The sequence below is a fragment of the Xanthomarina sp. F2636L genome, from assembly GCF_026410195.1.
Classification (GTDB): Bacteria; Bacteroidota; Bacteroidia; order Flavobacteriales; family Flavobacteriaceae; genus Xanthomarina.
In genome coordinates this window covers 116004-231346 of record NZ_JAPMLM010000072.1, presented here as the reverse complement: position 1 = coordinate 231346, position 115343 = coordinate 116004, and the positions used below count along the sequence as shown (strand labels likewise).

The window sequence follows — 115343 nt, the reverse complement described above, 5'->3', positions numbered from 1 at the left end:
AGTCACAGCATATCTATTGTCTTCTTTTTGAATATTATGAGCCACAATCCCCACATCTAAAGCTAGTGGCACTGGCGGAATAAGATTGAAGAAATAAAATATGTTAATGCTAGCATACATGATTAAAATAATTCCAAGCATTTTTGTAATGTGAATTTCTAATCGTGTGCTAGGACTTTTGATGTAAATGATTGTTATTAATAGGAGGGTAATAATTAAACTAACTAAACCAGAAAAAATAAAAATAGTTGTATTCATTTCTTTAATGAATACAGGAATCATAAAGGTGAAAAAGGTAAAACTGACAAAAAAATAAACTCCAAATTGTAAATATTTATTAGAGATTCGTTTTTTTAGCATTTCGTTAGCAAAAAGTAATGCCAGAAGAATAATGAAAAAGGTTATGGTTTTGGAAAGGGAAACGCTTCTGGAAAAATAAATAACATAAGCACTGGAAAGACCGCCAAAGAAAAACTGAATGGCTAAGGGCAAATATTCTTTATAACGCTCTAGTATGGTGTTTTTCCATTTACCATCATCCATTAAATTAAAGAGATATAATGCTATGGTTAAAGAACTCATATGTAAACACAAGATGGTTAAATCATAGACCCGATCAATACGACCTAGAGTTAAGGAATCGAAAATAAAACCACCTATAAAAAAAATAATAGGTGCATATTTTTCATGCTTCCGTATAAAATTTCGAAATCCACTATTTCTAAATTTAACCAATGTTCTTTTCATGCGCTTTTAAAAGAATTTATAAAATAGTATGTAATTTACTTAACATAACTTTCAGTCCATTCACCACCTTCCTCAAAGAGGTTATAACCACTTTCGGAGTCTGAGCATAAATATTTTCCCGTCCAGTCTCCATCAAGCGTAAATAAATTGTAATTGGTTTTTGCGCGAACAAAATACCCTATCCATTCGCCATCCATATCATAAAATAGATAGATATTCGAGTTGGCATAAATAAGAATTCCAAATGGTTCTGCCATCTCATTAAATAAGTATTTTCCTTCCCATGTAGCATATCTTGGATCTAAATTAGCCCTATATTTTGGATTGATTTTAGAGTTGTATTTTGGATTTAGATGTGATGTGTAGTTAGGATTAATATTTGACGAATAATTGGGATTTAAACTTGAATTATATTTAGGGTTTAAGCTAGAAGTGTACTTAGGATTTATTTTAGAGTTGTATTTTGGATTTATATTAGAATTAAACTTAGGATTAATCCTTGAAGTATATTTGGGATTCTGACTAGAAGGTAACATCTGAGCAAATAATGGCATAATTGCTAGTAATAAAACAAATGTTATATACTTGGTTTTCATATTAATCATGTGTGTCGATTAAAAATACAATAATTATAAATCTAATTCAACACAGAATGTTTCATATTAAAGGCTAATCCAATATAAGCGTTGTTATTAAACTCAAATTCGTCTATTATTTCCCAACCCAATTTTTTAGTATGAGCTTTCTCAGAAATAACATTTACCTTATTTATAAAAGTAATAGAGATGGGATATTTTTTTAGAAACTCCATTCTCATTTCTTCAAAAATTAAATTTAATAATCCCTTTCCTCTATATTTTTTATCGATGCACACGGGACCATATTGAAAACTGTTCTCTGTGGTAATTATATTTCCATGAAAAGATAATTTAGGAAATCGAGATACCATAAAGTTGAAAATTTCCCATTGTTCAAAGTAGCTCCAGCTTCCGGCAAAAGCATATGCAACAAGTTCATTTTCCTTATTTATAGCAACAAAAACTCCATTCACTTTAATTATTTCTTCAATTTGATTGATGGTAAAAGGAGTTGTTACAAAACCTTCTTTTCGTTCTAAGTTATTTAGGTTTTTATATAGGTATTTTTCTTGTAGAGAAAGAATGCCATTTATGTCATTCTTGGTTCCAATTCTGGTTTTAATCATATATGTTTTTTGTGAAAATAGATGTTCTCAATTACTTTCAGTTGATTGAAGTTACTAATTTAATAAATTAAAAGGCTATATAAAACACTTGCTTTAGGGTTTATAAATATATGTTCGAAGGAGCCTCTAATTGAGTTTTTCTGACTTATTGATTTTACTTAGCTCGTATAATTAATATAATCTATAAAGATAAAACCAGTAGAGTGCCATACAGATATAAGAGTAAGAGATATTTATAAGTTAAAAAGTGTGCTAAAATTATTAAAGTTTAAATCACCAGAAGTAGTTTTATATACTGGTATTAAAATGCCTCATTTATTCCAAAGTAAATACCGCTACTGCCATCCACACCAATTCCGGCATCTAAACGAACCCAGGTATCTTGTGTTTTTAAAAGTTTAAACCTAAGTCCACCTCCAGCACTTGGTTTTAAATCGTTTAAACTAAAAAGTTGCTTTTGGTCGTGTGCTACTTTTCCAAATAATCCAAAGCCAGCTAAGGCCCATCTAGGATTAAAACGGTATCTGTATTCTGCTTGAAAAAGATATAAGCTTTTATCTATAAAACGACCTTGATAATATCCACGAGCTCGATTTCCTCCTCCATACCAGGCTAAACCTTGAAAAGGCGGATTGCCAAAATTGCCTTCGTAGTATAATTGTAGAGCAATAATACTCTTTTCTCCTAGTTTTTGATAAGTACGTAAATCGGTAATAAACTTATTATAGTTTTCAGTTGCACCAAAAAGTTCACTAGAAAATTGTGCGTTCATTTTAAGTAAATGCCCTGAAAGTGGCGAGCCTACATTATCTCGAGAGTCTAAATTAAAGATAACCCCAAAGCCACTAATTACAGCGCCATCACTACCAGTAATATCTCCAGTTGTAAAAAGACCTCCTTCTTCAACCTTTGTAACATCATGATTTTCATAAATATATTCAAAGCCAAAATTTAGGGCTGGAGGTAATCTTTTTAAAAAACTAACCTTTAATATCTGTGAAGTCATGTCGTAAGACTCCTCATTACTGTTTGGAGTGGTATTCCCAATTCCCCAGAAATTATTAGGAAATATTTTCCACTTAAAATTCATATCTAGAAAATAATCGCCTTTACCAAAATATATTTGTGGAATTACATCAATTATAAACTGTTTATTCGATGTCATTATAAAATCTACAAAAATATTGGATACCCGATCATTATAAATATTTTTCTGTTTCAATAAAAAAACTTGAGCTCCAGCACCAAAACCAAAACTGGTTTCAGGCGTATAAAACACAATGGGAATAGCTACAAATTGTAATTTCTTGTTTTTATTGATTGTATCGGACTTAATAACAACGTCCTTATTCTGACCGAAACCAGAAGGGCTAAATAAAAAACAAATCAATATGAAGAAAAGTAGTTTTTTCATTAAAGAGGTTTCGAGTCTAACAGTATTTTAAATCCGAATGAAAAGGATAAATTACTCAGTTCGTAAGTCACGTTTTTTGTGCTATCGTTAATATTTGTTTCCTGTTTTAAATCTAACCAATATACATTGTAGTTTAAACCAAGTTCAAAAGTTACGCGATCTTGAATGACATAAGCAAAACCAAAGGTTGAAAGAAACCCAAAACCACCACCACCGTTAATGTTTTCAATATATACACCATCTACTAAGTCTCCCACAGTATCTCTGTAGAGAGCATATCCAGGCGATAAACTAAAAAAAACAGACCCCACATGACTTGGGGATAAAAAATAAGTTCCTTTTGGTCCAACAAAAAAGGTTTCAGAAGTATTTTCAGAATTTTCATTTTCTATATTACTTCGTTCCATATTTGCAGATAAACCTATATTTAAACGGTCTATTAAAAATTTTCCTGTACCAATTTCTATTCTGTACCAATTACTAATAGATTTGTTATCGGTTTTTGTGTTTTCAAAAGATCCTGAGCCTATAGATCCTGTAAGTCCTGTAAGCCATCTGCCTTTTCTAAAGGGAGTCATATCGCTAAAATCTGTTGAGTCAATTTTAACATCTTGAGCTAAACTATACGTAGGCATGATAAAAATACATGCTATTAATAAAACTATAAAAAATGATTTGTTTATCACTTAAAAAAGATGCTTTAAAACAGATTTAAATTATAGCACTAAAGTATTAAAAAAATAACTACAAAATGTTTAATAAGTTGAAAAGTTACCAATCTTAAAATCACTTATGCTTGTAATAATAATGCTTAAAAAAACATTTTATCATATCTTATTTAGAGAATGTTAGGTTTAAAATTATTAAAACTATCTTTGCCGTATTAAAATATTATGATGCATAAAGCAGGTTTTGTAAATATTATAGGAAATCCAAACGTTGGAAAATCGACATTAATGAATGCGTTTGTGGGTGAGAAGTTATCTATTATTACTTCGAAAGCACAAACAACACGCCATAGAATTCTAGGTATTGTTAATGGGGAAGATTTTCAAATGATTTTGTCTGATACACCAGGAATTATAAAGCCAGCCTACGAGCTACAAGAATCCATGATGGGTTTTGTAAAATCGGCTTTTGAAGATGCTGATGTGCTAATCTATATGGTTGAAATTGGTGAAAAAGAATTAAAAGATGAAACCTTTTTTAATAAGATTACCAGTTCAAAAATCCCTGTTTTATTGCTGCTAAATAAAATCGATAAATCCGATCAAGAACAGCTTGAAGAACAAGTGCAAAGTTGGGCTGTAAAAGTGCCAAATGCAGAAATATTTGCTATTTCGGCTTTGGAAGGATTTCAGGTAAAAGAGGTTTTTAATCGTATCATAGAATTGCTTCCCGAATCGCCACCTTTCTATCCAAAAGATCAATTAACAGATAAGCCAGAACGTTTTTTTGTAAACGAAACTATAAGAGAAAAAATTTTAATGCATTATAAAAAGGAGATTCCTTATGCTGTTGAAATAGATACAGAAGAATTTTTTGAAGAAGATGAAATTATTAGAATGCGTTCTGTAATTATGGTGGAAAGAGAAACCCAAAAAGGCATCATTATTGGTCATAAAGGGTCCGCTTTAAAACGTGTTGGAGTAGAAGCTAGAAAGGATTTAGAGAAATTTTTTGGTAAGCAAGTCCATTTGGAACTTTATGTAAAAGTGAATAAAAACTGGAGAAACGACCAAAGACAGTTAAAGCGTTTTGGGTATAATCAGTAACATACTTGGTAAATAGGTATTAGGAATTAAAATTTAGTAAACTAAAAACTATTTATCCCTAATTGATGCTTTTTCCTAGTTTATCAATACCTTTCCCATACCTTTCCCATACCTTTCCCATACCTTATCTATGGCTTCTTTATGCCATCCTATGGTTTTTCTATGAGAATAGAAAGTTTTTTATAAGAATCCCTCAGACAACCTCTCTAAATATTGAATACTACTGATTACGAAGTGTATCTCTCATAAATCTATGAAGCAGATGCATGTCGTTCATGCCAACTTTTTTACCCATCTGTCCAACAAAGTATAAAACAATCCATACAATAACCATAAAAATCATCATACTTATTTGGATGCCATAAGATGTTTCTAAAGACCAATTAGAATATCCCCACGCTCCAAAGCCTAAGAACAAACAACCAACCAAAAAATGAAAAAACATAAACATAGTCCAAACCGTTGGGTTGGGTCCAAATAAGCCACGAATCGTACTGGAGTTTTCATTTATTTCATCTATTTCCAAATGTAATTGTGGCGACCAAAAATGCTGCTTTTGTTTTGGCAATTTAAGAAATACATGATTGTCTATTCGAGACACAATAAAATTAGATTGCTCTTTTTTTGCTTTGTCAAATAGACTTAGTAAATCTTCATTATTTCGGTCTTTTTCAAATTTGAAACGTGGTCTTAAAACCACTTCATTGATTGTTGAGGAGTTGGACATATATGTTTTTAAGTTATTTCACTTTATAATCTAATTTCATGGTAATAGAAGCTGTTTTTTCCTTAGATTCTGTATTAAACGTCCCTCCCCAAGAATAATCTTCGTCAGAATTCTGACCGGTAATTTGAAAAATTCCCATTTTAGCCGAAATTAATTCTCCTAGTTTTCCTCCAGAATTTTCAGCAATCATATCTGCTCGATGTTTTGCGTCGGAGGTGGCTTTCGATATCATTTCAATTTTTAAATCGGCTAATTTTGTATAATAATATCTAGGCGATTGGGAGTAAAATTGAATTCCTTTATTTAGAAGTTCGGTAATTTCTCTTGAAATCAATTCAACTTTTTCAACATCATTAGAATCTATTTGTAAGGATTGTGTTAAGATATACCCTAAAAATTCTTCCCCAATATATTGGCCTTCTTTATTGTATTTTCCACGAGTATTTTTTCTGCTATTTACAGCATTAAAAACCAATTCCTTCTCTGTAATTCCTTTAGAAAGTAAATATTCGGAAATAATTTTTTTATCATCTTCAAGATCGTTATAAGCTTGTCTAAGATCAAAGCTTTCTTTAGAAAAAGAACCTTCCCAAACAATTAAATCTGATGTAAAATCAGCTTTTCCTAAGCCAGTAACCGAAATAGTACCATCAGCTTGATTCCTATTCATAAAAGCATTTCCTAGTAAGAATGCAGAAATTACAATAGCTAAAGAAAAGATAATGGCTGTAATGTTATTTTTCATTTGTAAATATATTTTTTTTGAGAGATACAAAATACAACGAAATCATAAGCATATCATTATATTTGCATCAAAATTTATTTAAAATGAGTAACATAGTTGCTATAGTAGGAAGACCTAATGTTGGAAAATCGACCTTTTTTAATCGTTTAATACAACGAAGAGAAGCGATAGTGGATGCAGTTAGTGGTGTAACAAGAGACAGACATTACGGAAAGAGTGACTGGAATGGAAAAGAATTTTCGCTAATTGATACAGGAGGTTATGTTAAAGGAAGCGACGATATTTTTGAAGCAGAAATAGACAAACAAGTTGAATTAGCTATCGATGAGGCTGATGCTATTATTTTTATGGTAGATGTAGAATCTGGCGTGACAGGAATGGACGAAGATGTAGCAACCTTGCTTAGAAAAGTTAAAAAACCCGTTTTTTTAGTAGTTAATAAAGTAGATAATGCCAAAAGAGCTGAAGATGCTGTGGAATTTTATTCTTTAGGTTTAGGCGAATATTTCACCATTGCCAGTATTAATGGAAGTGGAACCGGAGATTTATTAGATGCTCTTGTTGAAGCCTTACCCGAAAAAGAAAATGTTGAAGAAGCTGAGCTACCTCGTTTTGCTGTAGTAGGAAGACCAAATGCCGGGAAGTCGTCTTTTATAAATGCACTAATTGGCGAAGAAAGATATATTGTTACAGATATTGCAGGAACAACCAGAGATTCTATAGATACTAAATACAATCGTTTTGGTTTTGAATTCAATTTGGTGGATACGGCTGGAATTAGACGAAAAGCTAAAGTTAAAGACGATTTAGAATTCTATTCTGTTATGCGAAGTGTTCGTGCCATAGAACATGCCGATGTATGCTTGTTAGTTATGGATGCCACTCGTGGTTTTGACGGTCAGGTACAAAACATTTTCTGGCTGGCAGAACGCAACAGAAAAGGGATTGTAATATTGGTTAATAAATGGGATTTGGTTGAGAAAGACCATAAATCAACTAATGAATTTGAAAAAATTATTAGAAGAGAAATTGAACCTTTTACCGATGTGCCGATTGTTTTTATTTCAGTATTAAACAAGCAACGTATTTTTAAAGCTATTGAAACGGCTGTTGAAGTTTATAACAACCGAACTAAGAAGATTAAAACAAGCAAGTTAAATGAAGTTTTACTTCCAATTATAGAACACAATCCACCTCCAGCATATAAAGGAAAATTTGTAAAAATAAAATATATCATGCAATTGCCAACTCCACAACCGCAATTTGCATTTTTCTGTAATTTACCTCAGTATGTAAGAGATCCTTACAAACGCTTTTTAGAAAACAAACTTCGTGAACATTTCAATTTTAATGGTGTTCCAGTAAGTGTTTATATGCGTAAAAAATAAAAATTATACTTTTATTAAGAAAATTCACACGAAAAACTAAGTACTTTCGTTTTAATTGTTACTAAGCTATCAATCAAAACCATGAAGTACTTTTTTTTTACCCTAGTTTTTTTATGGGTTTCAATTGTGTTTTCTCAATCCAATAAATTTCAGATCTCAGGGACTGTAATTTCTGCTGAAGATCAATCTCCTTTAGAGTCGGCTACGGTTCATTTAGAACGTGTAAAAGATAGTACGGTTATTACCTATACCATTACAGATAAAGATGGACGTTTTTCTTTGGAAGATAAGATTAACGACACGCAGGTAAATCTGTATATTTCTTATGTAGGATATAAAACCTATTTTAAAAAAATCGAGTTAAGTAAGGAAATCATCCAACTTAACACGCTTTCGTTAGAAGTAAATTCCAATGCGTTAAATGAAGTGCTTATTACTTCCCAGGCGCCAATTACATTAAAAAAAGATACTTTAGAATTTAATGTAAAATCCTTTAAAACTAAAAAGGATGCCACGGTAGAAGATTTGCTAAAAGAACTTCCAGGAGTTGAAGTAGGAGAGGACGGGAAAATAAAAGTTAACGGAAAAGAGGTGAGTAAAATACTTGTTAATGGCAAACCGTTTTTTGGAGATGATCCAACCATTACTACCAAGAATTTAACCAAAGATATTATTGACAAAGTACAGATTGTGGATACCAAAACCAAATCGGAAGCCTTTACAGGAGAAGAGACGGATGGCGAAGATAAAACCATAAACCTAACCATTAGTGAAGATAAAAATAAAGGCGTTTTTGGACGTGTAGCTGCTGGAGGAGGAACTGATGAACGATATGAGTTTGCAGGCATGCTAAATTATTTTAATAACGACCAGCGTGTGAGTGTTTTAGCTGGCGGGAATAATATCAATTCCCCAGGATTTAGTTTTGGCGAAATACAAAAAATGTTTGGACATGCAAACAGTATGTCCATATCTAGTACTGGAGCCTTTACCATAGACGGTCGTTCTTTTGGAGGTGGTGCTGGAATTACAAAATCTCAAAATGTTGGTGCAAATTATGCCGATGTTATTGGGAAGAAAACAGATGTTTCTGCCGATTATTTTCACTCTGGAAGCATCTCAGAAAACGAAACAGCTACTCAGCGTGAGAATATTTTACCAGACTCCCGTTACTATACTAATTCCAGAAATAGTAGTTATAATAATAGCAATAGTCATAGCGCTAATTTGGGTTTTGACATTGAGGTAGATTCCACGTTATTAATAAATATAGTTCCTTCTTTTCGCTATTCTAAAAGTGAAAATACATATAATGGATATGAAGAATCTTTAAATAATTCAAAAGTTTTGACCAACGAATCTACTTCAAATTCCAAAGTAGATAATCTAGCCAATAATTTTAGTAATAACTTAAGTGTTACCAAAAAGTTTGGATCTAAAGGCGGTTTTATTAAAGCGAAAGTGAATTTTGAATTAATTTCCAGAGAATCGGACGATTATTTAAATTCCTTAACAAATATTTATGGCGAAGATTTGCTTGATCCTACTAATCCGGATTATGTGTTAATAGACCAAACCAGTCGCGATCAATTTACCGATGGCAACGGCAACACCAACACTCTTAGTACTACTTTGAGTTATAGATTGCCTCTTATAGATAAAAAGCTTTTTATAGACTTTGATTATAACTATTCCAATACAAAAACAGACGATACTAAAAGCACCTTTGATAAAGATGCAGAAGGTAATTACAACATCTTTAATCAGGCATTAAGTACAGATTTTGAATACACAGATGAAACCAGCGTGCCAGGTATGTCTTTAAGTTATAGGGTTGATAAATTTTCAGCTAGTTTTGGAGCTTCTTATCTTTTTAGAACTTTAGGAAATAATGATCTTTTAAGGCCTGAATTCAATATAGAACGTAAGTTTGAAAACATACAATTAAATTCCAATATTAGATATAAATTAAGCAATAAAACTTCGGTAAGTGTTAGTTATAGATTACGAAGTTCACCACCGGAATTATATCAGTTGCAAGCCTTTGCAAATGTGTCAGATCCTTTAAATACCATTGTTGGGAATCCAAATTTAGAACCAGAAACAAAGCATAATTTTTACGGAAGTTTCAATGCTTTCGATTTTCAAAAACGAACCGGTTTTTATGGGTATTTTGGATTGGCGTTTACAGATAATAAAGTAGTTTCAAGGTCTATAATTACTGAAGATTTAGAAAGAGTTACTACCTACGCCAATGTGAATGGCGATTATAGTGGTTTTGGAGGAGTGGATTATAGTAAAAAGATCAACCTGGACAGCTTAAGAACAGTAAAAGTAGGGCTGGGGCTTAATGGAAATATTTATAGAAATGTCAATTTTAATAATGGTGTACAATATGCAAGTCATGTAAATTCCTTGACGCCAGAAATAGATTTTACCTTTGAGTGGAAAGGTATTTTTGAAATAAGACCTCGATATAGCATTCGCTTTACAAATAACAAATACAATTTAGAGACCTTTGAAGATACCAGTTTTCTATTTCATCAATTAAGAATAACCTCTGCCTTGTTTTTGCCAAAGAATTTTGAGTGGCGAAATGATGTTAAATATAATTACGACCCTAGCATATCAAGTAGTTTTCAGCAGAGTGCTTGGTTTTGGAATAGCTCATTAGCATACTCTTTTATGCAAGATAAAGCCCTAATGACCTTAAAAGTATACGATTTATTAAATCAAAATACCAATGCCAGAAGAAGTGCCACACAAAACTATATACAAGACTCTCAAAGCAGCGTATTGCAACGTTATTTTATGTTGAGTTTTAGTTGGAAATTTAATAGTTTGGGTAAAAAAGGAGAGTCTGGTAATGATGACATGTACTTCTTTGACTAGATGAAATAAAATAGAAAAGACTTCTTTTTTGAATCTATTATATTAGGTTAGGTCAATGTGTTATTCGATATAGGTTAATATATGAAAGCGTTTTAATTTCAGTTTCAATTTTGAACGTTGAAATTTAAATCTTAAGAATTGCTAACTACAAACTAAGTTTTACCAGCTTCCACCAGCACCACCTCCAGAGAAACCTCCACCTCCGAAGCCTCCTCCAAAACCTCCCCCAGAGAATCCACCACCGGAAGAACTTCCAAAACCACCTGATGAGCCACCATAACTTCCCCTTCCCATATTACTTAAAATAATCGCGTCGAGAATGCTAAAGCCACCTCCTGAATTACTGCCAGGACCTCCTTTGCCTCCTCGTCTGTTTTTGGATATAGAGATTAGAATGAAAATGAAAATTATAAATAGAAAAAATATTAAACCAAAAGGAAACCCGGAATCTTTTGAAGACCTTCGAGTGCCTTGATATTCTCCCATTAAAACCTCAAAAATAGCATCGGTTCCTTTGTCTAAGCCACTGTAATAATCATCTTTTTTAAATTCTGGGATTATCACATTTCTAGTAAGTTCGCCTACAATTCCAGCTGTTAATTTATGTTCTACACCATAGCCTGGTGAAATCCATATTTTTCTGTCGTCTCTAGCTAATAAAATAAACACGCCATTGTCTTCTTTAGCTTGTCCAATACCCCATTCATGAGCCCATTTGGCAGATAAAAGTCCAATGTTTTCACCTTTAGAAGTAGGAATAATTACTACAACAATTTGTGTTGAGGTGGTGTCGGAATATTTAATTAGTTTTTGTTCTAGACTGCTTTTTTCAGAAGGAGAAAGCAGCGACATATAATCGTAAACACTGGTTTGTTCTTTTGGAATTTCAGGAATATCGAATTGAGCCACTATCTTTTGCGAAAAACACAAACTGACAAAGAGAATAATTACAAATTTTATTTGTTGCATTGTCATCATTAGCCTTTAGATATGTCGTTGGGTAACTCGTTGATATCGTTGTGTTGCCAAGGAAAGTGTTTTTCTAATACAACTCCAGCTTTTAAAATCCCATCCACAAGACCTTGCTTGAAGTTTCCAGATTTAAACTGCGCCTGAATCACGTCTTTAGTGGAAGTCCAAAAGTCTTTTCCCACAATATCGTTAATACCTTTGTCTCCAAAAATAACAAAGGTTTTATCTTCTACTGCTACATAAATTAAAACCCCATTTTGCTCTTTGGTATTGTCCATTTTTAAATAATGAAATACTTCCATAGCACGATCAAAAACGTCTATTTTAGAAGATTTTTCAAGATGTACTCGAATTTCTCCAGATGTGTTTTTTTCGGCCTTACGTATGGCGTTTACAATCTCTTGTTCTTCTTGTGCCGTTAAAAAATCTTCTATTTTAGACATGTTTTCTAGTTAAAATCGAATTCAACATCCACTGGTTTTTCTGCTCCAGCTTCAGCATCGAAATATGGTTTAGCTTCAAAGTTAAAAATACCAGCTAATATAGAGTTAGGAAATGTTTTTACATGTGTATTAAATGGTTTAATAGCTTCGTTATAACGTGTTCTAGCGGTTTGAATGGTGTTTTCCGTGCTTGTTAATTCATCTTGTAGTTTAAGAAAATTCTGATTGGCTTTCAAATCTGGATAACGCTCTACAGTTACAAGTAATCTTGATAATGCACTACTTAAACCACCTTGTGCTTGGTTGAATTGTGCTAATTGCTCTGGTGTAATATTAGAAGGGTCGATAGTTGTTTTGGTAGCCTCACTTCTAGCTTTTATTACAGCTTCTAGTGTGCTTCTTTCAAAATCGGCAGCACCTTTAACTGTGTTGACAAGATTTCCAATTAAATCGTTTCTTCGTTGGTAAGAAGTTTGGACATTTCCCCATGCTTCGCCTACATTTTCATTAAGTGTAACAGCTGTATTATTAAATCCTACAGCCCAATTGTAAATACCAAAACCAAGGACAGCTAAGATAATTACTGGAATTAACCATTTTTTCATGATATATTGTTTTAAGTGTTCGTGTTTGTTCTATTAGTTGTAAAAGTAATAAGATTGTTACAGTTGTTCTTTAATTTTAAGAAGCTGTGCTTTAACATTTTTCAATTTGCTAATAATCTCGAAGGTTTCTAAAGGCTTTTTCTTTTCTTCCTTAAGATGAATTTTTGCACCTTCAAGAGTGAAGCCTCTTTCTTTTACCAAATGAAAAATAAATTTTAAATTCTTAATATCTTCTGGTGTGAATTTCCTGTTTCCTTTTGCGTTTTTCTTAGGTTTTAAGATATCGAATTCTTTTTCCCAAAAACGAATTAAAGATGTATTTACATCAAAGGCGTTAGCTACTTCGCCAATACTATAATATCGTTTTTCAGGTAATTCTATTTGCATTAGTCTAAAGATTGGTTTTCTAAGGAAGCATGTTCAAGTAATTTATTAAATTCTTCAGCAGATAAACTTCCGTAATAGAAATTTAAAGGGTTGATACGTTGCTCGTCTTTAAAAATCTCGTAATGTAAATGTGGGGCTTCAGATCGTCCTGTACTTCCAACAAAACCAATAATATCTCCACGTTTTACTCTCTGATTTTTCTTTACGTTATATTTATACATATGTGCATAAAGACTGATATATCCATAACCATGGTCTATTCTTACATGATTTCCATATCCTGCTGAGCCATTATCTGCCCTAATAACGACACCATCTCCTGTAGCATAAATTGGCGTGCCACGAGGCGCCGTAAAATCCATACCCCAATGCATCTTTCTTGCTTTTGTAAAAGGATCTGTTCTAATACCATAACCAGAAGCCATTCTTGTTAAATCTTCGTTATTTACGGGCTGGATAGCTGGAATAGCTGTTAATAATTTTTCTTTCTCTTCGGCAAGCTTGGTTATTTCGTCTAAAGATTTAGATTGCACCACTAGTTGCTTTTGTAGTTGATCTAAACGTTTATGACTTTGTATGATTAACTTAGAATTATCAAATCCTTCCAGATTCTTATATCTATTAATACCTCCAAAACCTGCTTTTCTTTGTTCATCAGGAATTGGGTTAGCTTCAAAGTATAATCTGTAAATATTGTTATCTCTATCGGCAATATTTGCCAAAACCGTTTCGGTTTCGTCCATCTTCTTATTCAATAACTCTAATTGGAATTGGGCATTTTGTAATTCGTGTTTTAAACCTTTTTCACGTGGAGACTCTATATACTGACTGGCAATAAAAACAAATAAAAAAGCAAATATAGCAGAAGCCAGTATAAACAACGACATGTATTTTACCGTTCTTGTTTTTTTACGCTCTATTTTTCTGTAAGAAAGCGTATCTGAATCATAATAATATTTTACCTTACTCATTATCTAATTTATGCTATTTTTGCATGGAATTAATATTTAACGATTTATCAATTAGTATCCAAAACGAACAAACCTACAAAATATTTTCATTGTAAATTTAGTAAAAACTAAACGATAAAATAAGAAAGTAGCATCTCTCAATCCGAAATTTAAAATAGATTTGCAGAGAAATAGTAAAAAACGTCTCGTTTTATAGAAAATTTAACAAAATCAAGCTTTCAAAATAAATAAATGAAGTCTCAAGAAGTACGTTCGAAATTTTTAAGTTTTTTTAAAGAGAAAAAACACAGTATTGTACCATCTGCTCCCATGGTGTTGAAGGACGATCCAACCCTCATGTTTGTAAACTCAGGAATGGCGCCTTTTAAAGAATACTTTTTAGGAAATACCAAACCAAAAAATAATCGTATTGCAGATAGTCAGAAATGTTTACGTGTCTCTGGAAAACACAACGATTTAGAGGAAGTAGGTTATGATACTTATCACCACACGCTTTTCGAAATGCTTGGGAATTGGAGTTTTGGAGACTACTTTAAAAAAGAAGCCATTGCTTGGGCTTGGGAACTTCTTGTCGATGTATATGGTGTAGATAAAGATATTTTGTATGTAACCGTTTTTGAAGGCGATAAAGGAGACGATATTCCTATGGATCAAGAGGCTTTCGATTTATGGAAGCAATTTGTTCCAGAAGATCGTATCTTGATGGGAAATAAAAAAGATAATTTTTGGGAAATGGGAGACCAGGGACCTTGTGGACCTTGTAGCGAAATTCATGTAGATATTCGTTCAGCTGAAGAAAAAGCAAAGGTAGATGGAAAATCCTTAGTTAATATGGATCACCCTCAAGTAGTAGAAATTTGGAACTTAGTTTTTATGCAATACAACCGGAAAGCGAATGGGTTGCTTGAAGTTTTACCTAACAAACATATCGATACAGGAATGGGATTCGAGCGCTTGTGTATGGTGTTACAAGGTGTACAGTCTAATTACGATACGGATGTTTTTACACCAATAATTAGAGAAATCGAAACCATTACAGATAAAGATTATGGTAAAGAAGAGAAAGTAGATGTTGCCATACGCGTTATTTCAGATCACGTTCGTGCAGTCGCTTTTTCTATAGCAGATGGACAGTTGCCAAGCAATACTGGAGCTGGATATGTTATTCGTCGTATTTTACGTCGCGCCATTCGTTATAGCTTTACTTTTTTAGATCAAAAAGAACCGTTTATATATAGATTGGTTGATGTTTTAAGTAAAAAAATGGGAGATGCTTTCCCTGAATTGATAGCTCAAAAGCAACTTATTGAAAACGTTATTAAAGAAGAAGAAGCCTCTTTTTTAAGAACTTTGGATCAAGGTTTGGTGCTATTGGATGGTATTGTTAAAAGTACTTCAGGAGATACAGTTTCAGGAGAAAAAGCTTTTGAATTGTATGATACTTATGGTTTTCCAATAGACCTAACAGCATTGATACTTTCTGAACAAAATTTAAAACTGGATGAAAAAGGTTTTAAAGACCAATTAGAAAAACAAAAGAAGCGTTCTCGTGCAGCAAGCGAAATGTCCACAGACGATTGGACTGTTTTAATAGATGATGCTGTACAAGAATTTATAGGCTATGATGCTTTAGAAGCAAAAGTAAAAATTACACGTTATAGAAAAGTAACATCCAAGAAAGATGGAGATATGTATCAACTGGTTTTTAATCTCACGCCATTTTATGCTGAAGGTGGAGGACAAGTTGGAGACAAGGGCTATTTGGAAGATGGAAATGGAAATATCACTTATATTCTAGATACTAAAAAAGAGAGTAATGTAGTGATGCATTTTGCTAAAGATTTACCAGAAAATTTAAACGAAAATTTCACGGCAACTGTAGATTCTAAACAGCGTTATAGAACAGAGTGTAACCATACGGCAACACATTTATTGCACCAAGCATTACGTGAAGTTTTAGGGAGTCATGTGGAACAAAAAGGATCTGCTGTGCACTCAAAATACTTGCGTTTTGATTTTTCACACTTTTCAAAACTAACATCTGAAGAATTACGCGATGTTGAAATTTTTGTTAATGCACGAATTGCTGGAAAATTACCACTTCAGGAAAAAAGAAACATTCCAATGGATCAAGCTTTGGAAGAAGGAGCCATGGCTTTGTTTGGTGAAAAATATGGAGATACCGTTAGAATGGTTCGTTTTGGTCAATCCATCGAATTGTGTGGTGGTACACATGTGAAGAATACAGGTGATATTTGGTTCTTTAAAATTGTATCTGAAGGAGCTGTCGCTGCAGGAATTCGTCGTATTGAAGCCATTACAAACGATGCTTTAAAAGATTATTTTGTAGATATTAATAAGACGTTTAATGATATAAAAGTGTTATTAAATAATAACGAACCTGTTAAAGCGCTGCAAAATTTACAAGAAGAAAATAGTAGTCTTAAAAAACAAGTGGAGGCTCTATTAAAAGACAAAGCAAAAAATCTAAAAGGCGATCTTAAAAACGAATTAACAGAAATAAATGGCATTCAGTTTTTAGCAAAGAAAATAGATTTAGATGCTGGAGGCATTAAAGATTTATGTTTTGAATTAGGCAGTCAGTTTGATAATTTATTCTTGTTATTTGGAGCAGAAAACGAAGGGAAGGCTTTATTGTCTTGTTACGTATCTAAAGGACTGGTAGAAAGTAAAGGCTTGAATGCAGGGCAAATAGTTAGAGAATTAGGAAAACACATCCAAGGTGGTGGTGGCGGACAACCTTTCTTTGCAACTGCAGGAGGTAAAAATCCAGGAGGAATTGAAGCTGCTTTGGAAGCTGCTAAAAGTTATTTGTAATAAACTAATAGCTCAGTTTTTACACAGAGACTCACAGAGATTTTTTTAAATTCAAATCTCTCTGTGAATCTTTGGTAAACTTTGCGAATCTCTGCTAAATAGTCTTGCATATTTAAAATTTGTGATAATTAGTGAAATTCGTGACTAAATGAACCTTCAAACAAACATACCATTAATTAAACAACAGCATAATCAAATAGATTATCATACCAAGTTGTTGTTAATTGGATCGTGTTTTGTGGAAAACATAGGAGGAAAATTAGATTATTTTAAGTTTCAAACGCTTCAAAACCCGTTTGGAATTTTATTTCATCCACAAGCTATTGAGAGTTTTATCACACATGCTATTAATCAAAAAGTTTATACAGAAGAGGATGTGCTTTTTCAAAATGAACAATGGCATTGTTTTGAAGCCCATTCCAAATTAAGTAACCCCGATAAACTAACGCTTTTAAACACACTTAATAGCCAAATTCCAATAACGGCCAATCAGCTTGAGAGTTCGTCTCACATTATTATTACCCTAGGAACTGCCTGGGTGTATAGATTTATTGAAAGAGATGAGGTAGTTGCAAACTGTCATAAAATACCACAAAAAAAGTTTTTAAAAGAACTGCTTTCAATTAACGAGATTGTCGAAACGTTGGAATCAATTATTGCACTTATAAGAAGTGTAAATAATGAGGTGACTATTATTTTTACAGTATCTCCTGTAAGACATTTAAAAGATGGCTTTGTTGAAAACACGCAAAGTAAGGCGCATTTAATTTCTGCTATTCATTCTGTTCTGTCACCTCGAGCGCAGTCGAGAGGTCTTTATTATTTCCCATCCTACGAAATCATGATGGATGAGTTGCGCGATTATCGTTTTTATGCCGAAGACATGATTCATCCAAACCAAACAGCCATCAATTATATTTGGGAGAAATTTATATTGGTCTGGATTTCAGAAAAAGCTTCACATATTATGGAAGAAGTAGATGCTATTCAAAAAGGACTTCAGCATAAACCTTTCAATCCAGATTCTAAAGCACATAAACTTTTTCTTCAAAAGCTTTCAGATAGAATAGAAAAGCTTCAAACAAATTTCTCACATATTATATTTTAATCTGTCTCTTTTCTCTTTTTTTAAAATATACGTATTTCTTCGTATTGATTACTACGTCTTTAAGTTGCAAATTTGGAGTATTATAAACCCCCTAAAAATATTTCAACAATGAAAACTTTAAAACATCTTACCTTATTTTTAATGTGCTTTTCTTTAATAACACTTTCTTCTTGCTCAGACGATGATGATGGTGGAGATGCTGGAGGTGGAGGAGCAGCTTCAGGAACTATTACAGCAAAAATTAATGGAAGTTCATTTACATCTTTAGAAATGACTTCTTTTGCTAATGCTACAACTGGTGGTGGACAAACCACTTTGGTGATGCAAGGAAACACACAATCTCAAGCGATTAGTATGATTATTAATGGATATGATGGTGTTGGAACCTACCAACTAAGCGACGATAATGTGTTTAGAACTGCTTCTTATGCAGAACCAAATATTAGCGATCCAATGAATACGCAAACATGGAATGCGCCTTATCAAGATTCTGGTGTAATTGGTGAAATTAAAATTTCTGAAGAGACAGATACTCATGTAAAAGGGACCTTTAATTTTACTTGTAAAAATGCTAATGATGGCTCAACTAAAAGCGTTACAGAAGGAGCTTTTAATCTTAAAAAACAATAAGAAATCTTGTTTAGATAGATTTAGAACATCTTGACAATAAGAGCCTTGTTGTTAGGATTATACCTGATTAAGCGTAATAAGGTAGGTTATTGCGCTTAATCTTTTTTAACTATCGTTTTGTCGAATAATTATGTAATATCTACCATTAAATTGTATTTTCATCATGCTATTAATCAATTTTATAAATAAACATCAGGCAATATCTATCTTTTGAGGGATTGAGTTTGATGTTTTTTTTATGTCTAAAATGAAAATTTAAGCATGCTTTTTTTTAAACTTAATAAAGTATTTAATTATGGATTTAAATCTTCTTTTTTCGTTTATTTTATTCACACTTATTGGTGTTTTAATAGTATTTAGTTTTAGAGTAGTTGTTGTTACTCAATGGAACACTAAAGTTTTTAAAGAAAGTTATTTAAGATTGCAAAATCAGTTAAGTTTTGAACAACTGAAACAAGAACAGGTTATTCAAAAAAATGCTTATTTGGAAAACTACAATAAGTCCTTACTCAATCAATTATTTGAAATAACAAAAGAGCTACTTATCACTAAAAAGATTATATTCGAGGAGCATTACAATTAATTATATGAAGAAGTTACTATTCCTGATTTTTGTTTTACAACTTAATTTAAATGCGTTTTCACAAAGCCCGCAAAAAATTATAGATAGTTTAAAAATTCAGCTTTTAAATAATCCAGATGAAGTTAAAAAAGCTAAAATCTATGGAGATTTAACTTGGTATTATTGTACAGTCTCAACTGATTCTGCCTTGGTTTATGGAAAGAAAGCTATGTCTATGGCTAAAAAAATGAACGACTCTGTATTCTTGGCTCAAACTCTTAATGATTATGCCACAGTTTATTATTTAAAAGGAGACCTTAATCAGTCTGAAAACCTATTGCGGAAATCTTTAAAAATTAGAAATAAGCTGCAGGACTCTTCTGGAATAGCAGCAGTAAATTCTAAATTGGGTAATATTTTTTATAGGAAGACATTATTAGATAGTTCTATGATTTATTTTCTTAAATCGCTGAAATTTTATGAAAGTAGTGGAAATGAAGTTGTAGCAAATTCTCTTAAAAGTAATATTGCAAATATTTATATGGCATTAAAAAACTATACTAAATCGCAACAGTATTTAAATGATAATATTGCTTTTTTTAAGAAAAATAATCAGTTTGAATATTTAAGTAATTCATATGTAAGTATGGCTAGTCTTTATTTGTTTAAAACGGATACTGCAAATGCTATTACTTATTTACATAAAGGAATAAAAGAAGCAGAAAAAGCAGATGCATTTCCAACTTTAGGTTCTGCTTATAATAATTTAGGAACTATTTATAACGATAAAAAAGAATATAAATTAGCTAGAGAATATATACAGAAATCTATAGAAATTAGAGAGAAAACAAATTTAGGAACAGAATTGGCTAGTTCTAAATTAAGTCTAGCAGGAGTCTATAATAATTTAGGAGAATTTAGTAAGGCAAAATCCATCCTTTTAGAAAGTTTAAAGATTTTTAAGGATGAAGCTATGGTTGAAAAGAGTTTGCAGGTGTATTTACAGCTTATTCCGGTTTATGCAAGTGAGTCTAAACCGGATAGTGTAGCATATTACACAAATTTATATGTAAAGAATCAAGATTTAGTGTTGCAGGAAAAAGCTTTAAAATTAAGTAGCGAATTAGAAACTAAATATCAAACGGAAAAAAAGGAAAAAGAAATTTTATTACAACAAACTGAAATTTCGCAAAAAGAATCTGATTTAAATAGAAAAAACTATCAAATTATAAGTTTGATTATTTTAGCTATTGTTTTATCTCTATTTGGGTATTTATTATACAATCAGCAAAAACTCAAACATAAGCAGCTTAAAAAAGAGAATGAATTAAAAGAGGCTTTGGCCAAAATTGAAACCCAAAATAAACTCCAAGAGCAACGCTTACATATTAGTAGAGATCTGCACGATAATATTGGCGCCCAATTAACTTTTATTATTTCGTCTGTAGATAATTTAAAATATGGCTTTAAACTTTCAGACAATTTAAACGAAAAACTAAAATCTATTAGCGACTTTGCTTCTTCGACTATTTACGAGTTACGAGACACTATTTGGGCCATGAATAAAAATGAAATAACTTTTGAAGATTTACAATCGAGAATTTCAAATTTCATTGAGAAAGCCAATAAATCCGCGCATGCTATAGTTTTTAGTTTTAATGTAGACGAAGACATGGGGAAACACAAGATGTTTACCTCTGTGCAAGGAATGAATATCTATAGAATTATTCAAGAAGCTATTAATAATTCTATAAAATATGCCAAGGCTACTAAAATAGATGTTGATTTTACTTTTGAAAATGCTATTTATATAATGACGATTTCAGATAACGGAACTGGATTCAATTATAAGGAAGTAGAGTTAGGAAACGGTTTAAATAATATGAAAAAACGTGCTCATGAATTGGATGCTGAATTCGAAATAAAATCTGAAATAAATAAAGGAACAACCGTAAGAGTGTTTAAATCAATTTAAACCTCATTCTTTCTGTTATTATGAATAAATAAAAGGTTGAATTACTAAGAAATAATATATGAATATTAAAATAGCTATAGTTGACGACAATGCTTTTCTAATAAATACTGTAAAAGAAAAACTCTCTTTTTTTGAAGATTTGAATTTTAAATTTTCAGCTACCGATGGTTCAGATTTATTAGCGAAATTAGAAGATAATAGGAATATAGATTTAATTTTAATGGATATAGAAATGCCAATCTTAAATGGCATTGAAGCAACAGAAATTGTCAAACAAAAATATCCGCATATTAAAATAATTATGCTTACCGTTTTCGATAACGATGAAAACATTTTTAAGTCTATTAAAGCGGGAGCTGATGGATATTTATTAAAAGAAATAAACGCTCAAGATCTTCACGACGGAATTATAGAAACCCTAAATGGTGGTGCTGCTATGAATCCTTCCATCGCTTTAAAAACCTTAAAACTTCTTAGAAACCCACTGAGTATTGAAAATAGAGAGGAACAAGAAGATATTAAATTAACAGCTAGAGAGGTTGAAGTTTTAGAACACTTAAGTAAGGGATTAAGTTATAATGCTATTGCAGAAAATTTAATACTTTCTACAGGAACTGTTAGAAAACATATTGAGAATATTTATAAAAAACTTCAAGTACACAATAAAATTGAAGCCTTGCAAAAAGCTAAGAAAAACAACCTTATTCCTTAATAGTTGGGGTACTATTATCTCATTAATTTTTTATGTACTTTTGAGTTATGAGAAAAATACTATTGGGAATCATCATTGCTTTAGTTGTGCTTTTAACTTTTAAGTTTTGCGAAGACCAAAAAGATAATAAAACAACCCTTCACGAAGACTCCGCTTTAATACAAGAATCCATTAAAAATGTGGGGAAGCTTGTAGTTACAGAAGGACATTTTAGTCAGGTATTTACCTATAAAAATTCTAAAGCCTTATTTTCTAATTTAATAAATGTAGAAAAAAAGGCTTTGGTAGTTGCAAATGCAGATGTTACGGTTGCTTACGACTTAAGTAAGTTGGAATATGTTTTAGATGAAAAGAATAAAGAATTAATAATTACATCTATTCCAGAAGAAGAAATAAGCATTCATCCAGATTTTGAATATTATGATGTTCAAGCAGATTATCTAAACCCGTTTGAAGCCAAAGATTATAATACCATAAAAGAATCCGTAAAACAAAGTTTACTAAAAAAAGTAGAAGCCTCTAATTTAAAATCGAATGCTCAAAATAGACTACTAAGCGAATTGGCTAAATTCTATATTCTTACAAACTCTTTAGGTTGGACTCTTAAATATAATGGAGATGCTATCAACTCTTCAAACGATTTTCAAAACCTTGAAGTTTTTAAAGATTAAAACTCCCCCATAAAGAGACGCTAAGCTGTAAAAGCTATTTATAACTTATTGCGTAAGCTACTCCAGCCTCCGCCATTAATGGCTTCAATACCATTGCTGTTTAAAATAGAAGCGGCACTTCCAGAACGCATACCACTAGCACAACAAGCAATAACAGGTCTGTTTAATTTTTTAATATCATTAATTTTCCCTTTTAAAGTTTGAAGAGGAATATTTTTAGAACCCGTAATAGCACCTTGACTAAATTCTTCTTTTGTTCTTACATCAATAATAATAGCTTTTCTAGATTGAAAGTCTTTTATTTTATCACTTTTATTCCCAGTTAGAAAATCTAATAATCCCATAATTTAATTTTTTACAAAGTACTTTATTTTATTTCAAAAACTTTGTAACAAGTGTTACATGACACTTTATTTATAAATTGTTTAACAATAGCTTCTTAAAAAAAAATTATAACGAACTCTCAAAGTCTTTATTTACGCAGGTTTTCATGGTGTTTTAACCTTTAGGGTTGTTTTTATAAAGCTCATTTTTGGCCTATCGAAAGTTTATCGTAAAATTTGAAGTGTAGGCCTCGTAAAATTTTAGGCTGTTTGAGTCAGTCGGATTAGTCCTCAAAGGACTATATTTAATGGCGAGTTCCTAAAATTTAGAGGACTAGCAAAAAATTTAGATAAAGTTTCGTAAGCCTAGATTTTTTTGGTTCGTTTTTTCATCAATGGAAAAAATGAATAAACTAAATATTTATGATAGGATTGGTTATTTAACAATAATGTTACTATTCTAAAATGAAAAAAACTCTTAAAATAAAGCCAAACCATCTTCAATAAGATGGGCAATTTTAGGTTTCTGCAGTTGGATGTTTTTTAAATGCTCTAATAGTTCAGCATGTAATTCTTTACTATTTTGTTCTTGTAAAATTTCCAGTATCTCCAGTATAATCAGCCATTCTAATGGGTGATTTACTTTCAAATCATCAAACATGGCTCGGAGTTTTAAAATATCTATTTTATTAGAATCCCTCATGTCTCTTACAAAAGCATACAAACTTTCTAATTCTATAGTTTTCGAGTTTTTTTCTTGTTTGATGGTTTCTGTGCTGGATACATGGTATAAATTATTAAATGATCTAAAGTCGGCAGCACCAGCATAGGCAGAAACAATAGACGAGCCTACGGCCAATCTAAAAATTCCATCATTTGGAGAAAACAAAATCTCATCTTTATAGCTCACGGTGCAATCCTCAAACTCAATTAAAATAAGCTTTCCAAATAAGTTTCTAATTCCAGTAGTATTTAAACCTTCTACTATGATACCACTTTCATATTCAAAAGAAATTCGTTTTCCATCGTAAAAATTATAAGCTTTTAAATCTCTTGGACCCATGTCTTCAATAGCTAAATTAATCCCTTTTAATTTACCAATTGGAGAGCTAAACCCATCAGGGTTTGCCTCGGTTCCTAAACCTATTAACTCTTTTTCACGATTGGCTAAAGCTGTTGGACCTTCGGTTTTAAAATAGACTACACGATTGTCTTCGTCGGTTATCATGTCGGTAAAAACACCCGAAATCTGTAAACCCGTATTCAACTCAATACTACCAATTTTCTGAGAATCGATTAGTTTTTGTAACCCTCTAAACCCACCTTTTCGCAAAGCCATGGTATTAGAAAATTCATCTAAAACCTCCATTAAATAAGCAAAATCTGGAGTTACATAAAGTTGAGGTTGCGGTTTAGTAATATCAAATTCTTGTTCAGCAGCATCTAAAGAATATGGTATTTTTTCAACTTCATCTCTCATACACCATTTACTTTCGCCTATAGAAGATAGTAATCCCGCTCCATAAATTTTAGGATTTTCTATGGTTCCAATTAAACCGTATTCAACCGTCCACCAATGTAAATTTCTGATTTTTGCCATTTCAGAAAGTGGTACTTTTTTATTCTGTAGCTCATGGACTAAATCTTCAGCTTCTTGAATTTCTCTTTCACTGGAGTTTGTGGCTTCTTTTAAAATAGACAGTCTTCTAACAGCTTCATACATATCGTTATCATGAGAAGATAAAATGGCCTTCGCGCCAACTTCCCCAAAACGTCTAAGGTATTCCGCATAATCAGGATTTGCAATTATTGGAGCATGCCCGGCAGATTCGTGAATAATATCTGGTGCTGGAGTGTATTCTATGTTTTCTAGCTGACGGATATCGGAAGCTATCACCAATATTTTATACGCTTGAAATTCCATGAAAGCATTTGGAGGTATAAACCCATCTACGGCAACAGCTGCCCATCCAATGTTTTTAAGAATTCTATTCATGCCATACATGCTGGGTACATTATCTATAGAAATTCCAGTTTTTTCAAGACCATTTAAATAAGATTCGTGGGCAATTGTACTTAAATAAGAGACGTTTTTTCGCATCACATAGCGCCAAACAGCCTGATTAATTGGTGAATAATCTTTATAATTCTGTGGCTTAATAAACTGTTTTAAATGTGGAGGTAATCGGTCTATTAATGGGTTTGTTTCTATTTTAGTATCCATAAGCAGTATAGCTTTCTAAATTGAAAAATATGTGTGCAAAGTTACAGATTAAAGCTTGGTAATAGTTAAGTCTAATCCAGAGATTTTATAGAATAATTTATCAGTATCTTAGTAGCCAATGAAACAAGAAACACGTAAAAACGAAATTATAAATGTAGCAGCCAAACTCTTTAAGGAAAAAGGTTATAGTGCTGTAACCATGAGAGATATTGCTACTTCTATGGGAATAAAAGCAGCAAGTTTATACAATCATATAAGTTCCAAACAGGAAATTCTTAAAGAAATAATTATTGCTCTGGCTGAGGAATTTACAGAAGGTATAGAGCAGATTAAGGCTTCAGAAAAATCTTCTATAGATAAATTAAAAGAGATTGTTACCCTTCATATATCTATAACAAGTAAAAACACTTTTGGGATGGCATCGTTAAATAACGATTGGATGCACCTGGAAGAGCAATTGGATTACTATTTAGGTCTACGAGCTGGGTATGAGGAAAGTTTCCGAAGTATTTTAGTAAATGGAATAAAAAATAATGAAATTGCTAATAAAAACCCAGAAATTATGATGTTTTCTATGCTTTCAACCTTACGCTCCTTATACATTTGGATTCCAAAGAAAGAAGCTGTAAGTATTAAGAAACTCAGTGCTCAATTAAGTGATGTTCTCATTCATGGAATTAACAAATAGTTTAGATTTAATTTTGTAATTTTGTAAACCAAACTAACAAGTGTTAGTTTCATATGAATAAGAAAACTATGGCTGAATTTTACAACTTAAAAGTTGCAGATATATATAAAGAAACCCAAGACACTTCGGTTATTACTTTTGAGGTGCCAGAAACATCTCAAGACATCTTTAAATTTAGACAAGGACAACACCTGACTTTAAAAGCAATAATTGATGGAGAAGACGTTCGTAGGTCGTATTCATTATGTTCAAGTCCGTTAGATAAGCAATGGAAAGTAGCTGTCAAATTAATTCCTGGCGGAAAATTTTCAGCATTCGTAAATAACGAGTTACAAACTGGAGATATGCTAGAAGTTATGACGCCTAGTGGAACTTTTGGGGTAGACTGCAATAAAGAAAAAGCAAAGAATTATTTGTTTTTTGCTGCCGGTAGTGGTATTACGCCTGTTTTATCTATGATTAAAACGCATCTTGCTACTGAGCCCAAAGCAACATGTAAATTGTTTTATGTAAATAAAACAGCAAAATCTATTATCTTTAAAGAGGAATTAGAGCAGTTGCGTAACACGTATTTTGGGAGGTTGGAAATTTATTATTTTTTAACCAAAGAACGAAGAGATATCGAACTGTTTAACGGAAGATTTAACGATGAAAAAATGCAGGTGCTTACAAGAACCTTCATCGATATTCCAGATACAAGTGAAGTCTTTTTATGTGGTCCAGAAAAAATGGTAAATTATGTGAGTAATTATTTAATAGACGCCGGATTACCCAAAGATTTGGTGCATTTTGAGTTGTTTGTTACAGGACTTTCAGACGAAGATATTGAAAGAGCAGAACGTTTATCCAAACAAAATGTAGAAGGGACTAAAGTAACTATTATTGATGGTGGAAAAGAATTCGATTTCACTATGACAAAAGAATACGACAATATTCTGGATGCAGCTCTTGGTGCTGGTGCCGACTTGCCTTTTGCTTGTAAAGGTGGGGTTTGTAGCACCTGTAAATGTCAGATAAAAGAAGGCTCTGTTGAAATGAAAATCAACTATGCGCTAGAAGATAAAGAAGTCAAGCAAAACTATGTGCTTAGTTGTCAGGCAGTACCAACATCAGATAAAGTAGTAGTAGATTTTGATGTGTAAAATTCCTTTAAAAAAAAGGATGTCGCTACAAATACGAAGTATTCACGATTTCGTATTTTTAAAAAAAATAGAATGGAGGAGTAATCCTTAACACGCAAGTCAACACCAACCTGTTAAGTTTTTAAAACCAGACAGGTTTCTAAATCAAGAACAATGAGTGAAGAACAAATAAAATATTTAGAAAAGCAATTCGAAGAACGTATCGCAAGAGACGAAAAAATCGAACCGAAAGATTGGATGCCAGAAAAGTACCGTAAAACGCATATCAGGCAAATATCTCAACATGCGCACTCCGAAGTTGTCGGCATGCTTCCAGAAGGGAATTGGATTACCAGAGCGCCTTCTTTAAGACGTAAAGTGGCTCTTTTGGCTAAAGTTCAAGACGAAGCAGGCCATGGTTTATATTTGTATAGCGCTTGCGAAACCTTAGGGATTTCTCGAGATGAATTATACGAGCAATTACATTCAGGAAAAGCCAAATATTCATCCATTTTTAATTACCCAACAATAACATGGGCAGATATGGGTGCTATTGGCTGGTTGGTAGATGGAGCAGCCATTATAAATCAAGTGCCATTGTGCAATACCTCTTTCGGCCCTTACGCTAGAGCGATGGTTCGTGTATGTAAGGAAGAGAGTTTTCATCAGAGACAAGGCTACGAAATCATGCTTAAACTTTCTAACGGAACACCAGAACAAAAGGACATGGCGCAAGATGCCTTAAATCGTTGGTGGTGGCCATCTTTAATGATGTTAGGTCCTACTGATGCCGAATCTGTGCATACAGAACAATCCATGAAATGGAAACTAAAAAGAAAGTCTAACGACGATCTGCGTCAGCAATTTATAGATCAGACAGTACCACAAGCCGATATTTTAGGATTGAGCATTCCAGACCCGGATTTAAAATGGAATGAAGAAAAAGGAAGTTATGATTTTGGAGAAATCGACTGGGATGAGTTTTGGCAAGTCGTTAAAGGTCATGGACCAATGAATAAAGAACGCATGAAAGCACGTGTTGGAGCTTGGGAAAGAGGCGAATGGGTTAGAGATGCAGCTATGGCTTATGCTGAAAAACAACAAGAAAGAAAAGAAAAACAAGTAGTTTAATAATTTATGATTAAAGATTAACGATTTGTGATTTTAGAATCAACAAATAACAATCAACAGTCAACAATCAACAATAACATGTCAAAAACAAAAAACTGGCCACTTTGGGAAATCTTCGTAAGAAGTAAAAACGGATTAGAACACAGACACTTTGGTAGTCTTCATGCGGCAGATGCAGATATGGCATTAGAAAATGCAAGAGACGTGTATACCAGAAGAAACGAAGGTGTTAGCATTTGGGTTGTGGAAAGCAAAAATATCACAGCATCCAATCCAGAGCATAATGGCGAAATGTTTGAGCCAGCTCAAGATAAGGTGTATCGTCACCCTACATTTTATGAACTACCTGATGAGGTTAAGCACATGTAAAATTCCTGCGCAGGCAGGAATCTCATAAAAAAATAAATGTTTAATTAAAAAAGATTTCCACTTTCGTGGGAAGTAAACATGAAACAAAACCTATACAATTACATTCTAGGAATAGCAGATAACAGCCTGATTCTTGGTCAAAGAATGGGAGCCTTAACGGGACATGGGCCAAGTTTAGAAACAGATATTGCCTGTACTAATATCTCTTTAGATTTATTTGGTCAAGTGCGCAGTTATTATCAATATGCTGCAAAAGTTGCAGGTGATAAACGAACGGAAGATGATATTGCTATGCTGCGTCACGAACGTGAATATTTAAATGTGCTTTTAGTAGAGCAACCTGATACCGATTTCGCTTATACTATGGGACGTCAGTTTTTATTCGATGTGTACCATTTTTTATTCTTGACAGAATTACAAAAAAGTAAAGATTTAACTTTATCTGCAATTGCAACAAAATCGCTTAAAGAGGTAAGTTATCACCAGCGTTTTTCTACAGATTGGATCAAGCGTTTAGGAGATGGCACCGAAGAAAGTAATAAGCGTATGCAGACAGCTATAGACGATTTATGGACCTATACAGACGAGTTATTCCATCAAACCGATGCAGATAAAGAAATGGTAGCAGAAGGAATAGGTGTAGATGTTACAACATTAAAAGAAGCTTATTATCAAAAAGTGGCAGACGTCTTACAAGAGTCAACTCTGACCATTCCAGAATCTAAATATTTTCAAAAAGGAGGAAAACAAGGCATCCACACAGAACATATGGGATATTTACTAGCCGAACTGCAATATATGCAACGCGCTTATCCAAATATGGAATGGTAAAACCGAAATGTCACTCTGAGCGCAGCCGAAGAGTCTCAATCATATTTAAATTAAAAAATATAAGATTCCGTTTTCACGGGAAGTGAACATGACAACAACAGAACAAAACATAGACAACATTTTAATTCCAATCTTAGAACAGGTTTCCGATCCGGAAATTCCAGTTCTATCTATTATGGATATGGGTGTGGTTCGTTCTGCTGTTATTGAAAACAATATGGTTAAGGTGCAAATTACACCAACCTACAGTGGCTGTCCTGCCATGGATGTTATTGGAGACGATATTAAAGCAGCTTTAAAAGAAGCAGGTTATCAATCTGAAATCGAACTGATTCTTGCCCCAGCATGGACAACCGATTGGATAACCCCAAGAGGTAGAAAAGCACTTGAAGATTATGGAATAGCAGCGCCATTAGGTGCAGAAGCCGATAAAGATGTGTTGCTACATGGAAAACGTTTGGTTAAATGTCCACAATGCGGATCCACAAATACAAAAATGGTCAGTCAGTTTGGTTCTACAGCATGTAAAGCCCAATTTCAATGCGATGATTGCCAAGAACCATTCGATTATTTTAAATGTTTAAAATAGGCTTTCGTCAGTTCGAATGAAATTGCTTTTTTGCAATTTTGTATCGAGAACCAACAAAATATAAAGAATATATGAACTCAATCCAACTAAAAATAGAAAACAAAATAGCAACCATTACATTAAACAGACCTGAAGTCTTCAATAGTTTCAATCGAGACATGGCTTTAAGTTTACAAAGCATTTTGGATGATTGCGAAAACAATTCCGAAGTGAGAGCTATTATTCTAACAGGAAACGGAAAAGCATTTTGTGCCGGTCAAGATTTAAAAGAAGTTACAGATCCAGAATTAAATCCTGGCTTCAAAAAAATATTAGAAGAACACTACAATCCCATCATTACACGAATCCGAAGCATTAAAAAACCAATCATCGGAGCAATAAACGGTGTGGCAGCAGGAGCAGGAGCAAATATTGCATTAGCTTGCGATATCGTTGTTGCGCATGAAAAAGTAAGCTTTATTCAAGCCTTTAGTTTAATTGGTTTAGTGCCAGATAGCGCAGGAACTTACTTTCTTCCAAGACTAATTGGTTTTCAAAAAGCACAAGCTTTGGCTATGTTGGGCGATAAGATTTCAGCAGAAGAGGCAGAAAGAATGGGAATGATTTATAAAATGATTCCTTTAGACAGTTTTGAAGAAGAAACAAATAAGCTTGCTTTAAAACTGGCAAACATGCCAACAAAAGCACTTGGTTTGATTAAAGAGTTATTTAACAAATCGATGACAAACACATTAGAACAACAATTAGCGTTAGAATCTAAAATACAAATAGAAGCAGCACAAAGTGAAGATTATAAAGAAGGGGTTGCAGCATTTATTGAAAAACGTAAGCCAAACTTTAAAGGAAGGTGATTAATGATTTAAGATTAACGATTGTTGATTTCTGAATATAGGACAAATAATGAAAGCAATTCAACTTGAAGACAGATTAATACAATTTGCAATAGATGTGATATTGATAACTAAGAAAATTGATAAATCTTTCGCTTCAGAACATTTAGCAAAACAATTAATTAGATCTTCTACATCTGTAGCTTTAAATTATGGTGAAGCTAGAAGTGGCGAATCTACCAGAGATTTTTTACATAAAATGAAAGTTTGTTTAAAAGAACTAAGAGAATCGTATATAAATTTAAAAATTCAGAAGGGAGCAAGTCTTATCTTAGATTTGGATAAATTAGAGAAGTTACTGAAAGAAAACGATGAACTAATTTCCATATTCGTTGTCAGTATTAAAACAGCATCAACAAAACTAAAACCGTAAATTGTATGATGTTCAAAAAAATCAAAAACCGTTAATCTGCAATCTGCAATTATTTAGTATGAGTGAAAATCAAAAATCAAATATCGTTAATCTGCAATCTACAATTAAATTTGTAGGAATAATAGGTTCAGGAACCATGGGAAGTGGTATCGCACAAGTTGCTGCTACAGCTGGTTGTAAGGTGAAATTATACGATACATATCAATCGGCTTTAGATAAAGCAAAAGCTGCTTTAGAAAAAATATTAGCACGGTTAGTAGAAAAAGGACGTATTGATGCTACTGAAAAATCACGAATCCAATCTAACATCTCTTACGTTGATAAATTAAAAGACTTGTCAGATTCAAACCTGACAATCGAAGCCATTGTTGAAAGCTTAGAGGTTAAGAAAAAAGTATTTTCTGAATTAGAAAGCTATGTTTCTACCGATTGTATTATCGCATCAAACACATCTAGCTTGTCCATTGCTTCCATTGCTTCATCACTTCAAAAACCTGAACGTTGTATAGGCATCCATTTTTTCAATCCAGCACCTTTAATGAAATTGGTTGAGGTAATTCCTGCCATCCAAACATCAAAAGAAGTATTAGAAAAGTCTATTCAAACCATTTCCGATTGGAAAAAAACGGTAGCTGTTGCAAAAGACACACCTGGATTTATAGTCAACCGTGTAGCTAGACCATTTTACGGCGAAGCTCTTAGAATATATGAAGAAGGTATAGCGGACTTTGCCATGATTGATGCAGCTATGAAAGAAGCAGGTGGTTTTAGAATGGGGCCGTTCGAGCTTATGGACTTTATTGGAAACGATGTCAATTATACCGTAACCGAAACCGTATTTACAGCTTTCTACTTCGATCCAAGATATAAACCAGCTTTCACACAAAAACGCTTTGCAGAAGCCGGTTATTTAGGTAGAAAATCTGGTAAAGGCTATTACGATTATGATGAAAACGGAAAACGTGTTATTCAGAGCGACAGCGAAGAATCTCAAGATGAAAAATTATCACAACAAATTTTCAACAGAATCCTAATAATGCTAATCAACGAAGCAGCAGACGCACTATTTTTAAACATAGCATCAGCCAAAGATATAGACAACGCTATGACCAAAGGAGTCAATTATCCAAAAGGTTTATTAGCTTGGGCAGATGAAAAAGGAATCGATTGGTGCGTAGATAAAATGGATGAATTATATAATGAATACCACGAAGATAGATACCGTTGTAGTCCGTTATTACGACGAATGAACAAAGGAAATAAGACGTTTTTTAATTAACATGGCGTTAGGCATTAGGCATTAGGAAAAAGGAATTAATATGAAGAGTAACTATCATTTTAAATTTGAAGATCTACAAGTTTATCAAAAAGCTATGGATTTTGGAGAAGTGGTAGATGCTTTAGTAAAGGATTTTCCAAATCACGAACTTTATGCGCTTTCATCGCAGTTTAGGAGAGCGGCAGATTCCATAGCCTTAAATATTGCCGAAGGATATCCTGGTTTAGACGCTCAATTCGTTAAGCATATAAATTATGCTATTTATAATGCAAATGAATGTGTGAGTTGTAGTACAAAAGCTAAAAGAAGATTTTATATTAGCTTTGAAAAAGATGAAGAGAATAGAAAATTAATTTCTGAATTAACAAAAATGATGTCTTCATTAAGAAGAAAAACCTTAGAACGAACTAATCCCTAATCCCTAAGAACTAATGCCTTTACTACCAGAACAAATCCCACATAAAATGCTATCCCAAGACGCCTACAGCACATGGCTAGGCATCGAGATTCTCGAATGTGAAATCGGTCGATGCAAAGTTGGAATGACCATTAGAAAAGACATGCTTAACAGCATGAATAAAGCGCATGGTGGCATTAGCTATTCATTGGCAGATACAGCTTTTGGATTTGCAGCCAACACACATGGTAAATATGCGGTTTCTATAGAAACGAGTATCAATCATATTGAAGCTCTTGATGAAGGAGATTATATAGTTGCCGAATCGGTTATAGAAAATGTAAAGAATAAGCTGGGCTTCAACATCATTGAAGTTAAAAGAGGAGAAGAATTAGTAGCGCTTTTTAAAGGTGTTGTATATCGCACAAGTAAAAGTTGGGAAGAAAATGACTAACTTTCTGTGAAGTTTTTATTCCGAGTTTTCGGGATTAGATATAATAACTTAAGAAATTAAACAATATTAGTATGAAATGGAAAGGTAGAAGAAAAAGTGGAAATCTTGAAGACCGTCGTGGTATGGGCAACAAAGGTAAGTTAGTTGCTGGTGGTGGAGTAATTGCAGTAGTTGTCATTCTTTTACAACTATTTGGAGGAGAAACAGGTCAGCAAATAGCACCCATTTTAGAGCAAATAAATAGCGGCCAATCTACACAACAAGTGGAGCAACGCGAATTGACCAGCGAAGAAAAGGAAATGGGAGATTTTATGGCGACTATTTTAGCAGATACCGAAGACGTTTGGAGCAAAATTTTTAGAGAAAATAATCTCGGAAATTATAAAGAACCAAAAATGGTATTATTTACAAATGCTGTTTCAACAGCTTGCGGAAATGCCAGTTCAGCATCTGGACCATTCTATTGTCCTGCCGATCAAAAAGTATATATGGATTTAGTTTTTTTTAATGAACTAAAAACCCGATTCGGAGCCAAAGGGGGGGATTTTGCCATTGCTTACGTGACTGCGCACGAAATAGGCCATCACATACAAACCATAACAGGAACATCGCAAAAAGTAAGACAATTACAACAACAATCTGGAGAAGTTCAGGCTAATAAATTGTCGGTTGCACAAGAGTTGCAAGCCGATTTTTATGCAGGCGTATGGGCACATCACAATAGAAAATATTTACAAGAAGGAGATATCGAGGAAGCCTTAAGTGCCGCCAACGCAGTTGGAGATGATGCCATTCAAAAACGAACAAGAGGTAGTGTAAATTCAGACAGTTTTACACACGGAACCTCTGAGCAGCGCATGGAGTGGTTTATGAAAGGTTTTAGAACGGGAGATATTAGAAATGGAGATACCTTTTCTGCATTGTTGAATTAATCATTTCCTGTTAAAGCAGGAATCTTTGAGTAAATAAAACCAACACAAACTTAAGTCACAAACTTTAGCAAACAAGTTTCTTAAGTATAAATAAAAATTTCAAACCATACAATTCCTATTTTCGTGGGAATGTAATTAAAAAGATACCCACTTTCGTGGGCAATACTATGGAAGCATATATTATAGACGGAATTAGAACACCAATAGGAAATTATCAAGGCACTTTATCGGCTGTTAGAACGGACGATTTAGGCGCTTTAGTTATTAAAGAAATTGTAAAACGAAACCCAAACATTCCAAGCGATGCTTATGATGATGTGATAATGGGTTGTGCCAATCAGGCCGGAGAGGACAATCGGAATGTGGCTAGAATGGCGTCACTTTTAGCAGGATTGCCATTTACAGTTCCCGGAGAAACGGTTAATAGATTGTGTAGTTCTGGATTATCGGCTATCATTCATGCCAACAGAGCGATTAAAGCTGGAGATGGCGATTTATTTATTTCTGGAGGTGTCGAAAATATGACTCGTGGACCTTACGTAATAGCAAAGCCTTCTAAAGGTTTTGGAACAGACGCCAAGATGTACGATTCTAGTTTCGGATGGCGTTTTATTAATCCGAAAATGGAAAAAATGTTCGGAACCGATGGCATGGGGCAAACAGCTGAAAATCTTGTGGAGAAATACAATATTTCTCGTGAAGACCAAGATAAATTTGCTTATTGGAGTCAGATGAAAGCTGCCAAAGCACAAGAAAATGGACGCTTAGCAAAAGAAATTGTAACTGTAGAAATTCCGCAACGTAAAAAAGCCCCAATCTTATTTTCAAAAGACGAATTTGTAAAACCAACAACCTCTTTAGAAGTTTTAGGAAAATTAAGAGCGGCCTTTAAAAAAGAAGGCGGAAGCGTAACTGCAGGAAATTCATCAGGATTAAATGATGGTGCAGCAGCAACAATCATCGCTTCAGAAGATGCTGTAAAAAAATACAATTTAAAACCCTTAGCAAGAATTGTAAGTTCTGCAGTAGTTGGGGTAGAACCTAGAATTATGGGAATAGGTCCTGTGGAAGCTTCTAATAAAGCCTTAAAAAAAGCAGGATTAACTATGGACGATATGGACGTAATCGAGCTCAACGAAGCTTTTGCAGCTCAGGCCTTAGCTTGTACACGTGCTTGGGGATTAAAAGACGATGATCCGAGATTAAATCCAAATGGAGGCGCCATTGCTATTGGTCATCCATTAGGTGCTACCGGAGCAAGAACCACGTATTCTGCAGCTTTAGAGCTAAAGGAAACTGGTAAAAAGTACGCATTGGTAACCATGTGTATTGGTGTTGGACAAGGTTATGCAGCGATAATTGAAAATGTCTAAATACCTGCGCAGACAGGAATCTCATTGCAAATAGGTTCCTACTTTGAGAAAGGTAAATAACATAGCAAGTAAGTGCGTTAGGGATTGAAGTGGCATCCTTTTTTATGTCAGTTCGAGTAAAATTGCTTTTTTGCAATTTTGTATCGAGAACAAATAAAAAAGATATAACGGAAAGCCCGACCTTTAGGTAACGCCCAAATAAAAATAATGTTACTTCGAAAGATTTCTATTTTATTGGAATTAGATCGAAAGAACATAAATAGATTTCCGTTTTCACGGAAACGATAAATAAATTTATTGATGAAAAAAATACAAAATTACGTTACAGGACAATGGAGAGAAGGTAAAGGCGAGGGAGTTCCAATGTTTGATGCCATAACCGGAGAGATTGTAGCACTTTCAGATACAGAAGGTTTAGACTTTGGTGAAATTCTTCAATACGGAAGAACAAAAGGTGGCGAGAAACTAAGGAAAATGACCTTTCAAGAACGCGGCAACATGTTGAAAAGTTTAGCGCTTTATCTAATGAAAAAGAAAGCTACTTTTTACGAAATAAGCTATAGAACTGGAGCTACAAAAGTTGATAGCTGGATAGATATTGAAGGAGGTTTTGGAAACTTATTCGCTAATGCGTCTTTGCGTAAACTTTTTCCAAATCAGTCTTATCACGTAGAAGGCGATCCAATCGATTTATCTCGTGGTGGCCGTTTTATGGCACATCATATTATGGTTCCAAAACGTGGAGTTGCCGTTCATATTAATGCCTTTAACTTCCCAGTTTGGGGCATGTTAGAAAAATGTGCAAGTAACTGGATGGCAGGCGTTCCTGCTGTGGTAAAACCGGCAACTAACACCTCTTTCTTAACTGAAGCGGTTGTACGTGAAATAATTGCTTCCGGTATTTTGCCAGAAGGAGCATTGCAATTAATTACTGGTTCTGCAAGAACCATTCTAGATACCGTAGAGTCTCAAGATGTCGTAACCTTTACAGGTTCTGCAACAACCGGTAGATTGTTAAAATCACATAAACGCATCATTCAAGAATCTGTACCATTTAATATGGAAGCAGACTCTTTAAACGCTTCCGTTTTGGGTGAAGATGCCGTACCGGGAACACCAGAATTTGATCTTTTTATTAAAGAGGTAAGAAATGAAATGACTGTAAAATGCGGTCAGAAGTGTACCGCAATTCGCAGAATTATTGTGCCACAGAATCTGGTTGAAGATGTTCAGATTGCCTTAGGAAAAGCTTTAGGGAAAATAACTATTGGAGATCCACGACTAAAAGAAGTTAGAATGGGTGCTTTAGTAAGTAAAGATCAAGTTACTGAAGTTCGAGATCGTGTACAAGAATTGGCCAAAACAGCTCGTATTGTATATGGCGATTTAGATAAAATTGAAACCATTGGAGCAGATGCGGAAAAAGGAGCTTTTTTAAGTCCGATTTTACTTCGTGAAGACAACCCATTTACCAATTTAGCTGTTCATGAAACAGAAGCCTTTGGTCCGGTAAGTACCATTATGCCTTACAAAAACTTAGATGAAGCTGTTACATTGGCTCAAATGGGTAAAGGCTCTTTAGTATCGTCTATTGCAACTTACAACGACAAGCTAGCAACAGATTATGTTGTAAATGCAGCCTCTCATCATGGACGTATTTTAGTCATTAATCGCGATATGGCAAAAGAAAGTACAGGTCATGGTTCGCCATTACCATATTTAGTTCACGGTGGTCCAGGACGTGCTGGTGGAGGCGAAGAAATGGGAGGTATGCGAGGTATTAAACATTATTTACAACGTACAGCCATACAAGGTTCGCCAACAACTTTGACAGAAATCACAGGAATTTATCAGCAAAACGCAAAGTATAAAGAGGCAGAAAATCATCCATTTAAATACCATTGGGAAGACATTCAACCAGGCATGTCGCTAAAAACACATAAGCGAACATTTACAGATACCGATATTATTAATTTTGCAAACCTGACTTGGGATCATTTCTATGCACATACAGATATTACATCCTTGGATGGCAGTATTTTTGAGAAAAGAACAGCGCATGGCTATTTTATAATTTCGGCAGCAGCAGGATTATTTGTGTATCCAAATAAAGGACCAGTTGCAGCAAATTATGGTTTAGATAGTATTCGTTTTTTACGACCATTATATCATAACGATACCATTTATGTGCGTTTAACCTGTAAAGAAAAAGTAGATAGAGATGTGGCTTCGGCAGAACATCCTAGTGGTATTGTAAAATGGCATGTAGAGGTGTTTGATGCTAATTTTGAAAACAGGCCAGAAAAAGATAAGACGGATAAAGATAATCCGTTAGTAGCAGTAGCAACTATTCTGACGATGGTTCAAAAAAAACAAGAGGTTTTTGTTGAAATGACAGAAGAAAAAATATCTGAATGTCTTTCAAAATTAAAAGAAAACATGAAGCCAAAATGGGGAATTATGACGCCGCAACACATGATTGAGCATTTGGAATATACTTATAAAATTGCTTCAGGTGAGATTCAGGATTTTGAAATTGCTACACCAGAAAAATATTTAGAGAAAGTGCATGCAAGCTTATACAACTATGAGAAGTTCCCAAAAAACTCTCAGTTTCCTCAGTTAGAAAAAGATACCTTAGACGATTTAGAACATCCAGATTTAGAAACTGCAATTGAGAAATTTAAAGCACAACGTAAAAAATATATTGAGTATTTTAAAGAACATCCAGAAGCAAAATTGAAAAACTTAGTTTTTGGTGAATTAAATAAATATGAATCGTATTTATTAGAAAGAAAGCATTTGAATCATCATTTTGAACAATTTGAACTTATATAATTAATAGAGTTTACTGGTAAAAACGGCAATAAAAAGCCGTAGAGGTTTATTTTAAATAAAAGAACAGCTTATTGAATCTTATTTCAATAAGCTGTTTTGTTTCATAAAGTTATCAAAAATAACAGGTTGAATAGACCTGGATTCTGTGTATTATTTATCTACCATTATAAATAAATGGAGCCCACAATTTAGGTGACTTTCCACGTTCGCCAAATTCCCCTTTAATAAAGGCTCTTTTAATTTCATTTAAAACCATATTTGCTTCCAAATTATTTTGGATGATGTTTGTAAACAGCAACTGCATAGTTAAAGCTGTTCCAGAATCGTCTACAGGCCAAAGTGAAAGAAGAGTGCTGTTAGATCCAGCTACTAAAAATGAGGTGTTTAACCCATTTATACCTTCACCTTCATAGAGTTTTCCAACTCCCGTGTCGCAAGCACTCATAATAACTAAATCTGCATTTAAGTTAAGCTTAGCAATTTCTGGCGCTAATAAAAAAGTATCTTCATTGCCATCTCCATTGTCTGGTTGAGAAAACATTAATCCACTAAATTCAGGAATAACATCACCAGTAAATCCGTGTGTAGAAATAATTAGATTTTTGTATTCTGCTAATTCGCCACTTGAATTCCGGTTTTTAAAATCACTTTCTGTCATATCCATTCCAGTAACTATTTTTGCATCATTAGCCAGTGTCCCAATATATTGTACCTCTTCTAGTGTTCCGCCTAAATAATTAGCACCACCAAAGCCAATGGCTTCTAATTCTGGTTTAAAGTTATAAATACCTTGATCTATTTTTTTAGATACCGCATCAGATATTTTGTAAAAATCTTCCATATTTCTTACGGTTGCCGTTACATTACCAGAAGGTTGGTATTGGGCACCACCAAAAGCAATTACCGATTTTCGGTCTGCCGCGTAATTTCGATTAGAAATATATTTCCATACACTTACATTTGGTATATAACGCACATTATTTGTGGTTATAAAATAGTTGTTTTTCGGATTAATAAACGCTTCAAAAGGTAAATAGTTGAGTTCTGAGGCAGCGCTTATTATCACATTTTTGTATTGACTAGTAAGGTCTTGAACTGGTAGCAATGTTAGGTTGTACCAAAAATGCATAAAATCGTTTAAAACGTTTTGATAATCTGGTTTGTCTGAATTGTCTAACACATCTCTAGACCACTCTACCAAAGTTATAAAATCGTCCTTGCTAAAATTCTTTTCTTTATTACCAAGACGTACCAACTTACCATTAACATAGTCTACATTGTAGTCTTGCATGTATTTGTTAAGAGAAGGTGGTACTTTTTTTATACGATCTGTATAGGTCTTTTTTAGTTTAATTAAATCGTCTAACGGATAATTATAGCGTATTTCTGCATTGTTTTTAGTAATTGCAGAAATGATTATTTCGCCTGGTTTACCAATGGAATAGGTTAATAAAAGCTCATCGTCTTTCAACATGTTTTGAGCATCATTAAGGCTTGCAGTTGGAATGCTTTTATCTAATAAGTCTCGTAAGTAATTACCTCTGTTCTCTTCTTGAATTTTAAATAGCTTTCCAATTTCATTGGTTTGTTTAAGTCCCATAATTAGAAATTCATAAGTATCAGAAACACGGTTCATATATTCTAGTTTCTGTTTAGCATTTAATGACTCTTTAACGTTTTCAATTAGAGCAATGCTTTTTTCGAATTGTTTATTGCTATTAATATAATCTTCTTTCTTATAAAAAATTGCACCCAAATTATTATAGGCATGTTGTGCTTTTTGATATTCTTTCTTAGATAAATAATCTTGTGCTACTTCTTCTATAAGTTCACTAGCTTCCGTATAAAAGCCTTGTTCGGCTTTAATAATTGCATAGTTGTTTTTGGTAGATTGGATGAGTGCTTGATCGTTTAATTGATTTGCAATAGTATAAGCTTTCATAACATAACTATGTGCTTTGGCTTTTTCTTCAGGGTCTAAACTAAAAAAATTGCGAGTCCCAATAGTTCCGTATGCTTTTGCTTTAAAATAATCGTTGTTAATTTGATTTGCAATACCTTCAAGTTGATAGGCTGTTTGAATTATTTCTTCATCTTGTGCCTCTAAGGCATTGAGTACATTAATTTTATGAAAGGTCATAGAGGCTTGATGAATAGAAGGATAATCTAGGTTTTTGTATGCGTTTAAAGCTTCGTTGATATCTAAAAGTGCACCACGACTATTAAAGGAATTATTTTTTATAACAGATAAAAAATGAAGTGCGTGGCTTCTTCGCCAATATAATTTAGTATTGTTTTCACTCAACTTCTTAAATTTTTCAAACTGCTCTACACTCGCCTTAGAATTACCTTTATAATATAAACTAACCGCTTTTAAACTTGGTAGTATAGTTTGAAAAACTGGATTGGAATTAGGTAAATTTATATAGTGTGCAAAAAGTTGGTCTAGGTTATCGCAGGTTTTGCCTTGAGTAAAAACTCCATTAACACATTGTCCTAATGCTAATGCTTTTTGATTATCAATTTTTTTGTTTTCATAAAAGCTGGTCCATTTAGTTTTTAATGTTGTTAAATCTTTTCCACTAATTTGTTCTATCAAACTCATGTCATTTACAATATCATCTGAAGTTGGAAAAGTGCTCAACTGTGCTGCCCACTCTAAGTTCTGAAAGGCCGAATCGGTATTCCCCTTTAAAAAGTCTATATATGCTTGAGTATAATAAGCATACTCTAACAAAGGCTGAATATTGATAGCTTGTTGGTTAGCAGATTGGGCAGCATTTAAATCATTGTTTAAAATTTGATAGTAAGCATGTAAATAAAAGCCTGCAAACTCATCTGAGAAGTGTGTCATTAAATCTTCACTTCCTTTTTTCATCTTTGCTAGATCTTTAGTGTCATAACCTTCTATATAATGATTATAATAATCATTAAATGTATTTTGAGCAATCGCTACGTTTGTTGCAGCAAATACCAAACATAAGAGCGTTAAGATTTTATTTTTCATAATCAATATTTTACTTATTTGATTTTTTTTGAACAGGTTTTATATTGCGATGTCTAAACTGCCTTTTTTATAATATCCTTTTTCGGTCACTTTTCCATCTTTATCCATCATAAACCCTAAACCTTCTTTATAATTATTATGCCAAGCACCAATATACTTGCTACCATCATCATAAAAATACACACCAAATTCTTTGCGCAAACCTTGTATGCACTGACCATAAAATGAACTACCTTCATCCCAAATATGAATAATTGGATATGCTCTTCTGCCGTAAGCAAAATAGCCTAAGGCGTAAGAACCGTTGTATTTTTCAATTGTAAAACCGTCAAAACTTTCAGAGTTTTTATCAGCATAGTAATCAAAACTATGATTTACTTTATAATCTTTTCCAGTAGCTTTATCATTTTTAAATTGCTTTTCCCATGCAATTTCTCCTCCCGCAATTTTAAATGCAGGACCATTTTTCTCGTTTTTTCGGTAGGTATATAATTCAATACTACCTGAGTTTCGGTCCATAATTATTTTTGTGCCATCTAATTCATGATTCTTATTAAAAGTTTGATAGATACTTTTGCCATCGGTTGTAACTAACATTTGCCCACCAACAGCCAAGCCATCCATTAAAAATCCATAAGTTACATTTCCATTAGCGTCCGTGTTTTCATGAAAAGAAACTAACTCTTTTTTTACTTCTTTTTTACCTATTTGATTGGCATAACTTATTTGTGCGACTACAGAGCCGCAAAATAATAGCATGACTAATTTTAATACGTTTTTCATAATTATTATATTTTATAGTTTATATTTTTGTTTGATAAGATTAATCTTAATATAAGTTACAGTTGCTTATTAGTTTTGTTTCTGATCTTCTACCATCATCAACAACAAGTGTGTATTTGGTGTCATCCATACTATCTCTATTAATATATACATGGGCTATTTGTGTTGTATTACCATTAACAACCTGTGTAGTTCCTAATATTTTTCTCCTTACATGAACGCCACGCACACTGTAGGTTACTGTAATTAACTCTACTGTATATTGATTGTTTGAAATGCCCAATGCTAAAACAGCACCACCATCATAAGTACAAAATTTACCAATGGCATGTGTAATACCACCAATTCCGTTTTTATTCATTAATGGGTCGCTTGAAATATTGACATAATCATAGTTGTTATAATTAAGTGTGTAACTATTCCCAAATGTTTTAAACTGACTTAAAAACTGCTTTACCTCTTGTTTTCCTTTGGCTCGCGTTGCTTGTAAAGCTTCTTCATTTTTCTTCATTTCTGTAGAAGTTTTATAAAGTAAAAATGGTGTGATTTCATTCGTTTTTGTATTCACAATATAAGCCGAAGTGTTTTTTACCGCATCATTGTATGAAAAATAAAACTGTGGTGATATGTCTACATAGCCACTAACAAATACCTCATTCCGTTCTGGAAAATACGTGAATGTATACCTCTTACCTGTTCCTGTTAGTAGTTGAAGATTAGAAACCACCTTTTTACCTGTAATAAGGTCTGTAATATTTAGCTCACGACCATTAGTCTCTATAAAATATTGGCCTTGGTAAGTTCCTTCCTCCCTTAAAAACTCTTTTTTGCCTGTTTTTATATTAATTTTATAGGTCGCAAATAGATCTTCTTGAAGAATAATATACTCATCAAAACAACTTAGTATTTTACCTCTTCTATTGAAATTGTTTGGAAATTTAATTTCCTTTCCTGTTAACATATCATAAACATGCCAGCCCATGGATAAATAACGTTTATTGTTTGAAAGGAAATTTTTTTGCCCATAAGTACCTTTAAAAAGTTTTTTATAGGTTTTTGTGTCTAAATTATACGTATAAACACGATAATTTTTATTATTGCAAACCAAAATCTCTTTATCGTTAAGCCAATCTATATATTTATAACCTTCTAGTATTTGCATTGGTTTATTGGGCATTAAAATTTCAGCATTTCTACTAAGATTATTTCTAATCACAGTTTTTTTAAGACGCAGTTGTAAATCTTCATTAGAGAGTAAATTAAATGTTTTAAGGTCGTAATAATTAAGATTGCTAACTACAATGGCGTCATATTCTGGAAGATAGGTGCTAATTTCATCCGATGATTTAGGGAGTTTTGCAGGTGGCTTTAACGCTTCTACCTTAGGGTAATCGTTTGCAATTTTATGATGGATTTTAGATGTTTTGTATTGCGCAAGCTGCGTTGTTAGTTTACTTTTAAAATCCTGTTTATTTATATCATTTAAATAGTAGGCATGGATATACTCACAAGAAATTCCTGATTCTCCAGTCCTTAAGCGCAGTTCCTTTCCTTTTGCTTTGATTTCGGAAATATGAGCTACAACCTGATCGTTTATAGAAAAATATAGTTCATCATCAATTTTATAAATTTGTAGTCTATTATATGCAGAATGATTTACTATAGAAGTCGGTTGCCATTCATTATTATTTTCAATAAATGTGGAATTGTTAATACTACTTACCGCATAATAATCTGCATATATATTTAGATTAGAAGAATATTGAATTGCTAAGCCATAATAACTATCTGAATCCTCATCAAAGCCAAATAATAATTGTGCTAGCTCTTTATTTGGTGTTTTTGTAATTGTAGGCCTAACGTTAGTTTCAATAAAGAAATCACGATTCCAATCGGGTTCAAATGCTAATCTAAACTTTATATCTCTAGCTTCTTTAAAGTTTTCATTGAGAATGTAATCTTGAGAATAGCCAAGAAAACACGAAATGGATAATAAAAATAAATATAAATTTTTCATTCGAATGTATTAATTTAATGCTGTCACATAATTCAGTATGCTTAACAGTTTCAAACTTATACATATCTTGAATAGAATAAAATACGATGAATGTCGTATATTTTGAATCAATAGGTTAAATATCTATGCTTTTAAAGGCGCTTATAAAAATCTTATTAACAAAAAGTAATAATGTGAAGTTTAAGTTTTATTGTAACTTTGAATATTCACAATTTATAATAATTTAAGATGTCTAAACCATACGTAAACGTAGAAATAGAAAACGAAGTAGGCTACATAGAATTCTTCCATCCCGCACACAATTCCTTACCTGGAGATTTGTTAGCTAAACTAGCTAAAACTATAACGGAAGCAGGAGAGAATAATGATATTAAAGTCATAGTATTAAAAAGTGGAGGAGACCGAACCTTTTGCGCTGGAGCAAGCTTCAATGAATTAATCAATATCAATGATGCGGCAACCGGAAAAGTATTCTTTTCTGGCTTTGCAAATGTGATTAATGCCATGCGAAAATGTCCGAAATTTATTGTGGGACGCATTCAAGGAAAAACAGTTGGTGGAGGCGTAGGTCTAGCAGCATCAACCGATTATTGTATGGCAACAAAATTTGCTGCTATTAAGTTAAGTGAATTAAATATAGGTATCGGACCATTCGTGGTTGGCCCAGCAATTGAACGTAAAATGGGATTAAGTGCTATGAGTCAAATTGCTATAGATGCCAATTCGTTTTATGCCCCAGAATGGGCTAAAGAAAAAGGATTATACACACATGTTTTCGATACGACAGAAGCCTTAGACGAAGCAGTTAAAAATACAGCTGAGCATTTATGTACATATAATCCGGAAGCCATGTTAGAAATGAAAAAGGTGTTTTGGAATGGAACAGATCATTGGGATGAATTATTAGCAGAACGAGCTGAAACCAGTGGAAGACTAGTGTTGTCTGATTTTACAAAAGAAAAATTGAAAAAGTTTGAGTAGTTGGAGGGTAGAATGTACCGGGTAGAAAGAAGTTAGATTTCAGATGAAAAGTATATATCATTTTAATTTCGAAGATTTAAAAGTATATCAAAAAGCCATAGAGTTTGTGGAGTTGGTGCATCAACAGTTAAATGATTTTCCTAAAATTGAAAACTATAGATTGTCGGCTCAGTTTGCACGAGCAGCAGATTCCATAGCATTTAATACTGCTGAAGGCTCTGGTAGTTCAGACGCAAGTTTTTTAAATTACTTGAGAATTGCAAGAGATAGTTCTAGAGAATGTGTAGCCGCTACAACAAAAGCTTATTTGAGGAACTATATAAGTTTTGAACAGAGCGAAAATAACCGCTCCTTACTTGTGGAAATAAATAAAATGCTATCGTCTTTAATGAAACATTTGAAAAATAAACCGACGTAATACTAACAACTAAAAACTACCAACTAAAAACTAAATATTAATCAAGCTCACAGCTCAAAACTAACAACTCACACATGATTTACGCATTCAAAGATTACACACCAGTAGTACACGAATCCAGTTTCGTGCATCCTCTTGCAGCCGTTACTGGAAACGTTATTATTGGCAAAAACTGTTATATTGGTCCGGGAGCTGCCATTCGAGGAGATTGGGGACAAATTATTTTAGAAGATGGGGTGAATGTTCAGGAAAACTGTACCGTTCATATGTTCCCTGGAAAATCAATTACGCTTAAGGAAAGTGCTCATGTGGGGCATGGAGCCATAATTCATGGAGCTAATTTAGGTCGGAATTGCTTAATTGGAATGAACTCGGTAATTATGGACGATGCCGAAATTGGAGACGAAAGTATTGTTGGAGCCATGGCATTTGTAAAAGCAGAAACCATTATTCCAAAGCGTAGTTTGGTTGTTGGGAATCCAGCAAAAGTGATTAGGCAAGTAAGCGATGAGATGATGGCATGGAAAACAAAAGGTACCCAGTTATACCAGCAATTACCAGATGATTGTCACGAGAGTTTAAAAGAAGTAGAGCCATTGAGAGAGATTCCGGAAAACATGAAAATGCAGGAAGGAGTTTACGATACGTTGAGGGATTTTATGAAAAAATAAAAATGTCATTCAGAACGAAGTGAAGAATCTTTTTTTTTAAGATTATCAAGCCCTTGGTTCTCACAATGACAAAATATAATAACAATGTCAAAACTTAAGTTAAAGACACATAAAATGGAATCGTGCTTGGAAAATAGAATTGATTGAAAGTATGAATCCAAGTTGGATGGATTTAAGTTTGAATTGGAATATAGATTTTAATAGATTAAGATATGGAAGATAAAGAGAAATTCCCACGTTCGTGGGAATTGAAGATGCCCAGAATGGGCGAAAGCATCACAGAAGGAACCAACTTCCTGCGCAGGCAGGAATCTCAATATTAGTAAGCATGTGTAAATGGTATATCTATATAATGGCAAATAAGTTTAAGGGCACAGTTTATATAGGTATTACTGATAATATTGAAGAACGAGTAAAAGAGCACAAACTAAAAGTCTATCCAAATTCTTTTACTGCAAAATATAATTGCGACAAACTAGTATATTTTGAAGAGTTTGAAAAAGATAATGAAGCTATAATTAGAGAGAAAAGGTTAAAAAAATGGAATCGTTCTTGGAAAATAGAATTGATTGAAAGTATGAATCCAAGTTGGATGGATTTAAGTATGAATTGGAATATAGATTTTAATAGATTAAGACATGGAAGATAAAAAGAGATTCCCACGTTCGTGGGAATTGAAGATGCCCAAAATGGGTGAGTCAATTACGGAAGGAACCATCATTAGCTGGCTACTATCGGAAGGCGATAGCTTTGAAGAAGGCGATGTTATTTTAGAGGTTGGAACAGATAAAGTGGATAACGAAGTGCCTGCTCCAGTTTCAGGAACTTTGATAAAAATTTTATTTCAAGCTCAAGATGTAGTTCCCGTTGGCGAAGTAATGGCTATTCTTGAGGTCTCAGATGAGAAGAAATCGAAGTCGAAATCAAATTTGAAATCGAATACTCAGGAGAAGAAAAAAAATATAACAAATAAGGCAACTGTCATTCCAAGGAAAATCGAGGAATCCCAAACCAATTCTTTCTCCGTTTCAAATTCAAACCAATTCTTTTCACCTTTGGTTATAAAAATAGCCAAAGAACAGCATATCAGTTTCGAAGAACTTGCCAGAATTCCAGCTACAGGTCATGAAGGCCGACTTCGTAAAAGCGATGTGTTTAATTATATAGAAGGCGGACGACCATATAAGTTTGCACAAGCTGTTACTCAAGATCCAACAGCCTATAGAATACCACAATTAACTTTCGATAAAGGCAAAGGAAAAATTATAGAAATGGACCGTATGCGACAAATGATTGCAGATCATATGGTGTATTCTAAACACACTTCGCCACATGTTACCGCTTATGTGGAAGCCGATTTAACCAATATGGTTAACTGGAGAGATGCCAACAAAAAAGCCTTTCAAGAAAAATACGGCGAACGCCTGACTTTTACACCTTTATTTGTGGAAGCAGTAGCGAAAGCAGTTAAAGATTTCCCAAATATCAATGCTTCTGTAGATGGGAGTCATATTATTGTAAAAGAAGCTATTAATATTGGAATGGCAACCGCCTTACCAAGTGGAAATTTAATTGTTCCGGTTGTGAAAAATGCCGATACAAAAGATTTAAAAGCCTTAGCTGAAAATGTCAATGAGTTAGCAAATAAGGCGCGAGAAAATAAATTAACAGCAGACGATATTAAGGGAAGCACGTTTACTATTTCCAATGTTGGAACTTTTGGATCTGTTATGGGAACACCCATCATCAATCAACCAGAAGTCGCTATCTTAGCTCTGGGAATCATTAAAAAACGAGCTGAGGTCATCGAAACTGAAAAAGGTGATGAAATCGCAATCAGAAGTATGATGTATTTATCTTTATCTTTCGATCATAGAGTGGTTGACGGATTTTTAGGTGGAAGTTTTGTGCGCCGTGTAGCAGATTATTTTGAACAATTTGATATCAATAGAAAAATATAAATGTCATTCTGAGCGATAGCGAAGAATCTCTCATTAAAAGGTTGCTACGTTTCTCGATAGTTATCGGGATTCTATACAATGACAAACTAATATAATTATGAAACACAATATTTCAATAAACAAAGTAGAAAGATCTAGGGTTGATGCTTTAGACTTCAACAACATTCCTTTGGGAACCACTTTTACAGATCACATGTTTATCTGCGATTATGAAAACGGTCAATGGGTAAATCCTAGAATAGAACCTTTAAAATCTATTGCAACCCATCCAGCAGCCATGGCCTTACATTACGGACAAGCTATTTTTGAAGGTATGAAAGCTACCGTTGATGCCCATGGGAACCCTATGTTATTTAGACCCAATAAAAATGCAGAACGCTTGAATTTTAGTGCAGACAGAATGGGAATGCCAGACTTTCCTGAAGATCTTTTTGTAGAAGGTTTAAAGCAATTAGTAGCTTTAGAAAAAAACTGGATTCCACCTCAAGACGGAAGTGCTTTGTATTTAAGACCTTTTATGTACGCAGACGAGCCCTTTATTGGAATGCGTGCAGCCACGCATTATAAATTTATCATTATTGCTTCACCAGCTGGGCCTTTCTTTAGTAAAAGAATCAAGTTATGGGCTGAGAAAAAATATATTAGAGCTGTAGCTGGAGGTACAGGAGAAGCCAAAGCAGCCGGAAATTATGCTGCAGCCATTCGTCCAACAGAATTAGCCAAAGCCAATGGTTACGACCAGGTATTGTGGTTAGACGCTGTAGAACATAAGTACATTCAGGAAGTTGGTACCATGAATATTTTCTTCAAAATTGATGGGAAAATTATTACTCCTGGTAGAGATGGTGCCATTTTAGACGGGATTACCCGTATTAGTGTTATGGAGTTATTAAAAGCCAAAGGTTTCGAGGTTATCGAACGCGCCATAAGTATAGACGAAGTTAAAGAAGCTTCTAAAAATGGTACTTTAGAAGAAGCTTTTGGTACTGGTACAGCCGTTGGAATTGCTTATATTCAAGACATTGGATTAAATGGAGATGTTATTCATGTCTCTAACGAAAGTCCGGTTGGCCTGGATGTCAATAACACGCTTAACGGTATTAAAACAGGAAAGGTTAAAGACAAGTTTAATTGGATGGTTAAGGTAGAGAACGCTATGGTTTAAAAGAATTTGGGCGTTACCATTTGTTGCTTTATGGCAACAAATGGTCGGGCTTTCACTACTCGCTTTTTTTGTGTTTTCTGTTTAAACAGAAATACAAAAAAGAGCTCAAACAGACCGTTCAATCCCTAACGCAAAAAATAAATATTAATAGTTAATTAGAGAATTCGTGGAAAATAAGATAAGTAAAGACATACTAGAAAAAGGATTTTCAACTCTTTGTACGGCCAAAGCTATGGCAGAATTATACGAAGCTAATTTTAAGCAAGTGTCTAAATATGTACATGCCACTTCTAGAGGGCATGAAGCCATACAAATAGCCTTAGGAATGCAATTATTACCTCAAGATTATGCTTTTCCGTATTATAGAGACGACGCTATGTTATTGTCATTTGGTGTAACCCCTTACGATCTCATGCTGCAATTATTAGCTAAAAAAGACGATCCCTTTTCTGGAGGAAAAACTTATTATTCCCATCCTAGTTTAAAAGATGCTGATAAACCTAAAATTCCACATCAATCTTCAGCCACAGGTATGCAAGCCATTCCCGCTACCGGAGTTGCTATGGGTTTAAAATACTTAGAAGAACAGGGTTTAAATAATCCTTATGTCATTCAGAGCAATAGCGAAGAATCTCAACTAAATCCAATTTCTGTTTGCTCATTAGGCGATGCCTCTGTAACCGAGGGGGAAGTTTCTGAAGCTTTCCAAATGGCAGTTTTAAAACAAATGCCTATTTTATATTTGGTACAGGATAATGGTTGGGATATTTCAGCCAACGCTGCAGAAACAAGAGCTCAAAATGCCTTCGAATATGCAAAAGGATTTAAAGGTTTGGAAGCTATAACTATAGATGGTGCTAATTTTACAGAGAGTTATCAAGCTATTCAGAAAGTAATTGCAACCATCAGAAAAGAAAATCGTCCGTTTTTAGTTCATGCTAAAGTGCCTTTATTAAATCATCATACTTCTGGGGTAAGAATGGAATGGTATCGAGACGATTTAGAAGAAGCACGCTCTCGGGATCCATATCCAGTAATCAAACAACAGTTATTGGACAACGGTTTTACGTCTAAAGAGATTGAAGCTATAGAGAATTCAGCAAAAACAACCGTTCAAACGGATTACGAGAAAGCTTTAAAAGCTGAAGATCCAAAGCCCGAAGACTTATTTACCAACGATTTTGCTCCAACCCCAATTACAGAAGAAAAGGGAGAGCGATCTCCAAAAGGAGCAGAAAAAGTGGTGATGGTAGATTGTGCCTTATTTGCTGTGGAAGAGCTTATGAGAAAACACAAAGAATGTTTGCTGTACGGACAAGATGTTGGAGGCAGATTAGGAGGTGTTTTTAGAGAGGCTGCCACTTTAGCTCAAAAATTTGGAGACGACAGAGTTTTTAATACCCCAATTCAAGAAGCGTTTATTGTAGGCTCAACCGTTGGAATGAGTGCTGTTGGTTTAAAGCCTATTGTTGAGGTTCAATTTGCAGATTATATTTGGCCTGGGTTAAACCAGTTATTTACAGAAGTTAGTAGAAGCTGTTATTTAAGTAACGGAAAATGGCCTGTAAGTATGATTCTTCGTGTGCCCATTGGCGCTTATGGCAGTGGAGGACCTTATCATTCCTCTTCTGTAGAAAGCGTTATTACTAATATTCGTGGCATTAAAATAGCCTATCCAAGTAATGGAGCCGATTTAAAAGGTTTGATGAAAGCTGCCTATTACGATCCAAATCCCGTTGTGATTTTAGAACACAAAGGGTTGTATTGGTCTAAGGTGCCGGGAACTCAAGGCGCAACCTCTATTGAGCCTGCAGAAGATTATGTATTACCATTTGGAAAAGCTTGGGTTCTACAAGAGATATGGAAACAAGAAAATGTAGAAACCATCACTATTGTTTCTTATGGCATGGGAGTGCACTGGGCCATGAATGCTTCGGAAGAGCTTGGAATGAAGAATCAAATTGAAGTTATCGATTTGAGAACTTTATATCCATTAGATGAAGAAACCGTAATGAAATCGGTTAAAAAAACCGGGAAATGTCTGGTGGTTACCGAAGAACCTAGTAATAATAGTTTTGCACGAGCCTTAGCAGGAAAAATTCAAGAAGACTGTTTTAAGTTTTTAGATGCACCTGTAATGACTATTGGAAGTGAAAATATGCCAGCGATTCCATTAAATACAACTTTGGAGCAGACCATGATTCCATCTACAGAGAAAGTTATGACTAAGATAAATGAGTTATTAAATTATTGATTTGAGTTAAATTATAGTCTAAATGTTGAGTAATTTTATTCAAAATTATAAACACTAAAATTTAATATTATGAAAAAAGTAATTTTTATGTCGTTCATGGCTTTATTTATGTCCATGTCGTTGACATCATGTAGGGAAGAAAATAAAACTCAAAAAGAAGAGTTGATAGAAGAGATGCAGGCTAAAGATGCAGATATCGAAGTAAAAGATCGAGCTTCAGACACTAAAATTAAAATGGAAACCGAAGATAAAAAGGTGAAAATTAAGGAAGGCGACGACGGCGATACAAAAATAAAAGTCAAAGAAGACAATGACGATTCTTAAAAAATTAATGTTTTAAATCGATTATTGGAATAATCTTAAAAAGAAAAAGAGCCTATCGTAATGATAGGCTCTTTTTTAAAGCTTTAAAAGTATATAATTAGATAACTTTTACGTTAATCGCGTTTAATCCTTTTTTTCCTTCAGTTAAATCAAATTCAACTTGGTCACCTTCTCTTACTTCGTCAATTAAGCCAGAAATGTGTACAAAATGCTCTTTGTTGTTTCCTTCTTCTGTTATGAATCCAAAACCTTTAGAGTCATTAAAAAATTTTACTGTACCAGTACTCATAATAATAATAATTTATTTAATTAAGCGACAAAGGTAATCTAATAATCTGATTATTAAAGTTTTTTTTAGATTTAGTTTTTATTTTTTTAAGAATTCATATGAGAACCTTTATTACAAATGTTTTGAACTTAAAGAAATAATTTATTTTCAATAATAGAATTTCATAGAAGCACTCCTATATTGATAATTTTTGTATATTTATTTTTTTAAAATCAATATTAATAAAAACTATCATGAAAAAATACCTTTCTTTATTTAGCTTTATCGCTATATTCTTTATTGGGATACAATCTTCTTCTGCTCAAGATGCAGCAAGACAACAGAGTCCTGAAGAAATTGCCAAACAAAAAACATATGAGTTGCATGAACTTGTACAGTTAACAGGAGAGCAACAATCTGCTATATTTCATATGCTAGTTGAAGCTGAACAAAATATGGGTGCTTTAAACAAAAAGGATATTACAGATTCTTTAAGAAAAGATGGAACAAAAACTGTAAATGAAACGGTTCAGGCATATTATAGAAAGATACTTACTCCAGAGCAATATGAAACTTATCAGAAATCTTTAGTAAAAGATAAAAAATAAGTTAATTATATAAATATAAAAAAAGACTCAATTTAATTGAGTCTTTTTTGTTAATTATTTTCAGCTCCAGGAGGATATTTCTCCATAATCGAGGCTACAAATTCCTTAATACGTTCCTCTTTCTTTTTGGAACTACTACTTAAGTAGCCCGTTCCAACACCTTGCCAAACAAGTTCTTTTTTATTAGCATCTATCAAGTCTACATATAGAATACCTTCGGTAGAAGTGGTTACTGTATTATAGTTTCCATAGTAATAAGGACTCCAGCCCCAACCATAACCGTACGGATACATTCCAGATGGTTGAATGTTTACTTTTTCTCTAGATTTAGTAAAAATACTCACTAATAAATCAGGAGTTTCAGATTTGGTGAAGCCTTTAGTTATTAATTCAGATTCTATAGCTCGAAGCATGCGTCTTTTATCTAAATCGTTTATTTCAGCTTTGTCAATGCCTGGTTTGTAAAAAGCAAAGGTTTTGTATTCAGAAAAATTAGCCTCCTTGTCAAAATCGGCTGCTACTCTAACAGAGGTACAAGACATAACCGTAACCAATAGAAATGCGCTTAATAAAATAAAAGATAATTTTTTGTTCGAAAAACTAAGAAAATTTAAGTGTTTTCGATGTGATGATACTTTTTTCATAACAAGTGAGTTTTAGGTTAAAACGAGTTTAGCAATTTTTCATCAACTAAGTTTGGAAGTGTTACTTTTAGATTAGGCTCGGCTTCCATGGCTCTTTTAATGGCAAAAACAGCGCCTTCATTTCTTGCCCAACTTCTTCTAGAAATACCGTTATTGACATCCCAGAAAAGCATAGACTTTAAGCGTCTTTCTGCATCTATACTACCATCAAGAACCATACCAAAGCCTCCGTTTATAACTTCACCCCAACCAACACCACCACCATTATGGATGCTTACCCATGTTGCTCCTCTAAAGCTATCTCCAATCACATTATGGATAGCCATATCTGCTGTAAAGCGTGATCCATCGTAGATGTTACTTGTTTCTCTGTAAGGCGAATCAGTTCCTGAGACATCATGATGGTCTCTTCCTAAAACCACTAAACCGATCTCTCCTTTTGCTATGGCATCGTTAAAAGCTTGCGCTATTTTCATTCGGCCTTCGGCATCAGCATATAGAATTCTAGCTTGAGACCCTACTACCAATTTATTTTCCTGAGCTCCTTTTATCCATTGGATATTATCTGCCATTTGTTGCTGAATCTCTTTGGGAGAATTAAGTTTCATTTCTTCTAAAACCTGACAAGCTATGGCATCTGTTTTGGCTAAATCTTCTGCTTTTCCTGAGGTACAAACCCAACGGAAAGGTCCAAATCCATAATCGAAACACATGGGTCCCATAATATCTTGAACATAACTAGGGTATTTAAATTCTTTACCTATAGTAGGATTTTTAGACATCACGTCTGCTCCAGCACGAGAGGCTTCTAGGAGGAATGCGTTTCCATAATCAAAGAAATAGGTGCCCTTTTCTGTATGCTTGTTTATGGCTTTGGCATGACGACGTAAGGTTTCCTGGACTTTTTCTTTAAATAATTCTGGGTTGGTTGCCATCATTTTGTTGGCATCATCAAAAGAAATGTCTACTGGGTAATAACCTCCAGCCCACGGATTGTGGAGCGAGGTTTGATCGCTTCCCAGATCGATAGTGATGTTTGCCTCATCAAATTTTTCCCAAACATTAACCACATTTCCTAAATAGGCTATAGAAATGGTTTCTTTGTTAGCTTTTGCTTTCTTGACTCTTTCTACTAAGGCATCTAAATCTGTGATTTTTTCATCAATCCAACCTTGATCCAAACGTACTTGAGTTATTTTTGGGTTCACTTCTGCGCAAACGGTAATACAACCAGCAATATTTCCTGCTTTTGGTTGCGCGCCACTCATGCCGCCTAAACCAGAAGTAACAAATAGGTTTCCTTTGGGGTCTTTGTTTATTTTTCTAAATCCGTTTAAAACGGTAATGGTTGTTCCATGAACTATGCCCTGTGGACCAATATACATATAACTTCCGGCCGTCATTTGTCCGTATTGGGTAATACCAAGGGCATTAAATTTTTCCCAATCGTCTGGTTTGGAATAATTAGGAATCATCATCCCGTTGGTAACCACTACTCGTGGTGCTTCTTTATGACTAGGGAATAAGCCCATTGGATGTCCGGAGTACATCACTAAGGTTTGTTCGTCGGTCATTTCAGCTAAATACTTCATGGTTAACCGGTATTGTGCCCAATTAGAAAAAACGCCACCGTTACCACCATAAGTAATGAGTTCATGAGGATGTTGAGCCACAGCATGATCTAAATTGTTCTGAATCATCAACATGATGGCTGCAGCCTGCTTGGATTTAGCCGGATAGTCTTCAATAGGTCTTGCGTAGATGTCGTATTCAGGATGAAAACGATACATGTAAATTCTTCCGTAAGTTTCTAGTTCACTTTTAAATTCAGGAAGTAATGTTTCATGATGTTTTTTATCAAAATAACGAAGAGCATTTTTAAGTGCTAATTTTTTTTCTTCAATCGTTAAAATTTCTTTTCGTTTGGGTGCGTGATTTACACTCTTATTAAAAGGTTTTACTTGTGGTAAGTTTTCTGGTATGCCTTCTAGTATTTGTTCTTGGAATGTCATGTGTTCAGTTATCTATTATCTGTTGTCTGTTGTCTGCTGTGTTATTATTTCTGATTCGCGTTGACCGTTTTCTACTTTATTTATTATTATCTATTTTCTCGCAACTCAAACCTTATGCCAATTTCCTAATGCTTTCTTTTATTAAATCCGTATGGACAATGTCTGCATCCACTTTCGCAACAGTATCCTCTTTTTAGTAGGTATTGCTCGGTAAAACAGCGATAGCCTTCTGGAGTTAGGTAATAATCGCCTTCTTCTAAGGGTATAATCTTCTTCATATTACAAATATAATGGAAATGATTAATGAATAACGCTTGTTGATTGAGGATTGTTGTTATTAGAGGTTATTCCATAACTGTCTTAGATTTGTAAGAAAAAATTACAGCTCTCATACACTATCCATAGGGAAGCCATAGGAAAGGTATGGGAAAGGTATGGGAAAGGTAAGGGGAGACTTTTATCAGATGTTCATTATAAAGGTGTTGTATTTAATTAAAATTTACGCAATGGCAAATGTTGATTTTATATTTATCAAAAATTTTAAAATAATTAATAATTAATAATTAATAATTAGTATTTAGGTCTTAGACTCAGTTTTAGATGTGTTTTCTTATTTAGTATAAATTATAGTTTGTAAGAAAATAACGGGGTTTTTATAGGTTCTCTGTGCTGAAATTCTGGTGAAAAATCGGTGCGAACCATGTACGGACTATCTACGAGCCATCTACGGATCATCTACGGACTATCTAGAGAGTGTGATTCTAGCTAAAATAATCAGACAGTGATGTTCTTTGGACTGAATTTTGATTATTTTTGGATATGATTGTTATTTCAAAATTCCTAGTGCCCAAACATTACTTAGGACTTAGCGTTTGGCCTTTTATTTTCCTGAAGCATAAAGCTTTAAAACAAGATGAGATTTTAATTAATCATGAACGGATTCATATTCGACAGCAAATTGAATTATTAATTCTTCCTTTTTATATACTGTATATTTTGGAATTTCTATGGCGTTTTTATCAATACAGATCCTGGCATTTGGCGTATAGAAATATTTCTTTTGAACAAGAATCTTATACAAACGAAAAAGACCTTAACTATTTAAGGTCAAGATCCTTTTGGAATTTTGTTAATTATTTTTAATTAATTTTTGTTTTAAACTATATAAATTACCTTCAAAATAATATCAGGAATCTTAATATTTGCTTTAAAAAAAAGCCCTTGAAAAAATGATTATCAAGGACTTTTTGGTTGGCTATTAATTGGAGATTAAAGAGTTCTTTTTCAATGTTTAATAATTACTTTCTGAGTTTTTTGAAGTCCGTTTTCTAAAGTTGCTTTAACAAACAGAACACCATCTGAATTAGTTATATTTTTAATAATAAGTTCTGTGTTATGGATATTATTACTGTTATAAAGCAAGCGCCCCAAAACATCGTAAACTGCTACAGATTTGATAGGTTCTAAACTTGAAGTCACTTTTATATAGCTGTTATTTGGAGCTATAATCGAAATTCCTGCATTTGTTTCAAAATCTTCAACGGATAGTGCGTTATCTGTATAACGTAGTATAAACCTATCGTTAAAAGTCCCAACTTCTGAATTAAAACTATAAGGTACACTTCTTAAATCGTGAATCATTCCGGTATATGTATCTTCTAAAAAGATATCTTGAGTTGTATTCCCAAAGAGACCATCTACAGAATTTATAGCTATGGTATAGTTTCCATTTTGAGGAATAATAATTCCTAAGGGAACCAAATCTGTATCTATGAAAGGTAAGGTTTTTCCTTGGATAGAAAACTCATCATCCTCTAATAAAGAGTAGAATCTTGTACTGGTTTTACTTAGGTCGAAGCCATCATAAAGTCTATCGATACCATTGGTAGCGTTTTCAACATACCCCACTAGAATGGAATTTGCATGATTATCCGGAGCAATTAAATCGAGCCAGATTCTATGTTTTTCTATTTCAGTAGAGCTTTCAGAAGATTCATCTGTTCTATAAAATTGACTGTTATTTAAGGTTTCGCTTCGCATGGTATTATTAAAAATTATATTTGAAGGCGTGGTTGCCGTATGTTCCATGAGTACAAAAAAGGCTTGTCCAGCTGCTATATCTCCATTAAAACCAGTTGGATTAGACCCTGTGCTATTATAGGCTATATAATCATTTGGGTTGTAATTATAAACAAAGCCATCATAAAAAGGATCATTAATTATATCACTTGGGGTTTCTAAATGTCTCCATAAATATACCGTTCCGGCAATTGATGCATTGGTGTCATCGGCAATTATTGCTGCATTTTCTGCTATAAACAGATCTGCAGAGATTGCAGAAGGATATGGATTACCTACCAAATTCCAGTTGTCATCATGTCTGGTAGCCATTGTGGTTCCTCCTCCGGTATAAGTCCCTCCATTGTAGATTCCTCTTGTTATAGCTTTTGTAATGACACCATTGTTAGGTCTTCCTACAAATTCTGGTGTACCAGGTGTAGGAGTACCAGCTACATTTCTAATAATATACCCTTTTCCGTTTAGCATGGTTTCTGTTGTTGCTTGCCAATTTCCATGATTTCCAGCTCCATTACCTGCAATGGTTGGAATCCATTGATATATTAATGAAGATCCGGGAGAAACATTAGTTATACCAAATCCTTCAACAGGAGATGACCAATAAATATAATCATAAGAGCTTGCAATTGTTGGAGTTCTTCTCATGTTTATATTACCATTTCCCGTGTTGTTATTCACGTTGGTAGCACCATCTGTAATTTGTATTAAACTTCCAGAGTCTCTAATATCAATAGTTCCATCTAAGTGGACCCAATCTGTAACAAGCAATTTAGTGTTAGAAGCTACTTCCAGACTCGCTGTAGGAGCAACGGTTAAATTTAAAGCATAAGCTGGAACTGGGGGTGTGGGTGGTGTAAAATAACTCTCATCAGCTATTGGTGGTTCTATGTTTGAGATAGTTGCGTCTGGAATAAGTACACAGTCCATTGGAGTTGGAACTCCAATAGGCTCCCAATTACCATCTACATACCAGTTGTTATCTATATGGCCCATCCAAGTTTTGCTTGTTCGGTCTACAATTATTTCATCTGTTAAAGTTACTGGACCAGAACAGGTATTAAACTCAGCTACTGCAAAGTATGAATTCGCTGCATTTACCGTAACACTGTTATCTCCATTAGAAGGGATTTCATTTCCAACAGCTACAGAGCCTTCGTACCAGGTAATGTTTGAAGGTACGATGGCAGCTCCATTTGGAGTAAAACGCCAAGCTTCGTTTGTTGTTTCCCAATTGGTGTCAAGACCATTTCTACATGGGGCCACAGCATATTGGTTATTAGGACCCAAAGGTGTGATATCTCCTTGAATTCCTACAATAGCATTCCCGCCATTCCATGGAGAAACATTTCCGTTATCTATACGTTTTTCTTCTATAAACACTTCTATGATGTTTGTAGATTCATGAAGCACAATCATACCTGTATAAAGAATTGAATTGTCACTAAACATAGGGATATCATGCCAAGATACTTGAAATTGCCTGCAAGGGGCAGAACCAGTTATTCGGCTTTTAATGGCGTCTGCAGGTAATCCGTAAGGGTCGATATCGTGATAGACACCATAAATAGTTTGCTCAAATAAAGCTCCTACAGTACTAGGTAGGTTATTGTTAAAACTATAGCCAGAACCACTACCTGGTGTAATACTGCTATCGAAAGTAATTACTCCATTTGCACCAACTAACGTTTGAGTGTATGAGTTTTCATAAAAACAAAAATTAAATCCAAGATTAGTTCTAGAGGCAGCCCAAGTGTCATCTGAAGATATAGGTTGTGAGTTTACAGTTCCTGCTAATACGGCAAAACCATAATCTGGAGCAGGGCTTGTAGGGTATGTTATTTGCTCTACGATATAACTAGTGGTTTCCTTTAAATTAGGATTTGCCACTAAGGTTATATTGTCCGTTGCACAATCTAGTGAAGCACTTGGGTTTAAATCAAATGGGTCTGCAATAAACGGGTTATTGCCTTGTTCGTCAATAATTATTGTTGGGCAAAGGGTAGGGGATGCTACTACTGTTCCTGATGATGTACAAGGTTCCGTAACACAGATATTAAATGTTGAGGTAGCACCTGTTGTAGATGACCAAGTAAATACTTGTACGAAATAAGTAGCTCCAACAGTTAAACCAATTAAGTCAGTTGAGTCAGAATCATTACATGAAATATTATCTGCCACTGCTACACTACAATCTGGTGGAGTAAATGGACCATATACCGCATGGTACATATCTGTAGTGCTTCCAGAAACATTAAATAGGCTTACTGTTTGACTTGTGTTTGTAGCCACGAAGCTATACCAAACGTCATCATTTGGAGTTCCAGAACAAGCATCTATACCAGAATTGGTTGCACTTCCAACAGAGCCTGTAGTGCCAATACAAGTTGAATTTACCGTTAAGCTGATTGCCCCACAAGGTTCATCGTTAGTTGGAGGTGGAGGAGGTGTTCCAATACATATATCAAAAGTAGATGTTTGACCAGATGTTGATGTCCAAGAATAGACTTGTACAAAATAGGTTTGGCCGGTTACCAAGCCAGTTAATGTACTAGAGTTTGGGTCTGAACAACTAATATTTGAGCCAGAAACAGTAGCATTTGTACAGTTTGGTGGATTAGCATTAGCAAATGGACCGTATACAGCATGATATAAGTCGGTTGTACTGCCTGCAACATTTATTAAATCAACAGTATGACTAGGTCCAGTAGCCACAAAATGATACCAGACATCATCATCGGAAGTTCCAAAACAAGGATTAATACCAGAGTTTGTTGCACTAGCAATTGTTCCAGATGTTGTGTTTGAACAGGAATAATCTGGATTTACTGTTAAACTTACAGCACCACAAGGGTCATCGTTTGTAGGAGGAGGAGGAGGAGTGCCAATACAAATATTAAAATTAGTATTTTGTCCAGTTGTAGCCGTATATGTGTAAACTTGAACATAATATGTGTTTCCTATAGTTAACCCTGTAATAGTACTAGAGTTAGGATCTGAGCATATAATTGGGGTACCAAGAGTACCACAAGCGCCATTATAAACCGCATGTACTAAATCTGTAACGCTTCCAGAAATATTATTTAAATCTACAGTGTGATAAGTTGAAGTCGCCACAAAACTGAACCAAACGTCATCATCTTCTGTACCTGTACAATTATTTGCTCCAGAATTGGATGCAAACTCTACTGTCCCAGACGCAAAATTTGAACAGTTAAAGTCATTGTTTGTTAATACAGGTGTTGCAGCACAAGGCTCATCATTTGGCGGAGGGGTTACAGTTGTACACGTTCTAGAAATTGTGAAATTTCCTGTGGTAGTACCAGTAGTCCAATAGGCTATGTATATATAATAGTTAACACCATTTGTAGTTATAAATGTGTAGGTTTCGCTTCCACCAAAAGCATCATCACAATCTATATTAGTTAAAGCACCACAGCTTCCGCTTGTTGTAGCCATTTCGAGATCAAAACCACTTCCTGTAGCTGTTATGGTGGTTTGATTGCCATCTCCAGTAAATGTGTACCATACCCCATAATTAGACATTGTACACCCTGTGTTATGTGCAAAATTTGTAGTGTTATTTGTTGTGCCTGTAAGAGTGGTGGTGCCACAAGGTAAAGGTGTTGCATTTACACATAGGTCATTTGCAGGAGGTGGTGGTGGTATGTTTGAAACTAAAGAAATATTATCAACTGCAATTGGGGGATTGCCTCCAACACTACTATCATTTCGCCATTCAAAAATAATTCTAAATGTGCTTCCAGCATATCCGGAAGGAAGAGTAAATGTAGATGAACCCCATGTTGTTTGTTCGCTAAAGTTACCTCCAACTTGCACTCTTCCTGTAGGAGCAGTACCTGTTGCCGCAATTTGGTTACCGTAAGTAGGGGTGAAAGTTGTTGGTGTTAACCATATGCGCATTCTGTCATATGTACCTTCTCCATCACAAATCCAATCAAAATTAAGTGTAATATTAGATTCTCCTGGTGATACAGTAATGTTTCTATAGATGTGTGAAACTCTAGTAGCACTGTTAGTATAGGTGTGTGGTGGAGGTGTTCCTGCTGTATTGTTAGAAACGTATGCTGCTCTTATACCTGTAAACCCTGTTGTAGCACCTGTATTGCATACCCATTGATTATTAGTAGTTGTTGTGCTCGTTGTTGCTGTCCAACCATTTAGTGCAAATGTTGCTCCTATTTCAAAACCCCCATTCCCTGTAGGAGAAATATGAGTTGTCTGCCCAAATCCATTAAAGAATATTAATAATAAGATACTTAATATGTAAAACCTGATTAAGTAAGTAGAAGTGTATTCTTGTTTCATGCGCTATTAATTTGTTATATAAACATGTTTTAAACCTATTTATAAATATTCTTAGTTTAAGAAAATTAATTGCAAGCTTTTTAGGCTTTGCTATAAATAACAAAGGGTTAAGAGAATGTAGATTTTGGGGAAATCTTAAGGAAAATGAATTATTTTAATGTTTTTTAAATAAAAACAACTAATATTTTATAAAATTAACTGTTATTTTAAATTTAACGATACTGTTAAGTTGTTTTTATTAAGTATTTGTTAACATAAAAATAGATTATTTTTTTAATAGCTTATTATGCTTTTTGGTTTTTCGATAAAACGCTATAAATTAAAGATGAGATGCTATTATTTTGAATATATATTTTCTTTTTATAAGTATTTGCTTACCGTTAGCTATTCTTATCTTTGTTAGATAGATATAATTAAAGATGTAGTGATTCAGATAAAAGTCCAGCCCAATATTAGAATAAACAATCAGCTTTTTATTAAGCCAGATTATTTAAATCATCCATTTATTTCTGGAAATAAATACCGGAAATTAAAATATAATATTCTTGAAGCTAAGAATCTCAATAATCAAACACTGTTAACTTTTGGAGGAGCCTATTCCAATCATATTGCAGCCGTTGCTGCAGCAGGAGGTGAGTTCGGATTTCAAACTATTGGCGTTATCAGAGGAGAGGAATTAGAAAATAAGATTGAAGAGAATCCAACCCTAAGGTTTGCAAGAAAGCAAGGCATGCGCTTTTATTTTGTCTCCAGAGCTGCTTATAGAGAGAAAAATACTCAAGCTTTTCTAGAGGACTTACAAAGTAAGTTTGGAGATTTTTACTTAATCCCAGAAGGAGGAACTAATAATTTAGCGGTTAAAGGATGTGAAGAGATATTAACTGAGGCTGATAAAGACTTCGATTTTGTGTGTTGCCCCGTTGGAACAGGTGGTACGATTAGTGGGTTGATTAATTCGAGTTCTCCTCATCAGAAGATTCTAGGTTTTCCTGCACTAAAAGGTGACTTTTTGCAAGAAGAAATTAGTAAATTTGCAACTAATTCAAATTGGGAATTAATTACAGATTATCATTTTGGAGGTTATGCTAAAATAAATGCTGAATTAATTAGTTTTATTAATGAATTTAAATCTCAGTATGGCATGCCTTTAGATCCAGTGTATACTGGAAAAATGATGTTTGGAGTTTTTGATTTAATTCGTCGCGGCTATTTTTCTAAAAACTCTAAAATTTTAGCCATTCATACAGGAGGATTGCAAGGAATTGAAGGAATGAATGCTGAATTGATAAGAAAGAAATTACCAATAATTAATTAATAGATAAATGAGAAAACTTGTATTGCTTTTTGTTTTAGGTGTTTTTGTTTTTAGTTGTGGTTCGAGTAAAAAAACGAGCTCCAGAAAATCTAAAAGTAAAACAAAAACGGAACGTGTTGTAATAGATCCCAGAACAAAACCAAGTGTTACAAAAGAGGAGGCCGTAGAAGTAATTGTAGAAGAAAAAACACCTGAAAGAATTCCAAATTCAATCGATGATTATATAGCCATCTTTGCCCCTATAGCTCAGGAAGAAATGCGACTATATGCCATTCCAGCTAGCATTACTTTAGCTCAAGGTATTTTAGAATCTGCTTCTGGAAAAGGACGTTTGGCAGTTGAAGCAAATAATCACTTTGGAATTAAATGTCACGAATGGACAGGTGCTAAAATTTATCACGATGATGATGCTGCACAAGAATGCTTTAGAAAATATAACGATGCAAAATACTCTTATCGTGATCACTCCTTGTTCTTAACACATAGATCGCGTTATAAAGGTTTATTTGCCTTAGATATAGACGATTATAAAGGTTGGGCTAAAGGCTTAAGAGCTGCAGGTTATGCTACCGATAGAAAGTATCCAGATAAGTTAATAAGTTTAATTGAGCGTTACGACCTTGATAAATATGACGATGAGGTTACTGGAGGTAAAGTTACCCAAACAGTTTCAGTAGAAGCAAAAGACACGCATCTAATTATTAAAGGAGATACCTTGTACTCGTTATCTAGAAAATACAATACAACGGTTGACGACCTTAAGAGAATAAATAATTTAACAAATAACGATTTAACTATAGGTGAAATCTTGATAGTAAAATCTAATTAATAAGAACGTATTTCATGTTATATAAAAGAAGTAGTGCTTTGTTTGCCGAAGCTGAAACTGTCATTCCCGGAGGAGTAAACTCGCCAGTAAGAGCTTTTAATGCTGTTGGAGGAACTCCTGTTTTTATTAAAAAAGCTAAAGGAGCTAATTTAATTGATGAAGATAATAATGAGTATATAGATTATATAAATTCATGGGGACCTATGATTCTTGGTCATGCCTACAAGCCTGTTGTAGATGCTGTTATTGAAAAAACGAAGTTGGGAACTTCTTTTGGAACTCCTACAGAAATAGAAACAAAAATTGCTCAACTGGCCGTTTCTATGGTTCCTAATATTGATAAAATAAGATTTGTAAACTCTGGAACAGAGGCTTGTATGAGCGCCGTAAGATTGGCCAGAGGTTATACAGGGAAAGATAAGATTATAAAATTTGCTGGCTGTTATCACGGTCATAGCGACTCGTTTTTAATTCAAGCAGGATCCGGAGCTGTTACTTTTGGAAGTCCTAATAGCCCAGGGGTTACTAAAGGAACTGCTCAAGATACTTTATTAGCAGTATACAACGATATTGAAAATGTTGAACAGCTTATAGAAGCAAATAAAGGAGAAATTGCTTGTATTATTTTAGAGCCAGTAGCTGGAAATATGGGTTGTATTCCTCCAAATGATAATTTTCTACAAAAATTAAGAGCTTTATGTACAGCTAATAGTATTTTACTAATTTTTGATGAAGTAATGACGGGTTTTAGGCTTGCTAAAGGTGGCGCACAAGAATTGTATGGAATAGAAGCAGATTTGGTTTGTTTTGGAAAAGTAATTGGTGGCGGATTGCCAGTGGGGGCTTTTGCCGGGCGTTCTGAAATTATGAATCACTTAGCTCCTCTTGGACCTGTTTATCAGGCAGGAACTTTAAGTGGAAATCCGTTAGCTATGGCAGCAGGCTTGGCTATGTTAACCGAATTAAATGCCGATAAAGATATTTATAAGCGTTTGGCAGATAAAACAGCTTATCTGCATAAAGGCTGTGCTGAGGTTTTAAATAAACACAAAATTCCACATACAATTAATAGAATTGGCTCAATGATTTCTATACATTTTTCCGATACAGATGTGGTGGATTTTGAAACAGCAGCCGAAGGTAATAACAATCGCTTTAAAGCCTTTTTTCATGGCATGCTAAAAGAGGGCATTTATATAGCTCCAAGTGCTTTTGAAACCTGGTTTATTACAGATGCTTTAACTTATAGCGACTTAGATAAAACCATAGCAGCTTGCGATAAAGTTTGTAGTACTTTATAATAAAAAAAGCTATCTAATTTGTTTAGATAGCTTTTTTGACTTTTTATTAAATACAAATTACTTTTTTTGTTCACCCATGCTTGCTTTTCTTTTTTTATGCATGCTTTTTTGACGATTCTCTCTTTTCTTCTCTGTCATCTTTTCCCATTTAGTAAACTGTTCGTCATCAAGAATTTCCTTCATTTTTTTCTTCATTTCAATTTGATAATCTAATCTATCATTTTTCATTTGAAGTTTTTCTTCTTTAGACAATTCTTTTTTAGATGCTAAACTTTTATTGGTTTGCATCTGTTTGGATTTGTCCCTTCTAGCCTTTGCATTTTCGAGTTGTAATTGTGCAACTTGTTTTTGTTGGGCTTCAGTTAAATTTAAATCCAGAGTAAGCTGTTTTGTTTGCAATTCAGCTACTTCTTCAGGCGTATAATCCTGCATTTTTTGCTTGCCATGGTTTTTTTCCTGCGCCTGGGTAAAGCTTGCTATAAATACGAAGGTAATACATACTAACTTTTTCATCTTTATCTGTTTTTATGTTATAATACTAAGACAGTTAAATAATGAAATAGTTTAATATAGGCTTAAAATTGACTATAAGGTATTTAAATATTCTCTTACTAAATCGTATCCTTCAGAATGTATCATGGTGGTTCCTGTTAAAGGCATGCTTATTCCAGCATAATACATAGACATTCTAAAATCAATGTTTGGTTTGTCCTCTAAAATATAGGTTTCAGCAAATGGTGTTTCATAAGATAATCGTAAATATGATTGGTCTCCACAAAAGCCTCCTTCGCTGTGGCAATGAGCACAATTCATATCGAAATAAGCTCGTGCACGTTCTTCTAAAGTGTAATTAGCAGTATCTTCCCAGTCAGGCAGCTGAGACACTTGAGTTACATCTGATAATCCAGATATATAATTTTTAGAAACCCAGTCTTCTAGCTGATTATTTCCGTTTAAAGCTCTTAATCTAGGACCAATAGGCATGACAATATTGTTAGAATTATGACATTCTATACATTGAGTAGCAGACGGAATAACATAATCTACATTTACAGTGCTTCCGGTCATGTCTGTATAACTAACAGGTACAGTACCAGTTGTGTTATCTAAAACAGCATCGGTTTGTTCAGCGTTCCATTTGTAATTTCCAAGTTCCCAAATTCCACTTTTCTTAATTAAGATACGAGTTTCAATTAAATGTCTTCCTTCCGTTTCATCCCTTTCGTTATTAAAATAATAAAAGGTTTTTGCCATAACTGTATTGTCTGGAAAATTTGGAAACCCATCGTCTATATATTCCATGGAAGTTCCAGCTGGTAAAGCTAAAACACGTTGTTTGTGAGAGTAATCTGTAAAGAGCGTGGTATTTAAATCATAAATAAAAGCGCGATCGCTAGGTGTTAAATCGTTTAGATTTTCAGTAAATAAATTGAGCTCAGATAAATTGGGCAAGAATTCCGGAACAACTTCTGGGGTTGGTTCTGGGGGAATTGGCGAATAAATAGTGTCGTCTGCATCTTCAGAACAAGAAAAAGTTAGCAAGCCTATAGCTGCTAAATAGATAAGTTTTTTCATTTTTAAAATAGATATTTGGAAAGTGAAAATAGTAAAAATGTTTTATTGATAAATAAAAATAGCGATAAAATTCTGATATTTACTGAATAAGCAATAAATAAACTTAGATTATAGGTCTAAATTTAATCCTTCATTTATCAGTGAAATGAGGTTATTTTTATTTGAATAAAACACTATTTTTGTTGTATGAAGAAGACCTTACAGCCGTTTGTTAATGAATGTGTTTTAGATCAAGTTTTAGAGCTTTTAAATCACGAGCATTTAACAGTTAAAGTAAAAAGTGAACGTAAAACCAGGCATGGAGACTATAGGCGATTAACGAATGGAGCGCATGAAATTACGGTAAATTCTAATTTAAATTCCTATCGGTTTTTAATAACTTTAATACATGAAGTGGCTCATTTTGAGGCTTATAATTCTTTTGGAAGAAGTATTAAACCACATGGCAAAGAATGGAAATATACCTTTCAGAGATTGATGCTCCCTTTTCTAAACCCAGAGGTGTTTCCTAATGAATTATTACCGCTTTTAGCAAAACATTTTAAAAATCCAAAAGCTAGTAGCGATACAGATACTGCTTTATCTTTAGCTTTGAAGCAGTACGATGCCCCTAACGATAAAACTTTTGTTTTTGAAGTGCCAAAAGGAGCAACTTTTAAACTTTATAATGGAAAAATTTTTAAGAAAGGAACCACAAGAACAAAACGTATTGAATGTGTTGAAATAAGTAGTGGAAAGTTGTATCTTTTCAATCCAAATGCGGAAGTAGAGTTGTTGAAATTATAGTATTATTCTTATGACAACAGAAGATTGGAAATTTAATATTTTAATTATGAGTTAGTAAACATTTTCAAATTATATAGTTTTTATAATATAGATTGTTAAGACCTTAACGTCTTGAAATTGATAAATTAAATTTATGAACAAAAATTATTACGCCATATTAATGGCAGGAGGAGTAGGCTCGAGATTTTGGCCAGTAAGCACGCAGGATTTCCCTAAACAATTTCATGATATGTTAGGTACTGGAGATACATTAATCCAAAAAACGTTTCAAAGACTGTCTAAGCTTATTCCTAAAGAAAATATCTTTATTTTGACAAATGAAAGATATAACGATTTAGTTTTCGAGCAATTACCAGATGTAACCAAACGCCAGGTTGTATTAGAACCAGCCATGCGTAACACAGCTCCATGCATACTTTATGCTGCATTAAAAATTCAAAAGGAAAACCCAGATGCTGTCATGATTGTCGCACCAAGCGACCATTGGATAGAAGACGAACAAGCTTTTACAGACAATGTGCAGCAAGCTTTTGATTATTGCACGAATAACGATGCGTTAATGACACTAGGTATTAAGCCCACATTCCCAAATACGGGGTATGGTTATATTGAATACAATACTAGTTTTGAAACAGATATCAAGCAGGTTATTCAATTTAGAGAGAAACCAAATTACGAAACAGCTAAAAAGTTTATAGAACAAGGTAATTTTTTATGGAATGCAGGAATTTTTATGTGGCATGTGAAACATGTGATTGCTGCTTTTAAAAACAATCAGAAACAATTATTTGAGCTTTTTGAAAAAGGAATTCCTGTTTATAATACAGAGAAAGAAAGTGATTTTATAAATGAAAATTACGGAAAAGCAGAGAATATTTCTGTAGATTATGCCATTATGGAAGCCTCAAATAATGTATATGTTATTCCTGCTACTTTCGATTGGAACGATCTTGGGACCTGGGGAAGTTTGTATGACAAGCTTGATAAAGACTCCAACCAAAACGCCATTGTTAATGCGCGTGCTTTAATAGAAGATGCTTCAGGAAACATGATTCGGACTAAAAAAGATAAAGTGGTTGTGGTAGATGGTTTAAACGATTATATTATTGTAGATAAAGATGAGGTTTTGCTTATCTACCCTAAGGCTAAAGAACAAGATATTAAAATAGTTTTGAATAAAGTAAAAGATGCTTTTGGGAATTCTTTAGGCTAGATTTAAAAACTCCTATAAGAAGTAATTCAAAAGAGAATACCAACGATTTTTATTTATATATTGGTCTGAGTTTTAATTAACATACAATGGAAGAAAACAAATTTAACTTTTCTGAAGAAGAAGCTAACAAGAAGGACGCAGTAGAAAACGCTAAAAAAGAGCAAGCTGTTAAAGATTCTAAAGAAGCAGTAAAAAAGGATGCTAAAGGCTTATTTCAGAATATAAAAAAGTTTTTAAACGAACTTTTAGACTTTAGAGACGATACGGATAGAGACGAAACCATAGAAGCCATAAAAAGAGATATTTCTTTTAAAGGTGCTACAGCATGGATTTTAGTCTGTTCTATTTTTGTGGCTTCCATTGGATTAAATGCCAATTCTACAGCAGTTGTCATTGGAGCCATGTTAATTTCCCCGCTTATGGGACCTATTTTAGGAATAGGTATGTCGGTGGCAGTTAATGATATAGACACCATGAAAAAGTCGTTAATAAATCTAGCAATTATGATTGTTTTAAGTTTATTAACAGCCTTTTTATTCTTTTATCTTTTTCCGTTGAGTGAAGATACCTCAGAGTTATTAGGAAGAGTAAAACCTGATATTCGAGATGTTTTAATTGCCTTTTTTGGTGGTTCGGCATTGATTATTGCAAAAACTAAGCGAGGTACTATTGCATCTGCCATTTTTGGAGTAGCTATTGCAACGGCATTAATGCCTCCACTTTGTACAGCTGGGTATGGCTTAGCAAAAGCCAACTGGCCTTACTTTTTTGGAGCCATGTATTTGTTTATAATAAATACCATTTTTATAGCTTTAGCAACCTTTATTATATTAAAAGCGTTACGTTTTCCAATGCTTAAATATGCTAATTCTCAAAAGAGAAAACGTATTGCTAGAATAGCTTCTGTATTAGCAATTATTGTAATGGTACCTGCTGTATGGACTTTTGTTGAGGTATTAAAAGAGAGTAATTTTTATGCAGACGCTAGAAGTTATGTAGAAAAAGAGGTTAGTGGTTTACCAGATTACGAATACATTAAAAAAAACATTGTATATAAGTATGATAAAAAAGAACCTTATATTGTGTTTAACACCTATGGATTAAGCGAAATGCCACAGTCTACTATAGATTTATTAAAATATAGAAAAGATGCCTACCCAGCTTTAGCAAACACAAAAATAGTCTTTAATCAAAGTAGGGCAGAGCAGTATGATAATATGAAATATATGGAGCAAATACGATATCGTGACTCTGTAGATTTAATGTCACAAAATCAAAAGATAGCATTTTTAGAAGATCGTGTAAAATCTTTATCGGCTTTAGAAAAAAACACGATTCCTTTTAACGATGTCGTTCAAGAAGTAAAAATTAATTACGAGAACTTATCTGCTTTTAGTTATGCAAACTTTATCAAAACAAACTTCAAAACTGTTGATACTATTCCAGAGTTTTTAGTGACTTGGGACATAGAAAAAATAAAAGAAAAAGACATTGATAAAGAACAAGACAAATTAGAACGTTGGTTAAAAGTTAAATTAAAACTGGATACGTTGGTTGTAAGACGAACATATTAGTGTTGATGAAAGAAATTGAAGAACCTTTATAGGGAGCTATAAAAGATTAAACTGTTTACTTTACTGTCTTTCCTCTAAATACATCTGACGCACTTTTTTGAATAATTCAGAGGAATAAACAAAATCGGTTACCACTTCATTATCTGTTTTAAAGATGTTTTCTTTGGAGCCTTCCCAAGCTTTTAACCCATCTTTTAAAAACACGATTTTTTCACCAATTTCCATAACTGAATTCATATCATGAGAATTTATAATGGTTGTAATATTATATTCTTCAGTAATCTCTTGAATTAAATTATCAATTACAATAGCTGTTTTTGGATCTAAGCCAGAATTAGGTTCATCACAAAATAAATATTTAGGCTTATTTACTATAGCTCTAGCAATAGCAACTCTTTTTTGCATTCCACCAGAAGCTTCACTTGGCATCTTGTTGTGAGCATCTTCAAGCTTGACACGTTTTAAAACAAAATTAGCACGATCTTCCATTTCGCTTTTACTTTGTTTGGTAAACATGCGCAAGGGAAACATGACGTTTTCCATAATGGTCATCGAGTCGAATAAAGCACTGCCTTGAAAAACCATTCCCATTTCAGAACGAAGTTCTCTTTTTTGGTTGGCATCCAATTCTGAATAAATTTTTCCATCGTAAGAAATACTACCTTCTTCAGGTTGAAATAACCCTAATAAACATTTTAGAAAAACTGTTTTTCCAGATCCACTTTGTCCAATTACCAAACTGGTTTTACCTTTTTCAAAAGAGGTAGAAATGCCTTTTAAAATATGTGCATCTCCAAAAGATTTATGTACATTTTTTACTTCTATCATTAGCTAAGCAGGAGTTGGGTTAAGACATAGTTTAAAAGAATAATAACAACACTTGTCCAAACAAAGGCTGTTGTACTTGCTTTCCCAACTTCTAACGCGCCACCTTTCATGAAATAGCCATGAAAAGAAGGAATAGTTGCTAAAACAAAAGCAAATACTATCGTTTTTATAAACGCATAAGTAATATGAAACGGAATAAAATCTAACTGTACTCCAGTAATATAATCATCGAGAGTGCTAAAGCCACCATAAACACATGCGGCCATACCTCCAATAATTCCTAAAAACATTGCAATAGAAATTACAAAAGGGTAAAGCATTAAAGCTATAAATTTTGGAAAAACCAAGTAGTTAATGGCATTGATACCCATAACTTCTAAAGCATCTATTTGTTCTGTAACACGCATGGTACCTATACTAGAGGTTATAAAGGAACCAACTTTTCCGGCCATAATAATAGAAATAAATGTAGGGGCAAACTCTAAAATAATGGATTGTCTGGTAGCAAAACCAACTAAATATTTAGGAATTATTGGGCTCGTAATATTTAAAGCGGTTTGAATGGTTACAACGCCACCAACAAAAAACGATATAAAAGCTACAATGCCTAAGGAGCCAATAATTAAATCGTCTATATCTTTAAAGATAAGTGTTTTCATTACAGACCATTTGGTAGGTTTGCGAAACATATCTTTAATCATTATAAAATAAGCACCAATATTATGTAGGTATTTCATATTTTAATTTGTAATTGCTAAAGTATGAAAAACTAAGACTTATTTAACCTTAATTTTAAATTATGATATTTTAAAATGCGTATTTTTGAACTTTAATAAGATTATTTATCATGAAAAAAAACCTTCTAGTTCTAAGCCTTTTAATGTTAACCGTTTCTTGTAAATCTCAAAACGAAACAGCTGTTTTAAATACAAAAGTTTCAGTTTCTCAAGAGAACCCAAAGTTAGTCATTGGAATTGTAGTTGACCAAATGCGTTACGATTATTTAACACGTTTTTATAACAAATTTGGTGAAGGTGGATTCAAACTCTTAATGAATGAAGGGTTTAATTGTAAAAACAATCATTACAATTATATCCCAACATATACTGGCCCAGGTCATGCCTCTGTTTATACGGGTACGACACCAAAATATCATGGTATTATTGCCAATTACTGGTATGATAAAGAAATTAAAGAGTCAGTTTATTGTGCAGGAGATGACACTGTAAGGTCTGTTGGTACAGAAGCTAACTCAGGTCAAATGTCGCCAAGCAGAATGAAAACAACATCATTTGCAGATGAAAATAGATTATTCACTCAAATGCGAGGAAAAACTATTGGAATTTCTATAAAAGATCGAGGTGCTATATTACCAGCAGGACATACAGCAAATGCAGCATACTGGTTTCAAGGAAAAGACGAAGGCAATTGGATAACAAGTTCTTTTTATAGAGACAATTTACCTAATTGGGTAACAAGCTTTAATACTTCAGAGGTTGCAGAGTCTTATTTAAAAATTTGGAATACCCTATATGATATAGATACGTACACAGAAAGTGGATCCGATTTAAATACATTTGAAGGAGGATTTAAAGGAAAAGAAACAGCTACTTTTCCGTATGATTTAAAAGCATTAAGTAAAGACAACAAAGGGTTTGATATATTAAAAGCGACTGCTTATGGAAATGCGTTAACCACAGATTTTGCCATTGCAGCAATTGATGGAGAACAATTAGGACAAGATGCTATTACAGATGTGCTTGCCGTTAGTTATTCTAGTACAGATTATGTAGGTCATAATTTTGGTGTAAACTCTAAAGAAGTTCAAGATACCTACATCCGTTTAGATAAAGATATTGAGCGATTAATTAATGCCCTTGATGCTAAAGTGGGAAAAGGTGAGTATACTTTGTTTTTAACTTCAGATCATGGAGCAATAGAGGTGCCTTCATATTTACAAAGTGTAGGTATACCTGCAGGTTATGTTGATAATAAAGCGAATAAAGAAAAATTTAAGGCCTTTATGGAAAAGACGTTTGGGGCTTCAGACTTGATAGAAAATGTCAGCAACAATCAACTATTTTTAAACAGAGAGAAGTTAGCATTATTAAATTTAGATTTAGAAGTTGTACAGAAAAAAATAGTTAATGAAATTATTAACTATCCTAATATTGATAAAGTGTACACTGCATCAGCCATGAGTTCTACTTCATTTTCTAATGGTATTGAGGAATTAATACAAAATGGTTTCAATCAAAAGCGTTCTGGAGATGTTATCGTAGTTAACGACCCTTCTTATATCTCTTACAGTAAAACAGGATCTACACATGGTTCTGGTTTAAATTATGATACACATGTGCCTCTTTTATTTTATGGAAAAGGAATCGTTAAGGGCAGTACATTTCAAAAAACAAAAATTGTAGATATTGCTCCAACAATCTCTGCTTTATTAGGAATTAGCTTTCCAAATGGCGCAACTGGACTACCATTAGAGTTTGTGTTGGAATAGTTTGTTGTAGGTGTTGGTTGTTAAGAAGTAAAATGCTTCATGAGGAATATTAAAACTTTGAATTTGAGTAAGTTTTATTTTCTATAAAGAAAATAATTATTTACAAGTGCTATATAAGTTTGTTTGGCTTCGTCTTGAGAAATATTTTGAATCTGAAACAAGGCATTCGTTTTAAAAGCAGTAATTAATGGTTTGCTACTACTGGGTCTGCTGTAATCGTTGGTTGCCTTTTTATAATACGCATATAGGCGCAACAAAAAGTCTGCAGGAAACGGTTCTGTATAATCGTTAATACGATCAACTGCCTCCATAAATTCGATATCTATTTCTTCTGAAGTCATTATTTTTCAGCAATGATGGTTTCTCCACCACGAACTTTTTGATTTAATTGTACTTTAATATTGGTATCTAAAGGTAAAAATAAATCTACTCTCGAACCAAATTTAATAAACCCAGAATCTTCCCCTTGTAATGCCGTATCATCTACTTTGGCATAATTTACAATACGCTTTGCTAAAGCACCAGCAATTTGTCTGTACAATACTTTGCCATAGGTTGGATTCTCTACAACTACGGTAGTACGTTCATTTTCTTCACTAGCTTTTGGATGCCATGCCACCAAGTATTTCCCTTTGTGATACTTACTAAATAGAATTTTTCCTCCAATAGGATAACGCGTAACATGCACATTTATTGGAGACATAAAAACACTAACTTGAAGTCGTTTTTCATTGAAATATTCTTTTTCAAATACCTCTTCGATTACAACAACCTTACCATCTACAGGAGATACAACAGTGTCGCTGTTTCTATGAGTTAAGCGTTTTGGATTTCTAAAAAATTGTAAAACAATAATTAGAAATGCTAAAAATACAATCATTAATAACGTACTTAACCAAGCAATAGTTACAAAACTATCAATAAGTAGAAATAAAGCAACAACTATAACAAGTGTTACTAAAATGATTTTATGACCTTCTTTATGAAACATAATTTATAATGCGTAAAAATAAATATATAAAAGGAGCAGCAAAAATAATGCTATCAAACCTATCTAATAATCCACCATGTCCTGGCATAATAATACCACTATCCTTAACATTGGCTTGGCGTTTAAATTTGGACTCTATCAAATCGCCAAGAGTACCAAAAACACTAATAATAATACTTAATATTAGCCAATGGTTAAAACTTAAGGTTTCTGTAAAGGTAGCAATAAAATAACTTGCAATACTAGCAAAAAATAATCCTCCTAAAAACCCTTCAACAGTTTTTTTAGGCGAAATGCTTGGAAACAGTTTTTGTTTTCCAAAATTCTTTCCAACTAAGTAAGCAAAGGTGTCATTAGTCCAGACTAATATAAAGGATCCTAAGATGATTAATGGGCTAAATGTTTCGTGATAATTTGCAATTAATACTAAGAAAACAAAACCACTAGAGAGATAAAAAGTAGTGATGGTTATTTTTTTAGTAATGAATAGAGGAATGTTTTTTTCGGTAAATAAATCTTTTATTAAAAATAACTGAACAAATATGGTTATTACTTGAAGAATTTGAGTGGCTTCAGATAAGCCTTTACTCGATTTCATTACAAATTGCCAGTAACCAAAAACACCAAATAATAGAGTAAATACAATAAAAGGAAAAAAAGATTTATATGCGATTAACTTTTTTAATTCTGCTAAACAAATTATCCCAAATAGGAAAAACAACAGTATAAACACATGTTTGTTGTAAAGCGAAAAAACCAATAAAGAAACATATAAAAGACCAGAAAAGGATCTTACGAGAATTTCTTTCATGCAATCGTATTTGTTTTCTATCTAAAAATGAATCATGCATTAATTAGCATGTATTTAGATTAGAGATGGTTTGTTGGTTAAACTATAAATCTTCTAATAGTAGCAAATATAAATTTTTTGAACTACTTCCATAAGACAAAAAGTCTTTTTCTTCTGAAGATTTAAAGTGTTTAATGGTTGTAATGTTTGTGGGGATTTGTTTTTTGTTTTTTGACTTAATGCCTTTAAGGCCTTCTCCAATATTTTCTACTATTTGACTGGTTGTTGCAAAAACAATAAAGTTTTCAGGCAATTCTTTCAATCTTTTTTCAGCTATTTGGCTAGACGAAATTAATAAAGAACCATCGTCTGCAATTAAATTTTCACAAGTAGTTAAAAAATATGCAGCTTCTTGATTATATGAGGAGATAGATAAATTAAAATCTTTAAAACGATCTTTTAGGTTATTGTCAAAAACGAGTACTTTCTTATCTTCCCAATTGTTTTCTTCAATAATATTATTTAAAGAATTATATATTTCATCTAAATTTTCGCAATATAAGAACTTGCCACCATTAGCTTTAAAGTTTATTGTAAACCTTTCATCTACGGGAAGTTTTATTTCCGGCATATATTTGCCTCTCACATTTGACTTTAATTCTTCTTCTGATTTTTCAGATTTGGAACCAAAAATTTTTCTAAAAAGACTCATTTAAGTTTTAGCTATTAATCTAAGCATAGTAGGCTATTATTCAAATATAAAAAATCTTAAATTAACCATAGGGTCAATTTAAGATTTTTACTTAACCTTAACAAAATTATAAGAGAAATTTTATTCTTCTTCAGTTTTGTCAAGTTCCTTTTTTTCTTCTACTTCTTCCTTTTTCTCAGCAACAACTTTATCTGCAACAAGTTCTTCCTTTTCAAAAGGACGTTTACCAAATATTTTCTCTAAATTATCTTTAAAAATAACTTCTTTTTCAAGTAGTACTTCAGCAAGTTCTGTTAATTTATCTCTGTTTTCTTCAAGAAGTTTAACAGCTCTTTGATATTGCTCTTCAATAATATCTGAGATTTCTTTGTCAATTAATTCGGCAGTTTTCTCACTATAAGGTTTTGTAAAACCATATTCGTTTTGTCCTGAAGAATCGTAATAGGTTAAGTTTCCAACTTTTTCACTTAAGCCATAGATGGTTACCATAGCTCTAGCTTGTTTGGTTACTTTCTCTAAGTCACTTAAAGCTCCTGTAGAAATTCTATTAAAAACAACTTTTTCAGCAGCACGACCACCTAAAGCCGCACACATTTCGTCTAGCATTTGTTCTGGATGAACAATCAAGCGCTCCTCTGGTAAATACCAAGCAGCTCCTAAAGAACGTCCACGAGGAACAATTGTAACTTTTACTAATGGGGCAGCGTGTTCCAGCATCCAACTTACTGTAGCATGACCCGCTTCGTGGTAAGCAATAGCTTTCTTTTCAGCAACAGTCATGATTTTATTTTTCTTTTCTAAACCACCTATAATTCTATCTACAGCATCCAAGAAATCTTGCTTGTCTACAGATTTTTTTCCTTGTCTGGCAGCAATTAAAGCGGCTTCGTTACAAACGTTTGCAATATCTGCTCCAGAAAACCCAGGGGTTTGTCTCGCTAAGAAATCAATATCTAAATCTTCAGCTTTTTTAAGAGGTCTTAAGTGAACTTCAAAAATTTCCTTACGTTCTCTAATGTCTGGAAGATCGACAAAAATCTGTCTGTCAAAACGTCCAGCACGCATTAAAGCTTTATCTAAAACATCTGCTCTGTTGGTTGCAGCCAAAACAATCACGTTGGTGTTGGTTCCAAAACCATCCATCTCTGTTAAAAGTTGGTTTAGCGTATTCTCTCTTTCATCATTAGAGCCAGACATATTGTTTTTTCCTCTAGCACGACCAATAGCATCTATCTCATCAATAAAGATAATGGCTGGCGATTTTTCTTTAGCTTGTTTAAAAAGGTCTCTTACTCGAGACGCACCAACTCCAACAAACATTTCAACAAAATCTGAACCAGACAAAGAGAAGAAAGGTACTTTAGCTTCTCCTGCAACAGCTTTTGCTAATAAGGTTTTACCAGTTCCTGGAGCACCAACCAATAAGGCTCCTTTTGGAATTTTACCTCCTAAAGAGGTGTATTTTTCAGGATTTTTAAGAAAGTCTACAATTTCTTGTACTTCTTCTTTAGCGCCTTCCAGTCCTGCTACATCTTTAAAAGATGTTTTTACTTCGGTGTTTTCATCAAATAATTTTGCACGAGATTTACCAATATTGAATATTTGACCACCGCCACCTCCAGCTCCACCTGATGACATGCGACGCATAATAAATATCCAAACACCTATTAATAGTATGAAAGGAAGTAAGCCAATGATGAAATCTCCCCAAAGGTTTTGTTCGGTTTTATACTCGATTTTAGGTTTAGGATCTAATTGCTCTTCGGCTATAGCTTTAGAGATGTCATCTTCAAAATTTTGAAGATCTCCAAACTCAAATTTATAATTTGGTAATTGTGTAGCAGAAGGTAATAGGGAAGTAGGTTTCGATTTTTTATGAACCTCTTTTTGTTCAGCTTCGGTAGTTAAATATACTTTTGCTTCGCGCCTATTTACAATCTCTACTTTTTCTATATCACCATCTTTTAAATATGTCATAAATTGTGAAGGTGTAGTCAAGCTTGCATCTTGAAAACTACTTCCACTAAATAATTGCATAGCTAAAAATATGACGATGATGATACCATAAATCCAGTAAGGACTGAATTTTGGTTTTTTAGGATTTATTTTTTTATTTGCCATTAATCTTTTTTAATATTTTGTTTCAATAACAGTTGTTTTTGCATCTCCCCAAAGGCTTTCAATGTCGTAATACTCTCTGATGTGTTTTTGGAAGACATGAACAACAACGTTAACATAATCCATTAAAACCCATTCAGCATTATCTTGTCCTTCAATATGCCAAGGTTTGTCTTTTAATTCTTTACTTACTTTTTTCTGTATGGAATTTACTATGGCATTAACTTGTGTGTTAGATTTACCTTCGCAAATAATAAAGTAGTCGCAAACTGTGTTATCAATTTCTCTTAAATCGAGAATATTGACTTCTTCTCCTTTTACATCTTCAATTCCAGTTAAGATATTTGCTATTAGCAAGTCTGCGTTAGATTCTTTTTTCGCCATTAATGATTTTTAATTTGTGCAAAGTTATTATTTTTTAGTTCTTTATACTTTAAAATTTTCATAAGATTTTTCAGTACGAATATAACCATTTATTATGCGTATAATCAAACTTAATGCCATCGATTCAACAAATAGCTATTTAAAGCAATTAAGTGTTGATGAGACTTTAGCTGACAATACCATTGTGGTTGCAAATTATCAAACTAAGGGACGAGGGCAAATGGGAACTACTTGGGTTTCTGATGATTCTAAAAACCTTATGTTTAGCGTGTTGAAAGATGTTTCTTGGCTTCAAGCCGATAAGAGTTTTTATATAAGTATATCTGTATCTTTGGCTTTAATTAAAGCTTTAGAGCAGTTTTATATTCCAAAACTAAGTATTAAGTGGCCTAACGACATTTTGTCAGAAAATACGAAGATATGTGGCGTTTTAATTGAAAATGTCATAAAACAAAATCAATTGAACAGTACGATTATTGGTATTGGCTTAAATGTAAATCAAACAAATTTTTCCAATTTACCAAAAGCCTCGTCTTTGCGTTTAATTTCTGGTCAAGTTTTTAGTTTGGATGAAGTTATGTTGGCCATTATTCAAAATATTGAATATTATTTTACCTTGCTAAAAGATGAAAAATACCAGGAATTAAAAGATGTTTACCAAAACCTACTGTTTAGAAAAGACAAACCTTCAACATTTACAAATGCTGAAGGTTTGATGTTTTCTGGTTTTATTAAATCGGTTTCAAATTCTGGAAGCCTTCAAGTGTTGTTGGAAGACGACATTATAAAAGAATTCGATTTAAAAGAAATTAGTCTGTTATATTAGATAGATGCAGGAATATTGCTAGCCAGAGTCTCAATAAATTTTGAGATTGGACCTTTAATCATCATGGCCATCATGGCATTGAATTCGCCATCAAAAAGTAATTGTACATCACTTTTTTCTGCATCGATTTCAGTAATAATTCCTGTTAAGGAAAAATCTATTTTTCCACCTGCAGCACCTAAAACAATTTTGTTTGGAGATATTAATTCTTTTTTCTTAAGAACTATTTCAGGCATACCTTTTAATGCAAATAAAAATTTATCATCGCTTAAAACTTCAAACTTACTAATGTTTTCGGGCATTAATTTTTCGAAATTTTTTATTTCAGATAAAAAATTAAAAACGTCTTCTGTCGGTTTATTAACTGTAACTTTTGGTGATTCTAAATTCATGTTGTGTTGTGTTTTTAAACAATATCAATTATTGTTCCATTCGCTAGGATTGGCATTCCAGTCTGATAAAGTTTGTAATTCTTTTTGTGTAATATAATTAGTTTCTAAAGCCTCTTCCAATAAACTTTCGTAATTGCTTAAGGTATGAAGCAAGATATTTTCAGATTCAAAATTTTTAACTGACACATCAAAACCATATGAAAAAATAGCAATCATGCCTTTTACATTTAAATTGGCTTCTTTTAATGCTTTAACAGCATTCAAACTACTGTTTCCTGTGCTAATTAAATCCTCAATTACCACCACATTTTGTCCGCTTTCAGCATGACCTTCAATTTGGTTTTTTCTTCCATGAGATTTTGCTTCAGGACGTACATATATAAAAGGAACTCCTAAATATTCAGCAACCAACATACCAATGCCAATGGCACCAGTTGCAACTCCAGCTATAACATCAGGTTTGCCAAATTGTTTTTCAATATGCTTGGCCATGGTTTCACGAATATAATTACGAATGGTTGGATAAGACAATATAATTCTATTATCGCAATATATTGGCGATTTCCATCCTGAAGCCCAAGTAAATGGTTCGCTTGGACTTAATTTAATAGCGTTTATCTGCAATAAAACTTCTGCTGTTTTCCTTGCGGTATGTTTGTTAAAAATCATAGCTGCAAAATTACACTATTTTAATTAATTTTTAAATTTGAATATGTATTTATAATTACTTATGAAATCTATTGTTTTCAACTAAAAGTTTTTATTTTTACATTTCATAATTGCTTTAAACACATTATGCATAAAGTCTTTGTAAACGACAAGCCTATCATTTTAACAACTAAAGTTGAAAAAGAAGAAGGGTTTAAAAATTATTCCTTAAAAACGGTTAACCTAAATAAGGTTGTTAAGGAGTTGAATAAAACACCCTTAAAAGAGGTTAGATTAATTCATAAAAACGAAGAGAAACTCTTAAAAAAATTTTTAAAAAAACTACCTAATGTCATTGCAGGTGGAGGAAAAGTCTATAATGATAAAAATGAAATTCTTTTTATTTTTAGAAATGATAAGTGGGATTTACCAAAGGGTAAAACCGAAAAAAAAGAGTCTATTGAGAAAACAGCTATTAGAGAAGTAGAAGAGGAAACAGGGGTAAAAAACCTCGAAATAGTTAAACCACTAGATACAACCTATCATATTTTTAAACGAAATGGTAGGAATAAAATTAAGGTTACCCATTGGTTTGAAATGAAAACAATGTATCATGGTAAGTTGGAGCCTCAGGAAAATGAAGGGATTACAAAGGTAGTCTGGTTGGATAAGGAGCAAGCTAATAAAGCTCTTGAAAATTCTTATGCCAATATTAGATCTCTTATTTAATACTGCGAATTCTTAAAAATTATAATATATTCCTGTCAAAACTATTTAGTGTTTTATTGGATATGAAATGATTCCACAATTAGTTGTTATATTTATATCATAAAACACTCCGGAAAAATTACATGTTGCTTTAAAATCATTTTCCAACGATATGCGTTATTTGTTTTATAGTCTCAATGAGCAAATAGTTTTTGTTAGTGAACGTATGTTACTTGAACGTCAGGCCATCGATACCATTATTAGACGTGAACGTATTGCTTTAGATAGTATTATTTTAAGAGAACGAAAAGCAGTAGCCATTGAGGCTGCTGATATTTCAGTTCGTGTGGTGGATGAAGCCATGGTTTATATTAAAGATTTAACAGGAACACTATTGCTTTACTTCGTATTACTTTTTACTATCCTTTTATTTTTACCATTTCTTTTGGGATATTTTGTTGGAAAAATTCACCAGAAAAATAAACATCATGAGAAAAAAGAATAATCCTCAAAAATATTCCAATCACAAACACATTTCTGAGTTAATTAGAAAATGTCATTAAAGTTTTGTTTTAATCTAACCTAAACTTTAAATATACGCATGAAATTGCTATTTTTGTGCTCTTAAAATGGATAGAAGATTATGTTTAATAATTTAAGCGAAAAATTAGATAAAGCCTTACACGTATTAAAAGGTCACGGAAGCATTACGGAAGTAAACGTTGCCGAAACCTTAAAAGAAGTTCGTAGAGCGCTTTTAGATGCCGATGTTAACTTTAAAATTGCTAAAGATTTTACCGTTCGTGTAAAAGAAAAAGCTTTAGGACAAAACGTATTAACGACGCTTCAGCCAGGTCAGTTAATGGTTAAAATCGTAAAAGACGAATTAACCGAATTAATGGGTGGAGATGCAGAAGGCCTCAATTTATCTGAAAATCCAAGCATTATTTTAATGTCTGGTTTGCAGGGGTCGGGTAAGACAACCTTCTCTGGTAAATTAGCAAACTTCCTTAAAAATAAAAAAACAAAGAAACCTTTATTAGTTGCCTGTGATGTTTATCGTCCAGCCGCAATAGACCAATTACATGTCGTTGGAGAACAAATTAATGTCGAGGTTTTTAGCGATAAAGGCAATAACGATCCTGTTGCTATTGCAAAAGCGGGTGTAGCTCATGCTAAAGCTAACGGTTTCAATGTAGTGATTATAGATACTGCCGGACGTTTGGCTGTAGATGAGGCCATGATGACCGAAATCTCGAACATCCATAAAGCCATTCAGCCACAAGAAACATTATTTGTAGTAGATTCTATGACAGGGCAAGATGCTGTAAATACCGCAAAAGCCTTTAACGATGTCTTGAATTTTGACGGGGTAATTCTTACCAAATTAGATGGTGATACTCGTGGAGGAGCAGCTATTTCTATTAAATCTGTTGTTAATAAACCTATTAAGTTTATTGGTACCGGTGAAAAAATGGAAGCTATTGATGTGTTCTACCCATCTCGTATGGCAGACAGAATTCTTGGAATGGGAGACGTTGTGTCTCTTGTAGAAAGAGCTCAAGAACAATACGATGAAGAAGAGGCTAGAAAAATTCAGAAGAAAATTGCGAAGAACCAATTTGGTTTTGACGACTTCTTAAAGCAGATTCAGCAAATCAAGAAAATGGGGAACATGAAAGACCTTATTGGAATGATTCCTGGAGCTGGAAAAATGATGAAAGATATCGATATAGACGACGATGCTTTTAAAGGTATTGAAGCCATTATTCATTCCATGACACCTTTAGAGCGTTCAAATCCGTCTGTTATAAATGCGAGTAGAAAAAAACGTATTGGTAAAGGTTCTGGAACATCAGTTCAGGAGGTAAATCAGTTGTTAAAGCAATTCGACCAAATGAGCAAAATGATGAAAATGATGCAAGGTGGAAAAGGAAAAGCCATGATGCAGGCTATGAAGGGGATGAAATAACAAGTTTTCAGTCTCAGTCTCAGTCTCAGTCTCAGTTTGCAGTCTCAGTTTTTAGTGTTTAGTTTTAAGTAATGACATTTAGAAAAAGATAAAATGGATTTCAAAAAATTAATAGCATATCAGAAAGCATTTGATTTGGCGATGTCTATTTTTGAAATTTCAAAATCATTTCCAAAAGAAGAAACGTATTCTCTTACGGATCAGATAAGAAGAAGCTCTCGTTCAGTAAATGCTAATTTGGCTGAAGCATATAGAAAACGAGTATATCCGAAGCATTTTACTAGTAAATTAACGGATGCTGATGGTGAGAATTCTGAGACAAATACATGGATAGATTTCGCTCTAGCCTGTAAATATATTTCAAGCGAACAACACACAAGTTTATCAAATAAAGGAATTGAAGTTGGTAAATTAATAAATTATATGATAAACAATCCAGAGAAGTTTGGAGTGAAAGTAGAATAACTTAATCTTTTTACTGAAAACTATAAACGCATAAGCGACAGAGTAAGTCTGTAAACTGTGACTATGACTGAAAACTATTTTAACTATGACAATTTTAGACGGAAAAAAAGTAAGCAACGATATTAAAAATGAAATTGCTGAAGAGGTAAAAAAAATGAAGGCTTTAGGAGAAAAAGTACCTCATTTAGCTGCTGTAATTGTTGGAAACGATGGCGCTAGTTTAACCTATGTTGGCAGTAAAGTGAAAGCTTGCGAACGTGTGGGTTTTGAATCTACCATGATTAGAATGTCTAATACCACAAGTGAAATTGAATTATTAGATAAAATTGAAGAACTAAATCTAAATGATGATATAGATGGATTTATTATTCAATTACCACTTCCAAAGCAAATAGATACTCAAAAAGTATTAATGTCTGTAGATCCAGATAAAGATGTGGATGGTTTTCACCCAATGAATTTTGGAAAAATGGCCCTCGACATGTCCACATTTATTCCTGCAACACCTTTTGGAATTCTTGAATTATTAGATAGGTATAATGTGGAAACCAAAGGAAAACATACGGTTGTTATTGGCCGTTCGCATATTGTTGGTCGTCCTATGAGTATCTTAATGGGAAGAAAAGGGTTTCCTGGAAATTCTACAGTAACCATTACTCATAGTCACACAAAAAACATCACTCAAATTACCTCTCAAGCAGATATTATTATTTCAGCCCTAGGAGTTCCTAATTTCTTAAAAGCCGAAATGGTTAAAGATGATGTGGTTATTATTGATGTTGGAATTACTCGTGTTGTTGATGAAACTTCACCAAAAGGATATGTGATTACAGGCGACGTTGATTTTGAGAACGTGAGTAAAAAAGCTAGTTTTATTACTCCTGTTCCTGGAGGTGTTGGGCCAATGACTATTGCCATGTTATTAAAAAACACCTTATTAGCTAGAGAGTTGCGCCACAAATAGCAATAAGAAAAAGTATTTCTAGCTTATTTAGCAAACAGCTGATTCATGTCTTTAAAAGCTTTAAATTCTAAGGCATTTCCAGCTGGATCTAAAAAGAACATGGTAGTTTGTTCTCCAATTTCCCCTTCAAAACGAATATAAGGAGCAATTATAAAATCGATGCCTTTTTGTTTTAAGTCTTCAGCAAAACTTTGAAATACATCCCAAGCCAAAACTACGCCATAATGTGGAACTGGCACATGTTTCCCATCAACAGGATTTGTATGCAAATCGGTTTCCTCAGATTTTGGTTTATAATGAATAACCAATTGATGTCCGAAAAAATTAAAATCTACCCAATGGTTGCTACTTCTGCCTTCTTCGCAATTTAAAACCTCACGATAAAATATTCTGCAAGTTTCTAAATTATGAACAGGAATGGCAATATGAAAAGGAGACAGCATGTTTATGGCTTGTTTTTTCTAACAACTTTAGGTTTTAGATTGAATTGTTTTGAAGAATCCTCTAACAATTTAGATAAATTCTTAAATTCAGAATCTGTTAATTCTCTGTATTCTCCTAAAGGCATATCGAGTTTAATATTCATAATTCGCACCCGTTTAAGTGTTTGTACCTCATAATTTAAATATTCGCACATACGACGAATTTGTCTATTTAAACCTTGAGTAAGAATAATTCTAAATTCGTAAGTTCCTAGTTTTTCAACTTCACATTTTTTTGTAATGGTATCTAAAATGGGCACGCCTTCAGACATGTGTTTTAAAAAGGTTTGAGAAATGGGCTTATCGACCGTCACAATATATTCTTTGTCATGATTGTTGTTAGCTCGAAGTATTTTATTAACAATGTCTCCATCGTCAGTTAATAGAATCAAACCTTCGCTGGGTTTGTCTAACCTGCCAATAGGAAAAATACGTTTTGGATATTTTATATAATCGATAATGTTGTCTTTTTCAACACGAGTATCTGTTGTGCAAACAATACCAATTGGTTTGTTGAAAGCTAAATAAACAAATTCTTCTTTGGTGTTTTTTATTAGTTCTCCATCAACATGTACCACGTCTGTTGGGCTTATTTTTGTTCCCATTTCAGGAACTTCACCATTTATAGTGACACGCCCAGCATCTATAAGTTTATCTGCTTCACGACGCGAACAATATCCAACTTCACTTAAAAACTTATTTATTCGTTTTAAATTTTCTTCCATAGGGCAAAGATAGTAACTTTAGTTGTCTATAAAATCGTAAATATAATTTGAAACTTCGTCTGTAGCTAGAGAGTGACCATAACCTTCAGTAGAAATCAATACACTGTTTTTATACTTGGTTTTAATAAGCAATGCATCGTTATAGGGAATAATGTTGTCCTTTTTATCGTGAATTATCAACCCTTTTGAGGTGATATGTTCTGAGTAATTAGCTGTTGAAAAGGCTTCAGGGAGCTCGCCATAACGCACTTTAATAATTAAATTAAGATTTTTTTTAACACGATTACTATAACTAAGCATGTCTGTATATCTTTTTAAAACATCACTAAATTCTGAAGGAGCGCCTAAAAGAATCATTTTTTCAATAGACTCTTTTTGATATTTGTATTGATAATAAGCAGAAGCCATGCCTCCAACAGAATGACCAATAATGATGTTTGGTTGAAAACGCTCGGCCACCACTTTTATAAATTCAGAATAAATAATCGCGTTAAACCTATTGCTTCCAGAACGGCCATGTGCTGGAGCATCTAAAGCCACGACACTAAAACCTTTTTTCTTTAAATTTGTAATCAATTCTTTCCATCTAGCGGAATTGCTTTCCCAGCCATGAGCTAATAAAATGGTTCCTTTGTCTCCTAGCCAGCGATAGGTCATGATGGGCATGTTGTTAAATGTGAGTTCTTCTCTAAAAGCCGTATCTAAAAAATCGGATTGTTTTTCGTCTGGTTTTCCTTTTAATGGTTTTGTAAATAAAAACAAAGCCATTCTTGCAGCCAATTTTGGAAAAAATATGCCAATTATATTTATAAAGAAACCAATGAATTTCTGCAGGATTATTTTCATTCACCTTCTCTATTTACAAGGTTTATAGAAAAGGCTGGTAAGCAGATAGCAAGATATACGCAAGGTTCTGTAAATGGATTTGAATATTGTACTCTAGTGTTTTTCTCTATCTTAATAGATTGCCCAGCTTCCAAAACAATTTCTTCTCCATCAATTATAAATTGTTTTTTGCCTTTTATTATAAAGGTGTATTCTTCAAACTCTGGAGTTTGAAAAGGCTCGCTCCAACCTGCTGGAGCCACCATGTGAGCAATGCTAATTTGTGAGTTTCCTTGAGAAGCATTGCCAAAATGTTCCTTTATAACCTTGCCATCTGTTGTAGGTATTACAAATGGTGCGTCTTGAATGATATATTTTTTCTTTTTTTGCATGTTTTTTTATTTCTTGCGTGACTGCCGCTAACTGCAGAATCTACCAACCAATCATAAAATATTTAATTTTTGCTTTTCCTGGAATTTGTACAGCTTCAATTTTAGCACTGGTGTCAAATTGTAATTCGCCAGGTAATTCGCTTTTAGCTATTGTAAAAAAAGCATTGATCTCATTAACAAAAACGACAATATTTTTAAGCGTATTTTGAATGCTTGAAATTTTATAATTTTTCTCAATATCTGCAAAAGTACTTAGGGTAGAAATACCTTTGTCTGTCTTAAATCTAGCATCTAGGATTTTTATTGTTTCAAGGGTAGACGTAGAATCTTGGACAACCTTTGGTGTCAATGTAAGTAATTTGTTTCCTTGTTTATCAAAAATATCAATATCGGTCCGGTTAAAGGTGAATTCGTTATCCAATCGTCTTTCTACAACGGAATCGTTTGCAAAAATAGATTTTAATTCTTTTACTTGGGTAGAATCTGTTAGTAAGCCAATGTGGTGTTTACTTATTTGAAAAGGGTTTTGCTCTTTTTTACAACCAACAAATAAAAGGGAGACAATGGCTAAGCCTAAAATGTTTTTTTTCATATAAAAATAGGTAAATTTTAAATTGCTTTAAGGGTTAAGTTTGATGTTTATTTTTTCATAACTTTGGTTAATATTCCAAAGACACTTCTAATAAAAGTAGCACTTGTAAGCACTTTTACTATGGGGTTCATTCTGGTACTTTTTCTAGTGGATGAACTTCTGCTTTTTGATTCAGCTTTTTCTAGTGCTTCTTTTTCTTTTTTTGCTTTTTCTTTTAATTCTTCAGCTTCGGCTTGTTCAATTTTTTCATTGAGCATTTCGTAAGCACTTTCTCTGTCAACTTCTTCATTATATTTTTTTACTAGTTTAGAATTATCTAATAAATAATTTAGTTCAGAATCGGTTAGAATATCCATTCTACTCATTGGTGCACGCATCATGGTTGCAGCCAATGGTGTTGGTCTTCCTTTTTCGTTTAAAGCAGAAACCAATGCTTCTCCTGTGCCTAAAGAGGTAAGAACGCTGGCGGTATCATAATATTCTGTGTCTGGATAATTTTGTGCTGTAAGTTTTATGGCTTTTCTGTCTTTAGCAGTAAAAGCTCTTAACGCGTGTTGTACTTTTAAACCTAGCTGACTTAAAACTGCTTCAGGAACATCGGTTGGGTTTTGAGTTACAAAATACAAGCCAACACCTTTACTTCTAATAAGTTTTACAATGCTTTCAATCTGATTTAAAAGCGCTTTGGAAGCTTCGTTAAATATTAAATGAGCTTCATCTATAAACATGATAAGTTCTGGCCTTCCAGTATCTCCTTGCTCTGGAAATGTGGAGTAAATTTCGGCTAACAAACTCAACATGAAGGTTGAAAATAATTTTGGTTTGTCTTGAATGTCTGTTAAACGAATAATGTTTATGTAGCCTCTTCCATTGTCGTCAACTCTTAATAGATCTTGAGGATCGAAAGACTTTTCACCAAAAAACAAATCGCCTCCTTGTTGTTCAATTTCTACAATTTTTCTTAAGATTGCTCCAGTGGAAGCTGTTGAGATTCGACCATAGGCCTCTTCAAATTCTTCTTTTCCTTCGTTAGTAGCATATTGAAGAATTTTTTTAAAATCTTTTAAATCTAATAAAGGGTATTTATTGTCATCACAATATTTAAAAATTACAGAAATAATACCTGCCTGCGTTTCAGTAACATCTAAAATTCTAGAAATTAACACAGGTCCAAACTCACTAATAGTAGCTCGAAGTCTCACACCATTTTGTGCAGAAAGTGTTAGAATTTCAACCGGAAATCCTTTGGCTTCAAATGGTAAACCTATTTGCTCATGACGTTCGTCTATTTTTGCATGTCCAGGACTTGGTTTTGCCAAACCACTTAAATCGCCTTTAATGTCCATGAGAATTACGGGAACACCTTTTTCGCTTAGGTTTTCAGCAATTACTTGTAAGGTTTTTGTTTTACCCGTTCCGGTAGCGCCAGCAATTAAGCCATGTCTATTCATGGTTTTTAAAGGCACATTTACAAAAGCATCTTTTACGGTTTTACCATCCAGCATGGCTGCACCTAGGGTGATAAATTCGCCTTTGTTTGTATTTCCTTCTTCAATATGATTAAAGAACGCTTCCTGTTTATTCATGTTTTAAAAATTTTTATAAAAATACTAATCTTTAGTCTAAACCTTAGAAAAAAATCTTTCAACTTTTCAACTAAAATTTTTTCAAGTATATATCATATTAAAACTTTTAGTTTTCAATTATAATGAATGATATGAGAAATTTTAACTTTAAATACTTTAAGCACTTAATGCTTTAAATACTTAAATAACTATCTTTGCAGGCTATGACAAGAAGTGAAAGACAAGAGTTAATAGATAAAGGGTTGTTGTTACCTTTAATGGAAGAGTTTTACACCATTCAAGGAGAAGGTTTTCATAAGGGGACAGCTGCTTATTTTGTTAGAATTGGTGGTTGCGATGTTGGTTGCCATTGGTGCGATGTAAAAGAAAGTTGGTTGGCAGAATTACATCCTCCAACCGAAGTTGAAAAGATTGTAGAAAATGCAGCTACTTACAGTAAAACCATTGTAGTTACTGGAGGAGAGCCATTAACTTGGGATATGGGGCCATTGACAACGCAATTAAAAGAAAAAAAATTACAAACTCATATAGAAACTTCTGGAGCTTATAAGTTAACGGGGGTTTGGGATTGGATTTGTTTATCGCCAAAAAAACTAAAGCTTCCAACTGAAGAAATCTATCAGAAAGCTCATGAGCTTAAAATGATTATTTTCAATAAAAGCGATTTTAAATTTGCCGAAGAACAAGCTGCTAAAGTAAATAAAGATTGCATCTTATATTTACAACCAGAGTGGAGTAAGCGCGATAAAATGGTTCCTGAAATTGTGGATTATGTTATGGCTAATCCGAAATGGAAAGTGTCTCTGCAAACTCATAAATACTTAAATATTCCTTAAATAGGCATTAGATTTAGGTTTTAAAAACACACACGAATACTTATAAAAAAAATGTTCCAAGAGTTTATTCTTGGAACATTTTTTTATTGATATGGAAATTTAATTCCAAGCTTTTATTTTATAGGAACAGCAACTCTTAAGGTATCCCAACCTAAATGCATGGTTCCTTCATCATCAAAGGCAATAGAAAATGCTTCTAAAGATTTTTTGTCTTCAGTTACTGGAACTGTTACTCTGGCAACATCATTAGCTTCGTTATAAGAATAGGCTCCCCAAACATTCATGTCTGAATTTAAAATAACTGTCCACTCTTTTTGGCCGGGAATTGTAAACATGGAATAAGTTCCAGCTTTAACTTCTTTGTCACCAAACATTTTGTTTTCATAGAAGGTAATCTCAACAGCTTCATTTGCACCTGTTCGCCATACTTTTCCATTTGGAGTAAGTGAATTGACATCTCTACCTTTTAATTGTGGTCGGCTATAAATAACTTTCACCTGTTTGTCTGATACTTTATAGCTGCTAGGAAAAGAGGCAGCGTCCATTGGGCTCTTGTCAAGGTCGCTAAAATTTTGAGCTGAAAGATTTGTTGAAAATAGCATGACAATTGAAAATGCTATAGCGGAAATAATTGTTGATTTTTTCATAGATTTTTTTTATAAATATAACAGAATAAAAACAAATAGGTTTATTGCTTTACAAATTTTAACGATTGACGTTGGAAATTATTATGAAAATTTATTAAGTAAATACCAGCTTGCAAATCGTCAACTGGAAAACTGTAATTTTTTTTCACATCGTTAGTTTTAATACTCTCTCTAGATAACTGTCTGATATAAGACCCTTTGCTGTCGTATAGTTCAATAAGCATATTGTCGCTACTTGGAAAATATATACTGAATTCTAAAACAGAAGTCACAGGATTATTATGCAATTGGATATTTAAAGATTTAGATGGGTTATCAGTCAAATTATGAGTGTCTAAAATTTCGTCTGTAAATTTATAGATAGATGTCCCAGACGCATAAGCCAATGATGAATTAACAATAAATATTCGATTTAAATTAGAGCCAACATTCAAATTGGTCCATGTTTGTCCACCATTAAGTGTTTCGTAAAATCCTGTAGTGTGGCCACCCATCCATCCTTGATTTTCGTTAATAAAACCAACAGCTTGTATATCGGTTTCTGGAGCATCATAACTGTTCCATGTAGTGCCATTATCTAATGATGATATTAATTTTCCATTAAATGGTGAAATGGAAGAAATAGCGCCAAAAAATACATCTGGGTTATCTTCTAAAATTTGTAGTTTCCAAACATACTCTCCAGTAATATTGGAGTTGTATATCTCTGACCATGAAGTTCCTCCATCCGTTGTTTTTAAAATAACGGCTCCAGAACTACTACTGCCACAAGCGTAGCCAGTATCTTCAGTTAAAAACTTAATTTCTACCAAGGCATTTGCGTAAGCAGACATATCTATATAGTCCCAAGTAGCCCCACTGTCGGTTGATTTTATAATGTATGCTGGCGAAAAGTAAGCGCCACAACCATAAACAGTATTAGTTCCAACTGTTGTAAAACCACAAATGGCAGCCGGGTTGGGTGAAATGTTTATAATCTCATTCCAATTAGTTCCACCATCATTAGTAGAAAATACTTTCCCATTCAAAGTCCCTAAAAAACCAATATTTGTATTTAAAAATTCGATATTTCTAAAATAATAATTTCCACCCAACATGCTTTCGTTTAGTTGTTCGGTCCAGGTAAGTCCACCATCAATAGTTTTGTAAACTGCAGCGTAGTATCCATTGGCAGCCCATCCAATGTCATCTGTTAAAAAAAAGACGTCATCAAAACGTTGACCGTTTGCATTTGGAGAGATACTAGTGCTTTGCCATGTTTGACCGTAAATAGAAAAGGTAAACAGTAATAGGAATAATTTTAGATATTTCATTTCGTAAAGATAATCAAGAATAATTACTTGATAAAATTACAATAATAAATGTATATTCTAATTTTAGTTTTAAATTGAAACTAATTTTAGTTTTATTGTTTTAATGTATATATAATAAGTGCATATTTGTAGCATATTTAAAACAATACAATAAGAAATAGATTATGTGTGGAATAGTATGTGCATTCGATTTAAAACAGAAAGCTGAATATTTAAGACCTCAAATTTTAGAAATGGCGAAAAAGATCCGTCATAGAGGTCCTGATTGGAGTGGGATTTATAGTGATGATAAAGTGATTATGGCTCATGAACGTTTGGCAATTGTAGATCCTGCGTCTGGAAAACAACCTCTATTGAGCGATGATAAAAAACTCATTTTAGCAGCCAATGGAGAAATTTATAACCATAGAGAACTTCGTAAGCAATTAAAATCTGCATATAACTTTCAAACAGAAAGCGACTGTGAAGTTATTTTAGCCTTATATAAAGAAAAAGGTGTCGATTTTGTGGATGATATGAATGGTATCTTTGGTTTTGCTATTTATGATGTTGAAAAAGACAGCTATTTTGTTGCTAGAGACCATATGGGGATTATTCCTTTGTATATTGGTTGGGATGAAAATGGAACATTTTACGTGGCTTCCGAATTAAAAGCTCTGGAAGGAGTTTGTTCCAAAATAGAGCTATTTCCTCCAGGACATTATATGTCTAGTGTAGATGGTAAATTAGTAAAGTGGTACAAACGCGATTGGACGGAGTTTGATGCTGTAAAAGATAATGAAACAAGCATTAAAAAAATAAAGGAAGCACTTGAAGCAGCTGTTCACAGACAATTAATGAGTGATGTGCCTTATGGGGTATTGTTGTCAGGGGGATTAGATTCTTCCATAACTTCGGCAATTGCAAAAAAATATTCACAAAAAAGAATTGAAAGTAATGACACCTCTGAAGCTTGGTGGCCACAACTTCATAGTTTTTCTGTCGGATTAGAAGGGTCGCCAGATTTGGCTGCTGCTAGAAAAGTTGCAGACCATATAGGAACAGTTCATCATGAAATAAAATTCACCATTCAGGAAGGGTTAGATGCCATTCGTGATGTTATTTATCAATTAGAAACTTATGATGTAACCACAATTCGTGCCAGTACACCCATGTATTTAATGGCGAGAGTTATTAAATCGATGGGAGTAAAAATGGTGCTGTCTGGAGAAGGAGCAGATGAACTTTTAGGAGGATATTTGTATTTCCATAAAGCGCCAGACGCTAAAGAGTTTCATGAAGAAACAGTAAGGAAGTTAAGCAAACTACACCAATACGATTGTTTAAGAGCAAATAAAAGCTTAGCAGCATGGGGTATAGAAGGGCGCGTACCATTTTTAGATAAAGAGTTTATTGATGTGGTTATGAGTATCAACCCACAAGATAAAATGATTGATGGTGAGCGCATGGAAAAATGGGTATTAAGAAAAGCTTTCGAAGACATGATTCCAGAAGCTATAGCATGGAGACAAAAAGAACAATTTAGTGATGGTGTTGGTTATAGTTGGATAGATACACTGAAAGAACTTGTTGCTAAAGAGGTAACAGACGAACAATTAGCAAATGCTAAATACAAGTTTCCAATTCAAACTCCAACAAGTAAGGAAGAATTTTATTATCGTACTCTTTTTACAGAACATTTTCCAAGTGATGCAGCAGCTTTAAGCGTGCCACAAGAAGCTAGTGTGGCTTGCAGTACTAAAATAGCATTAGAATGGGATGAGGCATTTAAAAACATGAATGACCCTTCTGGAAGAGCAGTTGCAAAAGTGCATGCAGATGCTTATGCTGTAATTTAAAAATAAGAAGATTTTAAGCGTTCTATTACAATTTTTAAAACACAAAATCTCGCGTCTGCGAGATTTTGTGTTTTTGGTGCTTTTATACAGTTGTTAAATTTGTTGGAAATCTATTTTAAGATGCTTTTTAAGCGATTTAAGAGCGTTTCTAGTAATTAACAAATGTTAATAAAAATTGATGATACTCGTTAAAATGCTTTTTAAAAGCGTTTTAAATTCCTATCTTTGTTTGTATTCAAAAGTCCCGAAAATATGGGATTTTTTTGTGTATTTGCACAATTCAAAAGAATACTAAATTGTAGAATTAGATATTTTAAAAAAATATAAAATTTATGAGCGAAAAAAGAGAAGAATTCAATAAGGATAACTATTCAGCAGATAGTATCCAGGCATTAGAAGGCATGGAGCACGTACGCTTGCGTCCGTCTATGTATATTGGAGATACAGGAGTTCGAGGTTTGCATCACTTGGTTTATGAGGTGGTGGACAACTCTATTGATGAAGCTATGGCTGGGCACTGTGATAATATTACAGTAACTATCAATGAAGATAATTCTGTAACTACTGAAGATGATGGTCGTGGAATCCCAATTGATATGCATAAAAAAGAAGGTGTTTCTGCTCTTGAAGTAGTTATGACCAAAATTGGTGCTGGTGGGAAATTCGATAAAGACTCGTACAAAGTTTCTGGTGGACTGCATGGAGTTGGTGTTAGTTGTGTTAACGCATTATCAGATCATTTAACTGCTACCGTTTTTAGAAAAGGTGAAATCTGGGAACAAGAGTACGAAAAAGGAAAACCGATGTATCCTGTTAAAAAGGTTGGCGAAACTGATAAAAGAGGAACAGCTATTACTTTTAAACCGGATGCAACAATTTTTACTCAAACGGTAGAATATAGTTATGATACTTTGGCAAGCAGAATGCGGGAGTTGGCATTTCTTAATAAGGGGATTACCATTCATTTAGTTGATAAACGTCATAAAAAGGAAGATGGTTCTTTTGAAGGAGAAACATTTCATTCTAAAGAAGGTCTTAAAGAGTTTATCAAATTTTTAGATGGAAATCGCGAGCCTTTAACAAGAGAGGTTATTGCTTTTGAAGGAGAAAAAAATGGTGTTCCAGTAGAAGTTGCCATGGTTTACAATACCTCTTATGCAGAAAATTTACATTCTTATGTAAACAATATTAATACACATGAAGGAGGAACCCACTTATCGGGTTTCCGTCGTGGATTAACACATACACTTAAAAAGTATGCTGATGAATCTGGGATGTTAGACAAATTAAAGTTTGACATTGCAGGAGATGATTTCCGTGAAGGATTAACAGCTATTATTTCAGTAAAAGTTCAAGAGCCTCAATTTGAAGGACAAACCAAAACAAAATTAGGAAACAGAGAAGTTTCAGCTGCCGTAAGTCAGTCAGTTTCTGAAATGTTAACGAACTATCTTGAAGAACATCCAGACGATGCAAAAACAATTGTACAAAAGGTAATTCTTGCAGCACAAGCACGTCATGCAGCTCAAAAAGCTCGTGAAATGGTACAGCGTAAAACCGTTATGAGTATTGGTGGTTTACCTGGAAAATTATCTGACTGTTCTGAACAAGACCCAGCAAAATGCGAAGTATTCCTAGTCGAGGGAGATTCGGCAGGTGGAACAGCTAAGCAAGGTCGTGATAGAGCATTTCAAGCCATTCTTCCTTTACGTGGAAAAATATTGAATGTAGAAAAAGCTATGACACATCGTGTTTTTGAAAACGAGGAAATAAAAAACATCTTTACTGCACTTGGTGTTACTATTGGAACAGAAGAAGATAGTAAAGCCTTAAATTTATCAAAATTACGATATCATAAAGTGGTGATAATGTGTGATGCGGATATTGATGGAAGTCATATTGAAACTTTAATACTTACATTCTTTTTCAGATATATGAAAGAATTAATTGAAAACGGACATATTTATATTGCTACACCTCCTTTATATTTAGTTAAAAAAGGAGCGAAAAAGCAATATGCATGGAGCGATGAAGAGCGCGCTAAAATTATGACAGAATTTGGAGATGGAAGTAAAATACAACGTTATAAAGGTCTTGGAGAGATGAATGCCGAACAACTTTGGGATACAACTATGAACCCAGATTTTAGAACCTTAAGACAAGTACAGATAGATAATGGAGTAGAAGCAGATAGAATATTTTCTATGTTAATGGGAGACGAAGTACCACCACGTAGAGAATTTATTGAAAAGAATGCTATTTATGCAAATATTGATGCATAAAACTCTTTTAAATACATATTTTATTTAAGTTAAAAATTAATAATAAGAAACCTGCAAAGTTGAAAAATCTTGCAGGTTTTTTTATTAAACAAGATTCTATAATGCTAAATTTTATATCAATGGCGAATATAAAATTGAACTAATATTAATATATTTGAGTATAACCTACAAAATAAGAATGATGAGAAAAATTTCTTTTTTAATTTGCTCCTTTTTGATTGCTTGCGCAGTTCAATCCCAAAACAACATGGACGATTTATTAGCTGCAGGAGTTGATGATGCAAAACAGTTTAGTAAAGATTACTTAGCACCTGCAACCGAAGGATTGGCATATGGCATAAACAACGGTTGGTTTAATCATGCTAAAGGACAAAAGCAATTTGGTTTTGAAATTGGTTTAGTTGCTAATACGTCATTTATAAATGACGATAAAAAATCGTTCGAGATGCGAGTTAATGAATATGAAAACATTCGCTTTTCAGATAATAGTACTTCTAAAACTGTAGCCACTGCTTTAGGGCATAACGATCCAGATATTGCCGTAATTATTACATACGACGACCCTATTTTTGGAAATCAAGAAACCGAGATAACCTTACCTACAGGTATTGGTTCAACTGGAGTTAATATTATACCAACGGCATTTTTACAAGCTGCATTTTCACCTTTTAGAGGCACACAAATAAAAGCACGATATTTTCCAAAAATAGAGACAGACAATGTTAAAACGGGTCTTTATGGTTTTGGGATACAACAGGAATTTACAGCTTGGTTGCCTAAAGATAAGTTCTTTCCAGTGGCTATTTCTGGGCTGATAGCTTATACACATTTAGATGGAAGTTATGATTTTAGCGATGCTAACATTGTAGAAGGTTACGATCAGCATCTTAAAACAGCAGTAAACACGTTGCTTTTTGAATTAATAGCTTCAACAAATTTTAAAATATTAAACGCTTATGGTGCATTGGGTTATTTAAACGGAAAGTCTGAAACCGACTTGCTTGGTGCTTATGTGGTAACAGATGGATTGTTGTATTCAGAAGAAATTATCAATCCATTCTCTATAGAGGAAAAAGTTTCGGGTGTTCGCACCACATTAGGTGCTAATGTAAAACTAGGGTTTTTTGCTGTAAACCTTGATTATACTTTTGCAGAATTTAATAGTGCAACCTTAGGTTTAAATTTTTCATTTTAGATTTCGTTAAATCTTCAAACATAAATGATATAAATATGTTAAATTTGCTGAAAATCAAATAATCAGTCTGCCACACAGACAGGCATAATTTAAATATATAATTTTATGAAAGTAACAGTAGTAGGAGCAGGAGCAGTTGGCGCAAGTTGTGCAGAATACATAGCTATTAAAAACTTTGCTTCAGAAGTCGTTTTGTTAGATATTAAAGAGGGTTTTGCTGAAGGTAAAGCTATGGATTTAATGCAAACAGCTTCATTAAACGGATTTGATACTAAAATAACTGGAATTACTAACGATTATACGGCAACAGCAAATAGCGATATTTGTGTGATTACCTCTGGAATTCCTAGGAAACCAGGTATGACTCGTGAAGAGTTAATAGGAATAAACGCTGGAATAGTTAAGGCTGTATCTTCAAGTTTAGTAGAACATTCTCCAAATACTATTTTAATTGTTGTTAGTAATCCTATGGATACCATGACTTACTTAGCAGCAAAAGCTACAGGTTTGCCAAAGCATAGAATTATTGGAATGGGAGGCGCTTTAGATTCGGCTCGTTTTAAATATAGGTTGGCTGAAGCATTAGGTGCTCCAATTAGCGATGTAGATGGTATGGTACTTGGTGGACATAGCGATACTGGAATGATTCCATTAACCAGGTTAGCTACAAGAAATTCGGTTCCAGTATCTGATTTTTTAACTAAAGAACGTTTAGAACAAGTTAAAGAGGACACGAAAGTTGGAGGAGCCACACTTACTAAGCTATTAGGAACTTCGGCTTGGTATGCGCCAGGTGCAGCTGTAAGTGGCTTAGTTCAAGCCATTGCTTGCGACCAAAAGAAACTTTTTCCTTGTTCGGTATTTTTAGAAGGTGAATATGGAATGAATGACATCTGTATAGGTGTTCCTGTAATTCTTGGAAGAAATGGTATTGAAAAAATTGTTGATATGAATTTAACAGATGCCGAAAAAGAAAACATGCTTAATAGTGCAGAAGCAGTTAGAAAAACAAACGGCTTACTGGAATTATAGAATTTTTAATTTAATCAAATACAATTTAGATAACATGAAAAATATATTATTAATACTATTGGTTTCAATTTCTACTGTTGGTTTTTCGCAAGACAAATTAACTGAAGGTGTTGTGTTGTCAAAACAAACTATGTCTACAGATAATGCTGAATTACAAGGGCAATTAGCTATGATTGGAGATATTGTAACAACCACTTATTTTAAAGGCAATAAAACACGTTCTGAAACTAATAACTTCATGACAGGTTCTACTGTAACAATTATGGATAGTGATAGTAACCAAATGTTAATGGCATTAAATAATCAAGCAACTGGTAAAAAATATGTCTTACAAACAATGGATGCTTCAGATGAGAATTCTGAGAATGTTACAGTTACTAAAGGAGACGAAACTAAAATGGTTCTAGGATATGAGTGTCAAGAATATAATGTGGAAGTAAATAAAGATGGCGTTGTTGTAAAAATGGACATCTATACTACTGATAAATTAAGTGCTCATTCTCAACAATCAACTATGATTGGTGCAGATATTAATGGGTTTCCAATGTATTTAAAAATGGATATGAGCCAAATGGGAATGAATTTAACCATTACTCAAGAAACAACAGAGATTAAAAAAAGAATCTGTTCCAGACGATAAATTCGATATGACACCTCCAGAAGGATACGAAAAAACAGATAAGTTACAAGGTATGTAACCCGGTAATTTTATGATAATAAAAAAAACAGCTTTAATGGCTGTTTTTTTTTGTTATATATCTCAAACATTTTGTTAAATAAGTATAGAAGATATATATTTGCTCGTTTTTAAAATGAACAACAAGGAAACTAATTAATTTAATTAATAATGCAGAATAAAGGATTAGTAAAGTTATTTGCAATTTTATTTGGTTTGGTAAGTATTTACCAATTGTCTTTTACATTTAAGGCAAACAGTATAGACGAAGATGCAAGAGTATATGCAAGTGGCGATGCAGTTAAAGAACGTCAGTATTTAGATTCTCTAGCGAACATAAATGTGTATAGCTTAGGAATTGCAGATTATACGTATGAAGAAGTGAAGGAAAACGCCATGAACTTAGGTCTTGACCTAAAAGGTGGTGTAAACGTTATTTTACAAGTATCTGTTAAAGATATTTTAAAAGGATTAGCTAACTACAGTAAAGATCCTGTTTTTAACAAAGCTTTAGATGATGCTTCCGAACTTCAAAAAAATAGTCAGAATACGTATTTAAGTGACTTTTTTACAGCATTTGATAAAATTAAAGGAGATTCAAAATTAGCGTCTCCAGACATTTTTGCTAATAGAACTTTAAGTGAGGAAATAACTTTCGATATGTCTGATGATCAGGTGAAGCCTATCATTGAAAGAAAAATCGATGAGTCAATTATTTCTGCTTTCGAAGTATTGCGTAAACGTATAGATGAATTTGGTGTTACCTCGCCAAACATTCAACGTTTAGGAAGCTCTGGAAGAATTCTTGTAGAATTACCAGGTGTAAAAGATGTAGAACGTGCTACAGCTTTACTTCAAAGTACAGCCCAATTAGAATTTTGGGATACTTATAAAGGTGAGCAATTCATGGGCTTCTTAAACCAAGCTAACGAATTAATTAAAGAAATGGAAGCTTCAGTAGAAGATGAAGAAGCTGCCACTGAAGAAGTTGTTGAAGAATCTCAAGATTCTGAAGATGATAAAATTGCCGATTTACTTGGTGACGATCCAGATTCTTTAGATGTTGAAAGCAATCCTATTGGAAAATTAATCAGAGGTTTTGGTTATCAAGGTGGACCAGTAGTAGCTCAATTTGCTATAAAAGATAAAGATCAGGTTCTTAAGTATTTAAATATGCCTGAAGTAAGAGCTTTAATTCCTGCAGAAATGCGTGATGTTAAATTCTTATTCGGAAAACCTAAAAAAGACAGTGAAATAGTAGATTTATATGCTTTAGTAGGTAACAGAGATAATGTGCCACCTTTAAGTGGAGCTGTTGTTACAGATGCGCGTCAGGAATATGGAGCAACAAGTAAGCCTGTAGTTTCTATGCAAATGAATGCAAAGGGTGCTAAAATCTGGGAAGAAATGACTGGAAAAGCATTTGCTCAAGGAAGTCAAATTGCTATTGTACTTGATAACGTGGTGTATTCTGCACCTGGAGTTACAACAGGAGCTATTTCTGGAGGGAACTCTCAGATATCTGGTGACTTTAGTTTGAATGAAGCAACCGATTTAGCTAACGTATTACGTGCAGGTAAATTACCAGCTTCAGCAGATATTATTCAAAGTGAAGTTGTAGGACCTTCTTTAGGTCAAGAAGCTATTGATAGTGGAAAATTATCTTTCTTAATTGCATTAGCAATGGTGTTGTTATGGATGATTTTCTATTATGGTAAAGCAGGTCTTTTTGCAGACATTGCTATGGCATTAAATATCTTATTAATCTTTGGAGTGTTGTCTGGCTTAGGTGCTGTATTAACACTGCCTGGTATTGCAGGTATCGTTTTAACAATTGGTATGTCGGTAGATGCGAATGTTCTTATTTTTGAAAGGATTCGAGAGGAGCTTGCCAAAGGTAAAGGTCAAAAAGAATCTATTCAAGATGGATTTAGCAATGCCTTGTCTTCTATTTTAGATGCCAACATTACAACGGGTTTAACCGCTTTAATCTTATTTATATTTGGAACAGGACCTATTAAAGGGTTTGCTACTACCTTAATTATTGGTATTGCTACGTCTTTATTCACTGCTATATTTATTACAAGATTAGTCGTGGATTGGTATTCAGAAAAAGGAGGGAAATTAGATTTCTCAACATCATTAACTAAGAATTTATTTAGAAATATCAATATTGATTTCTTAAAGAAACATAAGACTGCTTATATATTTTCAGCTATTATGTTAACAGTTAGTGTTGGATCTTTATTGACAAATGGTTTAGATGAAGGTGTCGATTTTGTAGGAGGAAGAACCTATCAAGTGCGTTTTGACCAACCTGTAAGTGCGTCAGAAATAACAAGCATCCTTTCAGAACCTGAATTTTTTAGTTCTGCAGATGCTAAAACGTTTGGTAATACTAGTCAGTTAAAAATTACAACCAAGTTTAAAGTAGATGAAACTAGTGCAGAAGTTGATGAGGAATTAAGAAAAACATTATATACAGCCTTACAACCACATTTAGAGGGTGTTTCTTATGAAGACTTTATTAGTGACAACGAACATAAAACGGTTGGGTTAATGAAGTACTATAAAGTAAGTCCAACCATTGCAGATGATATTAAAAAGGCATCTGTTTGGGCGATCTTAGGATCCTTAGTAGTTGTTTTCCTTTATATCTTATTCCGTTTTAAAAGATGGCAATTCTCTCTTGGAGCAGTTGCGGCAGTATTCCATGATGTGGTAATTGTATTAGGAGTTTTCTCTTTAACATACAAATTTATGCCATTTACAATGGAAATAGATCAAGCTTTTATTGCAGCTATCTTAACGGTAATTGGTTATTCATTAAATGATACCGTGGTAGTATTCGATAGAATTCGTGAGTTCTTTAACGAACATACAAGCTGGCCTTTCGGGAAAGTAATTAATTCATCATTGAGTAGTACTTTAAGTAGAACCTTAAATACCTCTTTAACAACATTGGTTGTATTATTAGCAATCTTTATTTTTGGTGGAGATTCTATTAGAGGCTTTATGTTTGCCTTAATAGTAGGTGTTATTATTGGTACTTATTCATCTTTATTTATTGCAACTCCTATTATGTACGATTCTGTTAAAAGAGGAGATGCTCAAGATTCATTAAAAGACAAAGTAAAAGAAGAGATTGAAGAAGCGAAAGCTTAATTAGCTCTTTAAAAATAAATAAAAAGCCTTTTTGATTAAACTCAAAAAGGCTTTTTTGTTTTTAGATTCTTTAGGTTTATTCTGAAGTTAGGGGATCAAATTTTAAAAAATTAACAGATATCTTTAATCCAGTATTCAGTCATTTTCCATAGTGATTCTTTATAATCCTTTTTAAAGTATCCAAAATGCTTGACATCTTTAATATTTAATTCCTCAGGAATTAGGTGTCTTCTGTCTACTTGTGCCTTAGTGAATTTAGAGGCTAACCAATCTACAGAGGCTTTAGAAGCAAATACATCTCTTGGAAAACTAATAATAAGAACCTTACATGTAACGGAATTGAAATGTAATTTTGAGCTGTTATACTGTCCAAACATATAGTCTGGATGTATTCCCCATTTACGCCATTGGTAAACCACTTGTTTTGGAATGTTTTCAAATAGCCCCAATTTTTTAGCTGGGAAATATCCGAATATTGGTGTAAAAAAAGGAATTAAAGCATACCAAAACATAAACATTCTAAAACGTGAAAATCCATTAAAATATTTCCAATATCCCGTTTGAGACCCAATGGTTATGATGGCATCTACCAGTTTAATCTCAGGATTTAAACCGATTAATTGACCTCCTATACTATGCGTTATTAATATGAGTTTATGTTCCGGATGAGTTTGCTTGGCAAGTTTTAAAACAGCAGTTTGGTCTAATGCCCAGTCGTCTAAATTAGCGGTAATATGTTTGATGTTTTTTGAATTAGAGCTACCAATCCCATAATAATCAAAAGTATAAACTGTGAAGCCTAATGTGCTAAAATGGCTAGCAAATCTCGAGTAGTATTTTTGTAAAACTCCCGTTGCAGAAGAAATAATGAGGCTTTTATTGTTTGAGTGTTTAGGATGATAAACAGACACTCCAATATGGTGATTAGACCTTGTTTTTAATGATATGGTTTTCACGCTATAATTCATCTAGTTTCTTGAGTCTAATTAAAACGGGATGTTAATTTATTTGCTAAACAAGTAGCTTGAGCCTCTTTTATTACTTGCTAATAGTGAAGCTTTCAAATTTCAGATCTGTCTTTTTATTCGTGTTTTAGAGAAGCTGAATAGCTACTCATTAGAATACATCATCTTATCCCCAACTTCCAATTGCCATTTGTTAACCAAGCCAGCATTGACTTCTAGTACATATTTTGCAGCTGCGTTTGATGGTAAGGAACTTTCATCTAAAGGCTGTGCATTTTCTTGAAAACTGACTATAAATTTATTGGTATCCAGATAGATTAAATCCAATGCAAATTGTGTGTTTTTCATGTAAAACGATCGAGGTCTTTCATCTTCAAAAACAAACAACATCCCTTGATTCTCTTTCATGGAGGTCCTATACATTAAGCCAGTCTGAGTTTCGTATTCGTTGTCAGCTATTTCAATTTCTAGTTGGGAAACTATAGAGTCTGTATCTGACTTGTATAAGGTTAATTCACCTTCTTTTGTAAAAGGAACCTCGGTTGTTTTAATAATTTTCTTGTCGTCTTTGCAAGAGGATGTAATCCCAAAAACCATGGTGCTTATCGCTATAACCAAGATAAAAGAATGTTTTGTTTTGAAATGCATCACTAGCTTTCTTTATTTTTTGGTTTAAACCCAAACATAAAATAGAGTCCAATAATAATAAATGGAATACTTAACATTTGCCCTGTATTTAGGCCCATTAAAGTAATATATTCTTCGCCTTGTGGTTCTTTTACAAATTCTACAAACAATCTTACTGTCCATAATAACACTAAGAACAGACCAAATAAAAATCCTGTCTGATTGCCTTTACTGGTTTTAGAGTAAAAATACCATAAAATTACAAACACAAAAATATAGCAGAAGGCTTCGTAAAGCTGTGCTGGATGTCTATAAGGAACATCTAGTAACAATTCCTGAAATTGTGAGTTATTTGCAATAGCATCATAAGCAGCTTTAGGTGTTTTCATGCCTGTAAGTTGCATGGCTTCACCTTGGCCATATTGATCTTGAATAAAACGTACTCCATAGACTGAATCTGTTACTTTTCCAATGATTTCTGAATTAATAAAATTTCCAACTCTAATAAAAACAGCTCCTGAGGCTACAGGAATAACGACGCGATCTAAAATCCACATTAAAGATTTGTACTTGTACTTTCTTCGGTAGAGATACATGCCGATGATTATTCCAATAGCAGCACCATGACTTGCTAAACCTTGAAAACCAGTAAATTCGAATTCTGGCTGAAATCGAAAAGGCAAAAAGATGCTAAAGAAATCTTGAGAAATTAATTCCGATTGATAGAAGATAACATGTCCTAAACGTGCCCCAAGCATGGTTGCAAAAACGGTATAAATAAATAAAGGATCTAAGTATTCCAGTTTTATTTTTTCCTTTACAAAAATGCGTTTCATGATATACCAACCTAGCATAAAAGCAATAATCCACATCAAACTGTAAAAATGAAGCTTGAAATTTCCAATGATATCGATTCCAGATATAGGATTCCAATCGAACTTAAGTAAAAACATAGAGTATATTTTAGGAATGTAAATATAACATTTATGGACTATTTAAATGGATATGTTAAAAAGGATTAACGAGAATTTATCATTTAAGCGTTGACAGGAATGTTTAAAGTGACTTAGACTCTATAAGTGTAATGAAAAGCAGAATATGAAATAGAAAAATAAAAACCTGAAGGAATAAAGAAAATAAAACTGATTTATAGAGCGCCAAACACCAAACACTGAGACTGTTAACTATTTACTCATCCTTCTCCGGAACTGGATCATAGCCAGAACGGCCCCAGGGATGACAACTAAAAATCCTAATAATCGCTAATTTCCCACCCTTGAAAAATCCGTGTTTCTCTAAAGCTTCTTTGGTATAATAAGAACAGGTGGGTTGAAATCTACAAGTAGCAGGCGTAAATGGAGAAATAAACGTCTGATATATTTTTATAAGTAATAAAAATGGATATGTTAATATCTTCTTCAAAATCTTTAAGTAAAGTTGTTTGTCGTTTGTCGTTTAGATATTAAGTCTTTAAAAAATGTTTTCTTAAAGCATTTATCTTATTTGTAATTGATTCTATTTCATATCTAATTGCTAGATAATCATCATTGGTGATAAAATGTAACTCTTTGGAAATAATGGATTGATTTAATAATTCAATTGCAGAGCTATAAGCCATTGTCATCAAATGAGCTTTGTCATTATTTGTTGCTCTAGAAGTCCCTTCAGCAATATTTGAAGAAACGGAAATAGAGCATCGTCTCATTTGGGATGTTAAGCCAAATTTCTCTTCACTTGGAAAAAAATTTGTTGTTTTGTACGTTTTAATAGCTAATTGAATGCTTTCTTTCCAAACCTCTAGCTTTTCGAAGGAATAAACATGCATATTTTAAGATTTTAGAATTATAGAGTATAAATATAACTAACTAAAATCAAACAACTTAATAATTAACGCCAAACGACTTAACGACAAACGAGAGGAGGATATAGAAGGTGCTACAAGTTAAATGTTGTCCCATCTCTGCCATCTTTTAATTGAATTCCAAGTGCATCGAGTTCATCTCTAATTTGATCGGATAACGCAAAATCTTTATTCGCTCTAGCTTCTTGACGCAGTTTAATTAAAAGTTCCACCGTTCCAGAAAGTTTTCCTGTGTCTGAGCCTTTTTCTGTAATATGTTCTAAGCCTAAAACATCAAAAACGAAAACATGAATAAGCTTAGAAAATTCATCTAAATCTTCTTTTGTAATGGTTTCGCTAACCGACTTTATTTTATTAATGACAGAAACACCTTCAAATAACCAGGATATTAATATAGGCGTATTGAAGTCATCATTCATGGATTGGTAAAACTTCTGTTTTAAAATTTCTAGTGTGTCTTTAACGTTTTTAGATGTTTCATTAGATGTCGTTAAAGTCTTTAATGAATTAATGGCTTCCATTAAACGATTAAAACCCTTTTCGCTTGCTAATAAGCCATCATCTGTTAAATCTAAAACACTTCTATAAGAGGCTTGCATCATAAAGAATCTTATAACACTTGGGCTATAAGATTTAGACATGATATCGTTTTCTCCAGAAAGTAATTCGGCAGGATTTATATAGTTTCCGGTAGATTTACTCATACGTGCACCATTAAGTTCAAGCATGTTGGCGTGCATCCAATATTTTACTGGGTCCTTTCCTTTTGCAGCTTTATTCTGTGCAATTTCACATTCGTGATGAGGAAATTTTAAATCCATTCCACCACCATGTATATCAAAATACTCACCAAGATACTTGGTGCTCATGGCAGTACATTCTAAATGCCATCCGGGAAAACCATCGCTCCATGGTGAAGGCCAACGCATAATATGAGTTGGTTCAGCTCTTTTCCAAAGTGCAAAATCCTGAGGATTTTTCTTATCACTTTGTCCATCCAATTCCCGAGTATTATGGATTAAATCCTCAAGCTTTCGTTTACTTAAGACACCATAGTCATTCGTTTTGTTATATTTATGAACATCAAAATAAACGGAGCCATTAACTTCATAAGCAAAACCATTATCTATGATAGTTTGTATCAATTCAATTTGTTCAATAATATGTCCGGTAGCAGTAGGTTCAATACTAGGAGGAAGGAAGTTAAACTTGTTTAATATGTTATGAAAATCAACAGTATATCTCTGCACAATTTCCATAGGTTCAATAGCTTCTAATCTTGCTTTTTTTGTAATCTTATCTTCTCCAACATCTGCATCATTTTCTAAATGCCCAGCATCTGTAATATTTCTTACATAACGGACTTTGTAACCTAAATGTAATAGGTAACGAAAAATCATATCAAAAGACATAAAAGTTCTTAAGTTTCCTAAATGCACATTACTATATACTGTTGGACCACAAACATACATCCCAACATAGCCTGAGTGAATAGGTTTAAAAATCTCTTTTTCGCCCAAAAGGGAATTGTATATTTTTATCTCTTGATTTTTATAAAGTGGCATTGCTGTTTCTTGTTGAGTTGTTAGTTGTTTGTTTGTTATTCAGAGGGAAACGAAGAATCTAAAATCTAAACCGTTAAATTTTTGAATCGTTAGCTGAGAATTTTAAATCAACAATCTTAAATTCGTGGAGTTGCTTTACCGACAGTCAGGAAACTCCATAAATAAGATTTAAAACGAGGTGTCTAATTTAATATAATCTAAAAACTCTCTTTTAGTTTCTTTTTCTTTGAATTTACCTCCAAATTCAGAGGTTATCGTGCTGCTTTCAGTATCTCTTATTCCTCTAGAATTGACACATAAATGTTTAGCGTCTATTACGCAAGCTACATCATCTGTATTTAAAACCTCTTGTAATTCTTTTACAATTTGAATGGTTAAGCGCTCTTGAACTTGAGGACGTTTAGCATAATAATCAACAATTCGGTTCATTTTAGATAAACCAACTACGGTACCATTAGAGATATAAGCTACATGAGCTTTTCCAACTATAGGAAGTAAATGGTGTTCGCAAGTAGAATATACAGTAATGTTTTTTTCTACCAGCATTTCACCATATTGATACTTATTATCAAATGTTGATGCATTAGGTTTTCTGCTAGGATCTAAACCTCCAAAAATTTCTTTTACAAACATTTTGGCTACCCGGTTAGGGGTTCCTTTTAAGCTATCGTCTGTTAAGTCTAAGCCTAAAGTTTCAAGAATATGTTGTACATCATCTTTAATAATGTCAATCTTCTCTTCGTTTGTAAGTTTAAAAGCATCTTCACGCATAGGAGTGTCTGAAGAAGTTCCAACATGGTTTTCTCCTAACGACTCTAATTCATCAATTTTTTTATCAAATTTCATCCGAAAAATTAAATATTTAATATAATCTGCAAAGATAAGAAATTCCCTTTTTAAAGGTGTTTTATTAACACAGAATTAATTTCACAAAAAAATTAACGGTTTTTTTCATAAAAATTCCTTAATTTTCAGCACAATTTTAACAATATAATGATGTTTAATTGGCATTAAGCATGTCACTTAAATATACTTTATGACGATTCTCCCTATGAAAAAGTTAATTACCCTCTGTTTTCTTTTGTTTATTAGTACAACTTATGCACAGTTAATAGCCATTGATGATGTGGTTGTTGGTAGGTCCGATAACCCTGCTTCGTCTACATCGACTGGTAATCGTGTGTTTCAAAACGATTATTTTAATGGCACAGCCCTTAATTTTGGTACTTATGGAAACTTTACGTTTACAGAAGCGGTTCCCGATCCAACAGGGTTTACCACTTTCAATCCTTTAGGGTTTGTCAATATTGCTGCCAATACGCCTCAAGGTATTTACTATATTACCTATCAAATTTGTGAAAACGCCAATCCAGGTAATTGCGATACGGCAGAAATAGAAATTAGAGTTTTTCCAGCAACAATCAGTGCTGGGTCAGGATCATCGGAAATGAGTATTTCAGCAAGTAGTGGAAATATTAATTGTGGTAATAATGTTTGTATATCAGATCCTTTTTGTATCGATTTAAACACGGGAACTATTCCTCCTTTGACATTAACTGCAGATTATACCGTGGTAGGGGAGTCTAATAGTTATGGAGTGAGATCCATACCGGTGAATCCACCCTTTTCTTTTGGAGATACAGCAGGTGACACCCCTTTAAATGTTGATGATGAGTGGAGTACGGTTTTGAATTTTGCCTTCGATTTTGAGTTCTATCAAACTGATTACTCCCAATGTGTGTTGTCAACTAATGGTGCAGTGAGTTTTAATACAGCTAAAGCTGGGACATATCATCCTTGGGGATTTAATAATACCAACATAATTCCAAATAATAGTGCAGCATTTAGTGGAGCAAATATTTTTGGAGCTATGCATGATATTTATCCTGTGGGTAATGGTTTGGGTAATATTGATCCTGCTAGTTTTAGTACAACTTATGCTGTAAAAGGAGAAGCGCCTTTTAGAGTGTTTGTGTTTAGTTTTTTTAATGTTGGACAATGGAGTTGTTGGGGTGCAGCAAGAACGTCTCAAATGATTATGTTTTATGAAACCACTAACATTATTGAAACCTATATCTTTCAAAAAGATGTTTGTAATTCTTGGCAAGGAGGAGTTGCAGCCATTGGTATTCAAAATCCTGCAGGAACTGCTGGTATTTACCCTCCGGGAAGAAGTACTGGGACTTGGGATATTCCTTTTACAGCTCCAGAAGCTTGGCAGTTTTATCCTAATGGAACCCCTATTACAAGTTTTGAATGGTTAGATGATGCAGGTAACGTTTTAGGAACAGACCCAACAGGTTTAGCGGTGTCTCCAAGCCAAACCACAACTTATATTGCTCAAGTAACTTATACAGATGCCTTACCACCTTATACAGAACGTGTGGCTTATAAACCAATAACAGTAGTGGTGTCTCCAACGCCATTGGTTACGGTAACAAGTAGTGCAGATGTTTGTGATACAGGAGATGCTGTGTTTACAATTAATGGAGCAGAAAACGATATTGTGGAATACAACCTGAATGGAGGAGCTACGCAAGTAGTAACTTTAGATGCTACTGGAATGTTTGTTATAACCATTCCTGGAATAACCACTACACAAACTATTAACTTATTGTCTGCAGATAATTATAACTCTGTATGTGGTGGTCCCATGTCTGTATCTGAAACAGTGAATGTATTTACTTCACCAACCGTAGATGCACCAACAGACCTTACAGCATGTAACGATTATACCTTACCTGCTTTAACAAGTGGAGATTATTATACAGCAGCAGGAGGCACAGGAACCATGTTAAACGCAGGCGATGTTATTACAACCACACAAACCATATATGTATATGGAGAAACAGGTACAACACCTAATTGCACAGATGAAAACAGTTTTGTAGTTACCATAGATTCTTGTACATTATCTGTAACGGCAACTGCCGATATGCCATCCATTTGTCATGATGCAGGAGCAGATGTTACTTTAACAGCTACCCCAAGTCCAGCAGTGGCGGTAGGAACCTATAGTTATAACTGGACCGTACTTGGTGATGCTACATCGGTTGGAACAAACGCGACCTTAGTGTTGTCGCCACCCCCAGCTGCAACCATAACATACGAAGTAACCTTAACAGATAGTGGTTTAACACCACCTAACGATACGGTAACAAATACAGTAACTGTAACGGTAAACACAACACCAACAGTCGATGCCCCAGCAGATGTGACAGTTTGTGACAGTTTTACCTTATTAGCCTTAGGAAGTGGGACTTATTATACTGGATCAGGAGGTACTGGAACTGTATTAAACGCAGGAGATGCTATTACAACTACTCAAACAATTTATGTTTATGATGAAACAGGAACCACACCAAACTGTTTTGATGAGAATAGTTTTACAGTAACGGTTAATTCTACTCCAATTATTGATGCCCCAGCAGATGTTACAGTTTGCGACAGTTATACTTTGCCAGCTTTAACAAGTGGAGGAATTTATTATACTGGAGCATTAGGCACAGGAATGGTGTTAAACGCCGGAGACCCAATAACAACAACCCAAACTATTTATGTTTATGCAGAAACAGCAAGCACACCAAATTGTTATGCAGAAAACAGTTTTATTGTAACGGTTAATTCAACCCCAGCAGTAGATGCCCCAGTTGATGTTACAGTTTGTAATGAATATGCATTACCTGCATTAACAAGTGGAACTTATTACACAGCAACAGGAGGGACAGGGACCGTGTTAAATGCTGGAGACTTAATTACAAGCACACAAACTATTTATGTATATGCTGAAACAGGCACCACGCCTAATTGTTTTGCAGAAAACAGTTTCTTAGTTACTATTGATGTTTGTACTATCTCTGTTACAGCAACTGCTGATATGCCATCTATTTGTCACGATGCAGGAGCAGATGTTACTTTAACAGCAGCTCCAAGCCCTGCAGTTGCCATAGGAACCTATAGTTATAGTTGGACAGTACAAGGTGATGCCACGGTTTTAGGAACAAATCCTACATTAGTGTTATCACCGCCCCCAGCTGCAACCACGACATATGAAGTAACTTTAACTGATAGTGGACTTACACCGCCAAGTGACACAGCAACAAGTACGGTTACCGTAGTTGTTAATACTACCCCAACGGTCGATGCTCCGATAGATGTTACCGCATGTGATAGTTATATTTTACCAGCTTTAGGAAGTGGAAGTTATTTTACAGGAGCAGGTGGAACAGGAACAGCATTAAATGCAGGAGATACTATTTCAACTAGTCAAACCATTTATGTATATGGAGAAACAGGAACCACTCCAAATTGTACAGATGAAAATAGTTTTGATGTAACCATTAACACAACACCAATAATTGATGATCCTGCTGATGTTTCTGCATGTGACTCGTATACGTTACCAGCCTTAACAGGTGGAACATACTACACAGCTGCTGGTGGAACAGGAACCGTATTAAATGCAGGTGATGCTATCTTAACTAGTCAAACTATTTATGTATATGCTGAAACTGGAACAACGCCAAATTGTTTCTCTGAAAATGATTTTATTGTAACTATTAATACAACTCCTTTAGTTGATGCACCAACAGACGTAACTATGTGTGATAGTTATACCTTGCCAGCCTTAACAAATGGAACTTATTACTCAGGAACTGGAGGCACAGGAGCAACGTTAAATGCCGGAGATGCAATAACAAGTACACAAACCATTTATGTGTATGCAGAAACAGGAACCACACCAAATTGTTCAGCAGAAAATAGTTTTGTCGTGACTATTAACGATACTCCAATAGTTGATGCACCAGTGGATGTTACCGTGTGTGATACTTATATCTTACCAGCCTTAACGGTTGGAACCTATTATACTAGCACTGGAGGTGCCGGAACTGTTTTAAATGCCGGAGATGTCATAACAAGTACACAAACCATTTTTATATATGCTGAAACAGGGACAACGCCTAATTGTTTTGCAGAAAACAGTTTTGTTGTAACAGTTAATACAACACCAATAGTAGATGCTCCAGCTGATGTTTCAGAATGTGTTAGTTATACCTTGCCAGCCTTAACAAATGGAACTTATTATACAGGTACAGGAGGAACAGGAACGGTATTAAATGCAGGAGATGCTATTACAACTACGCAAACCATTTATGTATATGCCGACACCAGTACAACACCAAACTGTACTGATGAAAACAGTTTTGTTGTAACTATTAATCCTTTACCAACTTTTGTAGTACCAACACCTTTAGTCGTTTGTGATGATAATGTAGCTGATGGCATGACCGAAATGGATTTAAATGATAAAAACGATGAAATTTCAGGTGGAAATGTTAATTATGTAGTCACTTATCATGCCAATTTATTAGATGCTCAGAATGGTACCCCAGAAGTACTACCTTCTTCTTCAACTTACGTTGGTACAGATGGTGAAGTACTTTGGGTAAGAATTGAAGACGCTACTACAGGTTGTTGGGATACTACTACTTTAACACTTGGTGTGGTAGATGCACCAGCTGTTCCCGCTCAGGCGCCTTTACATTATTGCGATCCTGATAATGATGGTTTAGGTGTTTTTGATTTAACAGATACAAGAAATGATATTGAAGCTATAGATCCAACCTATGAGGTGTCATTTCACCTAACAGAACAGAATGCTATTGATGACGATCTTCCTCAGCCAGATGTTTTTACAAATGTTGCTGGACAGATTATCTATATTCGTGTAGATTATGGAACAGGCACAGGTTGTCCAACCATTTTAGAATTACAACTTATTGTAGATCCTACACCAGAAATAGAACTGAATCCAGAGGCTATTGTAATGTGTGATGAAGATGGAGTAGCAGATGGCATGACTCAGTTTGATTTGACTTTAAGTAATACAGAAATTTTAAATGGATTAAATCCACTTGATTATTCTGTATCTTATTATACGGATCAAGCAGGCGCAGAAATAGGTATAACAGCATTAACCTATATAGCAACACCAGGTGCTTTTACCAATACGATAGCTCCAAGTCAGATTGTTTGGGTTCGTGTTGAAAACAATACAACAGCATGTTTCACAGTAACATCCTTAGAGCTTATTGTAAATCCGTTGCCAGTTCCAGTAACAACAACGGAGGCATTACAATATGAGATTTGTGATGATACAGCGGATAATGATGGATATGCTATTTTCGATTTAACAAATCAGGATGCAATTATTACGGGAGGAAACGCCGGCTGGTCTGTTGATTATTTTGAGACTATGGCAGATGTAACTGCAAACAATCCTATTGCTGATTATACAGCTTATGCTAATACTTCCGTAGGAGGAGCACCGCATAACCCTCAGACAATATTTGTTACGGTATCTTCTACAGAAAACGGTTTAGATTGTTATGCATTATCAACCTTAACTTTAGTTGTTAATACATTGCCAACTCCAAATCCTGTTTTATCGGATTTAGATTTATGTGATGATAATAATACCGGAGATTTAGAAGAGATTTTTGATATTACGGTTAATGAACCTGCCATGTTAAATGCTTTTAACGAAACAGTTACGTATCATACAACTATGGCAGATGCCGAGTCTGGAGTTAACCCAATTCTTAACCCAACAACATACACAAATACAAGTCCTAGTCAAACTATTTATGTACGTGTAACAAATACAGGAGATCCTTCTGATCCAACAGATATGGGAACAGGGTGTTCTACAGTTGTTACTTTCGATATTATTGTAAATCCATTACCAGATACAGTTCCAGTTGATAATATTGTAGCTTGTGAATTGAATACAGATGGATACTATACCTTCGATTTAACAGATAGGAATGACGACATCTTAAATGGTCAGCCAGAACCAGAGTTCTTGGTAACTTATTATACTTCTTTAGCAGCAGCAGAATCTGGAACAGGATTTATAGCAAATCCTTCTGCATATACAAATATGGAAGACCCTGCAAACCCAGGAATGCCTCTTAATCCGCAGGAGATTTTTGTAAATATTACAAATACAATTACAGGCTGTGATATTGCAACAGTAAGTTTCTTTATTGAGGTTCAGGAAGATGCTGAGGTAAATCCGAATTATGATACCTATGCATTATGCGACGACAATATGGAGTTCGATGGAGACCCAAGCAATGATAGTGTAGAGTTTGATCTTGCATCACAAAATGTTATTATTTTAAACGGACAAGATCCAGCTAATTTTACTGTTACTTATTATGAATCATTGGATGATGCAGAAAATAGTGTTAATGCTATAGATACCTCTTTGGTTTACTCTAATACATCAAACCCACAGATTATATGGGTAAGAATAGATAATGATACTACTGTTGATTCTATTTGTTATGATATTGAGCCAATGACCTTACAAGTAGATCCAGTACCAGCATTTAATCTAGATGATTTATATACCATTTGTATTAATTTGAATGGAACAGAGGTAGTGGGGGCTCCTTATATTGATACAGGTTTAAGTTCAGCTTCTTATACTTTTGAATGGATTGAAGATGGGGATCCAGCTACTATTTTAAGTACAGATCCAGCATACGAGCCAACTGTTGCAGGAAACTACACAGTTTTTGTAACAGATATATTAAGTTTTTGTTCTAGTTCGGCTTCCACCGTGGTTCAAGTAAGTTCGCCACCAAATGTAGTTGCTACAGTTACTACAGAGGCTTTTGCAAACAATCATATTATTGAAGTAACAGCAACTGGAGATGGAGCAGCCATATTTGA

General features: G+C 33.6%; 103 protein-coding genes (1 of these 103 only partly in view). 54 read left to right on the top strand and 49 right to left on the bottom strand.

Annotation, left to right across the window (positions count from 1 at the left end):
• The 5 genes from OS191_RS14685 to OS191_RS14665 all read right to left on the bottom strand — a co-directional run.
• A protein-coding gene (locus OS191_RS14685; protein WP_267156451.1) for a DUF2914 domain-containing protein crosses the window boundary here: on the bottom strand, window positions 1-747 show its 5' portion. Its footprint begins 369 nt before the window's first position; the window shows 747 of its 1116 coding nt (coding positions 1-747); it begins with the start codon at window positions 745-747; its stop codon lies off the left edge, out of view.
• Window positions 748-782: 35 nt separating this feature from the next.
• The gene (locus tag OS191_RS14680; RefSeq protein ID WP_267156450.1) at window positions 783-1352 is read right to left on the bottom strand and encodes a hypothetical protein; all 570 of its coding nucleotides are present in this window, start codon (window positions 1350-1352) and stop codon (window positions 783-785) included.
• Window positions 1353-1384: 32 nt separating this feature from the next.
• Complete coding sequence (locus OS191_RS14675; RefSeq protein ID WP_267156449.1) at window positions 1385-1951, bottom strand: GNAT family N-acetyltransferase; 567 nt, start codon at window positions 1949-1951, stop codon at window positions 1385-1387.
• A gap of 301 nt (window positions 1952-2252) precedes the next feature.
• Window positions 2253-3365, bottom strand: a complete 1113-nt coding sequence (locus OS191_RS14670) for a BamA/TamA family outer membrane protein (RefSeq protein ID WP_267156448.1) — start codon at window positions 3363-3365, stop codon at window positions 2253-2255.
• Window positions 3365-4000, bottom strand: a complete 636-nt coding sequence (locus tag OS191_RS14665; RefSeq protein ID WP_267156447.1) for a hypothetical protein — start codon at window positions 3998-4000, stop codon at window positions 3365-3367. The genes OS191_RS14670 and OS191_RS14665 overlap by 1 nt, the downstream gene beginning before the upstream one ends.
• A 258-nt stretch (window positions 4001-4258) precedes the next feature.
• On the opposite strand from OS191_RS14665, the gene era reads away from it, so the two are divergent.
• Entirely contained in the window at window positions 4259-5140 is an 882-nt protein-coding gene (era, locus tag OS191_RS14660) for a GTPase Era (protein ID WP_267156446.1), read from the top strand.
• Window positions 5141-5360: 220 nt separating this feature from the next.
• On the opposite strand, the gene OS191_RS14655 is transcribed toward era, so the two are convergent.
• Entirely contained in the window at window positions 5361-5867 is a 507-nt protein-coding gene (locus tag OS191_RS14655; protein ID WP_267156445.1) for a GTP-binding protein, read from the bottom strand.
• A 13-nt stretch (window positions 5868-5880) separates the two neighbouring features.
• Window positions 5881-6612, bottom strand: a complete 732-nt coding sequence (locus OS191_RS14650) for an SIMPL domain-containing protein (protein WP_267156444.1) — start codon at window positions 6610-6612, stop codon at window positions 5881-5883.
• Window positions 6613-6695: 83 nt separating this feature from the next.
• Between OS191_RS14650 and der the strand changes: the two genes are divergently transcribed.
• Entirely contained in the window at window positions 6696-8000 is a 1305-nt protein-coding gene (gene der / locus OS191_RS14645; RefSeq protein ID WP_267156443.1) for a ribosome biogenesis GTPase Der, read from the top strand.
• Window positions 8001-8081: 81 nt separating this feature from the next.
• A complete protein-coding gene (locus tag OS191_RS14640) occupies window positions 8082-10892 on the top strand; it encodes an outer membrane beta-barrel protein (RefSeq protein ID WP_267156442.1) in 2811 nt (936 codons plus the stop codon).
• A gap of 159 nt (window positions 10893-11051) precedes the next feature.
• On the opposite strand, the gene OS191_RS14635 is transcribed toward OS191_RS14640, so the two are convergent.
• The 5 genes from OS191_RS14635 to OS191_RS14615 are packed head-to-tail and all read right to left on the bottom strand — an operon-like array spanning window position 11052 to window position 14270.
• A complete protein-coding gene (locus OS191_RS14635) occupies window positions 11052-11861 on the bottom strand; it encodes a TPM domain-containing protein (protein WP_267156441.1) in 810 nt (269 codons plus the stop codon).
• Window positions 11862-11869: 8 nt separating this feature from the next.
• Complete coding sequence (locus OS191_RS14630; RefSeq protein WP_267156440.1) at window positions 11870-12307, bottom strand: TPM domain-containing protein; 438 nt, start codon at window positions 12305-12307, stop codon at window positions 11870-11872.
• 5 nt (window positions 12308-12312) lie between these two features.
• Window positions 12313-12912, bottom strand: coding sequence for a LemA family protein (locus OS191_RS14625; protein WP_267156439.1), 600 nt, complete (start codon window positions 12910-12912; stop codon window positions 12313-12315).
• A 57-nt stretch (window positions 12913-12969) separates the two neighbouring features.
• A complete protein-coding gene (locus tag OS191_RS14620) occupies window positions 12970-13299 on the bottom strand; it encodes a MerR family transcriptional regulator (protein ID WP_267156438.1) in 330 nt (109 codons plus the stop codon).
• Window positions 13299-14270: a M23 family metallopeptidase gene (locus OS191_RS14615; RefSeq protein ID WP_267156437.1), complete on the bottom strand. Its 972-nt coding sequence runs from the start codon at window positions 14268-14270 to the stop codon at window positions 13299-13301. The genes OS191_RS14620 and OS191_RS14615 overlap by 1 nt, the downstream gene beginning before the upstream one ends.
• Window positions 14271-14501: 231 nt before the next feature.
• Here OS191_RS14615 and alaS point away from each other — a divergent pair, with 231 nt between their 5' ends.
• The 7 genes from alaS (at window position 14502) to OS191_RS14580 (ending at window position 22766) form a co-directional block, all read left to right on the top strand.
• Window positions 14502-17108: an alanine--tRNA ligase gene (gene alaS / locus OS191_RS14610; protein ID WP_267156436.1), complete on the top strand. Its 2607-nt coding sequence runs from the start codon at window positions 14502-14504 to the stop codon at window positions 17106-17108.
• A gap of 148 nt (window positions 17109-17256) precedes the next feature.
• Entirely contained in the window at window positions 17257-18216 is a 960-nt protein-coding gene (locus OS191_RS14605) for a GSCFA domain-containing protein (protein WP_267156435.1), read from the top strand.
• Between the two features lie 108 nt (window positions 18217-18324).
• A complete protein-coding gene (locus OS191_RS14600) occupies window positions 18325-18846 on the top strand; it encodes a DUF6252 domain-containing protein (protein ID WP_267156434.1) in 522 nt (173 codons plus the stop codon).
• 295 nt (window positions 18847-19141) lie between these two features.
• Entirely contained in the window at window positions 19142-19429 is a 288-nt protein-coding gene (locus tag OS191_RS14595; protein WP_267156433.1) for a hypothetical protein, read from the top strand.
• 4 nt (window positions 19430-19433) lie between these two features.
• Window positions 19434-21383, top strand: coding sequence for a tetratricopeptide repeat-containing sensor histidine kinase (locus OS191_RS14590; protein WP_267149161.1), 1950 nt, complete (start codon window positions 19434-19436; stop codon window positions 21381-21383).
• A gap of 58 nt (window positions 21384-21441) precedes the next feature.
• Window positions 21442-22095, top strand: a complete 654-nt coding sequence (locus OS191_RS14585; RefSeq protein WP_267149160.1) for a response regulator — start codon at window positions 21442-21444, stop codon at window positions 22093-22095.
• Between the two features lie 47 nt (window positions 22096-22142).
• Entirely contained in the window at window positions 22143-22766 is a 624-nt protein-coding gene (locus tag OS191_RS14580) for a DUF4230 domain-containing protein (RefSeq protein WP_267149159.1), read from the top strand.
• Window positions 22767-22804: 38 nt separating this feature from the next.
• Here the strand turns inward: OS191_RS14580 and OS191_RS14575 are convergent, their stop codons facing one another.
• Both OS191_RS14575 and OS191_RS14570 read right to left on the bottom strand, forming a co-directional pair.
• Window positions 22805-23110: a rhodanese-like domain-containing protein gene (locus OS191_RS14575; protein ID WP_267149158.1), complete on the bottom strand. Its 306-nt coding sequence runs from the start codon at window positions 23108-23110 to the stop codon at window positions 22805-22807.
• A 457-nt stretch (window positions 23111-23567) separates the two neighbouring features.
• A complete protein-coding gene (locus OS191_RS14570; protein WP_267149157.1) occupies window positions 23568-25313 on the bottom strand; it encodes an aromatic amino acid hydroxylase in 1746 nt (581 codons plus the stop codon).
• A 118-nt stretch (window positions 25314-25431) separates the two neighbouring features.
• Here OS191_RS14570 and OS191_RS14565 point away from each other — a divergent pair, with 118 nt between their 5' ends.
• The 14 genes from OS191_RS14565 to paaZ all read left to right on the top strand — a co-directional run bounded on the left by OS191_RS14565 (window position 25432) and on the right by paaZ (window position 38578).
• Complete coding sequence (locus OS191_RS14565; protein WP_267149156.1) at window positions 25432-26001, top strand: TetR/AcrR family transcriptional regulator; 570 nt, start codon at window positions 25432-25434, stop codon at window positions 25999-26001.
• Between the two features lie 68 nt (window positions 26002-26069).
• A complete protein-coding gene (locus OS191_RS14560; RefSeq protein ID WP_267149155.1) occupies window positions 26070-27143 on the top strand; it encodes a 2Fe-2S iron-sulfur cluster-binding protein in 1074 nt (357 codons plus the stop codon).
• 153 nt (window positions 27144-27296) lie between these two features.
• Entirely contained in the window at window positions 27297-28253 is a 957-nt protein-coding gene (paaA, locus tag OS191_RS14555; RefSeq protein ID WP_323370151.1) for a 1,2-phenylacetyl-CoA epoxidase subunit PaaA, read from the top strand.
• 78 nt (window positions 28254-28331) lie between these two features.
• Entirely contained in the window at window positions 28332-28622 is a 291-nt protein-coding gene (gene paaB / locus OS191_RS14550) for a 1,2-phenylacetyl-CoA epoxidase subunit PaaB (protein WP_267149154.1), read from the top strand.
• Between the two features lie 78 nt (window positions 28623-28700).
• Window positions 28701-29453, top strand: coding sequence for a 1,2-phenylacetyl-CoA epoxidase subunit PaaC (gene paaC / locus OS191_RS14545; RefSeq protein ID WP_267149153.1), 753 nt, complete (start codon window positions 28701-28703; stop codon window positions 29451-29453).
• An 88-nt stretch (window positions 29454-29541) separates the two neighbouring features.
• Entirely contained in the window at window positions 29542-30042 is a 501-nt protein-coding gene (gene paaD / locus OS191_RS14540; RefSeq protein WP_267149152.1) for a 1,2-phenylacetyl-CoA epoxidase subunit PaaD, read from the top strand.
• A gap of 71 nt (window positions 30043-30113) precedes the next feature.
• Window positions 30114-30893 (top strand): enoyl-CoA hydratase-related protein, encoded by a 780-nt coding sequence (locus OS191_RS14535; RefSeq protein WP_267156432.1) that lies wholly within the window; start codon window positions 30114-30116, stop codon window positions 30891-30893.
• A 49-nt stretch (window positions 30894-30942) separates the two neighbouring features.
• On the top strand, window positions 30943-31305 hold the full coding sequence (locus OS191_RS14530) for a four helix bundle protein (protein WP_267156431.1): 363 nt from the start codon (window positions 30943-30945) through the stop codon (window positions 31303-31305).
• 58 nt (window positions 31306-31363) lie between these two features.
• The gene (locus OS191_RS14525) at window positions 31364-32584 is read left to right on the top strand and encodes a 3-hydroxyacyl-CoA dehydrogenase NAD-binding domain-containing protein (RefSeq protein ID WP_267156430.1); all 1221 of its coding nucleotides are present in this window, start codon (window positions 31364-31366) and stop codon (window positions 32582-32584) included.
• Between the two features lie 40 nt (window positions 32585-32624).
• Window positions 32625-33002 (top strand): four helix bundle protein, encoded by a 378-nt coding sequence (locus OS191_RS14520; protein ID WP_267156429.1) that lies wholly within the window; start codon window positions 32625-32627, stop codon window positions 33000-33002.
• Between the two features lie 13 nt (window positions 33003-33015).
• Complete coding sequence (locus OS191_RS14515; RefSeq protein ID WP_267156428.1) at window positions 33016-33435, top strand: PaaI family thioesterase; 420 nt, start codon at window positions 33016-33018, stop codon at window positions 33433-33435.
• Between the two features lie 71 nt (window positions 33436-33506).
• Window positions 33507-34367, top strand: a complete 861-nt coding sequence (gene ypfJ, locus OS191_RS14510) for a KPN_02809 family neutral zinc metallopeptidase (protein WP_267149146.1) — start codon at window positions 33507-33509, stop codon at window positions 34365-34367.
• A 167-nt stretch (window positions 34368-34534) separates the two neighbouring features.
• Window positions 34535-35740, top strand: coding sequence for a 3-oxoadipyl-CoA thiolase (gene pcaF, locus OS191_RS14505; RefSeq protein WP_267156427.1), 1206 nt, complete (start codon window positions 34535-34537; stop codon window positions 35738-35740).
• Between the two features lie 300 nt (window positions 35741-36040).
• The gene (gene paaZ / locus OS191_RS14500) at window positions 36041-38578 is read left to right on the top strand and encodes a phenylacetic acid degradation bifunctional protein PaaZ (protein WP_267156426.1); all 2538 of its coding nucleotides are present in this window, start codon (window positions 36041-36043) and stop codon (window positions 38576-38578) included.
• Window positions 38579-38732: 154 nt separating this feature from the next.
• Here the strand turns inward: paaZ and OS191_RS14495 are convergent, their stop codons facing one another.
• The 3 genes from OS191_RS14495 to OS191_RS14485 are packed head-to-tail and all read right to left on the bottom strand — an operon-like array spanning window position 38733 to window position 44385.
• Complete coding sequence (locus OS191_RS14495; RefSeq protein WP_267156425.1) at window positions 38733-41585, bottom strand: CHAT domain-containing protein; 2853 nt, start codon at window positions 41583-41585, stop codon at window positions 38733-38735.
• Between the two features lie 39 nt (window positions 41586-41624).
• The gene (locus OS191_RS14490; RefSeq protein WP_267156424.1) at window positions 41625-42368 is read right to left on the bottom strand and encodes an MORN repeat-containing protein; all 744 of its coding nucleotides are present in this window, start codon (window positions 42366-42368) and stop codon (window positions 41625-41627) included.
• A gap of 46 nt (window positions 42369-42414) precedes the next feature.
• Complete coding sequence (locus OS191_RS14485; RefSeq protein ID WP_267156423.1) at window positions 42415-44385, bottom strand: hypothetical protein; 1971 nt, start codon at window positions 44383-44385, stop codon at window positions 42415-42417.
• Between the two features lie 228 nt (window positions 44386-44613).
• On the opposite strand from OS191_RS14485, the gene OS191_RS14480 reads away from it, so the two are divergent.
• The 8 genes from OS191_RS14480 (at window position 44614) to OS191_RS14445 (ending at window position 52159) form a co-directional block, all read left to right on the top strand.
• Window positions 44614-45366, top strand: a complete 753-nt coding sequence (locus OS191_RS14480) for an enoyl-CoA hydratase/isomerase family protein (RefSeq protein WP_267149140.1) — start codon at window positions 44614-44616, stop codon at window positions 45364-45366.
• A gap of 43 nt (window positions 45367-45409) precedes the next feature.
• Complete coding sequence (locus OS191_RS14475) at window positions 45410-45784, top strand: four helix bundle protein (protein ID WP_267149139.1); 375 nt, start codon at window positions 45410-45412, stop codon at window positions 45782-45784.
• Window positions 45785-45858: 74 nt separating this feature from the next.
• Window positions 45859-46455 carry an acyltransferase gene (locus OS191_RS14470; protein WP_267156422.1) on the top strand — a complete coding sequence of 199 codons (597 nt, stop codon included), beginning with the start codon at window positions 45859-45861 and terminating at the stop codon, window positions 46453-46455.
• 328 nt (window positions 46456-46783) lie between these two features.
• Complete coding sequence (locus OS191_RS14465; protein WP_267156460.1) at window positions 46784-47104, top strand: GIY-YIG nuclease family protein; 321 nt, start codon at window positions 46784-46786, stop codon at window positions 47102-47104.
• A complete protein-coding gene (locus OS191_RS14460; protein WP_267156421.1) occupies window positions 47094-48416 on the top strand; it encodes a dihydrolipoamide acetyltransferase family protein in 1323 nt (440 codons plus the stop codon). The genes OS191_RS14465 and OS191_RS14460 overlap by 11 nt, the downstream gene beginning before the upstream one ends.
• A gap of 97 nt (window positions 48417-48513) precedes the next feature.
• Window positions 48514-49581: a branched-chain amino acid aminotransferase gene (locus tag OS191_RS14455; protein WP_267149136.1), complete on the top strand. Its 1068-nt coding sequence runs from the start codon at window positions 48514-48516 to the stop codon at window positions 49579-49581.
• Window positions 49582-49813: 232 nt separating this feature from the next.
• Window positions 49814-51835 (top strand): alpha-ketoacid dehydrogenase subunit alpha/beta, encoded by a 2022-nt coding sequence (locus OS191_RS14450; protein WP_267156459.1) that lies wholly within the window; start codon window positions 49814-49816, stop codon window positions 51833-51835.
• Between the two features lie 69 nt (window positions 51836-51904).
• Window positions 51905-52159: a hypothetical protein gene (locus tag OS191_RS14445; protein ID WP_267156420.1), complete on the top strand. Its 255-nt coding sequence runs from the start codon at window positions 51905-51907 to the stop codon at window positions 52157-52159.
• Window positions 52160-52256: 97 nt separating this feature from the next.
• On the opposite strand, the gene OS191_RS14440 is transcribed toward OS191_RS14445, so the two are convergent.
• Complete coding sequence (locus OS191_RS14440; RefSeq protein ID WP_007646460.1) at window positions 52257-52448, bottom strand: cold-shock protein; 192 nt, start codon at window positions 52446-52448, stop codon at window positions 52257-52259.
• A gap of 233 nt (window positions 52449-52681) precedes the next feature.
• Between OS191_RS14440 and OS191_RS14435 the strand changes: the two genes are divergently transcribed.
• Entirely contained in the window at window positions 52682-53035 is a 354-nt protein-coding gene (locus OS191_RS14435) for a hypothetical protein (RefSeq protein ID WP_267156419.1), read from the top strand.
• Window positions 53036-53085: 50 nt separating this feature from the next.
• Here OS191_RS14435 and OS191_RS14430 read toward each other — a convergent pair whose 3' ends face one another.
• The 4 genes from OS191_RS14430 to OS191_RS14410 form a co-directional block, all read right to left on the bottom strand.
• Complete coding sequence (locus OS191_RS14430; protein ID WP_416236427.1) at window positions 53086-53679, bottom strand: DUF4136 domain-containing protein; 594 nt, start codon at window positions 53677-53679, stop codon at window positions 53086-53088.
• Window positions 53680-53696: 17 nt separating this feature from the next.
• A complete protein-coding gene (hutU, locus tag OS191_RS14425) occupies window positions 53697-55691 on the bottom strand; it encodes a urocanate hydratase (RefSeq protein ID WP_267156418.1) in 1995 nt (664 codons plus the stop codon).
• Window positions 55692-55816: 125 nt separating this feature from the next.
• Window positions 55817-55969 (bottom strand): C1orf53 family protein, encoded by a 153-nt coding sequence (locus OS191_RS14420; protein WP_267156417.1) that lies wholly within the window; start codon window positions 55967-55969, stop codon window positions 55817-55819.
• Between the two features lie 1006 nt (window positions 55970-56975).
• A complete protein-coding gene (locus OS191_RS14410; protein WP_267156415.1) occupies window positions 56976-62096 on the bottom strand; it encodes a RemA C-terminal-like gliding motility protein in 5121 nt (1706 codons plus the stop codon).
• Between the two features lie 424 nt (window positions 62097-62520).
• On the opposite strand from OS191_RS14410, the gene OS191_RS14405 reads away from it, so the two are divergent.
• Genes OS191_RS14405 through hemL form a run of 3 tightly spaced genes read left to right on the top strand, consistent with a single transcriptional unit; the run spans window position 62521 to window position 65541 of the window.
• Window positions 62521-63411, top strand: coding sequence for a 1-aminocyclopropane-1-carboxylate deaminase/D-cysteine desulfhydrase (locus OS191_RS14405; RefSeq protein ID WP_267156414.1), 891 nt, complete (start codon window positions 62521-62523; stop codon window positions 63409-63411).
• Between the two features lie 7 nt (window positions 63412-63418).
• Entirely contained in the window at window positions 63419-64240 is an 822-nt protein-coding gene (locus tag OS191_RS14400; protein WP_267156413.1) for a glucosaminidase domain-containing protein, read from the top strand.
• A gap of 14 nt (window positions 64241-64254) precedes the next feature.
• A complete protein-coding gene (gene hemL / locus OS191_RS14395) occupies window positions 64255-65541 on the top strand; it encodes a glutamate-1-semialdehyde 2,1-aminomutase (RefSeq protein WP_267156412.1) in 1287 nt (428 codons plus the stop codon).
• A 57-nt stretch (window positions 65542-65598) separates the two neighbouring features.
• On the opposite strand, the gene OS191_RS14390 is transcribed toward hemL, so the two are convergent.
• Together OS191_RS14390 and OS191_RS14385 are read right to left on the bottom strand one after the other, a co-directional pair.
• Window positions 65599-66054 (bottom strand): DUF4890 domain-containing protein, encoded by a 456-nt coding sequence (locus OS191_RS14390; protein WP_267156411.1) that lies wholly within the window; start codon window positions 66052-66054, stop codon window positions 65599-65601.
• 72 nt (window positions 66055-66126) lie between these two features.
• Entirely contained in the window at window positions 66127-67116 is a 990-nt protein-coding gene (locus tag OS191_RS14385) for a hypothetical protein (protein ID WP_267156410.1), read from the bottom strand.
• Window positions 67117-67302: 186 nt separating this feature from the next.
• Here OS191_RS14385 and OS191_RS14380 point away from each other — a divergent pair, with 186 nt between their 5' ends.
• From OS191_RS14380 to OS191_RS14370, 3 genes are all read left to right on the top strand, one after another.
• Window positions 67303-67902, top strand: a complete 600-nt coding sequence (locus tag OS191_RS14380) for a SprT-like domain-containing protein (RefSeq protein WP_267156409.1) — start codon at window positions 67303-67305, stop codon at window positions 67900-67902.
• A 133-nt stretch (window positions 67903-68035) separates the two neighbouring features.
• Complete coding sequence (locus tag OS191_RS14375) at window positions 68036-69115, top strand: mannose-1-phosphate guanylyltransferase (RefSeq protein WP_267156408.1); 1080 nt, start codon at window positions 68036-68038, stop codon at window positions 69113-69115.
• An 86-nt stretch (window positions 69116-69201) separates the two neighbouring features.
• Window positions 69202-70689 carry a DUF389 domain-containing protein gene (locus OS191_RS14370; protein WP_267156407.1) on the top strand — a complete coding sequence of 496 codons (1488 nt, stop codon included), beginning with the start codon at window positions 69202-69204 and terminating at the stop codon, window positions 70687-70689.
• Between the two features lie 60 nt (window positions 70690-70749).
• Here the strand turns inward: OS191_RS14370 and OS191_RS14365 are convergent, their stop codons facing one another.
• Complete coding sequence (locus OS191_RS14365) at window positions 70750-71517, bottom strand: ABC transporter ATP-binding protein (RefSeq protein WP_267156406.1); 768 nt, start codon at window positions 71515-71517, stop codon at window positions 70750-70752.
• Entirely contained in the window at window positions 71517-72254 is a 738-nt protein-coding gene (locus OS191_RS14360) for an MlaE family ABC transporter permease (protein ID WP_267156405.1), read from the bottom strand. Before OS191_RS14360 ends, OS191_RS14365 begins: the two co-directional genes overlap by 1 nt.
• A gap of 110 nt (window positions 72255-72364) precedes the next feature.
• Between OS191_RS14360 and pafA the strand changes: the two genes are divergently transcribed.
• Window positions 72365-74026 (top strand): alkaline phosphatase PafA, encoded by a 1662-nt coding sequence (pafA, locus tag OS191_RS14355; RefSeq protein ID WP_267156404.1) that lies wholly within the window; start codon window positions 72365-72367, stop codon window positions 74024-74026.
• Window positions 74027-74100: 74 nt separating this feature from the next.
• Here pafA and OS191_RS14350 read toward each other — a convergent pair whose 3' ends face one another.
• The 6 genes from OS191_RS14350 to rsfS all read right to left on the bottom strand — a co-directional run bounded on the left by OS191_RS14350 (window position 74101) and on the right by rsfS (window position 79021).
• Complete coding sequence (locus tag OS191_RS14350) at window positions 74101-74367, bottom strand: acyl-CoA-binding protein (protein ID WP_267156403.1); 267 nt, start codon at window positions 74365-74367, stop codon at window positions 74101-74103.
• A complete protein-coding gene (locus OS191_RS14345) occupies window positions 74367-75017 on the bottom strand; it encodes a phosphatidylserine decarboxylase family protein (RefSeq protein ID WP_267156402.1) in 651 nt (216 codons plus the stop codon). The genes OS191_RS14350 and OS191_RS14345 overlap by 1 nt, the downstream gene beginning before the upstream one ends.
• Entirely contained in the window at window positions 75007-75828 is an 822-nt protein-coding gene (locus OS191_RS14340; RefSeq protein WP_267156401.1) for a phosphatidate cytidylyltransferase, read from the bottom strand. Before OS191_RS14340 ends, OS191_RS14345 begins: the two co-directional genes overlap by 11 nt.
• Window positions 75829-75910: 82 nt before the next feature.
• Window positions 75911-76519 carry an LUD domain-containing protein gene (locus OS191_RS14335; RefSeq protein ID WP_267156400.1) on the bottom strand — a complete coding sequence of 203 codons (609 nt, stop codon included), beginning with the start codon at window positions 76517-76519 and terminating at the stop codon, window positions 75911-75913.
• Between the two features lie 120 nt (window positions 76520-76639).
• Entirely contained in the window at window positions 76640-78640 is a 2001-nt protein-coding gene (gene ftsH, locus OS191_RS14330; RefSeq protein ID WP_267156399.1) for an ATP-dependent zinc metalloprotease FtsH, read from the bottom strand.
• Window positions 78641-78649: 9 nt separating this feature from the next.
• Entirely contained in the window at window positions 78650-79021 is a 372-nt protein-coding gene (gene rsfS, locus OS191_RS14325; RefSeq protein WP_267156398.1) for a ribosome silencing factor, read from the bottom strand.
• 94 nt (window positions 79022-79115) lie between these two features.
• On the opposite strand from rsfS, the gene OS191_RS14320 reads away from it, so the two are divergent.
• Complete coding sequence (locus OS191_RS14320; protein ID WP_267156397.1) at window positions 79116-79847, top strand: biotin--[acetyl-CoA-carboxylase] ligase; 732 nt, start codon at window positions 79116-79118, stop codon at window positions 79845-79847.
• Here the strand turns inward: OS191_RS14320 and OS191_RS14315 are convergent.
• The gene (locus OS191_RS14315) at window positions 79844-80239 is read right to left on the bottom strand and encodes an SRPBCC family protein (RefSeq protein WP_267156396.1); all 396 of its coding nucleotides are present in this window, start codon (window positions 80237-80239) and stop codon (window positions 79844-79846) included. The two genes, OS191_RS14320 and OS191_RS14315, sit on opposite strands and share 4 nt — an antisense overlap.
• A 24-nt stretch (window positions 80240-80263) precedes the next feature.
• Window positions 80264-80908, bottom strand: a complete 645-nt coding sequence (gene pyrE, locus OS191_RS14310) for an orotate phosphoribosyltransferase (protein ID WP_267156395.1) — start codon at window positions 80906-80908, stop codon at window positions 80264-80266.
• A gap of 126 nt (window positions 80909-81034) precedes the next feature.
• Between pyrE and OS191_RS14305 the strand changes: the two genes are divergently transcribed.
• The 5 genes from OS191_RS14305 to OS191_RS14285 all read left to right on the top strand — a co-directional run bounded on the left by OS191_RS14305 (window position 81035) and on the right by OS191_RS14285 (window position 84996).
• Window positions 81035-81616 (top strand): NUDIX hydrolase, encoded by a 582-nt coding sequence (locus OS191_RS14305; RefSeq protein ID WP_267156394.1) that lies wholly within the window; start codon window positions 81035-81037, stop codon window positions 81614-81616.
• Between the two features lie 151 nt (window positions 81617-81767).
• On the top strand, window positions 81768-82100 hold the full coding sequence (locus OS191_RS14300) for a hypothetical protein (protein ID WP_267156393.1): 333 nt from the start codon (window positions 81768-81770) through the stop codon (window positions 82098-82100).
• A gap of 138 nt (window positions 82101-82238) precedes the next feature.
• The gene (gene ffh, locus OS191_RS14295) at window positions 82239-83567 is read left to right on the top strand and encodes a signal recognition particle protein (RefSeq protein WP_267156392.1); all 1329 of its coding nucleotides are present in this window, start codon (window positions 82239-82241) and stop codon (window positions 83565-83567) included.
• A 93-nt stretch (window positions 83568-83660) separates the two neighbouring features.
• Window positions 83661-84032, top strand: a complete 372-nt coding sequence (locus tag OS191_RS14290) for a four helix bundle protein (protein WP_267156391.1) — start codon at window positions 83661-83663, stop codon at window positions 84030-84032.
• 85 nt (window positions 84033-84117) lie between these two features.
• Complete coding sequence (locus tag OS191_RS14285) at window positions 84118-84996, top strand: bifunctional 5,10-methylenetetrahydrofolate dehydrogenase/5,10-methenyltetrahydrofolate cyclohydrolase (protein ID WP_267156390.1); 879 nt, start codon at window positions 84118-84120, stop codon at window positions 84994-84996.
• Window positions 84997-85019: 23 nt separating this feature from the next.
• Here the strand turns inward: OS191_RS14285 and OS191_RS14280 are convergent, their stop codons facing one another.
• The 6 genes from OS191_RS14280 to OS191_RS14255 are packed head-to-tail and all read right to left on the bottom strand — an operon-like array spanning window position 85020 to window position 89598.
• Complete coding sequence (locus OS191_RS14280; RefSeq protein ID WP_416236426.1) at window positions 85020-85439, bottom strand: VOC family protein; 420 nt, start codon at window positions 85437-85439, stop codon at window positions 85020-85022.
• 2 nt (window positions 85440-85441) lie between these two features.
• The gene (gene rluF / locus OS191_RS14275; RefSeq protein WP_267156389.1) at window positions 85442-86203 is read right to left on the bottom strand and encodes a 23S rRNA pseudouridine(2604) synthase RluF; all 762 of its coding nucleotides are present in this window, start codon (window positions 86201-86203) and stop codon (window positions 85442-85444) included.
• An 18-nt stretch (window positions 86204-86221) separates the two neighbouring features.
• Window positions 86222-87049 (bottom strand): alpha/beta hydrolase, encoded by an 828-nt coding sequence (locus OS191_RS14270; protein WP_267156388.1) that lies wholly within the window; start codon window positions 87047-87049, stop codon window positions 86222-86224.
• Window positions 87046-87420 carry a cupin domain-containing protein gene (locus OS191_RS14265; protein ID WP_267156387.1) on the bottom strand — a complete coding sequence of 125 codons (375 nt, stop codon included), beginning with the start codon at window positions 87418-87420 and terminating at the stop codon, window positions 87046-87048. Before OS191_RS14265 ends, OS191_RS14270 begins: the two co-directional genes overlap by 4 nt.
• Window positions 87421-87460: 40 nt before the next feature.
• Window positions 87461-88012 (bottom strand): hypothetical protein, encoded by a 552-nt coding sequence (locus tag OS191_RS14260; RefSeq protein WP_267156386.1) that lies wholly within the window; start codon window positions 88010-88012, stop codon window positions 87461-87463.
• Between the two features lie 47 nt (window positions 88013-88059).
• Window positions 88060-89598 carry a helicase HerA-like domain-containing protein gene (locus OS191_RS14255; RefSeq protein ID WP_267156385.1) on the bottom strand — a complete coding sequence of 513 codons (1539 nt, stop codon included), beginning with the start codon at window positions 89596-89598 and terminating at the stop codon, window positions 88060-88062.
• A gap of 203 nt (window positions 89599-89801) precedes the next feature.
• Between OS191_RS14255 and OS191_RS14250 the strand changes: the two genes are divergently transcribed.
• Entirely contained in the window at window positions 89802-90434 is a 633-nt protein-coding gene (locus tag OS191_RS14250) for a 7-carboxy-7-deazaguanine synthase QueE (RefSeq protein WP_267156384.1), read from the top strand.
• Window positions 90435-90547: 113 nt separating this feature from the next.
• Here OS191_RS14250 and OS191_RS14245 read toward each other — a convergent pair whose 3' ends face one another.
• Both OS191_RS14245 and OS191_RS14240 read right to left on the bottom strand, forming a co-directional pair.
• The gene (locus OS191_RS14245) at window positions 90548-91081 is read right to left on the bottom strand and encodes a DUF2911 domain-containing protein (protein WP_267156383.1); all 534 of its coding nucleotides are present in this window, start codon (window positions 91079-91081) and stop codon (window positions 90548-90550) included.
• 41 nt (window positions 91082-91122) lie between these two features.
• Window positions 91123-92394 carry a YCF48-related protein gene (locus tag OS191_RS14240; RefSeq protein WP_267156382.1) on the bottom strand — a complete coding sequence of 424 codons (1272 nt, stop codon included), beginning with the start codon at window positions 92392-92394 and terminating at the stop codon, window positions 91123-91125.
• Between the two features lie 164 nt (window positions 92395-92558).
• Between OS191_RS14240 and asnB the strand changes: the two genes are divergently transcribed.
• From asnB to secDF, 6 genes are all read left to right on the top strand, one after another.
• On the top strand, window positions 92559-94232 hold the full coding sequence (asnB, locus tag OS191_RS14235; RefSeq protein ID WP_267156381.1) for an asparagine synthase B: 1674 nt from the start codon (window positions 92559-92561) through the stop codon (window positions 94230-94232).
• Window positions 94233-94564: 332 nt separating this feature from the next.
• Complete coding sequence (gyrB, locus tag OS191_RS14230) at window positions 94565-96514, top strand: DNA topoisomerase (ATP-hydrolyzing) subunit B (protein ID WP_267156380.1); 1950 nt, start codon at window positions 94565-94567, stop codon at window positions 96512-96514.
• A gap of 178 nt (window positions 96515-96692) precedes the next feature.
• Window positions 96693-97709, top strand: a complete 1017-nt coding sequence (locus OS191_RS14225; RefSeq protein ID WP_323370147.1) for a DUF6588 family protein — start codon at window positions 96693-96695, stop codon at window positions 97707-97709.
• Window positions 97710-97814: 105 nt separating this feature from the next.
• Window positions 97815-98741 (top strand): malate dehydrogenase, encoded by a 927-nt coding sequence (mdh, locus tag OS191_RS14220; protein WP_267156379.1) that lies wholly within the window; start codon window positions 97815-97817, stop codon window positions 98739-98741.
• A gap of 34 nt (window positions 98742-98775) precedes the next feature.
• The gene (locus OS191_RS14215; protein WP_267156378.1) at window positions 98776-99381 is read left to right on the top strand and encodes a hypothetical protein; all 606 of its coding nucleotides are present in this window, start codon (window positions 98776-98778) and stop codon (window positions 99379-99381) included.
• A 207-nt stretch (window positions 99382-99588) separates the two neighbouring features.
• Entirely contained in the window at window positions 99589-102582 is a 2994-nt protein-coding gene (gene secDF, locus OS191_RS14210; RefSeq protein ID WP_267156377.1) for a protein translocase subunit SecDF, read from the top strand.
• A gap of 110 nt (window positions 102583-102692) precedes the next feature.
• On the opposite strand, the gene OS191_RS14205 is transcribed toward secDF, so the two are convergent.
• The 7 genes from OS191_RS14205 to folE all read right to left on the bottom strand — a co-directional run bounded on the left by OS191_RS14205 (window position 102693) and on the right by folE (window position 108446).
• Window positions 102693-103538, bottom strand: a complete 846-nt coding sequence (locus OS191_RS14205; RefSeq protein WP_267156376.1) for an alpha/beta hydrolase family protein — start codon at window positions 103536-103538, stop codon at window positions 102693-102695.
• A gap of 153 nt (window positions 103539-103691) precedes the next feature.
• Window positions 103692-104195, bottom strand: coding sequence for a DUF192 domain-containing protein (locus tag OS191_RS14200; RefSeq protein ID WP_267156375.1), 504 nt, complete (start codon window positions 104193-104195; stop codon window positions 103692-103694).
• Between the two features lie 2 nt (window positions 104196-104197).
• Window positions 104198-105127 carry a prolipoprotein diacylglyceryl transferase gene (gene lgt / locus OS191_RS14195; RefSeq protein ID WP_267156374.1) on the bottom strand — a complete coding sequence of 310 codons (930 nt, stop codon included), beginning with the start codon at window positions 105125-105127 and terminating at the stop codon, window positions 104198-104200.
• 235 nt (window positions 105128-105362) lie between these two features.
• On the bottom strand, window positions 105363-105596 hold the full coding sequence (yidD, locus tag OS191_RS14190) for a membrane protein insertion efficiency factor YidD (protein ID WP_267156373.1): 234 nt from the start codon (window positions 105594-105596) through the stop codon (window positions 105363-105365).
• Between the two features lie 40 nt (window positions 105597-105636).
• A complete protein-coding gene (locus OS191_RS14185) occupies window positions 105637-105999 on the bottom strand; it encodes a four helix bundle protein (protein ID WP_267156372.1) in 363 nt (120 codons plus the stop codon).
• Window positions 106000-106109: 110 nt separating this feature from the next.
• Window positions 106110-107600: a cysteine--tRNA ligase gene (gene cysS / locus OS191_RS14180; protein ID WP_267156371.1), complete on the bottom strand. Its 1491-nt coding sequence runs from the start codon at window positions 107598-107600 to the stop codon at window positions 106110-106112.
• A gap of 168 nt (window positions 107601-107768) precedes the next feature.
• Window positions 107769-108446 (bottom strand): GTP cyclohydrolase I FolE, encoded by a 678-nt coding sequence (gene folE / locus OS191_RS14175; protein WP_267156370.1) that lies wholly within the window; start codon window positions 108444-108446, stop codon window positions 107769-107771.
• 205 nt (window positions 108447-108651) lie between these two features.
• Here folE and OS191_RS14170 point away from each other — a divergent pair.
• On the top strand, window positions 108652-115343 hold a 6692-nt coding region (locus OS191_RS14170; protein WP_524534360.1), incomplete at its 3' end, for an FIDD domain-containing protein.

Coding starts and splice junctions, on each gene's coding strand:
- OS191_RS14305 (WP_267156394.1), top strand. CDS start 81,035: ATGCATAAAGTCTTTGTAAACGACAAGCCTATCATTTTAACAACTAAA.
- OS191_RS14335 (WP_267156400.1), bottom strand. CDS start 76,519: ATGAGTCTTTTTAGAAAAATTTTTGGTTCCAAATCTGAAAAATCAGAA.
- OS191_RS14580 (WP_267149159.1), top strand. CDS start 22,143: ATGAGAAAAATACTATTGGGAATCATCATTGCTTTAGTTGTGCTTTTA.
- OS191_RS14460 (WP_267156421.1), top strand. CDS start 47,094: ATGGAAGATAAAAAGAGATTCCCACGTTCGTGGGAATTGAAGATGCCC.
- OS191_RS14615 (WP_267156437.1), bottom strand. CDS start 14,270: ATGAGTAAGGTAAAATATTATTATGATTCAGATACGCTTTCTTACAGA.
- OS191_RS14215 (WP_267156378.1), top strand. CDS start 98,776: ATGAAAAATATATTATTAATACTATTGGTTTCAATTTCTACTGTTGGT.
- OS191_RS14570 (WP_267149157.1), bottom strand. CDS start 25,313: ATGGATACTAAAATAGAAACAAACCCATTAATAGACCGATTACCTCCA.
- OS191_RS14315 (WP_267156396.1), bottom strand. CDS start 80,239: ATGAATTTAGAATCACCAAAAGTTACAGTTAATAAACCGACAGAAGAC.
- OS191_RS14400 (WP_267156413.1), top strand. CDS start 63,419: ATGAGAAAACTTGTATTGCTTTTTGTTTTAGGTGTTTTTGTTTTTAGT.
- era (WP_267156446.1), top strand. CDS start 4,259: ATGATGCATAAAGCAGGTTTTGTAAATATTATAGGAAATCCAAACGTT.
- OS191_RS14675 (WP_267156449.1), bottom strand. CDS start 1,951: ATGATTAAAACCAGAATTGGAACCAAGAATGACATAAATGGCATTCTT.
- OS191_RS14665 (WP_267156447.1), bottom strand. CDS start 4,000: ATGCCTACGTATAGTTTAGCTCAAGATGTTAAAATTGACTCAACAGAT.
- OS191_RS14600 (WP_267156434.1), top strand. CDS start 18,325: ATGAAAACTTTAAAACATCTTACCTTATTTTTAATGTGCTTTTCTTTA.
- mdh (WP_267156379.1), top strand. CDS start 97,815: ATGAAAGTAACAGTAGTAGGAGCAGGAGCAGTTGGCGCAAGTTGTGCA.
- OS191_RS14390 (WP_267156411.1), bottom strand. CDS start 66,054: ATGAAAAAGTTAGTATGTATTACCTTCGTATTTATAGCAAGCTTTACC.
- OS191_RS14465 (WP_267156460.1), top strand. CDS start 46,784: ATGTGTAAATGGTATATCTATATAATGGCAAATAAGTTTAAGGGCACA.
- ftsH (WP_267156399.1), bottom strand. CDS start 78,640: ATGGCAAATAAAAAAATAAATCCTAAAAAACCAAAATTCAGTCCTTAC.
- OS191_RS14515 (WP_267156428.1), top strand. CDS start 33,016: ATGCCTTTACTACCAGAACAAATCCCACATAAAATGCTATCCCAAGAC.
- OS191_RS14365 (WP_267156406.1), bottom strand. CDS start 71,517: ATGATAGAAGTAAAAAATGTACATAAATCTTTTGGAGATGCACATATT.
- OS191_RS14455 (WP_267149136.1), top strand. CDS start 48,514: ATGAAACACAATATTTCAATAAACAAAGTAGAAAGATCTAGGGTTGAT.
- hutU (WP_267156418.1), bottom strand. CDS start 55,691: ATGACATTCCAAGAACAAATACTAGAAGGCATACCAGAAAACTTACCA.
- OS191_RS14450 (WP_267156459.1), top strand. CDS start 49,814: ATGGCAGAATTATACGAAGCTAATTTTAAGCAAGTGTCTAAATATGTA.
- der (WP_267156443.1), top strand. CDS start 6,696: ATGAGTAACATAGTTGCTATAGTAGGAAGACCTAATGTTGGAAAATCG.
- hemL (WP_267156412.1), top strand. CDS start 64,255: ATGTTATATAAAAGAAGTAGTGCTTTGTTTGCCGAAGCTGAAACTGTC.
- paaC (WP_267149153.1), top strand. CDS start 28,701: ATGAAACAAAACCTATACAATTACATTCTAGGAATAGCAGATAACAGC.
- OS191_RS14385 (WP_267156410.1), bottom strand. CDS start 67,116: ATGAAAAAACTTATCTATTTAGCAGCTATAGGCTTGCTAACTTTTTCT.
- OS191_RS14360 (WP_267156405.1), bottom strand. CDS start 72,254: ATGAAATACCTACATAATATTGGTGCTTATTTTATAATGATTAAAGAT.
- cysS (WP_267156371.1), bottom strand. CDS start 107,600: ATGCCACTTTATAAAAATCAAGAGATAAAAATATACAATTCCCTTTTG.
- OS191_RS14630 (WP_267156440.1), bottom strand. CDS start 12,307: ATGTCTAAAATAGAAGATTTTTTAACGGCACAAGAAGAACAAGAGATT.
- OS191_RS14525 (WP_267156430.1), top strand. CDS start 31,364: ATGAGTGAAAATCAAAAATCAAATATCGTTAATCTGCAATCTACAATT.
- OS191_RS14635 (WP_267156441.1), bottom strand. CDS start 11,861: ATGCAACAAATAAAATTTGTAATTATTCTCTTTGTCAGTTTGTGTTTT.
- OS191_RS14420 (WP_267156417.1), bottom strand. CDS start 55,969: ATGAAGAAGATTATACCCTTAGAAGAAGGCGATTATTACCTAACTCCA.
- OS191_RS14185 (WP_267156372.1), bottom strand. CDS start 105,999: ATGCATGTTTATTCCTTCGAAAAGCTAGAGGTTTGGAAAGAAAGCATT.
- pyrE (WP_267156395.1), bottom strand. CDS start 80,908: ATGATTTTTAACAAACATACCGCAAGGAAAACAGCAGAAGTTTTATTG.
- OS191_RS14300 (WP_267156393.1), top strand. CDS start 81,768: ATGCGTTATTTGTTTTATAGTCTCAATGAGCAAATAGTTTTTGTTAGT.
- OS191_RS14445 (WP_267156420.1), top strand. CDS start 51,905: ATGAAAAAAGTAATTTTTATGTCGTTCATGGCTTTATTTATGTCCATG.
- OS191_RS14225 (WP_323370147.1), top strand. CDS start 96,693: ATGATGAGAAAAATTTCTTTTTTAATTTGCTCCTTTTTGATTGCTTGC.
- OS191_RS14345 (WP_267156402.1), bottom strand. CDS start 75,017: ATGTTTCATAAAGAAGGTCATAAAATCATTTTAGTAACACTTGTTATA.
- asnB (WP_267156381.1), top strand. CDS start 92,559: ATGTGTGGAATAGTATGTGCATTCGATTTAAAACAGAAAGCTGAATAT.
- OS191_RS14280 (WP_416236426.1), bottom strand. CDS start 85,439: ATGCTGTCTCCTTTTCATATTGCCATTCCTGTTCATAATTTAGAAACT.
- OS191_RS14520 (WP_267156429.1), top strand. CDS start 32,625: ATGAAGAGTAACTATCATTTTAAATTTGAAGATCTACAAGTTTATCAA.
- OS191_RS14250 (WP_267156384.1), top strand. CDS start 89,802: ATGACAAGAAGTGAAAGACAAGAGTTAATAGATAAAGGGTTGTTGTTA.
- OS191_RS14640 (WP_267156442.1), top strand. CDS start 8,082: ATGAAGTACTTTTTTTTTACCCTAGTTTTTTTATGGGTTTCAATTGTG.
- OS191_RS14625 (WP_267156439.1), bottom strand. CDS start 12,912: ATGAAAAAATGGTTAATTCCAGTAATTATCTTAGCTGTCCTTGGTTTT.
- OS191_RS14260 (WP_267156386.1), bottom strand. CDS start 88,012: ATGAAAAAAAACATTTTAGGCTTAGCCATTGTCTCCCTTTTATTTGTT.
- OS191_RS14670 (WP_267156448.1), bottom strand. CDS start 3,365: ATGAAAAAACTACTTTTCTTCATATTGATTTGTTTTTTATTTAGCCCT.
- OS191_RS14435 (WP_267156419.1), top strand. CDS start 52,682: ATGAAAAAATACCTTTCTTTATTTAGCTTTATCGCTATATTCTTTATT.
- alaS (WP_267156436.1), top strand. CDS start 14,502: ATGAAGTCTCAAGAAGTACGTTCGAAATTTTTAAGTTTTTTTAAAGAG.
- OS191_RS14320 (WP_267156397.1), top strand. CDS start 79,116: ATGCGTATAATCAAACTTAATGCCATCGATTCAACAAATAGCTATTTA.
- folE (WP_267156370.1), bottom strand. CDS start 108,446: ATGAAATTTGATAAAAAAATTGATGAATTAGAGTCGTTAGGAGAAAAC.
- OS191_RS14565 (WP_267149156.1), top strand. CDS start 25,432: ATGAAACAAGAAACACGTAAAAACGAAATTATAAATGTAGCAGCCAAA.
- OS191_RS14650 (WP_267156444.1), bottom strand. CDS start 6,612: ATGAAAAATAACATTACAGCCATTATCTTTTCTTTAGCTATTGTAATT.
- rluF (WP_267156389.1), bottom strand. CDS start 86,203: ATGGAAGAAAATTTAAAACGAATAAATAAGTTTTTAAGTGAAGTTGGA.
- secDF (WP_267156377.1), top strand. CDS start 99,589: ATGCAGAATAAAGGATTAGTAAAGTTATTTGCAATTTTATTTGGTTTG.
- OS191_RS14440 (WP_007646460.1), bottom strand. CDS start 52,448: ATGAGTACTGGTACAGTAAAATTTTTTAATGACTCTAAAGGTTTTGGA.
- pcaF (WP_267156427.1), top strand. CDS start 34,535: ATGGAAGCATATATTATAGACGGAATTAGAACACCAATAGGAAATTAT.
- OS191_RS14270 (WP_267156388.1), bottom strand. CDS start 87,049: ATGAAAATAATCCTGCAGAAATTCATTGGTTTCTTTATAAATATAATT.
- OS191_RS14290 (WP_267156391.1), top strand. CDS start 83,661: ATGGATTTCAAAAAATTAATAGCATATCAGAAAGCATTTGATTTGGCG.
- OS191_RS14375 (WP_267156408.1), top strand. CDS start 68,036: ATGAACAAAAATTATTACGCCATATTAATGGCAGGAGGAGTAGGCTCG.
- OS191_RS14490 (WP_267156424.1), bottom strand. CDS start 42,368: ATGAAAAACGTATTAAAATTAGTCATGCTATTATTTTGCGGCTCTGTA.
- OS191_RS14240 (WP_267156382.1), bottom strand. CDS start 92,394: ATGAAATATCTAAAATTATTCCTATTACTGTTTACCTTTTCTATTTAC.
- lgt (WP_267156374.1), bottom strand. CDS start 105,127: ATGTTTTTACTTAAGTTCGATTGGAATCCTATATCTGGAATCGATATC.
- OS191_RS14585 (WP_267149160.1), top strand. CDS start 21,442: ATGAATATTAAAATAGCTATAGTTGACGACAATGCTTTTCTAATAAAT.
- OS191_RS14380 (WP_267156409.1), top strand. CDS start 67,303: ATGAAGAAGACCTTACAGCCGTTTGTTAATGAATGTGTTTTAGATCAA.
- OS191_RS14655 (WP_267156445.1), bottom strand. CDS start 5,867: ATGTCCAACTCCTCAACAATCAATGAAGTGGTTTTAAGACCACGTTTC.
- OS191_RS14340 (WP_267156401.1), bottom strand. CDS start 75,828: ATGAAAGAAATTCTCGTAAGATCCTTTTCTGGTCTTTTATATGTTTCT.
- OS191_RS14410 (WP_267156415.1), bottom strand. CDS start 62,096: ATGAAACAAGAATACACTTCTACTTACTTAATCAGGTTTTACATATTA.
- ypfJ (WP_267149146.1), top strand. CDS start 33,507: ATGAAATGGAAAGGTAGAAGAAAAAGTGGAAATCTTGAAGACCGTCGT.
- OS191_RS14530 (WP_267156431.1), top strand. CDS start 30,943: ATGAAAGCAATTCAACTTGAAGACAGATTAATACAATTTGCAATAGAT.
- OS191_RS14370 (WP_267156407.1), top strand. CDS start 69,202: ATGGAAGAAAACAAATTTAACTTTTCTGAAGAAGAAGCTAACAAGAAG.
- paaZ (WP_267156426.1), top strand. CDS start 36,041: ATGAAAAAAATACAAAATTACGTTACAGGACAATGGAGAGAAGGTAAA.
- rsfS (WP_267156398.1), bottom strand. CDS start 79,021: ATGGCGAAAAAAGAATCTAACGCAGACTTGCTAATAGCAAATATCTTA.
- OS191_RS14535 (WP_267156432.1), top strand. CDS start 30,114: ATGAACTCAATCCAACTAAAAATAGAAAACAAAATAGCAACCATTACA.
- gyrB (WP_267156380.1), top strand. CDS start 94,565: ATGAGCGAAAAAAGAGAAGAATTCAATAAGGATAACTATTCAGCAGAT.
- OS191_RS14200 (WP_267156375.1), bottom strand. CDS start 104,195: ATGCATTTCAAAACAAAACATTCTTTTATCTTGGTTATAGCGATAAGC.
- OS191_RS14605 (WP_267156435.1), top strand. CDS start 17,257: ATGAACCTTCAAACAAACATACCATTAATTAAACAACAGCATAATCAA.
- paaD (WP_267149152.1), top strand. CDS start 29,542: ATGACAACAACAGAACAAAACATAGACAACATTTTAATTCCAATCTTA.
- OS191_RS14265 (WP_267156387.1), bottom strand. CDS start 87,420: ATGCAAAAAAAGAAAAAATATATCATTCAAGACGCACCATTTGTAATA.
- OS191_RS14255 (WP_267156385.1), bottom strand. CDS start 89,598: ATGAATAAACAGGAAGCGTTCTTTAATCATATTGAAGAAGGAAATACA.
- OS191_RS14495 (WP_267156425.1), bottom strand. CDS start 41,585: ATGAAAAATAAAATCTTAACGCTCTTATGTTTGGTATTTGCTGCAACA.
- OS191_RS14480 (WP_267149140.1), top strand. CDS start 44,614: ATGTCTAAACCATACGTAAACGTAGAAATAGAAAACGAAGTAGGCTAC.
- paaA (WP_323370151.1), top strand. CDS start 27,297: ATGAGTGAAGAACAAATAAAATATTTAGAAAAGCAATTCGAAGAACGT.
- OS191_RS14620 (WP_267156438.1), bottom strand. CDS start 13,299: ATGCAAATAGAATTACCTGAAAAACGATATTATAGTATTGGCGAAGTA.
- ffh (WP_267156392.1), top strand. CDS start 82,239: ATGTTTAATAATTTAAGCGAAAAATTAGATAAAGCCTTACACGTATTA.
- OS191_RS14475 (WP_267149139.1), top strand. CDS start 45,410: ATGAAAAGTATATATCATTTTAATTTCGAAGATTTAAAAGTATATCAA.
- OS191_RS14485 (WP_267156423.1), bottom strand. CDS start 44,385: ATGAAAAATTTATATTTATTTTTATTATCCATTTCGTGTTTTCTTGGC.
- OS191_RS14590 (WP_267149161.1), top strand. CDS start 19,434: ATGAAGAAGTTACTATTCCTGATTTTTGTTTTACAACTTAATTTAAAT.
- OS191_RS14470 (WP_267156422.1), top strand. CDS start 45,859: ATGATTTACGCATTCAAAGATTACACACCAGTAGTACACGAATCCAGT.
- OS191_RS14285 (WP_267156390.1), top strand. CDS start 84,118: ATGACAATTTTAGACGGAAAAAAAGTAAGCAACGATATTAAAAATGAA.
- OS191_RS14680 (WP_267156450.1), bottom strand. CDS start 1,352: ATGATTAATATGAAAACCAAGTATATAACATTTGTTTTATTACTAGCA.
- OS191_RS14430 (WP_416236427.1), bottom strand. CDS start 53,679: ATGAAAAAAGTATCATCACATCGAAAACACTTAAATTTTCTTAGTTTT.
- OS191_RS14350 (WP_267156403.1), bottom strand. CDS start 74,367: ATGACTTCAGAAGAAATAGATATCGAATTTATGGAGGCAGTTGATCGT.
- OS191_RS14245 (WP_267156383.1), bottom strand. CDS start 91,081: ATGAAAAAATCAACAATTATTTCCGCTATAGCATTTTCAATTGTCATG.
- OS191_RS14595 (WP_267156433.1), top strand. CDS start 19,142: ATGGATTTAAATCTTCTTTTTTCGTTTATTTTATTCACACTTATTGGT.
- pafA (WP_267156404.1), top strand. CDS start 72,365: ATGAAAAAAAACCTTCTAGTTCTAAGCCTTTTAATGTTAACCGTTTCT.
- OS191_RS14560 (WP_267149155.1), top strand. CDS start 26,070: ATGGCTGAATTTTACAACTTAAAAGTTGCAGATATATATAAAGAAACC.
- OS191_RS14575 (WP_267149158.1), bottom strand. CDS start 23,110: ATGGGATTATTAGATTTTCTAACTGGGAATAAAAGTGATAAAATAAAA.
- paaB (WP_267149154.1), top strand. CDS start 28,332: ATGTCAAAAACAAAAAACTGGCCACTTTGGGAAATCTTCGTAAGAAGT.